This window comes from Nocardia sp. NPDC051321, assembly GCF_044455225.1.
GTDB lineage: Bacteria > Actinomycetota > Actinomycetes > Mycobacteriales > Mycobacteriaceae > Nocardia.
Genome location: NZ_JBITEM010000014.1, coordinates 1 through 113899, shown reverse-complemented (window position 1 = coordinate 113899; position 113899 = coordinate 1). Strand labels below are relative to the sequence as shown.

Annotated in this window: 106 protein-coding genes and 5 tRNA genes (1 of these 111 cut by a window edge); 56 read left to right on the top strand and 55 right to left on the bottom strand. The window is 67.7% G+C overall.

Annotated elements, in window-relative coordinates; genetic code table 11:
* The 5 genes from ACIA8C_RS31710 to ACIA8C_RS31690 all read left to right on the top strand — a co-directional run.
* On the top strand, positions 1–1172 hold the 3' portion of the coding sequence (locus ACIA8C_RS31710) for a flavin-containing monooxygenase (RefSeq protein WP_397141063.1). 310 nt of this gene lie to the left of the window's left edge; 1172 of the gene's 1482 nt are visible here — the last part of the coding sequence; its start codon lies beyond the left edge, outside the window; it ends in the stop codon at positions 1170–1172.
* Positions 1173–1271: 99 nt separating this feature from the next.
* Positions 1272–2117, top strand: coding sequence for a DUF1542 domain-containing protein (locus tag ACIA8C_RS31705; protein ID WP_397141258.1), 846 nt, complete (start codon positions 1272–1274; stop codon positions 2115–2117).
* 84 nt (positions 2118–2201) lie between these two features.
* Positions 2202–3560: a S41 family peptidase gene (locus ACIA8C_RS31700; protein WP_397141061.1), complete on the top strand. Its 1359-nt coding sequence runs from the start codon at positions 2202–2204 to the stop codon at positions 3558–3560.
* Between the two features lie 90 nt (positions 3561–3650).
* Positions 3651–4562, top strand: a complete 912-nt coding sequence (locus ACIA8C_RS31695) for an SAM-dependent methyltransferase (RefSeq protein ID WP_397141059.1) — start codon at positions 3651–3653, stop codon at positions 4560–4562.
* A 71-nt stretch (positions 4563–4633) separates the two neighbouring features.
* Positions 4634–4706, top strand: a tRNA-Arg gene (locus ACIA8C_RS31690).
* A gap of 768 nt (positions 4707–5474) precedes the next feature.
* Here ACIA8C_RS31690 and ACIA8C_RS31685 read toward each other — a convergent pair.
* Positions 5475–6353, bottom strand: coding sequence for an alpha/beta fold hydrolase (locus tag ACIA8C_RS31685; RefSeq protein WP_397141057.1), 879 nt, complete (start codon positions 6351–6353; stop codon positions 5475–5477).
* Positions 6354–6447: 94 nt separating this feature from the next.
* Between ACIA8C_RS31685 and ACIA8C_RS31680 the strand changes: the two genes are divergently transcribed.
* Positions 6448–9711: a BTAD domain-containing putative transcriptional regulator gene (locus ACIA8C_RS31680; protein WP_397141055.1), complete on the top strand. Its 3264-nt coding sequence runs from the start codon at positions 6448–6450 to the stop codon at positions 9709–9711.
* On the opposite strand, the gene ACIA8C_RS31675 is transcribed toward ACIA8C_RS31680, so the two are convergent.
* Positions 9653–9976 carry a putative quinol monooxygenase gene (locus tag ACIA8C_RS31675; RefSeq protein ID WP_397141053.1) on the bottom strand — a complete coding sequence of 108 codons (324 nt, stop codon included), beginning with the start codon at positions 9974–9976 and terminating at the stop codon, positions 9653–9655. The two genes, ACIA8C_RS31680 and ACIA8C_RS31675, sit on opposite strands and share 59 nt — an antisense overlap.
* Positions 9977–10113: 137 nt before the next feature.
* A complete protein-coding gene (locus tag ACIA8C_RS31670; protein ID WP_397141051.1) occupies positions 10114–11001 on the bottom strand; it encodes an SDR family NAD(P)-dependent oxidoreductase in 888 nt (295 codons plus the stop codon).
* 70 nt (positions 11002–11071) lie between these two features.
* Here ACIA8C_RS31670 and ACIA8C_RS31665 point away from each other — a divergent pair, with 70 nt between their 5' ends.
* Positions 11072–11995: a LysR family transcriptional regulator gene (locus tag ACIA8C_RS31665; RefSeq protein WP_397141049.1), complete on the top strand. Its 924-nt coding sequence runs from the start codon at positions 11072–11074 to the stop codon at positions 11993–11995.
* Between the two features lie 643 nt (positions 11996–12638).
* Positions 12639–13295 (top strand): lipase family protein, encoded by a 657-nt coding sequence (locus ACIA8C_RS31660; RefSeq protein ID WP_397141047.1) that lies wholly within the window; start codon positions 12639–12641, stop codon positions 13293–13295.
* 65 nt (positions 13296–13360) lie between these two features.
* Here the strand turns inward: ACIA8C_RS31660 and ACIA8C_RS31655 are convergent, their stop codons facing one another.
* On the bottom strand, positions 13361–13819 hold the full coding sequence (locus ACIA8C_RS31655) for a hypothetical protein (RefSeq protein ID WP_397141045.1): 459 nt from the start codon (positions 13817–13819) through the stop codon (positions 13361–13363).
* A 117-nt stretch (positions 13820–13936) separates the two neighbouring features.
* Between ACIA8C_RS31655 and ACIA8C_RS31650 the strand changes: the two genes are divergently transcribed.
* From ACIA8C_RS31650 to ACIA8C_RS31640, 3 genes are all read left to right on the top strand, one after another.
* A complete protein-coding gene (locus tag ACIA8C_RS31650; protein WP_397141043.1) occupies positions 13937–14557 on the top strand; it encodes a PadR family transcriptional regulator in 621 nt (206 codons plus the stop codon).
* A 75-nt stretch (positions 14558–14632) separates the two neighbouring features.
* The gene (locus ACIA8C_RS31645) at positions 14633–15640 is read left to right on the top strand and encodes an adenylate/guanylate cyclase domain-containing protein (protein ID WP_397141041.1); all 1008 of its coding nucleotides are present in this window, start codon (positions 14633–14635) and stop codon (positions 15638–15640) included.
* Positions 15641–15694: 54 nt separating this feature from the next.
* The gene (locus ACIA8C_RS31640) at positions 15695–16462 is read left to right on the top strand and encodes a pseudouridine synthase family protein (RefSeq protein WP_397141256.1); all 768 of its coding nucleotides are present in this window, start codon (positions 15695–15697) and stop codon (positions 16460–16462) included.
* A 1-nt stretch (position 16463) separates the two neighbouring features.
* Here ACIA8C_RS31640 and ACIA8C_RS31635 read toward each other — a convergent pair whose 3' ends face one another.
* Positions 16464–17108: a TIGR03086 family metal-binding protein gene (locus tag ACIA8C_RS31635; protein ID WP_397141039.1), complete on the bottom strand. Its 645-nt coding sequence runs from the start codon at positions 17106–17108 to the stop codon at positions 16464–16466.
* A gap of 89 nt (positions 17109–17197) precedes the next feature.
* Here ACIA8C_RS31635 and ACIA8C_RS31630 point away from each other — a divergent pair, with 89 nt between their 5' ends.
* The 3 genes from ACIA8C_RS31630 to ACIA8C_RS31620 all read left to right on the top strand — a co-directional run bounded on the left by ACIA8C_RS31630 (position 17198) and on the right by ACIA8C_RS31620 (position 19331).
* A complete protein-coding gene (locus ACIA8C_RS31630; RefSeq protein WP_397141037.1) occupies positions 17198–17635 on the top strand; it encodes a MarR family winged helix-turn-helix transcriptional regulator in 438 nt (145 codons plus the stop codon).
* A gap of 146 nt (positions 17636–17781) precedes the next feature.
* Positions 17782–18567: a metallophosphoesterase gene (locus tag ACIA8C_RS31625; RefSeq protein ID WP_397141035.1), complete on the top strand. Its 786-nt coding sequence runs from the start codon at positions 17782–17784 to the stop codon at positions 18565–18567.
* An 86-nt stretch (positions 18568–18653) separates the two neighbouring features.
* Positions 18654–19331: a phosphodiesterase gene (locus ACIA8C_RS31620; RefSeq protein WP_397141033.1), complete on the top strand. Its 678-nt coding sequence runs from the start codon at positions 18654–18656 to the stop codon at positions 19329–19331.
* 1 nt (position 19332) lies between these two features.
* On the opposite strand, the gene ACIA8C_RS31615 is transcribed toward ACIA8C_RS31620, so the two are convergent.
* Positions 19333–20391, bottom strand: a complete 1059-nt coding sequence (locus ACIA8C_RS31615) for an AraC family transcriptional regulator (RefSeq protein WP_397141031.1) — start codon at positions 20389–20391, stop codon at positions 19333–19335.
* 84 nt (positions 20392–20475) lie between these two features.
* Here ACIA8C_RS31615 and ACIA8C_RS31610 point away from each other — a divergent pair, with 84 nt between their 5' ends.
* The 5 genes from ACIA8C_RS31610 (at position 20476) to ACIA8C_RS31590 (ending at position 26488) form a co-directional block, all read left to right on the top strand.
* Positions 20476–21933 carry a flavin-containing monooxygenase gene (locus ACIA8C_RS31610; protein WP_397141029.1) on the top strand — a complete coding sequence of 486 codons (1458 nt, stop codon included), beginning with the start codon at positions 20476–20478 and terminating at the stop codon, positions 21931–21933.
* A gap of 80 nt (positions 21934–22013) precedes the next feature.
* Positions 22014–24149, top strand: coding sequence for an ATP-binding cassette domain-containing protein (locus tag ACIA8C_RS31605; RefSeq protein WP_397141027.1), 2136 nt, complete (start codon positions 22014–22016; stop codon positions 24147–24149).
* Positions 24146–24886 (top strand): energy-coupling factor transporter transmembrane component T family protein, encoded by a 741-nt coding sequence (locus tag ACIA8C_RS31600; protein ID WP_397141025.1) that lies wholly within the window; start codon positions 24146–24148, stop codon positions 24884–24886. Before ACIA8C_RS31605 ends, ACIA8C_RS31600 begins: the two co-directional genes overlap by 4 nt.
* A gap of 48 nt (positions 24887–24934) precedes the next feature.
* Positions 24935–25609, top strand: coding sequence for a hypothetical protein (locus tag ACIA8C_RS31595; protein WP_397141023.1), 675 nt, complete (start codon positions 24935–24937; stop codon positions 25607–25609).
* 222 nt (positions 25610–25831) lie between these two features.
* Positions 25832–26488, top strand: a complete 657-nt coding sequence (locus tag ACIA8C_RS31590; RefSeq protein ID WP_397141021.1) for an ammonium transporter — start codon at positions 25832–25834, stop codon at positions 26486–26488.
* 76 nt (positions 26489–26564) lie between these two features.
* Here the strand turns inward: ACIA8C_RS31590 and ACIA8C_RS31585 are convergent, their stop codons facing one another.
* The 6 genes from ACIA8C_RS31585 to ACIA8C_RS31560 all read right to left on the bottom strand — a co-directional run bounded on the left by ACIA8C_RS31585 (position 26565) and on the right by ACIA8C_RS31560 (position 33054).
* On the bottom strand, positions 26565–27872 hold the full coding sequence (locus tag ACIA8C_RS31585) for a lipase family protein (RefSeq protein WP_397141020.1): 1308 nt from the start codon (positions 27870–27872) through the stop codon (positions 26565–26567).
* A 346-nt stretch (positions 27873–28218) separates the two neighbouring features.
* Entirely contained in the window at positions 28219–28398 is a 180-nt protein-coding gene (locus tag ACIA8C_RS31580; RefSeq protein ID WP_397141018.1) for an antitoxin, read from the bottom strand.
* A 75-nt stretch (positions 28399–28473) separates the two neighbouring features.
* On the bottom strand, positions 28474–30792 hold the full coding sequence (locus ACIA8C_RS31575) for an ATP-dependent DNA ligase (RefSeq protein ID WP_397141016.1): 2319 nt from the start codon (positions 30790–30792) through the stop codon (positions 28474–28476).
* Positions 30793–30843: 51 nt separating this feature from the next.
* A complete protein-coding gene (locus ACIA8C_RS31570) occupies positions 30844–31143 on the bottom strand; it encodes an antitoxin (RefSeq protein ID WP_397141014.1) in 300 nt (99 codons plus the stop codon).
* A 40-nt stretch (positions 31144–31183) separates the two neighbouring features.
* On the bottom strand, positions 31184–32326 hold the full coding sequence (locus ACIA8C_RS31565; RefSeq protein WP_397141012.1) for an MBL fold metallo-hydrolase: 1143 nt from the start codon (positions 32324–32326) through the stop codon (positions 31184–31186).
* Entirely contained in the window at positions 32326–33054 is a 729-nt protein-coding gene (locus tag ACIA8C_RS31560) for an enoyl-CoA hydratase (RefSeq protein WP_397141010.1), read from the bottom strand. The genes ACIA8C_RS31565 and ACIA8C_RS31560 overlap by 1 nt, the downstream gene beginning before the upstream one ends.
* A 90-nt stretch (positions 33055–33144) precedes the next feature.
* On the opposite strand from ACIA8C_RS31560, the gene ACIA8C_RS31555 reads away from it, so the two are divergent.
* Positions 33145–34248: an NAD(P)-binding domain-containing protein gene (locus ACIA8C_RS31555; protein ID WP_397141009.1), complete on the top strand. Its 1104-nt coding sequence runs from the start codon at positions 33145–33147 to the stop codon at positions 34246–34248.
* Here ACIA8C_RS31555 and ACIA8C_RS31550 read toward each other — a convergent pair.
* From ACIA8C_RS31550 to ACIA8C_RS31525, 6 genes are all read right to left on the bottom strand, one after another.
* Positions 34245–35099: an aldo/keto reductase gene (locus ACIA8C_RS31550; protein WP_397141007.1), complete on the bottom strand. Its 855-nt coding sequence runs from the start codon at positions 35097–35099 to the stop codon at positions 34245–34247. The genes ACIA8C_RS31555 and ACIA8C_RS31550 overlap by 4 nt on opposite strands.
* Positions 35100–35265: 166 nt before the next feature.
* Positions 35266–36765: a carboxyl transferase domain-containing protein gene (locus tag ACIA8C_RS31545; RefSeq protein WP_397141005.1), complete on the bottom strand. Its 1500-nt coding sequence runs from the start codon at positions 36763–36765 to the stop codon at positions 35266–35268.
* 188 nt (positions 36766–36953) lie between these two features.
* Positions 36954–37556, bottom strand: a complete 603-nt coding sequence (locus ACIA8C_RS31540; protein WP_014981574.1) for an ATP/GTP-binding protein — start codon at positions 37554–37556, stop codon at positions 36954–36956.
* On the bottom strand, positions 37537–37911 hold the full coding sequence (locus ACIA8C_RS31535; RefSeq protein WP_040731099.1) for a DUF742 domain-containing protein: 375 nt from the start codon (positions 37909–37911) through the stop codon (positions 37537–37539). Before ACIA8C_RS31535 ends, ACIA8C_RS31540 begins: the two co-directional genes overlap by 20 nt.
* Before the next feature lie 7 nt (positions 37912–37918).
* Complete coding sequence (locus ACIA8C_RS31530) at positions 37919–38332, bottom strand: roadblock/LC7 domain-containing protein (RefSeq protein ID WP_011207200.1); 414 nt, start codon at positions 38330–38332, stop codon at positions 37919–37921.
* Positions 38329–42033 carry an ATP-binding protein gene (locus ACIA8C_RS31525; RefSeq protein ID WP_397141003.1) on the bottom strand — a complete coding sequence of 1235 codons (3705 nt, stop codon included), beginning with the start codon at positions 42031–42033 and terminating at the stop codon, positions 38329–38331. The genes ACIA8C_RS31530 and ACIA8C_RS31525 overlap by 4 nt, the downstream gene beginning before the upstream one ends.
* Positions 42034–42349: 316 nt before the next feature.
* Here ACIA8C_RS31525 and ACIA8C_RS31520 point away from each other — a divergent pair, with 316 nt between their 5' ends.
* The 5 genes from ACIA8C_RS31520 to ACIA8C_RS31500 all read left to right on the top strand — a co-directional run bounded on the left by ACIA8C_RS31520 (position 42350) and on the right by ACIA8C_RS31500 (position 48306).
* The gene (locus ACIA8C_RS31520) at positions 42350–44377 is read left to right on the top strand and encodes an AMP-binding protein (RefSeq protein WP_397141001.1); all 2028 of its coding nucleotides are present in this window, start codon (positions 42350–42352) and stop codon (positions 44375–44377) included.
* Between the two features lie 144 nt (positions 44378–44521).
* Entirely contained in the window at positions 44522–44908 is a 387-nt protein-coding gene (locus ACIA8C_RS31515) for a hemophore-related protein (protein ID WP_397140998.1), read from the top strand.
* Positions 44909–44957: 49 nt separating this feature from the next.
* Positions 44958–45668: a response regulator transcription factor gene (locus ACIA8C_RS31510; RefSeq protein WP_397140996.1), complete on the top strand. Its 711-nt coding sequence runs from the start codon at positions 44958–44960 to the stop codon at positions 45666–45668.
* Positions 45668–47038 carry a sensor histidine kinase gene (locus ACIA8C_RS31505; RefSeq protein WP_397140994.1) on the top strand — a complete coding sequence of 457 codons (1371 nt, stop codon included), beginning with the start codon at positions 45668–45670 and terminating at the stop codon, positions 47036–47038. The genes ACIA8C_RS31510 and ACIA8C_RS31505 overlap by 1 nt, the downstream gene beginning before the upstream one ends.
* A 98-nt stretch (positions 47039–47136) precedes the next feature.
* Positions 47137–48306 carry a hypothetical protein gene (locus ACIA8C_RS31500; protein WP_397140993.1) on the top strand — a complete coding sequence of 390 codons (1170 nt, stop codon included), beginning with the start codon at positions 47137–47139 and terminating at the stop codon, positions 48304–48306.
* Between the two features lie 197 nt (positions 48307–48503).
* On the opposite strand, the gene ACIA8C_RS31495 is transcribed toward ACIA8C_RS31500, so the two are convergent.
* The 4 genes from ACIA8C_RS31495 to pdxH form a co-directional block, all read right to left on the bottom strand.
* A complete protein-coding gene (locus ACIA8C_RS31495) occupies positions 48504–48863 on the bottom strand; it encodes an FKBP-type peptidyl-prolyl cis-trans isomerase (RefSeq protein WP_396995227.1) in 360 nt (119 codons plus the stop codon).
* A 45-nt stretch (positions 48864–48908) separates the two neighbouring features.
* Complete coding sequence (locus ACIA8C_RS31490) at positions 48909–50219, bottom strand: citrate synthase (RefSeq protein ID WP_379282228.1); 1311 nt, start codon at positions 50217–50219, stop codon at positions 48909–48911.
* A gap of 243 nt (positions 50220–50462) precedes the next feature.
* Positions 50463–51746 carry an MFS transporter gene (locus ACIA8C_RS31485; RefSeq protein WP_397140990.1) on the bottom strand — a complete coding sequence of 428 codons (1284 nt, stop codon included), beginning with the start codon at positions 51744–51746 and terminating at the stop codon, positions 50463–50465.
* A 32-nt stretch (positions 51747–51778) separates the two neighbouring features.
* Complete coding sequence (gene pdxH / locus ACIA8C_RS31480; RefSeq protein ID WP_397140988.1) at positions 51779–52507, bottom strand: pyridoxamine 5'-phosphate oxidase; 729 nt, start codon at positions 52505–52507, stop codon at positions 51779–51781.
* Positions 52508–52635: 128 nt separating this feature from the next.
* On the opposite strand from pdxH, the gene ACIA8C_RS31475 reads away from it, so the two are divergent.
* Together ACIA8C_RS31475 and ACIA8C_RS31470 are read left to right on the top strand one after the other, a co-directional pair.
* The gene (locus tag ACIA8C_RS31475; protein ID WP_397140986.1) at positions 52636–53784 is read left to right on the top strand and encodes a citrate synthase 2; all 1149 of its coding nucleotides are present in this window, start codon (positions 52636–52638) and stop codon (positions 53782–53784) included.
* Positions 53785–53884: 100 nt separating this feature from the next.
* Positions 53885–54760, top strand: coding sequence for a polysaccharide deacetylase family protein (locus ACIA8C_RS31470; protein ID WP_397140984.1), 876 nt, complete (start codon positions 53885–53887; stop codon positions 54758–54760).
* A gap of 40 nt (positions 54761–54800) precedes the next feature.
* Here ACIA8C_RS31470 and ACIA8C_RS31465 read toward each other — a convergent pair whose 3' ends face one another.
* Positions 54801–55475: a hypothetical protein gene (locus tag ACIA8C_RS31465; RefSeq protein ID WP_397140982.1), complete on the bottom strand. Its 675-nt coding sequence runs from the start codon at positions 55473–55475 to the stop codon at positions 54801–54803.
* A gap of 133 nt (positions 55476–55608) precedes the next feature.
* Here ACIA8C_RS31465 and serC point away from each other — a divergent pair, with 133 nt between their 5' ends.
* The 3 genes from serC to ACIA8C_RS31450 all read left to right on the top strand — a co-directional run bounded on the left by serC (position 55609) and on the right by ACIA8C_RS31450 (position 59242).
* Positions 55609–56733 (top strand): phosphoserine transaminase, encoded by a 1125-nt coding sequence (gene serC, locus ACIA8C_RS31460; protein WP_397140981.1) that lies wholly within the window; start codon positions 55609–55611, stop codon positions 56731–56733.
* Between the two features lie 262 nt (positions 56734–56995).
* Positions 56996–58075, top strand: coding sequence for a septation protein SepH (sepH, locus tag ACIA8C_RS31455; protein ID WP_397140980.1), 1080 nt, complete (start codon positions 56996–56998; stop codon positions 58073–58075).
* 423 nt (positions 58076–58498) lie between these two features.
* Positions 58499–59242 carry a DUF6928 family protein gene (locus ACIA8C_RS31450; RefSeq protein ID WP_397140979.1) on the top strand — a complete coding sequence of 248 codons (744 nt, stop codon included), beginning with the start codon at positions 58499–58501 and terminating at the stop codon, positions 59240–59242.
* A 6-nt stretch (positions 59243–59248) separates the two neighbouring features.
* On the opposite strand, the gene ACIA8C_RS31445 is transcribed toward ACIA8C_RS31450, so the two are convergent.
* Positions 59249–59530: a DUF2537 domain-containing protein gene (locus ACIA8C_RS31445; RefSeq protein WP_397140977.1), complete on the bottom strand. Its 282-nt coding sequence runs from the start codon at positions 59528–59530 to the stop codon at positions 59249–59251.
* Complete coding sequence (locus ACIA8C_RS31440) at positions 59527–60327, bottom strand: TrmH family RNA methyltransferase (protein ID WP_397141254.1); 801 nt, start codon at positions 60325–60327, stop codon at positions 59527–59529. The genes ACIA8C_RS31445 and ACIA8C_RS31440 overlap by 4 nt, the downstream gene beginning before the upstream one ends.
* A gap of 103 nt (positions 60328–60430) precedes the next feature.
* Between ACIA8C_RS31440 and ACIA8C_RS31435 the strand changes: the two genes are divergently transcribed.
* Entirely contained in the window at positions 60431–61636 is a 1206-nt protein-coding gene (locus ACIA8C_RS31435) for a GNAT family N-acetyltransferase (RefSeq protein WP_397140974.1), read from the top strand.
* Positions 61637–61720: 84 nt separating this feature from the next.
* Positions 61721–62113, top strand: a complete 393-nt coding sequence (locus ACIA8C_RS31430; RefSeq protein ID WP_397141252.1) for a YccF domain-containing protein — start codon at positions 61721–61723, stop codon at positions 62111–62113.
* A 169-nt stretch (positions 62114–62282) separates the two neighbouring features.
* On the opposite strand, the gene ACIA8C_RS31425 is transcribed toward ACIA8C_RS31430, so the two are convergent.
* Positions 62283–62720, bottom strand: a complete 438-nt coding sequence (locus ACIA8C_RS31425) for a MarR family winged helix-turn-helix transcriptional regulator (protein ID WP_396995240.1) — start codon at positions 62718–62720, stop codon at positions 62283–62285.
* Positions 62721–62782: 62 nt separating this feature from the next.
* On the opposite strand from ACIA8C_RS31425, the gene ACIA8C_RS31420 reads away from it, so the two are divergent.
* On the top strand, positions 62783–63022 hold the full coding sequence (locus ACIA8C_RS31420) for a DUF2530 domain-containing protein (RefSeq protein ID WP_396995241.1): 240 nt from the start codon (positions 62783–62785) through the stop codon (positions 63020–63022).
* 14 nt (positions 63023–63036) lie between these two features.
* On the opposite strand, the gene ACIA8C_RS31415 is transcribed toward ACIA8C_RS31420, so the two are convergent.
* Positions 63037–65094 (bottom strand): neutral/alkaline ceramidase, encoded by a 2058-nt coding sequence (locus ACIA8C_RS31415; protein ID WP_397140972.1) that lies wholly within the window; start codon positions 65092–65094, stop codon positions 63037–63039.
* Between the two features lie 125 nt (positions 65095–65219).
* Between ACIA8C_RS31415 and ACIA8C_RS31410 the strand changes: the two genes are divergently transcribed.
* Positions 65220–65834: a TetR/AcrR family transcriptional regulator gene (locus ACIA8C_RS31410; protein WP_357385947.1), complete on the top strand. Its 615-nt coding sequence runs from the start codon at positions 65220–65222 to the stop codon at positions 65832–65834.
* A 38-nt stretch (positions 65835–65872) separates the two neighbouring features.
* Here ACIA8C_RS31410 and ACIA8C_RS31405 read toward each other — a convergent pair whose 3' ends face one another.
* Together ACIA8C_RS31405 and ACIA8C_RS31400 are read right to left on the bottom strand one after the other, a co-directional pair.
* Positions 65873–68788 (bottom strand): sacsin N-terminal ATP-binding-like domain-containing protein, encoded by a 2916-nt coding sequence (locus tag ACIA8C_RS31405; protein ID WP_397140970.1) that lies wholly within the window; start codon positions 68786–68788, stop codon positions 65873–65875.
* 32 nt (positions 68789–68820) lie between these two features.
* A complete protein-coding gene (locus ACIA8C_RS31400) occupies positions 68821–70320 on the bottom strand; it encodes a DUF3027 domain-containing protein (protein ID WP_397140969.1) in 1500 nt (499 codons plus the stop codon).
* Between the two features lie 17 nt (positions 70321–70337).
* On the opposite strand from ACIA8C_RS31400, the gene ACIA8C_RS31395 reads away from it, so the two are divergent.
* The 3 genes from ACIA8C_RS31395 (at position 70338) to ACIA8C_RS31385 (ending at position 73807) form a co-directional block, all read left to right on the top strand.
* Positions 70338–71114 carry a glutaminyl-peptide cyclotransferase gene (locus ACIA8C_RS31395; protein ID WP_397140967.1) on the top strand — a complete coding sequence of 259 codons (777 nt, stop codon included), beginning with the start codon at positions 70338–70340 and terminating at the stop codon, positions 71112–71114.
* Positions 71115–71271: 157 nt separating this feature from the next.
* Entirely contained in the window at positions 71272–73230 is a 1959-nt protein-coding gene (locus ACIA8C_RS31390) for an MFS transporter (RefSeq protein ID WP_397140965.1), read from the top strand.
* 64 nt (positions 73231–73294) lie between these two features.
* Positions 73295–73807 carry a DUF2771 domain-containing protein gene (locus ACIA8C_RS31385; RefSeq protein ID WP_397140963.1) on the top strand — a complete coding sequence of 171 codons (513 nt, stop codon included), beginning with the start codon at positions 73295–73297 and terminating at the stop codon, positions 73805–73807.
* Positions 73808–74011: 204 nt separating this feature from the next.
* On the opposite strand, the gene ACIA8C_RS31380 is transcribed toward ACIA8C_RS31385, so the two are convergent.
* On the bottom strand, positions 74012–74443 hold the full coding sequence (locus ACIA8C_RS31380; RefSeq protein ID WP_397141250.1) for a cold-shock protein: 432 nt from the start codon (positions 74441–74443) through the stop codon (positions 74012–74014).
* Positions 74444–74646: 203 nt separating this feature from the next.
* Here ACIA8C_RS31380 and ACIA8C_RS31375 point away from each other — a divergent pair, with 203 nt between their 5' ends.
* Both ACIA8C_RS31375 and ACIA8C_RS31370 read left to right on the top strand, forming a co-directional pair.
* The gene (locus ACIA8C_RS31375) at positions 74647–74913 is read left to right on the top strand and encodes a hypothetical protein (protein WP_396995249.1); all 267 of its coding nucleotides are present in this window, start codon (positions 74647–74649) and stop codon (positions 74911–74913) included.
* Positions 74914–75367: 454 nt separating this feature from the next.
* On the top strand, positions 75368–76000 hold the full coding sequence (locus ACIA8C_RS31370) for a resuscitation-promoting factor Rpf1 domain-containing protein (protein WP_397140961.1): 633 nt from the start codon (positions 75368–75370) through the stop codon (positions 75998–76000).
* 72 nt (positions 76001–76072) lie between these two features.
* Here ACIA8C_RS31370 and ACIA8C_RS31365 read toward each other — a convergent pair whose 3' ends face one another.
* On the bottom strand, positions 76073–76261 hold the full coding sequence (locus tag ACIA8C_RS31365) for a hypothetical protein (RefSeq protein WP_014981540.1): 189 nt from the start codon (positions 76259–76261) through the stop codon (positions 76073–76075).
* Between the two features lie 301 nt (positions 76262–76562).
* Here ACIA8C_RS31365 and ACIA8C_RS31360 point away from each other — a divergent pair, with 301 nt between their 5' ends.
* Positions 76563–78806: a helicase-associated domain-containing protein gene (locus tag ACIA8C_RS31360; RefSeq protein ID WP_397140959.1), complete on the top strand. Its 2244-nt coding sequence runs from the start codon at positions 76563–76565 to the stop codon at positions 78804–78806.
* Here the strand turns inward: ACIA8C_RS31360 and ACIA8C_RS31355 are convergent, their stop codons facing one another.
* A complete protein-coding gene (locus ACIA8C_RS31355) occupies positions 78807–79325 on the bottom strand; it encodes a hypothetical protein (RefSeq protein WP_397140958.1) in 519 nt (172 codons plus the stop codon).
* Between the two features lie 301 nt (positions 79326–79626).
* On the opposite strand from ACIA8C_RS31355, the gene ACIA8C_RS31350 reads away from it, so the two are divergent.
* Complete coding sequence (locus ACIA8C_RS31350; protein WP_397140956.1) at positions 79627–80439, top strand: hypothetical protein; 813 nt, start codon at positions 79627–79629, stop codon at positions 80437–80439.
* Between the two features lie 107 nt (positions 80440–80546).
* Here ACIA8C_RS31350 and ACIA8C_RS31345 read toward each other — a convergent pair whose 3' ends face one another.
* From ACIA8C_RS31345 to ACIA8C_RS31320, 6 genes are all read right to left on the bottom strand, one after another.
* Entirely contained in the window at positions 80547–80999 is a 453-nt protein-coding gene (locus tag ACIA8C_RS31345; protein WP_397140954.1) for a M1 family aminopeptidase, read from the bottom strand.
* Positions 80954–81949 carry a hypothetical protein gene (locus tag ACIA8C_RS31340; protein WP_397140952.1) on the bottom strand — a complete coding sequence of 332 codons (996 nt, stop codon included), beginning with the start codon at positions 81947–81949 and terminating at the stop codon, positions 80954–80956. Before ACIA8C_RS31340 ends, ACIA8C_RS31345 begins: the two co-directional genes overlap by 46 nt.
* Positions 81950–82010: 61 nt before the next feature.
* Complete coding sequence (locus ACIA8C_RS31335; RefSeq protein WP_397140950.1) at positions 82011–82649, bottom strand: LysE family translocator; 639 nt, start codon at positions 82647–82649, stop codon at positions 82011–82013.
* A gap of 53 nt (positions 82650–82702) precedes the next feature.
* Positions 82703–83371, bottom strand: coding sequence for a DUF3239 domain-containing protein (locus ACIA8C_RS31330; RefSeq protein ID WP_396995256.1), 669 nt, complete (start codon positions 83369–83371; stop codon positions 82703–82705).
* A gap of 41 nt (positions 83372–83412) precedes the next feature.
* Complete coding sequence (locus tag ACIA8C_RS31325) at positions 83413–85071, bottom strand: DNA repair helicase XPB (protein ID WP_397140948.1); 1659 nt, start codon at positions 85069–85071, stop codon at positions 83413–83415.
* A gap of 103 nt (positions 85072–85174) precedes the next feature.
* Positions 85175–85777 (bottom strand): GNAT family N-acetyltransferase, encoded by a 603-nt coding sequence (locus tag ACIA8C_RS31320; RefSeq protein WP_397140946.1) that lies wholly within the window; start codon positions 85775–85777, stop codon positions 85175–85177.
* A 107-nt stretch (positions 85778–85884) separates the two neighbouring features.
* Between ACIA8C_RS31320 and ACIA8C_RS31315 the strand changes: the two genes are divergently transcribed.
* Both ACIA8C_RS31315 and ACIA8C_RS31310 read left to right on the top strand, forming a co-directional pair.
* Complete coding sequence (locus ACIA8C_RS31315; RefSeq protein ID WP_397140944.1) at positions 85885–86736, top strand: sigma-70 family RNA polymerase sigma factor; 852 nt, start codon at positions 85885–85887, stop codon at positions 86734–86736.
* A gap of 167 nt (positions 86737–86903) precedes the next feature.
* Positions 86904–88076: a pyridoxal phosphate-dependent aminotransferase gene (locus tag ACIA8C_RS31310; protein ID WP_397140942.1), complete on the top strand. Its 1173-nt coding sequence runs from the start codon at positions 86904–86906 to the stop codon at positions 88074–88076.
* Between the two features lie 10 nt (positions 88077–88086).
* Here the strand turns inward: ACIA8C_RS31310 and ACIA8C_RS31305 are convergent, their stop codons facing one another.
* The 4 genes from ACIA8C_RS31305 to ACIA8C_RS31290 all read right to left on the bottom strand — a co-directional run bounded on the left by ACIA8C_RS31305 (position 88087) and on the right by ACIA8C_RS31290 (position 91522).
* The gene (locus tag ACIA8C_RS31305; protein ID WP_397140941.1) at positions 88087–88782 is read right to left on the bottom strand and encodes a trimeric intracellular cation channel family protein; all 696 of its coding nucleotides are present in this window, start codon (positions 88780–88782) and stop codon (positions 88087–88089) included.
* 66 nt (positions 88783–88848) lie between these two features.
* A complete protein-coding gene (locus ACIA8C_RS31300) occupies positions 88849–89493 on the bottom strand; it encodes a LysE family translocator (protein WP_397140939.1) in 645 nt (214 codons plus the stop codon).
* A 134-nt stretch (positions 89494–89627) separates the two neighbouring features.
* Entirely contained in the window at positions 89628–90770 is a 1143-nt protein-coding gene (locus ACIA8C_RS31295) for a 3-deoxy-7-phosphoheptulonate synthase (RefSeq protein WP_397140937.1), read from the bottom strand.
* Positions 90771–91051: 281 nt separating this feature from the next.
* On the bottom strand, positions 91052–91522 hold the full coding sequence (locus tag ACIA8C_RS31290; RefSeq protein WP_397140935.1) for a carboxymuconolactone decarboxylase family protein: 471 nt from the start codon (positions 91520–91522) through the stop codon (positions 91052–91054).
* A gap of 178 nt (positions 91523–91700) precedes the next feature.
* Between ACIA8C_RS31290 and ACIA8C_RS31285 the strand changes: the two genes are divergently transcribed.
* Both ACIA8C_RS31285 and ACIA8C_RS31280 read left to right on the top strand, forming a co-directional pair.
* Positions 91701–91865 carry a DUF5993 family protein gene (locus tag ACIA8C_RS31285; protein WP_397140933.1) on the top strand — a complete coding sequence of 55 codons (165 nt, stop codon included), beginning with the start codon at positions 91701–91703 and terminating at the stop codon, positions 91863–91865.
* Positions 91866–91906: 41 nt separating this feature from the next.
* Positions 91907–92494, top strand: a complete 588-nt coding sequence (locus ACIA8C_RS31280) for a disulfide bond formation protein B (protein ID WP_397140931.1) — start codon at positions 91907–91909, stop codon at positions 92492–92494.
* A gap of 2 nt (positions 92495–92496) precedes the next feature.
* Here ACIA8C_RS31280 and ACIA8C_RS31275 read toward each other — a convergent pair whose 3' ends face one another.
* The 4 genes from ACIA8C_RS31275 to ACIA8C_RS31260 form a co-directional block, all read right to left on the bottom strand.
* Positions 92497–93375, bottom strand: a complete 879-nt coding sequence (locus ACIA8C_RS31275) for an oxidoreductase (protein WP_397140929.1) — start codon at positions 93373–93375, stop codon at positions 92497–92499.
* 27 nt (positions 93376–93402) lie between these two features.
* On the bottom strand, positions 93403–93606 hold the full coding sequence (locus ACIA8C_RS31270; protein ID WP_397140927.1) for a hypothetical protein: 204 nt from the start codon (positions 93604–93606) through the stop codon (positions 93403–93405).
* Between the two features lie 4 nt (positions 93607–93610).
* A complete protein-coding gene (locus ACIA8C_RS31265; protein ID WP_397140925.1) occupies positions 93611–94927 on the bottom strand; it encodes a salicylate synthase in 1317 nt (438 codons plus the stop codon).
* 103 nt (positions 94928–95030) lie between these two features.
* Positions 95031–95819, bottom strand: coding sequence for a DUF2127 domain-containing protein (locus ACIA8C_RS31260; RefSeq protein WP_397140923.1), 789 nt, complete (start codon positions 95817–95819; stop codon positions 95031–95033).
* Positions 95820–96065: 246 nt separating this feature from the next.
* Here ACIA8C_RS31260 and ACIA8C_RS31255 point away from each other — a divergent pair, with 246 nt between their 5' ends.
* The 3 genes from ACIA8C_RS31255 to ACIA8C_RS31245 all read left to right on the top strand — a co-directional run bounded on the left by ACIA8C_RS31255 (position 96066) and on the right by ACIA8C_RS31245 (position 100540).
* Positions 96066–98528: a glycerol-3-phosphate 1-O-acyltransferase gene (locus ACIA8C_RS31255; RefSeq protein ID WP_397140921.1), complete on the top strand. Its 2463-nt coding sequence runs from the start codon at positions 96066–96068 to the stop codon at positions 98526–98528.
* A complete protein-coding gene (locus ACIA8C_RS31250; RefSeq protein ID WP_397140919.1) occupies positions 98525–99946 on the top strand; it encodes an HAD-IB family hydrolase in 1422 nt (473 codons plus the stop codon). Before ACIA8C_RS31255 ends, ACIA8C_RS31250 begins: the two co-directional genes overlap by 4 nt.
* A gap of 156 nt (positions 99947–100102) precedes the next feature.
* A complete protein-coding gene (locus ACIA8C_RS31245) occupies positions 100103–100540 on the top strand; it encodes a DUF6069 family protein (protein WP_397140917.1) in 438 nt (145 codons plus the stop codon).
* A gap of 174 nt (positions 100541–100714) precedes the next feature.
* On the opposite strand, the gene ACIA8C_RS31240 is transcribed toward ACIA8C_RS31245, so the two are convergent.
* From ACIA8C_RS31240 to ACIA8C_RS31230, 3 genes are all read right to left on the bottom strand, one after another.
* On the bottom strand, positions 100715–101422 hold the full coding sequence (locus ACIA8C_RS31240; protein WP_397141248.1) for a polyprenol monophosphomannose synthase: 708 nt from the start codon (positions 101420–101422) through the stop codon (positions 100715–100717).
* Between the two features lie 300 nt (positions 101423–101722).
* Positions 101723–101890 carry a hypothetical protein gene (locus tag ACIA8C_RS31235; RefSeq protein ID WP_357379455.1) on the bottom strand — a complete coding sequence of 56 codons (168 nt, stop codon included), beginning with the start codon at positions 101888–101890 and terminating at the stop codon, positions 101723–101725.
* Positions 101891–101950: 60 nt separating this feature from the next.
* Entirely contained in the window at positions 101951–102631 is a 681-nt protein-coding gene (locus ACIA8C_RS31230; RefSeq protein ID WP_397140915.1) for a GAP family protein, read from the bottom strand.
* Here ACIA8C_RS31230 and ACIA8C_RS31225 point away from each other — a divergent pair.
* Complete coding sequence (locus tag ACIA8C_RS31225; RefSeq protein ID WP_397140913.1) at positions 102630–102785, top strand: hypothetical protein; 156 nt, start codon at positions 102630–102632, stop codon at positions 102783–102785. The two genes, ACIA8C_RS31230 and ACIA8C_RS31225, sit on opposite strands and share 2 nt — an antisense overlap.
* A 475-nt stretch (positions 102786–103260) precedes the next feature.
* Here ACIA8C_RS31225 and ACIA8C_RS31220 read toward each other — a convergent pair.
* The 4 genes from ACIA8C_RS31220 to ACIA8C_RS31205 form a co-directional block, all read right to left on the bottom strand.
* Positions 103261–103334: transfer RNA gene (locus ACIA8C_RS31220), tRNA-Phe, on the bottom strand.
* Between the two features lie 59 nt (positions 103335–103393).
* A tRNA-Asp gene (locus tag ACIA8C_RS31215) sits at positions 103394–103467 on the bottom strand.
* Between the two features lie 28 nt (positions 103468–103495).
* Positions 103496–103568: transfer RNA gene (locus tag ACIA8C_RS31210), tRNA-Glu, on the bottom strand.
* A 95-nt stretch (positions 103569–103663) separates the two neighbouring features.
* Positions 103664–104335 carry a TetR family transcriptional regulator gene (locus ACIA8C_RS31205; protein ID WP_397140911.1) on the bottom strand — a complete coding sequence of 224 codons (672 nt, stop codon included), beginning with the start codon at positions 104333–104335 and terminating at the stop codon, positions 103664–103666.
* A gap of 861 nt (positions 104336–105196) precedes the next feature.
* Between ACIA8C_RS31205 and ACIA8C_RS31200 the strand changes: the two genes are divergently transcribed.
* The 5 genes from ACIA8C_RS31200 to ACIA8C_RS31180 all read left to right on the top strand — a co-directional run bounded on the left by ACIA8C_RS31200 (position 105197) and on the right by ACIA8C_RS31180 (position 110054).
* A tRNA-Lys gene (locus ACIA8C_RS31200) sits at positions 105197–105269 on the top strand.
* Between the two features lie 188 nt (positions 105270–105457).
* Positions 105458–106051: a DUF937 domain-containing protein gene (locus ACIA8C_RS31195; protein ID WP_397140909.1), complete on the top strand. Its 594-nt coding sequence runs from the start codon at positions 105458–105460 to the stop codon at positions 106049–106051.
* 283 nt (positions 106052–106334) lie between these two features.
* Entirely contained in the window at positions 106335–107306 is a 972-nt protein-coding gene (locus ACIA8C_RS31190) for an acyl-ACP desaturase (protein ID WP_357379467.1), read from the top strand.
* A gap of 590 nt (positions 107307–107896) precedes the next feature.
* Entirely contained in the window at positions 107897–109042 is a 1146-nt protein-coding gene (locus ACIA8C_RS31185; protein WP_397140907.1) for an acyl-CoA dehydrogenase family protein, read from the top strand.
* 145 nt (positions 109043–109187) lie between these two features.
* On the top strand, positions 109188–110054 hold the full coding sequence (locus ACIA8C_RS31180) for an SDR family oxidoreductase (protein ID WP_397140905.1): 867 nt from the start codon (positions 109188–109190) through the stop codon (positions 110052–110054).
* 18 nt (positions 110055–110072) lie between these two features.
* Here ACIA8C_RS31180 and ACIA8C_RS31175 read toward each other — a convergent pair whose 3' ends face one another.
* The gene (locus ACIA8C_RS31175) at positions 110073–111233 is read right to left on the bottom strand and encodes an AraC family transcriptional regulator (protein ID WP_397140903.1); all 1161 of its coding nucleotides are present in this window, start codon (positions 111231–111233) and stop codon (positions 110073–110075) included.
* A 121-nt stretch (positions 111234–111354) separates the two neighbouring features.
* Here ACIA8C_RS31175 and ACIA8C_RS31170 point away from each other — a divergent pair, with 121 nt between their 5' ends.
* Together ACIA8C_RS31170 and ACIA8C_RS31165 are read left to right on the top strand one after the other, a co-directional pair.
* The gene (locus ACIA8C_RS31170; RefSeq protein WP_397140901.1) at positions 111355–112275 is read left to right on the top strand and encodes a MaoC/PaaZ C-terminal domain-containing protein; all 921 of its coding nucleotides are present in this window, start codon (positions 111355–111357) and stop codon (positions 112273–112275) included.
* Positions 112272–113471, top strand: coding sequence for a lipid-transfer protein (locus ACIA8C_RS31165; protein ID WP_397140899.1), 1200 nt, complete (start codon positions 112272–112274; stop codon positions 113469–113471). Before ACIA8C_RS31170 ends, ACIA8C_RS31165 begins: the two co-directional genes overlap by 4 nt.
* A gap of 55 nt (positions 113472–113526) precedes the next feature.
* Here ACIA8C_RS31165 and ACIA8C_RS31160 read toward each other — a convergent pair.
* On the bottom strand, positions 113527–113899 hold a 373-nt coding region (locus ACIA8C_RS31160), incomplete at its 5' end, for a transposase (protein ID WP_397140897.1).

Below are 113899 nucleotides of genomic sequence, written 5' to 3'. Positions count from 1 at the left end.
CCGACGCCGAGTTCGACGAGCGGACCGGGCAATGGACGGTGACCACCGGGGACGGCGCGCGACTCACCGCCGATGTCTTCGTGCCCGCGGTCGGCCAGCTATCGCGGCCCGCCATGCCGAACATCCCCGGCATCGACACCTTCGCAGGCCCGGCCTTCCACTCCGCCGAGTGGGACCACACGGTCGATCTGGCGGGCAAGCGGGTGGCCTGCATCGGCACCGGAGCCAGTGCGATCCAATACATTCCGCGCATTCAGCCCGACGCCGCGCACCTCACGCTGTTCCAGCGCTCGGCGGCCTGGGTGCTGCCGAAGTTCGACACCGAGTACAGCACCACCCACAAGGCGGTGTTCAAGTATCTGCCGCCGACCCGGCTCGCCGAGCGGTTCGCGATCTGGTCGCTGTTCGAGGTGCTCGCGCTGGCACTGACCGACATTCCGGCGATGAAAACGCCGGTGATCGCGCTGGCCGACCGGCATCGGGCCAAGCAGGTTTCCGACGCCGAGCTGCGCGACAAGCTGACCCCCGACTACGCGGCCGGTTGCAAGCGCGGTCTGTTCTCCAACGAGTACTTCCCGGCGCTGGCCCAGCCGAACGTCAGGGTGGAGACCACCGCGATCGAGGCGATCACCCCCACCGGCATCCGCACCGCGGACGGCGTCGAGCACGAGGTCGACGTCATCGTCTACGGCACCGGGTTCAAGGGCACCGAGTTCCTCGCGCCGATGAATATCTACGGCGTAGGCGGCCGCAAGCTGGCCGACGTCTGGGGCGACGAAGGAGCGCGCGCCTTCCTCGGCCTGTCCGTGCCGAATTTCCCGAACCTGTTCATGATGTACGGCCCGAACACCAATGTCGGCTCCGGTTCGATCATCTACATGCTGGAATCGCAGGCGCGCTACATCCGGCAGGTGGTGCAGTACCTCACCGACCGGCCTGGCCGCTACCTCGCCGCCCGCGCGAACGCCGAACAGCACTGGGACGACTGGCTGCAGCGGCGACTGAAAGATACGCCGTGGAACTTCTGTTCCAGCTGGTATCGCAACGCGGCGGGCCGCATCACCAACAACTGGCCGGGCGCGACCGTGCTCTACCGCTGGAAGACAAAGACTTTCGACCTGGCCGACTACGACGAGGCGCAGGCCGAGCGGCCGCTGGCGGCGGCGCGCTAACTCTCGTACCGCGCCGTCTGTTTTCAGCCGGATCTCAGCAAGCGCCCATTAAGCTGGACAGTGTTCGAGACCCCGGCAACGGAAGAGGTACACACGGTGTTGTGGCTACTGATCGTCGTGGTGCTCGTGGCGGTTGGCGCCCTCATCGTGGTGCAGAACCGGCAGAGCAAGCAGCGCACGGCCACCGAGCTCGCCGACGCGCTGGCCGACGCCCGCCAGGTCAATGAGCGGCTCGGCGGCCAGATCTACAACCTCACCGGCTCGAACGAGGCCGCCAAGCAGGCGTTGGTCGACGCGTCCGAGCGGCAGCTCGCCGCCGGGTCGCAGCTCGATCAGGCGCGCACGCCCGCCCAGGCGCGGCTGGCGAAGCAGACCGCGCTGGAAGGGCTCTATTACATTCGGGCCGCGCGTAGTGCGATGGGCATGGATCCCGGCCCTGAGGTCCCCGCGCTCGACGGGCAGGACAGCGCGGGCAAGGTCACCGAGAAGCGGGTCGTCGAGCACGACGGACGAGAGATCGCGGCCTCGCCGGATCCTTCATCCGCGACACCGAATTACTACCCGGGCGGCCGGGTGGCGGGTCGCCCGGTGCCCGCGGGGTGGTACTCCGAGCCGTGGTGGAAGCCCGCGCTGATCGGCGGTGCGTGGGGTCTCGGTTCGGCGCTGTTGTTCTCGTCGCTGTTCTCCGGGATGTCCGGGGTCGGGTACGACGCGCAAGGATTCGAGAGCGGGTACGGCGACGGGTATCAGGACGGGTTCGCCGCCGCTGGCAATGACGGCGGATACGACCCGAGCGGTGACATCGCCGGCCCCGACTCCGGCGATACCTCCGGGTACGACTCCGGCAGTGACGCAGGCGGATTCGACGGTGGGGGTTGGGATGGCGGCGGGTTCGACAGTGGTGGGTTCGACAGTGGCGGCGGGTTCGATGGTGGCAGTTTCTGAGCTGATCTAGGTACGGCTGGCCCCACCTCCGACCCGCCTGTCCACACGGTTGCCGCCGCACGTCTCGTGCCGGACGGTTGACGAATGATCATGCAGCGCAAGCGGACCGCGGTTATCGCTGCCGCACTGGTAGCCATCGGGGCCCTCACAGCCTGCGGGAACGCGGCCGCTGATTTTCCGGACGGTTTCTGGCAGGTAGACGACTATGGCACCGCGCTTGCCGTGCACGACGACACTTTGGAGACCTTTCAGCTGACCGCGCTCAGCTGCATGAAGGGCGAGACCGCCGCGCGGTCCGGAAAGCCGGGTGGCTACGTCACGGACGGCAAGGACGTGCTCACCCTTCGTCCCGGCGATGGCCCGGATCGGGCCACTCTGCACATCGATGGGTCACCGGGCGACCGCACGCTGCGTCGACTCCCCGCCCTGCCGACCACCTGCGGCGGCACCGTACCCAGCGCCTTCGATGTCTTCTGGCAGACGTTCCAGGAGAACTATCCGTTCTTCGCGGCGAAAGGCATTGACTGGCAACAGGTTCGGGCCCGGTTCCGTGATCGTGCCATTCTCGCCGAGCAGCGCGGCGACGACGCCGAACTCTTCGCGGTACTGCGGGACATGGTCGCGCCACTGAACGACGCTCACGTGGTCGTGTCGGCAGGCGACACCGGATTCTTCGGCACGGGCAGGCCGGGAACGACCATCCCCGGCCCGCAATTCGACGGGCAGGTCAAAGAGTTCGTCCAGCGTCGCGACCTCGCGCACCCGCTCACCGAATATGCGAACGGCCGCATCGGCTATGCCGATCTGCCCGAGCAGGACTACGGCTACCTGCGGGTCTCCTCGTTCAGCGGCTACACCGCGGACCGAACCTTCGCCGCCGACAGTGCCGAACTCGACCGTGCCCTCGACGCGATTTTCACCGCGGATGGGCTGTCACGGCTGCACGGATTGGTCCTGGACCTACGGGTCAATGGCGGTGGCTCAGACGGCCTGGGCCTGCAACTGGCCGCCCGCCTCACGGACCGGCCGTATTTCGCCTACGCCAAGAAGACCCGCACCACCGAACCGCAACCGCAGCGCGTCGAACCGGACCGCGCCGCTTTCGCCGGGCCGATCGCCATCCTGACCGGCGGATCCACGGTCAGCGCTGGCGAGACCTGCACCCAGGCCATGATGGAACGCCCTTCGCGCACAACAAGAATCGGCCAGCCGACGCAAGGCGTGTTCTCCGACGTGATGGAGCGCAAGCTGCCCGGCGCCACGCACGCGGGCTGGTGGTTCGGCGTGCCGAACGAGGAATTCCTGACCTCGGACGGCCGGACCTTCGACGGTGCGGGCATCCCGCCCGAGCTGACCGAGCCCGTCTTCACCGACGAGGAATTCGAGCAGCAGCGCGACTCCGCTTTCGACCGCGCGCTGCGCTGGCTGACCAGCGGTGCTTGACGGCGGAAGCAAACTGTCTGAGACTGTCAGCATCCCGGATCCAGACCGGTTAGCGGCAACTGGTCGGGGAGCAACCCGTCGGGAGGGCTCATGACGCTGACCACAGCCGGTATTCCGGTGGAAGACTTCCGGACTCGATCGCGGCGCTGGGCCAAGGAATGCTACGAGTGGTCGAAGGTGCCGTTCCTGCCGTCCAGCCAGCGGGTCGGCCGAGTCTACGACGTAGTCGGCCCGCAGAACCTCTTCGGCGAGGACTCGCTGTTCATCAATCTCGGCTACTGGCGCGACAATCCGGCCACCCTCGACGAGGCGAGCAAGGACCTGGCCAGGCTGGTGGCCCGCGAGGCCGAGCTCGGACCCGACGACATCCAGCTCGACGTCGGCTTCGGCTACGGCGACCAGGACTTCCTGTGGGCCGAGGAATTCAAGCCGAAGCAGATCATCGGCGTGAACATCGCGGTCGAACAGATCGAGATCGCGAGCAGGCGGGCCGTCGAACTCGGGTTGGACCACCGCATCCACTACGAATACGGCTCCGCCATCGACCTCCCGCGCGAAAACGAATCGTGCACCAAGGTGACGGCCCTCGAATCCGCCTTCCATTTCCCTTCGTACACAAAGTTTTTCGCGGAGGCATACCGAGTACTGCGGCCCGGCGGCAAGCTCGTCACCGCGGACATCGTGCCGCGCACCAACCGAGCCTCGAAAGCCATCGTCCAGATATCCGACCGACGTCTCCCCGGCACCCTGCACGAGCGCGACTTCTTCGACATCCACCACTACCGCCAAGCCCTGATCGACGCGGGCTTCAGCAACGTCACCACCTACTCCATCCGCCGCGAGGTCTACGCCCCCCTCGCCACCTACCTCACCCAACGCCTCCGCGACCACGACATGCGCCGCGTCAACCCCGCCCTCCGCCTAGCCTTCAGCCGCCCCGCCCTCACCCTCTGGGGCCCATGGGCCGACTACATCATCGCCATAGGCACCAAGAAACCCTGACCAACGAATCCGTTTCGGCCTCAGCCCCTAGACCCGGTAGACTCCCCGACGTCCCGGTCTCCACCGGGCCAGCCCTCGTAGCTCAGGGGATAGAGCACCGCTCTCCTAAAGCGGGTGTCGCAGGTTCGAATCCTGCCGAGGGCACAACGTCCAGGAAGTGCGTCATCGATGCAGGCCATCACCACTCGCTCAACGAACGATCGGCCGCAACTCTTCTTCTCTGGCCATGGATCGGTTCATCTCTCCGCCGTTTTTGTAGATGACGACACCGTGCCAATCTCGATTGCGGTCCCGTCGCCAGGTCAGCAGTAGAGCATCCTCGTGGATCTCGGAGTCGAAAGAGAAGACACAACGCTTTATGCGCGCCCAGTCATTACGCCGGGTAGCCTCTGCGGGCAAACACAAGGGGCAGGCAATGTTGTGCCGCCGGGCCGACTTCGAAGAAACCTCTCGGATGCCAGCCCGCTGACCACAGCGCTCCGCAAGTCGGTTGTCGGCATCGAGCACACCGCAGTCGCGTTGACAGTGGTAGACACCGTGCGGCACACCGCCGAGTACTACAAAAGTCCGTGGCTGCGGATCAAACCATTCCGGCGGCTCATTCGAGATCCGATACAGACTGGGGCCCACTGTGCATCCGACGTCATCTATCCATGGGGGCAGCCCCTCGTACTCGTACACAGGCCAATGCGGCCCCGACGATCGAAGTGACAGACCGAAAGGCGTTCGAACCCGTCTTGTACCCATGCGTATAGGCTATGACTCCGACTCCGTCGCGCACCAGTCTCGTTCCAGAATTTTTCGGCCCATGATTGAGCCTTCGAGCAGTTGCCGAGTAGAACTCCGCTCAGATTCAGCCTTCAGACAGCGCTAGGTCGCCCGCACAGCATGACCAGTGCGGACGCAGGTGGGTCAGCGATGCAGGAGATCTCTTAGGGCTCGGGTGACGGTGGCCGGGGATTCTTCGGCCATGAAGTGGCCGCACGCGACGGTGGTGTGGTTGAGGTCGGGGGCCCATGCGCGCCAAAGGGATTCGGCGTCGAAGCCGAGTGCCGCGCCCCAGTCCTGTTGGAGGACTGAGACTGGCATGCGGAGGTGGTTGCCGTTGGCGCGGTCGGTTCGGTCGTGGTCGAGGTCGATGCCTGCGGAGGCTCGGTAGTCGGCGACGATGCTGGGGACCGCGGCGGCGCTGGCGCGCAAGTAGGCGGTGCGGATTTCGGGTGGGATGGCGGCGGGGTCGCGGGTCCAGGTGTCGAGGAAGTGGCTGAAGAAGGCGTCGGGCGTCGCCGCGATCATTTGTTCGGGGAGGCCGGGGGGTTGGGCCATCAGGTAGAGGTGGAAGCCGACGGCGGCCGTCACGCCGTGCATGACCTCCCACATGTCGAGAGTGGGTAGGACGTCGAGCGAGGCGAGGTGGGTGATGGTGCCGGGGTGGTCGAGGGCGGCTCGGATGGCGACCAGGGCGCCGCGGTCGTGGCCGGCCAGGGCGAAGCGGTCGTGGCCGAGCGTGCGGGCGGCCTCGATGATGTCGGCGGCCATGGTGCGCTTGGCGTAGGTGGTGCCGTCGGTCTCGAGCGGCTTGTCGCTGTCGCCGTAACCCCGCAGGTCGGGGCAGATGACGGTGTGGTCGGCGGCCAGGTCGGCGGCGACGTGGCGCCACATCAGGTGGGTCTGTGGGCAGCCGTGCAGGAGGACGATGGGGGTGCCGACGCCGCCGACGGCGACATTGAGTTCTACCTGGTCGGCGACGGTGATCCGCTGGTAGGTGAATCCGGTAATCTTCGGCGTCATGAGGTGCCTTTCTGGTGTTCATGGGTGACGCCGGACAGTCTTCGCACCCGCACTCAGTAACTGGTCAGCAGCGACTGAGTGCGGCGGTGGGCGCGTGACGCAGCTGCGTTTCGGTGTCCTCGGTCCCATCAGCGCCGAGCGTGACGGGGAGCCGCTCGCGTTGAAGGGACCGCGGCATCGGGCGGTACTTGCCCGATTGCTCGTCGCGCGGGGGCGGATGGTTTCGGTGGACCAGTTGATCGATGACCTGTGGGAGCGGCCGCCGCGTGGCGCGGTGGGGGCGATTCAGACGTTCGTCGCGGATCTTCGGCGGGTGCTGGAACCCGATCGCCCGCCGCGCGCCCCGGCCGAGGTGCTGGTGACGGTCCCGCCCGGATATGCGTTGCGCACCGAGGCGGTGGACGCGGATCGGTTCGAGGCAGCGGTCGTTCGCACCGCCGAACTGCTCGCGAACGAAGAGTTCGATCGAGCGTTGACGACCATCGATGCGGCATCGGCGCTGTGGCAAGGCCCGGCGTATGCGGAGTTCGCCGAACAGGGTTGGGCGCGTGCGGAAGTCGACCGGCTGGACGGATTGCGCCTGCTGGCCGTCGAGCATCGCGTCGCCGCGCTGATCGACCTCGCGCGGCCCGCCGAAGCCGTGCCCGCGCTGAATTCCCTTCTCGCCGAACATCCTTTGCGTGAACACGCATGGCAGTTGCTCGCCGTCGCGCTCTACCGATCCGGCAGGCAGAGTGATGCTCTAGCAGCGCTGCGCCGCGTTCGTCACCTTTTGCGCACCGAATTGGGCGCCGACCCCGGTCCCGAGCTCCAGCGGGTAGAGGCGGACATCCTGGCGCACGCGCCGCACCTCCTCCCTTCGGCTCGAACTACGCCGACCGGAAGGGGTTTCGTCGGGCGTCGATTGGAATTCGCTGCGGTGCAGCACGCCGCCGATGATGCCGCTCGACACCGCCGCGTGCGGTTGGCATTGCTGGCAGGCGAGGCAGGTGCCGGTAAAACTGCTCTCGCCGAGCAGGTTTCATCGGCGCTCGCTGACAACGGCTGGCTCACCGCGCGCGGAGAAAGTCCGGCCGACCTCGGCGTTCCGCCGGGCTGGGCGTGGACAAGGATTGTCGCGGCACTGACCGCTGCCGGAACAGCACCGCAGGCACACGGTCAGGCCGAAGTCGCGACCATAGATCCCGCCGAGGCGCGATTCCTGTTCCATCGCGCCGCCGCCGAATATCTGGCGTCAGTCTCCCAAAGCACCCCCGTTCTGCTGGTTTTCGACGACATCCACAATGCCGGTGCGGAAACCCTCGACCTTCTCTCCGCTCTGGTCACCGGAGGTATGACCGGCCCGGTGCTCATTCTGGCGACGTACCGCAGCACCCAGATCAGCACTGAACTCACCGCCATGCTCGGCAAGGTCGCACCCTTCGAACCGGTTCGCGTATACCTGAGTGGTCTATCCGAAGCCGACACCGCCGCACTGGTGCGCGAAATCGCCGGGCCGGATATCGCCGAACGCGATGGACCGCGAATTCACCGGCGCAGCAACGGAAATCCATTCTTCGTCCGCGAGCTGGCCCGGCTGCTCCGCGATGCGGGATCGGATGCGCTGGACACCATCCCGCCAGGCGTCCGCGAGGTCATCCGGCATCGCATGGCCATGCTGCCGCAGTCCGCGCAAAACTTGGTCCAGCAGGCATCCGTACTCGGCGAAGACGTCGATCGCGAGCTTCTCATCGATCTCGCGGGCGACCTTCGCCGCGCACTGGACAGCCTCGAAATCTCGCTCACGGCAGGGTTGTTCACCGAGACACCTGGTGGCTTCCTCCGCTTCACCCACGCCTTGGTTCGCGACACCGTGTACGGCGACATCAGCGGCCCACGCCGCGCCCAGTGGCACGGCGAGATCGGTGCGCTACTCGAAACAATCAGCACTACAGAGGTTTCCGTACTGGCACACCATTTCGTCCGCACGCAGAGCCGAGCCACCGCAGTGCGCGCGGCCCGCTACGCCCGGGCCGCGGCACTCGAGGCCGAACGCGAATTCGCGCTCACCGAGGCGGTACGACAATGGCGCGCGACACTCGAAGCCTTCGATCGAATGCCGGAGCCCGATCTGCCCGCGCAAGTCGACGCGACAATCGGACTCGCTAGAACGTTGGCGGTCACCGGTCACCTCGCGGAGGCCCGCCGCTACCGAGAATCGGCCATCACGCAGGCTGAACGGTGGGCAGATCCAACGCAGGCCGCACGTGTGATCAGCGCCTTCGACATTCCGGCCGTGTGGACCACCAACGACAACCCCGATCTGGCAAGCCACGTCGCCGCCGCCGCCGAACGCTCCCTTGCCGCCCTGCCCGCCGAGCACCGCGAGCTGCGCGCGAAGTTATCCACAACGATCGCCCTCGAACTACGCGGCGCCGCCGACGACCGTGGACTCCGTGCGGCGGCTGAGGCCGAGGCGATCGCGAGGGAGCTCGGCGATCCCGCGATGCTGGCCTTCGCCCTCAACGGCCGGTTCATGCACACCTTCCACCGCGCAGGCCTGAGCGCCGAACGCGCCCGCATCGGCGAAGAACTAATCGCGCTCGGACAACACCGACTGGTCACGTTCGAGGTTCTAGGTGACCTCATTTGCATTCAATCAAGCTGCGCAACAGGGGATTGGACTTCGGCAAGCGCCCACGCGTCCGCTGCGGACCGACTGGCCGCCGACTACGAACTCCCGATGGTCGCCGTATTCACCCACTGGTACGCGGCCCTGCGCACCGCGATCACCGGCAGCCATCGTGACGCTGAGGCGGCGTACCGCGCCGCCGCCAAGTTGCTCACCGGCGGCGGGATGCCCGGAGTCGAACAGGGCCTGCTCCCCCTTGCCCTGCTCTGCCTGCGACTGCAACACGGCATGCCGGCCGACGACCCGACCGCGGCATGGGGACCGTACGAACCATGGGTTCGCCCGATCATCCTCTTAGACAACGGACTTCGCGCCGAAGCGCCCGCGGCTCTGCAAGACGTACCCGAGTCGCCACGAGACCTACTTCTCGAGCTACGCACCTGCCTGACCGCCCGTGCCGCCCTCGCCATCGGCGACGAACCGGCGATGCATCACTGCTACGACCAATTGCTGCCCGCCGCAAACGAATTCGCCGGAGCAGGCAGCGGCTTGGTCACGCTGGAGCCGGTCTCCCACTACCTCGCCGAGCTCGCCACCGCCCTCGGCCGACCGGACGCCGCCGACGAGCACCGACAGCTTGCGCTTGCCATCGCCCGCCGAGCGCAGTCGCCCCATCTCATCGCGGCGCTCACTGCACTGTCATCTCCCCCATCTCGGACCAGCCGTCGCCGTCGATCGTCCGGCTGATGATCTTCGGCGTGGACGCGAGTGCCTGCGGCAACTCGGTCACCGCGGCCTTGAAATGGTCGCTGCTGACGTGCGCGCCACCTGCCGCCTCGTCCCGGAATGCCTCTACCAGAACGAATTCGGCCGGATTGTCGACGCTGCGGGACCAGTCGAACCAGAGGTTCCCTTCTTCCGCGCGCGTGGCGGCGGTGAACGGGCCGACGAGTTCGAGCCACCGGTCCGTCCATTCCGGCTTGGTCGTGAACTTGACGACGATGAAGATCATGGCGCTCCTCCTGCGGTAGTGGGCTGCCGCGACGCCGTCCGGCTCCCCCGCAGGAAGCCGGACGGCGATCGATGCGAACAACCCATTGTCGGGCGATCAGTAGATGATGGCGGCCGAACAAGCCCACCGCGCCCAGCTCACGGGATGAGCTGCAGCGCTTGCTCGTCCAGTGGGGTGCCGGAGTGCCAGGGCACGACCTTGCCGAATTGGATCAACTCGCCGTACTGATCCGGGTCGACGCCCGGTGTCAGCGCCAGATCGACTACGGCACTTGCGGCTTCGGCGGGGGTCTGGGCCTCGCTGAAGTCGCTGAACCACGGGCGGGACGTCGCGGTGTCGACCATGCCAGGGCAGATCGAAGCGATCAAGGTGCCGGTGCCCAGGTCCTTGGCACGGCGCTCGGCGGCGACCGCGCGCACGGCGGCGACCTGGGCGACCTTCGAGGGGGTGTTCAGCCAGCGGGGCCAGCCCGCCTCTTCGGCAGTCTTCGAATGGATTGCGCTGCGCCAGGATTCGACGGCGTACTCGACCTGGTCGAGAGTGGCGTTGTCGAATAGTGGCCGCAGCTGCTCGGGCAGGTGACCGAGGGTGCCGAGCGAGCTGGCGACGACGAACAGGCGGCCGCCGGGGCGCAGGATCGGGGTGAAGGTGCGCAGGATCGTGTGGGTCGCGGTGTTGGCGACGTCGATGTACTCGTCCGCCATCGCGGACTGGGACTGATCCGGCAGCAGGCGGGTGGTGGCATTGGAGAGAACAATGTCTACTCCGCCATAGGTTTCGCGCAGCTCGGCGGCGAGGGCCGCGATGGCGTCGGGGTCGGCGACGTCGAGCACCCGGCCCTGCACCTGGCTGTGTGTGCCTGGTGCGGCGGCGATTTCGGCCGCGGCGGCCGCGACCCGCTGCTGGTTACGTCCGGTGAGCAAGACCAGATCCGCCGGTTCCATTCGAGCGGCGAGTCCCTCGGCGAGTGCCCGGCCCAAACCTTGGTTCGCTCCGGTCACCAGTGCAATGCGTGCGTTGTTCATGACTCCAACCTAGGAGCGGGATATCCATGAGTCCAGCGATATTTGGACACATATGGTATGCGTAAAAGTCATGGATTTCACCGACGTCTCACTGACCGCGCTGCGCGTCTTTCGCACCGTCGCCGAGCAAGGCACCTTCACCGCGGCGGCAGGCTCGCTCGGCTACACGCAGTCCGCGGTGTCGCGGCAGATCGCCTCGATCGAGCGGATGGCGGGCACCGGGCTGCTGGAGCGGCATCGCGAAGGCGTAAAGCTCACGGCGGCAGGGCATCTCGTGCTGCGACGGGCGACGGCGGTGCTCGATCAGATCGACGCGACCGCCCGCGAGTTGTCGGGACTGCCCGCGCACACGGCGACGGTGCGGGTGGGCTGGTTCCCCAGCGCGGGCGCCGCCCTGCTGCCGAAGGCCATCACGGCGCTGCGCCAGACCCATCCCGGCATCACCGTGCAGAGCCGAGAGGGCAGCACACCCGCGCTGGCTCGCGCGCTCCGCGCGGGCAGCGTCGACCTGGCGCTGCTCGCCTCCGAGCCGCCGTTCCGGCCGCCGGACACCGAGTCGCCCGCGCTGATCCTGCGCACCCTCACCGAGCGCAGTCTGTGCGTCGCCGTGCCCGCTACCCACCCACTCGCGCGCGGCGACTACATCGACGTCGCCGACCTACACGGGCAGCAATGGATCGCCGGACCGAACACCAGCGACGACCGGCTGATGGGCGTCTGGCCCGGCTTGGACGAACGCCCCGAGATCGCGCACATCGCCCGCGACTGGCTGGCCAAACTCCAATTGGTCGCCGCCGGTTGCGGATTGACCACCATCCCGGCCGTGCTCGCCCCCGCCGCCCTACCCGGCGTGCGAGTCCTTCCGGTCCGCGGCGGCCCACAGGAGCAACGACGACTCCTGCTCGCCCATCTTCCGTCCCCGCTCAGCGAGGCGGCGGCCAGAACCGCCGAAGCGCTGCGAACCGCCGCGATAGGACTGGACGTACCGCAGTAACCGCGCGCAGACCCGCCTTCCACCGATCAGCGCCTGCACGCGGTAGCGTGGGTTTGCTTACAATTCGCCATCGATCGATGTGGTAGATACACAACCGTCCTGAGCTGCCCTTCAACTGGACGACCGTCCAGCACCAAGGAGAAGTCTTCGATGCGCGTTATTCGTGGTTGGAAGGGTTCTGTGGCGATGGCCACGGTCTCGGCAAGTGTCCTGCTCGGCCTGCAGGCGGCACCGGCAGTCGCGGAAACCCCGGGGATGCTGATCTCGGCGACTCCGCAGGCCGACGGCTGGCGTCCGATGCCGAACGGGTCGGTGATCACCTACTGGATGGCCGGGTCGGATGGCACGCCGCGGCAAGCCAGCGGGGCGCTGTTCATTCCAAACGGCACGCCGCCGCCGGGCGGCTGGCCGGTCATCGCGTTCGACCACGGGACGACCGGGCTCGGACGAGGATGCGGCGGTGAATCGGATCCGAGCACGGCACCGAACTCCCACTGGCACACCGAAGAAGACGACATCATGCTGCGCCTGATCGGGCAGGGCTTCGCGGTGGTGGCGCCGGACTACCTCGGTCTCGGCCTGTTCGATACCGGGCCGCACCCGTACCTGGAAACTGCGGACCGAGGCGACCGCGACCATCGACATGCTGCGCGCCGCGCGCTCCGCCCATCCCGAGCTGTCCCGGACCTGGGCCGCGCTCGGCCCCTCGCAGGGCGGCCAGGCGGCACTGGGCACCGGCCACCTGCAGTCGAGTTACGCCCCCGACCTCGATTACCGCGGCACGGTCGCGATCGACCCGGAGTCGGATGTCGAAAAGGTGCTGCCCATCGCGAGCCCCGCCATTCCGACGATCCCGGGCACCGCGGAAACGCTCGGCTTCCTGTCGAGCATCTTCGGCGGATTCCGGGCCGCGCGACCCGACATCGACTTCAACCAGTATCTGAGCCCGACGGGCCGACAGTTGCTCGATGAGATCGGCACCATGTGCAAGCCGGAGATCGAAGCACGGGTGGCCGGCGTCGGCATCGGCGAGCTGCTGTCGAAGCCGTTGTCCGACAGTCGGGTTCGCGCCGCGTACGAGTCCTATCTGACGGTGCCGACCACCGGCTACGACGCGCCGATCCTGCTGCTGGTCAACGTCACCGATACGACGGTCCCGTCCCCGTTGCACGCGGCGCTCGCCGCGCAGTTCGCCGCCAACGGCGTCGACTTCCAGACCGTCACGGGCACCGGTACGCACACTCAGCTCAACCCGCAAATGTGGTCTGCCATCGACGCTTTCCTGGCCCGCGTCAAGTAGCGGCAGCCGCCGAAACGCGAGAATGCCCCGGACTCGAAAGTCCGGGGCATTCTTGCGTTTTCGGCTCAACGCGGGGCGTTGGCCGGGTCGGCGAGGGTCGGGGTGCGGCCTTCGCGGTTGGCGCGGCGGGCGTCCTCGAAGAACTCACGGGAGAACATCGCGGACAGCACCGCGATGCCGCCGCGGTGCACGCGGAACTCGCTGGTCGTGCTGGTGCCGATGAGCCGGATGACGAGACCCGCGGCGTGCTGCGGGCGGGCGAAGTCCTTGACTCGGCCGCGGCCGGTCCACTGCAGCGCCGACTGGTCGATGACGGCGTCGTCGGGGACGAGCAGCTTGACCATGGCGTGGTCGAGGTTGGCGTGCACCTCGATGTCGCCGTCGCCGGCGAGCTGCGGCGAGCGCAGGTCGATGACGGCGCTGCCGTAGCGAACGGTGACGTCGAAGGCCGTGGCGTCGGTCCAGTCGCCGAGGCGCTTGGTGGTGCCGTGATCGACGTGGATCTGGGTGGTCTTGGTGGTCATGTCTGAAAGTCCTTTCGGGGCGGTTCCTCCTGCTGAAGCAATAGTGACACAAGCACTAGTATCTTGGCAACTAGTTTATGAATCCCTAGTCGTTCGGCAACCATTAGAATGGCTCCCATGACGGCATCGGCGCAGTTCAAGCGCTCCCCCCTGGCGATGGTTGTGCTCGGCATCCTGAATCTCGAGCCGATGCACCCGTACGCCATCCAGCGCCGGATCAAGGAGTGGGGCAAGGACAAGGTCGTCAACGTCAGCCAGCGCGCCGCGCTCTACAAGACGATCGGCAGGCTGCAGGAGGCCGGGCTGGTCGCGGTCCGCGAGACCGGACGCGATCAGCAGTACCCGGAGCGCACCATCTACGAGATCACCGACGCGGGCCGCGCCGCCTGCACCGCCTGGCTGTCCGAGATGATCGCGGTGCCGCGCAACGAGTACCCCGACTTCCCGGCCGCGCTGTCGTTCCTGATGCTGCTCGGCCCGGACGGCGCCCGCACCGAATTGGCGCGCCGGGCAACGACTTTGCGCGAACGGCTGACCGAGATGGATGCCGATGCCGAGCAGATGGTGACCATGGATCTGCCGCGCGTGGTGATGCTGGAGGACGAATACCTGCGCGCCGTCACCGCGGCCGAATTGCACTGGGTCGACGGCGTTGTCGGCGATCTCGCCGCGGGCACACTGACCTGGTCCTGGGAGTCCCTCGCCGCCTATCGCGGCGTATCCACCGAGGCGCAGTGATCCACCCGCTGTGAGGTCGCCCAATGGTGGCGGTGTTTACGGCGGGTAGTGGGGTGACCGTCGTAAGGTACGAGCATGGTGCCCACCGAGAAGTCCGAGTTGGTGCAGTCGATTGTCGAGTCGTATCTGCTGGACGGGAACCGGCAGTACAGCCGCACCGATGTGGCCGGGCAGGCGGGCACGACCACGGCGCTGACCAAGCGGTTGTGGACGGCGCTCGGCTTTCCCGCCGGGCTGGATGACAACGAGATCGACTACACCGAGGCCGACATCTCGGCCTTGCGGAATTTCCGCGATCTGAACATCCTCTCCGCCGCCGATGCCAGGCAGCAGGCGGCGACCGCGCGCACCCTCGGCCAGGGCATGGCCCGGCTGGCGGAATGGCAGGTCGACCTGGTGCTCGCCGAGATCGGCGAACGCATCGCCAAGGCCGATCCCGCCGCCGACCCCGAGGAGACCATCCGCACCGCCACCGAGGGCACCATCGCGACGCTCGAACAGCTCAATACCTACGCCTGGCGTCGGCACCTCGCCGCCGCGCTGTCCCGATCCCTCGATCCGGGCACCTCGGCCGGCGAGACCCTGCGCGAGCTGGCGGTCGGCTTCGCGGACATGGTCGGCTATACCCGGCTGACCAGGCACCTGCATCCCGATGAGCTCTCGCTGCTGCTGGAGTCGTTCGAATCCACCACCACCGCGGCGATCACCGAGAACGGCGGCTGGGTGGTCAAGAACGTCGGCGACGAGGTGATGTTCGCCGCGAACAGCGCGGCCAACGCGGCGCGTATCGCGCTGGCCATCCAGGAGTCGACGATGATGGTCGGCGGCACCCCAGAACTGCGCGTCGCCGTGGCATACGGCGAGGTGCTGCAACGGTTCGGCGATCTGTACGGCTCGGTGGTGAACATCGCGTCCCGCCTCACCGGTGTCGCCCGGCCCGGCACGGTGCTGGTCGACGACGAGGCCGCCCTCGCACTCGAGGGTGAACCCGAGTTCGTCATCAAAAACCTGCGCAGTGTCCGGGTCCGCGGTTTCAATCGGCTGCGCCCGCACATCTTGCGCCGCAACGAGAAAAACAGCTGAGGCCACCGGGTTCGAGCTTGACCGCGGCCGCGACCTAAGCTCAGCCCAGTGGAAATGGACTGGTCCGAGCTACGCGCGCGTTTCCTGGTCGAGGAGGACGACGCGATCCTGGCGTTGCACAAGCCCGCCGGAATCTCGGTCACCGGGGAGCGGCACGACGCCGATCTCGTCGAGCTGGCGGCCGCCGCGGGCGAGACGCTCTACCCGGTGCACCGGATCGATAAGGTGACCTCCGGGCTGGTGCTGCTCGCCAAGGAGCTCGGCGCGCACGGCCAGTTGACCAGGCAGTTCAACAAGCAGACGGCGGCGAAGGCGTATCTGGCCATCGTCACGGGGAGCGAACTACCCGACGCAGGCGTGATCGACCTGCCGCTTAGCGTCGGACGCAAGAACCGGGTCCGGATCGCGGCGCCGCGGGAGAGCATTCGCCGCGCGGCGGACCGCTGGTTCGTCGAGGACGCCGATCTGCTCGATGCCAAGAACTATCCGTCGCGCACCGACTTCGTGACGGTGCTGCGCCGCGACGAGTGCGCGGTGCTCGCGCTGCGCCCGATCACCGGGCGCCGCCACCAGATTCGGGTGCAGCTGGCGTGGATCGGCCACCCGATCGTCGGCGATCCGCTCTTCGACAAGTCGGGCGCGCACGAGCGGACCTACCTGCACTCGTGGCGACTCGGCCTGACGGCGGACTGGCGCACGCCGCCGGAACTCGCCCTGGCGGCGACGCCGGACGCGCAGTTCTGGCGGCCGATCCAGGCCGAGCCGCACGAGAGCGACGAATTGCTTCGCCGCGCAAGCGAATTGCTGAACGGTACCGGCTAACTCAGCGCGTCCACTCCGGTGACCTGCCGAGCATCGCGATGATCTGGTCGAGCCGATCCTCGGTCGACCACGCCACCTCCGGGCCGAACGCGGCACCGGGGGCAAGCCGAATGTCGCCACCGGGGACCGCCTGCGCCACCGGGAGCGCGGCCTCGACCACGTCGGCGTCGAAATGCACGGGCAGCCCCAAAGTCTTTGCCACATCCCAGGAATGGACGACGTAGTCGATGAAGTGGAAGCTCACCGCCTGCGCACCGGAGAACTCGTAGCCCGCGCTGAACTCCGCCAGCGGGAACGTCCGGTCGAGCACGCCGGGCTCCGCGAACGCCGCGAGGACATGCTCGGCGGCGGCTCGATAGCTCGCCACCGGATCAGCGCCGAGTGGGCGCGGTTTCCAAAGGGCCGGGTCGCCGTCGCCACGGGACGCCGCGGCGAATCCATAGTGCTGGGCGATCATGTGCGTCAACAGACCGTGCAGCGTCCAATCGGCGCACGGCGTCGGCTTGCTCAGGTCCGCGCTGATCATCTGCTCGACCAGATCGATGCTCGTCCGCACTGCCTGCGCGTTCAGCGCGATGAGGTCGACTGTGCCCTGCAACGTGTCAAGGGTGCGCAGTTCAGCGCTGAAATTCGGTTCGGTCGCCATTGTCAGCTGCTCTCTGTTGGATCTCAAATAATAAGTACGAGCCTATCGTATGCATGCGCTTATCATCTATCAAGCAGTATTTTGCTTGCATGCCCGAAGCTCCGCGTCCCGATCTCGCCGCCATGCTGGCGCCGCTCGTCCGGGCGCTGATCGCGGCGGAAATGCCTGTGCTCGAACGACATGAGCTGTCGATGTGGGGCTACTCGGTACTGCTCGGGCTCGGCAAGGAGCCGGTGTACACGCAGGCCGCGCTGGCCAAGGCGATCAATGCCGACAAGACCCGGATCATCGGGGTGCTCGACGAGTTGCAGCAGAGCGGGCTGATCCGGCGCGAACCGGATCCGGCGGATCGGCGGGTCAATCTGGTGTCGATCACCCCGGCCGGGCGCAGCCTGCGCGATCGGGTGCAGGCCGACATCCAGCGGCAGGAGAATCAGCTGCTCGAGCAGCTCCCGGTGGCGGACCGCAGGGCCTTTCTGCGGTCGTTGCAGACGCTGGCCGCACAGGCAGGCGAGCAGGCCCAGTGAGCGGGCACACAGACCGCCGCGCAGGTTTCCGCTGGTGGTGAGCCTCATGGCGACGCGTAACACGCAGGTCAACTAGCCTTAATGCGTGTCGCGCACGGGAGGCGGGCACACTCTGACGCAACGGAGCGATCCCCCAGAGAAAGCGAATGCCGATGATCCTGGTGGCTCAGGTCAGCGACACACATTTCGATCTCGGCGCCCGCAACGCCGAACGGGTCGAGCGGGTCATGACCTTTCTCGTCGGCTTACGCCGCAGGCCGGACGCGATCCTGGTGACCGGTGACGTCACCGATTCCGGCAAGGCCGAGCAATACGCCGAGGCCAGGCTCGCCTTCGACGTCGACATTCCGGTGTACGCGATTCCAGGCAATCACGACGACCGCGCCGCGTTCCGCAGCACGCTGCTCGGCGAATCCGCCTCGACCGCACCGATCAACCACGCCCACCGCATCGGGGATCTGACCGTCGCACTGCTGGATTCGAGCATTCCCGGCGAGCCGAGCGGACGCATCGCCGACGAGACCTACACCTGGCTGCACGGCGTGCTGGCTACCGCCCCGGCCGACAAACCGATCCTGCTCGCGCTGCATCACCCGCCCGCGTACCTGTTCAGCCCCGTCGTCGACGAGATATCGCTGGAGGAGCCGGAAAAGTTCGCCGAACTGGTCGCCGGCGACAAGCGCATCATCGCGGTGCTCACCGGCCACGCGCATTCCGCGGCGACAACGACATTCGCCGGACGCCCACTGCTGGTGGCGCCGAGCACCGCGTCGGTCCTCGGCGGCCTCTGGGAGCTCGACCTACCCGATCACGTCATGGACTACGCGCCCGATCCTGCCGTCGCACTGCATTTGATCGATGAAAAGCACAGCCTGACAACGCATTTCCGCAGCATCCCGATGGGCGGCTGGCTCGGCGTCGCGCCGACCTGACCCGAACACCGGCCGCGGGTTCGTTTAGCTGTCCCGGGCCCGGGCAGTCGAGGTATGACAGTTTCCCTCGACGCGAAGGAACTCCGATGACCGATCTAGCCGCCTCAGTAGTGCGCAGTACCTTCGCCGCGGGTGCCAAGCTGCGCCATGCCAGGGTCTTTCACCCCGACGGCCTGAACCTGGCAGGCAGGCTGCACGCGGAAACCGAGTACGAGCATCTGTTCGGCGCGGGTGAGCGCGCCGTCATCGCGCGCCTGTCGAAGGGCACCGGCACGCCGGGCAGCCTGCCCGATGTGCTCGGCTTCGCGTTCCGGGTGCTCGATCGGCGCAACGAGCCTTGGGATTTCGCGCTGGCGACCACGGGTGGCGGATCGCTTGGCCGGTTCGTTATCCTCCCGTCTCGCGGCTGGGCGCACGCCCGATACGGCAGCCTGATGCCGTACCGGGTCGGCAAGACCATGCCGCTGTGGTTCTTCGCCGAACCCGACACCGGTCAGCCCACTTCCGCGTCACTGGCCGCGCTGACCGAGCACCTGCAAGAGCATCCGATCTCGTTCGAGCTACTGGCGGGCGGGATCACCGGGCAGGCGGTGCGCGTCGGTTCGCTGACGCTGCGACTCGCGGAATCCGCCGAACACCGGACGGACTTCTTCGACCCGATGCTCAACCACCCGGACGGGGTGGAGTTGCTGCCGAAGATCGTCGGCAAGGTGCGCGAATTCGCCTACGCGGGCAGCAGGAACGGGCGCGGCGAAGCCGAGTGAGTCAGCGGCGGGCAGCGCGTTCGCGGCGATAGGCGGCGGGTGTCGCGCCGGTCCAGCGTTTGAACGCGTAGATGAAGGTCGAGGATTCCGCGTAGCCGAGCCGGATCGCGACGTCGCTCACCGAAAGCGGTGTGGCGGAAAGCATTTCCTCGGCGAGTGCGCGGCGTACCTCGTCGAGCAGGGCGCGATAGCTGGTGCCCGCCGCGTCCAGGTGGCGGCGCAGGGTGCGCGTGCTCATGTTGAGATCGCTTGCGACGGAGTCGATTCCGGGCGGACCGGCGAATCCGTCGATGCCGCCGGGGACCAGTAGTTCGCGCACCTCGGCGGCGATGCCGGTGCGGGCGCGGCGGCGGTGCACCAGGTCGCGGCACTGCGCAAGGCACATGGCCCAGGTCTGTTCATTCGCCTGCGGCAGCGGCTGATCCAGCATCGCGGGATCGATCGCGAACAGGTTGCGCGGCCGCCCGAACAGCGGGCGCACCACGGTGACCTCTTCGATCCGATCCGCGTAATCCGGTTCCGCAAAACGGAATTCGGCCCTGGCCAACGGCAGGTGCCTGCCGAGCAGGTCGCTCATCACCTGATGCATGGCGGTGACATCGCGTTCGACAAGGAACTGCCGCACATCGGCCGGAATCAGCTCGTCGTGCACCCAGGCGATGAACTCGCCCTCGCGCCATTCGGCGACGGGCAGGCTGAAGGTGAAGCTCAACTCCAGATACCGCAGCGCGAACGAGATCGCCTCGCCGAGCGTCGGGCTGCTGACGCAGGCGAACCCGAAGATGCCGAAGGTGGTGATCCGATAGCGGCGACCGACCTCGACGCCGAGCGCGGGCCAGCCGGCGAGTGCCCGCACCAGATTGCGGACCACCGTGAGTTCGATGTGCGCGTCGATCTGCGCGTCCGGGTCGCGCAGCGCGGGCTCGGACAGCCCCGTTCCGGCGAGCATCCGCCCGACCGGCACGCCGTGCTCGGCCGCGTAGCCGACCATCAGCGCCACGCTGGCTATCCCGCGCGGAAAGTTCCAGTCGCGGATTCCCGGATCCTGTACCCGCTCCACACCGTCATTATGGCCGAATTTCTCGATCGGTTATCCCGGCGCCCCCTACAGTGGAATTATCTTCGGTCCTGTGAGGAGTGTCACATGTCGGCAGGTAACCGGCCATCGGTCCTCATCATCGGCGCGGGCTTCGGCGGCATCGGCATGGCGATCGAACTGCGCCGCAACGGTTTCCACGATCTCACCATCCTGGAGCGCGCCGCCGACCTCGGCGGGGTGTGGCGGGAGAACACCTATCCCGGCGCCGCCTGCGACGTGCCGTCCCCGCTGTACTCGTTCTCCTTCGAGCCGAAACCGGACTGGCCGCAGCGCTACTCCGGCCGCGACGCCATCCACGCCTATCTGCGCGGCGTCGCGGAGCGCAACGGCGTACTCGACACGATCCAGTTCGGCGCCGAGGTGACCGAGGCCGAATTCGACGACGCGTCCGGGCGCTGGACCATCCGCACCACGGACGGCACGACGCGCACCGTGGACGTCTTGATCTCGGCGGTCGGCCAGCTGTCGCGGCCCGCGCTGCCGAACATCCCCGGCCTCGGCACCTTCGCGGGCCCGGCCTTCCACTCGGCCACCTGGGACCACAGTGTCGAGCTGAGCGGCAAGCGCGTCGCCTGCATCGGCACCGGCGCCAGCGCCATCCAGTACATCCCGGAGATCCAGCCGAAGGTCGCCCAGCTCACCCTGTTCCAGCGCACACCCGCCTGGGTGATCCCCAAGTTCGACACCGACTACTCCCCGATTCAGCACACACTGTTCGCCAGGCTGCCTGGCGCGCTGCTGGTCGAGCGCTTCGGCTGGTGGGCGATCGCGGATTTCGTGTCCCTCGGTCTGGTCGAATTCCCGGCCATCGCCCGGTTGGTGGCGAAAATCGCCGACCGCCACCTGCACAAACAGGTGGACGATCCGGCGTTGCTCGCCAAACTCACTCCCGACTATCCGATCGGTTGCAAGCGCGCCCTGTTCTCCAACGACTACTACCCCGCGTTGATGCGGCCGAATGTCGCAGTCGAGACCACGGCGATCACCGAGGTGCGGCCCGAAGGCGTGCGCACCGCCGACGGCGCCATGCACGAGGTGGACGTGATCATCTACGGCACCGGGTTCAAGGGCACCGAATTCCTTTGGCCGATGGACATTTACGGCCGCGCCGGCCACAAGCTGTCCGACGCCTGGAGCGAAGGCGCGCACGCCTACTACGGCATCGCGGTGCCGGACTTCCCGAATCTGTTCCTGGTCTACGGTCCGAACACCAATCTCAGCGCGGGCTCGATCATCTACATGATCGAATCGCAGACCCGCTACATCCGGCAGGCCGTCGAGCTGCTCGAGCAACGCCGAGGGCACTGCCTCGAGGTCCGCGCCGACAAGGAAGAACGGTTCAACACCGCCCTGCAGCAACGCCTCGCTCGCACCCCGTGGAACTTCTGCACCAGCTGGTACCGCAACGCCGCGGGCCGCGTCACCAACAACTGGCCGGGCTCGCAGACCAGTTACCGCCGTCACCTCCGCAAGCTCGACCCCGCCGACTACACGCTCACCTAGTAGCGCTTGGGAGGACGAATGTCCGAGGCCGCCCGGCCGCTCGACGGCGTGCCGAGTGCGCGCACTGGCAGACTTGTGCCGTGACTGGACGCCCGATAGCTGACGGAACGGCCGAACACGGGCCGCTACGACCGATCGAGCTGGCCGTCGGCGCCGTGCTCGGCGGTGCCACCGTCGGGTTGGTCACCGTGGGCTCGGTCGTACATTTCGCGGCCGCGCTGAACCTGGTGGCCGCGGTGCCGATGGGGCTGATCGCGCAGCGCTACCGGCTGCGCGCGCTGATCACCGCGGCCGTCGCGGCGACGGTGGTCACCTTTGTCGCGACCGGCCTGCTCGCCACCACCGGGCTGATGGCCACCGCGACGATCGCGGGCATCATCGGCACCACGAAACGGCGCGGCGGCGGGTTCGTCTCGGTGCTCGGCCTTGCCACCGTCGCAGGCCTGGTGTGGGCCGGTTTGGCGGTCGGCCTGCTGCAGTTGTTCTCCGCCGGACGGAATCTGCTGTTCGACACCCTCCGCAACATCTCGCGCGGCATCCAGGAACTCGCCGCGCGCCAGCAGCAGCTCGAGCCGCTCGGGCGCGCGGTCGCCGATCTCACCGATTCCGTGCTGCGCTGGTGGTGGGCCTGGGTCGCGGGCGGGGTCGCGTCGGGCATGGTGGCGACCGCGATCTTCTCCTGGTTCGTGCTCGGCTCGGTGCTTGACCGGCTGACCTGGCTGCCCGGCCAGGACCGGCTCGACGCGCCACCGGACGAGCGCGCGATCGCACCGCTGCCCGTGACATTGCGCGGGGCGTCCTTCCGCTATCCGGGCACGGTGCGCGACGCGCTGCGCGAGATCGACCTCACCGTGCGGGTCGGTGAATTCGTCGCGGTCGTCGGGCACAACGGCTCCGGGAAGTCGACGTTGACCCGCCTGCTCGCCGGACTACCACCCACCGGGGGAACGGTCGAGCGGCCGGGCTCCGCCGGACTCGGGCATCAGGGCGGCACCGCACTGGTGTTGCAGCGGCCCGAGAGTCAGACCCTCGGCGTACTCGTCGCCGACGACGTGGTGTGGGGTCTGTCGACGGAACTCGCCGCCGAGGTCGATGTCGACGCGCTGCTCGGCGAGGTCGGCCTGGACGGCATGGGCGGCATGGGCGACAAGGAAACCGCCGCGCTGTCCGGCGGGCAGCAGCAGCGGCTCGCGGTCGCCGCGGCGCTCGCCAGGAAACCCGCGCTGCTCATCGCCGACGAGGCCACCTCGATGATCGATCCGGACGGACGGCGCGAGCTCGTCGAACTGCTTGCGGCCCTGCCGAAACGGCACGCGATGGCGGTGGTACTGGTGACCCATCACGAGGCCGACGCGGCCGCGGCGGACCGGGTGGTGCACCTGGCCGAGGGCCGCGCGGTCGAGCGGTTGGCCGTTTGGCCGCGGCCGGTGCGGGACGAGCGGCGCAGGCCGATGGGCGACACCATCCTAGAACTGCGCGACGTGCGATACACCTATAACCGCGGAACACCGTGGGAGGCAGCGGCTCTACACTCCGTCGACCTGACGGTGCGGCGCGGCGAGGCGCTGCTCATCGTCGGCGGGAACGGGTCGGGCAAGTCCACCCTCGCGTGGATCATGGCCGGATTGATCGCGCCGAGTTCGGGCCGGTGCGAACTCGCGGGCAAGGCGGTCACCAAGCAGATCGGCCGAGTCGAGTTGGCGTTCCAGCACTCTCGGCTGCAACTACAGAAGCAGACGGTCGGCGCGGAGATCGCGGACTGGGGCGGCCGGGCCACCGGGTCCGGCGCCGTCGGGCGGGCGCTCGACGCCGTCGGCCTGGACCGGACGCTGGCCGCGCGGTCCATCGAGGAGCTCAGCGGCGGGCAGGCCAAACGGGTGGTGCTCGCCGCGATCGTCGCCAGTCACGCCCAGGTGGTGGTGCTGGACGAGCCGCTGGCCGGACTGGACCCGGAGGGCCGCGCGGACATCGTGGAACTGCTTGCCCGACTGCGGGATTCCGGATTGACGCTGATCGTCATCTCACACGACGTGGCGGACATGTCGGCGGTGGTCGATCGGACGGTGCACTTGCGATCCGGACGGCTGCTCGCGGCGGACTCGGTGGCCGACGCCGTTCCCGATGACGTTGCGCGAAAACCCGATGCACGCCCTGCCGCACCGCTGCGGCAGCCGGGAGACGCCGCGTGGCGGCTCGAGCGCGGAGGTCGATCATGACGATGGTGCTGTTTCGCCGGGTTCCGGTGTCGAGCCCGATCCACAACCTGTGGGCGGGCACCAAGATGATCAGCGCTTTCCTGATCAGCTTCCTGCTGATGTTCCTGCCGACCTGGCCGGTGCTCGGCGTGCTGATCGTGTTCCTGGTGTCGATCGGGGTGCTCGCCCGGCTGCCGCTCGGCACGCTGCCGCGGCTGCCGTGGTGGTTCTGGACGTTGCTCGCTCTCGGGGCGCTGATCAACGTGCCGGTCGGCACCCAGGCCGTGGTGCGCTACGCGCAGACGGTGGTGTTCGGCCTGATCATGGTGGCCGCGTCGTTCGTCGTCGCCTGGACGACGCCGATGAGTGATATCGCCCCCGCGCTGGCCAAGCTCGGCGCGCCGCTGCGCAAACTCCGGGTGCCGGTGGATGAATGGGCCGTCGTCGTCGCCCTCACCCTGCGCGGCTTGCCGCTGCTGATGGACGAGATCCGGGTGCTGCGCGCGGCCCGCAAGCTGCGGCCGAAGGACAGCCCGCTCTACCTGGCCACCGAGAACCCGCTCATCGACATCCTCACCGCCGCGATGGCCGTATCCACCCGCCGCGCAGGCGAACTCGGCGAGGCGATCACCGCGCGCGGCGGCACCGGCGAACTCGCCGCCTACCCCAGTTCACCGGGCCGCGGCGATGCCATCGCGCTGGTCATCGTCGTCGCGGTCTGCGCGGGTGCCTTCGCGCTCGGCTTCGCGCTGCTGTAGTCGCTGCGCCTAACGCACCCGGCAGCCGTCGCGGGCGATACTGGCCGGGTGGGCGATGGCGACGAGGTACCGGCTTGGCAGCGGCGAACCGCCGGTGAGTCACGGCTGGCCGCGACGGCCGCCGTGCTTGCCATTATCGGGCTGCAGATGATGTTGCCGGATCGATTCTTGCCCGAGCCTGGATGGTTACTGCCCGGGCTGGAGGCGCTGCTTTTGGTGGTCGTCGTGGTCGCGAACCCGGTGCGGGTAGACCGGGAGGAGACCTGGCTGCGGTGGCTCGGGCTCGGCTTGGTCGGGCTACTCGGAGTGGCCACGGCGTACTCGGCGGATCGGCTGGTGGTCGGACTGATCGACGGGACGCTCAGTGACGATCCGGCCCGGCTGCTCGGGTCCGGCGGCGCGGTGTGGCTGACCAATGTGGTGGTGTTCGGCCTCGGCTACTGGGAGTTCGATCGCGGCGGTCCCGCGGCCCGCGCGCACGCCCGAAAGCCGTTGCCGGACTTCATGTTCGTTCAGATGCAGAACCCCGAATTGACGAGCCCGGAATGGGAGCCTCAGTTCGTGGACTACCTGTATCTTTCGTTCACCAACGCCACCGCGTTCAGCCCGACCGACGTGATGCCGATGTCGCGCTGGGCGAAGGTGTTGATGATGGCGCAGTCGGCGATCTCGCTGATTCTGGCGGCCTTGGTGATCGCGCGCGCGATCAACGTGCTGCATTGAATCGGATCGAATAGCTAACCGCTATAACCAGATTCGCGGTCTCCAAGGGGCGCGCCCATGCCCCTTATTTCAGGGGCTGAACCTATTTTCTGGAGGTAGAGTTATCTGCGGAGTAGCTGTTCTCCGGATCACATTAAGACCGCGCACCACAGTGGGGGAAAGGAATTCGACGTGCGCGGCGTTCTCCACTGCTTGAAACCTGATGAAGAATGGAACACCCGAATGATTCTCCGCAAAATCACCGCGGCCGCCGTGCCTCTCGTCGCCGCCATCGCGGTCGGCGCGGGCACAGTGCACGCTCAGCCTGCCGTGGTGTCGGCTCCCGAGATCGGCTATGAGGCAAAACTGGTGGGGGACAAGATCGTCACCACGCTGACCGGCGGATCGTTCGAAGTGGTCGGCAACGTCGTCGACGTCAAGGATGAGGCCGGGAACACCGTGGTCAGCATGCCGCTGGCGTTCCGGCAGGACGGGCTGGAGTTCCCGCTGCCGCACGCGGTCCGCGACGCGGGCCGGGTGCTGGAGCTGACCGTGGTCAAGGACGTCGCGCAGGCGCGTCCGGTCACCGCGACCCCGATCGCCTCGCCGTTCGAGAACCAGCGCGCGCAGGACTCGTTCCTCTCGCAGTTCGGCATCGCGACCGCGATCGGCGGCTTCATCGGCACCATCATCGGTGCCCTGGTCGGGCTCACCGGCATCCTCGGCGGACCGACCGTGATCGCCAGCGTGCTGGCCGGTGCGGCCGTCGGCGGGATCATCGGCACCATCGTCGCGGGCGGACCGACGCTGATCGTGGCGGGCATCGACCTGATCAGCACGCTCACCGCGGCGCCGGGGACCACCAAGTGGATGGACGAGACCGGGCGCGCCAAGAACTGACGCAGCTCTACCGGCGCGGCCCGTACCGAATCCTCAGCGATTCGGTACGGGCCGCGTCGTTGTGATCGGGATACCGTTACCGCTCGTGGCAGCCGGGCGCTACCGGCACACCCGCCACCCGGTCCGCGAGGTAGGACATCGCGCCGAACGACTCGACGACGGCGGTCGGGTTGTGGCCGGGCAGTAGCGAATGCACCGAGGTGATGGCGGCTCCCTGGGCGCAATACCGGCCGAGCAGATCGGTGAACCCGGCGACGGGGACCACATCGTCGCTGGTGCTGTGGTACAGGTACATCGGGACGTTCGGCGCGGGGGTGCCGAGTTCGTGCGGGTCGGTCGCCGCGCGGAAGGCCGGTTGCCCCAACAGGTTCGGGACCGCGGCGTAGTCGTCGACGCGCGCGTTGACGTACTTACCCACCAGGTCCGGACCGCAGGCGGCGCTGTCGGCGGCGATCATCGCGCGGCCACGGTCGTTGAGCAGGTCCATGATTCCGGCGCCCGGATTATCGCGCGTGGCCGCGATGACGATCAGCATGGCCAGCCCCGCCTGCATGGTGCCGTCCACGTGTTGAGCGATGGCGGGCCAATTCGACGGAACGCCGCCGGCGGCAATGCCCGCGAAATGAATGTCCGGCGCGTATTGCGGCTGCATCTGCGCGGCCCACAGGGTGGCGAAGGCACCGCCCGAATAGCCCCACGCGGCAAGGGGAGTCGCCGGGCCGAGGCCGGCGGCGGGCAGGTCGCGGGCGGCGCGGATACCGTCCAGCACGCCGCGGCCGGAATTGACGCCGTCGAGGAACCGGGACCGCGGGCCCTCGTGATCGCTGGTTACCACGGCCCAGCCGCGGCGCAGCGCGTCGGCCATGAACGGGGTGTCGATCAATGCCTGAGTGCCGCCGGGGTCCCCGCCGCCGCGCAGCGCGTAGGACGGCGCGCAGCGGGAACCGAGGCTGTCCTCGGCGATCTGGTACGAGAGCAGCGGACGCGGGCCCGGCCCGAGCCACGGCACCATCGGCACCATGACCGTGGCCACGTCGGCCACCGGGGTGCCGCTCGCCTCGGTGCTGCGATATTTCACCTGCCAGGTCGAAACCGGAAGCGGCAGACCGAACAACGTGGTCTGGCGCGAGTCGACGATGGCGCCCTCCGGAAAGGCGGCGAGGTCGGCGGGCGCGGCGTAGAACGGGTCCGCGTCGGGCGCTGGCACCTGGGCGTGCGCGCTCGGCGCCGTACTCAGCGACGAGGTGAGGACCAACGCGGCCGCCATGGCCGCCGACGAGCCGACCCTCGCTAGCGCCGCGCCGAGGCGCCGGACCGGCGTGCCGGATGTTGCCGTGCTGCCGAGGAGCGATGTCCCGCTACCGATTCCGTCCGGAGTCGCCATGGCAGGCAACCTACCTTGCCGGTGGCCGAACCAGACGGCACTCGCTCGACGTTTCGCCGACACCCCTAATTTGTTGCCGGAACGACACATTCGGCCGGTCCACGCCATTAGCGCGGGCCCATCGACCCCACCCGTTCCGTGGCTGCTGCGCATGGAGGCCTCCCCCAAATCCGGCGAGGCGCGACGGAGGGCGCCGGGTGCAACGCTGCGCCGACGCGCTCCGGCCTCGGGGCACTCACGGTACTGGCAGATCAGCGGCCTCGGCAGCGGTCATTCATGGTCAGCCTGATCGCCGCGAATGTCCTTCGGTTGTGGGCCGGAGTGGTCGAAAGTGCCGTTGGCGCAGTCACTTCTCCTGACGGAGGGCCTTCTTGGCGGCTTCCTGGGCGGCGTCGACCTGGCCGGCGAACTTGCCATCGGTCTTCTCGTCGACGAGATCGCCCGCCTTGTCGATGACGGTCTCCACCTTGTCCGCGTTCTGCTGGGCCAGGTCCATCGCCTTGTTCGCCAGGTTCTTGAAGTCCACCGTGTACTCCTTGTTCGAGAGGGGTCCCGCCGCGGATCACTGTAATAGGCGCTGTTGAACCCAGTCTCTCGCCGCTCAGTCCGTGGCGCCGAGCCATGCCGGGTGCCACAGGCGGCCGGTTTCGGTCCAGTTCATGAAACGCACCGTGCCATGGATTTTCGGCGTCACCCAGACCGCCTCCTTGCGTTCCTCGGCGGTCAGGTCGTTGTCGAAGGGGCTGGTCTTGCGCTCTGTGCTGCTGAGGCGCTTGGCCAACTCCACCATGGTGGTCTCGTTGAATCCGGTGCCGACTCGGCCCACATAGATCAGCCTGCCCTCGTACGGAATACCGACCAGCAGCGACTTGAAGTTGCGTGCGTCGCTGCGCCGCCAGCCGCCGATGACCACCTCCTGAGTGCGCCAGTTGCGCTGCTTCACCCACGAGTGGCCGCGCTTGCCTGGCAGGTACACCGAATCCTTGCGCTTGGCGACCACGCCCTCCATGCCGTGGTCCTGGCTGTAGCGCACCGCGTCGGCGCCGGTACCGTCCAGCCGGGGCGGCACGATCATCGATGGCGCGGTCCCGGCGAGCGCCTCGAGCACCCGCCGACGATCCGAATAGCGTTTGCGGACAAGCGAAGTGCCGTCCAGATACAGCACATCGAACGCGACGAACACGGCTCGCGCCGCATCCGCCTGCAGCAGGCCGAGATTCGCGACGCCGTGATCGTCGAACACCACCGCCTCGCCGTCCAATACCACGCTGTGCCCGGCCAATTCGTCGGCGAGCGGGGCGATCCCCGGATATCTGGCCGTCACCACGTTGCCCACTCGGCTGCGCAAAGTCAGGGTGCCGGAGTCTATTTCGGCGATCAGCCGGAAGCCGTCCCACTTCGTCTCGAAGCACCATTCGCCGGCGTCCTGCTCGGCGACATCGCCGGGGGTGGCGAGCATGGGCGCGAGTCCGCGCGGGAACGGCGACGGCCCACTCGAAATGCGAATGATCCGGCCGGACGGCGTACCCGGCTCTGCGCCAAGGCTTTTCGCGTCTTCATCGGCACCGTGCTGTTCGCGCATCAGATGCATCAGCCACTGGTTGCCGTTGGTCTGGATCAACGCGTAACGGCCGTTGAGCCGCTGGCCGTGGAATTCGACGATCACCTCGTCGTCGCGCCACTTCTCGGTGTCGTAGGTGCCGGAATCCCAGATCGTCATCTCCCCCGCGCCGTACTGCCCCTTCGGGATGGCGCCGTGGAAGTCCAGGTATTCCAGCGGGTGGTCCTCGGTGTGCACGGCGAGCCGATTCTGGTCCGTGCTGGTCGGCGGGCCCTTCGGCACCGCCCAGGACACCAGCACGCCGCCGCGCTCCAGCCGCACATCCCAATGCAGCCGCCGCGCATGATGTTCCTGCACGACGAAGCGATTGCCCGCCCCCGGCTCCGGCCGGTCGGCGGGAACGGGCTCGGGGGTGCGCGCGGGATCGCGCATCGACCGATACTTCGCCAGCGCGTCGGCACCGGACTCCGCCGACCCGGTGGCGCCCGCCGGCAGCGGCGGATCGAGCTCGGCGAGCAGGTCGCCGTCGTCCTGCCAGCGGGCGAGAACCTCGTCGAAGCGCAAGTGCCGCAGCTTCTTCCGGCGTTCGATTTCCGCCCAGGAGCGCGGTGCCGCCGCGGTGGGTTCGGCGCGCCCGCGCAGCGAGTACGGCGCGATCGTGGTCTTCGACGCGTTGTTCTGGCTCCAGTCCAGGAATATCTTGCCGCCGCGCACCGACTTCGCCATCGTCGCGGTCACCAGATCCGGGTGCAGCCGTTCGAGATTCGTGGCCACCTGTTTGGCCACCGTGGAGGCACCGCTGGAGCTCATCTCGCGATCGAGCGGCACGTAGATGTGAATTCCCTTGCTACCACTGGTCACCGGGAACGCGCGCAGGCCGATGCCCTCGATCATGTCGCGCACCGCGAGCGCGACCCGTGCGCACTCGTCCAATTCGGCACCTGGTCCTGGATCGAGATCGAACACGAGCCTGGTGGCCGGGCCCACCGCGTCGCCGTCGAAACGCCATTGCTGCACATGGGCTTCCAGCGCCGCCTGCTGCCCGAGCCAGGCCAGCCCGGCCTCGGAATCGATGACCGGATAGGTGACCTTGCGGTCGGAATGCTGGACGGTGTGCCGCTCGAGCCACGACGGCGCATGCGCGGGCAGGTTCTTTTCGAAAAAGGACGGCTCGTCTACCCCGTTGGGCCAGCGCTTCCTGGTGACCGGGCGCCCGGCCAAGTGCGGGAGCATGGCTGGCGCGATCGCCGAGTAATAGGCGATGACTTCGCCTTTGGTGGTGCCGGTGGCCGGATACAGCACTTTGTCGAGGTTGCTGAGCTCAACCTCGATGCCACCGAAGCTCCGGCGCGCTGCCATGAGAACGATTTTAGAGGCGGGGACCGACAGGTTGCGGGTCCCCGCCGCTCGTCAGATCTGCGAGCCCGACGGGTCGGTGCCCGGGGTATCGGTGGCGCTCGGCGTTTCCGGCGTGGTGCCCGGCGCACCGGCACCGCCCGGCTGGCCCGGCGCGCCCGGCTGATCCTCCGGCGGGACCACCTTCTTGGCGGCCTCCTTGCCCTTCGCGATCTTGTCCGAGTACTTGCCCTGAGTCTTCTGATCGATGAAGTCGCCGCCCTTGTCGATGGCGTCGTTGATCTTGTCCGCGTTCTTGGCCGCCGCGTCCTTGCCCTTGCCGACGAGGCCCTTCAGAGTATCCGCGAAGCTCATAGCGTTCGTTCCTTCCTCTAGCCCACTAGCAACGATGTCGTCAACCCACATCCTCCCACCACGAATCCCGTGGTGGTGCGCTACTGGGCTCGACCCGCTGGCCGGGCATGGGTACCGCGATCGCCGTACCTGCCGTTTCGGCCGCGGTCACCATCCGCCGTACCGGCTCCGACCATCCGTGGAACGCCAGATTGAAGGTCGCCCAGTGGATCGGCACCAGCAGGCCGTGGCCGGCCTCGCCCGCGCACAGATCCGCGTGCGCGCGCACCGCCTCCTCCGGGTTCATGTGCACATCGCGCCAGCGCTCGTCGTAGGCGCCGATCGGCAGCAGCGTCAGATCGAACGGGCCAAGTGCCGCACCGGCTTCCGCGAAGGCCTTGGTGTACCCGGTGTCGCCGCCGAAGTACGCCCGCTTGGTCGGGCCGACGATCGACCAGGACGCCCACAGCGTGGTGTTGCGGACCAGGCCGCGCCCGGAGAAGTGCCGCGCCTCGGTACAGGTGAGCACCAGATCAGAACCCTCGTGCGCCCGGCCGAGCGCGGACAGCGAAACCGAACCGCCCCAATCCAATTCGATGATCCGATACTCCGGCACACCCCAGTGCCGCAGGTGCGCGCCGATACCGACCGGAACCAGGAACGGCGCGGTCTGGCGCAGCACGAGCTCCCGGACGGTGTCCTTGTCCAGATGGTCGTAGTGATCGTGCGAGATGATCACCGCGTCGAGCGCGGGCAGCTCCGACAGCGGCGTCGGCATCGGATGCATCCGGCTCGGGCCGACCAGCGCGGACGGCGAAACCCGTTCGCTCCACACCGGATCGGTGAGCACCCGATAGCCATCGATCTCGATCAGCGCGGTGGCATGCCCGAACCAGGTGACGGCCAGGTCGGCGGCGGTCTCCGGCAGCTGCGGCGTCTGCAGCGGGATCACCCCGGTCGGACGGCCCGCGTTGCGCCTGGTGAGCGCCGAAACCAACAGCGACGGTGCCGATCCGGCGGCCAGCTGACTGCTCGGCTCGGTGTTGTGGAACTGACGGTCGCGGTAGGTGGTCGCGCCGGTCGCGTACGGCTGGATGGCGGAGATCGAGGCGCCCATCGCGGACGGTATCCCCCACGCCGCGCGAACCACCCAGGTGAGGCCGAGCGCGCCCGCCGCGGTGCCGACAATGCTTCGAATATTCATCATCGCCCCGTAAATTTCGCGGCGCGCTTCTCTAGTCTGGCCAGTCGGCCCTCCTGCGCGTCGGCACTGGACCAGGCGGCCTCGAGCGCGGCGCGCTGCTGCGCGTTGTCCGGCTCGCGGGTGCCGTCGTCGTTGAGCACCAGCTTCATGTGCCGCAGCGACAGCGGCGCGAGCTCGGCGATCTGCTTGGCCCACGCCTGCGCGTCGGCCAGTGAGCCGAGCCGGTTGGCGAAGCCGAAGCTGTAGGCGTCGGCCGCCGACACCTGCTCCGCGCCGAGCAGGATGGTCCTGGCCGGGCCGCCGCCGATCAGCGACGCCAGCCTGCGCACCGTCCACCGGTCCACCGAGATGCCAAGCTTGGCCGCGGGAATCGCGATGTAGGCCTCCGGCGAGATCACCCGCAGGTCCGAGGCGAGGGCGAGCTGCACGCCCGCGCCGAGCGCGCCGCCGTTGATCGCCGAGATCACCGGCACCGGCACGGCCTCGATGGTGTGCAGCATCTCCAGCAGGCCGTCGAGGAACTCGTCGGAATAGACGCCGGAAAGATCCGCGCCCGCGCTGAATATCGGGCCACGTCCGGTAAGCACGATCACCCGCGCGTCGTCGGCGACGGCGGCAAGCACGGCTTCGCGCAGCAGCGTAATGAGCTCGAGGTTGAGCGCGTTGCGCCGTTCCTCTCGCCGCAGTTCGATGGTCACCACGTCACCGTCTCGGCTAACTCCGAGCATGCGACCTCCCCAACTGAACGATCCGTCTAGTTACATTCACTTTGCCACAGCCGACGGCGCAGACCGCTCAAGCGGATACGATCTTCGGCTGTGCCGACAGACTTCGACCTCCTGGTGATCGGCGCTGGTCAGGCCGGGCTGTCAGCTGGCTATCACCTGCAGCGCCTCGGGCTACGCCCCGAACAGGACTTTCTCATCGTGGACCATGCACCCGGCCCGGGCGGGGCCTGGCAATTCCGCTGGCCGTCGCTCACCCTGACCACCGTCAATCGGGTGCACGATCTCCCGGGCATGTCGTTCGCGGAAACATTGCCGCCCGGATCGGAGTCCGCTCCCGCGGCGACCGCGGTGCCGCACTATTACGAGCTCTACGAAAAGCACTTCGATCTGCGGGTACGCCGACAAGTCTCGGTGAAAGTGGTGTGTGACCGGACCGAGGACGGCAGCCCGGCCGAGCACGGACCGATCCTCAACGCGGAGACCGACTCGGCGGGCACCATCCGGGTGCGCGGCCTGATCAACGGGACCGGCACCTGGGAACATCCCTTCATCCCGCGCTACCGCGGCGCGGAGACCTTCGCCGGACGGCAACTGCACACCCACGACTACCGCACCGCGGCGGAGTTCGCAGGCAAGCACGTGGTGGTGGTCGGCGGCGGCATCTCGGCGGTGCAGTTGCTCGACGAGATCTCCCAGGTCACCTCGACCACCTGGGTGACGCGGACCGAACCGATCTTCCGCGACACGTCGTTCGGCCCCGAGGACGGCCGCGCGGCGGTCGCCGAGGTGGAGGACCGGGTGCGCCGGGGGCTGCCCCCGGGGTCGGTGGTCTCGGTGACCGGCCTGCGGCTCGACGACCGCCTCCGGGCCGCGCAAGCCCGCGGCGCGCTGCGTCGACTACCGATGTTCGACCACATCGAACCGGACGGGGTGCGCTGGGCGGACGGCTCCTTCCAGCACGCGGAGGTGATCCTGTGGGCCACCGGATTCCGCAGCGCACTAGACCATTTGGCCCCTTTGCGACTACGCGGCCCCGGCGGCGGTATCACCATGACCGGCCGCCTCGCCACCCAAGTAGCGGCCGACCCCCGCATCCACTTGATCGGCTACGGACCATCCGCAAGCACCATCGGCGCGAACCGCGCGGGGCGGGCGGCGGCCGTGGAGCTGACGGACTATTTGGGACTGGGTTAGTTCAGGCCTGCGGTCATTGTGTCCGGGTCGGCGCCTACGCGGGTGTCGGTGTTCAGGGCGTTGATGGCGTCCATTTGGTCTCGGGTGAGCTCGAAGGCGAAGACGTCGAAGTTTTCGGCGATTCGGGACGGGGTGACCGACTTCGGGATGACGATGTTGCCGAGTTGGAGGTGCCAGCGAATGATGACCTGGGCCGGGGTGCGGCCGACGGCGGCGGCGACCGAGGCGATGGTCTTGTCGTCGAGCAAGGTGCCCTGGCCGAGCGGGCTCCACGCCTCGGTGGCGATGGCGTGGCCTGCGTGGAAGTCGCGGAGTTCGCGCTGGGCCAGGCGCGGATGTAGCTCGATCTGGTTCACCACGGGGGTTTCACCAGTCTCGCCGATGAGTCGCTCCAGGTTGGCGGTGGTGAAGTTGGAGACACCGATCGACTTGATCCGGCCCTGCGACTTCAGGGCCTGGAAGGCACGGAACGTGTCGACGTAGCGATCGGCCACGGCCACCGGCCAGTGGATCAGGTACAGGTCGAGGTAGTCCAGGCCGAGCTTCTTCATGCTGGTGTCGAACGCGCGCAGCGTCGAATCGAAGCCCTGCTCGGAGTTCCACAGCTTGGTGGTGACGTAGATCTCGTCGCGTGGCAGGCCGAACTCGCGGATCGCCCGACCGGTGCCTTCCTCGTTCCCATAGACCGCCGCGGTGTCGATGCTGCGGTAGCCGGTCTCCAGCGCCGCGGTGACCACCGAGGTCACATCGTCGTCGGGCACCTGGAAAACGCCGAAGCCCAGTTGCGGGATCACGTTGCCGTCGTTCAGGACGATCGATGGGATGGCGGAGGTCTCGCTTCTGAAGGTCACCCTGCGACGGTAGAAGTGTGGCGGCGAGCCGTCAACGCTGCCCCTTGGCGTGTTGACCCCCAATTTACCGCTCCACCTGCACTTTCTCCCCCACCGGCAGTGACGGCAACGACTCGATAAGGCACGCTACGCGACTCGGTAAGCCGCGCTACGCACCGTGATCGACTCAGCCGTTCGGTAGGCCGAGTCTGCGGTAGCGCTGCCTGCGCAGGGTCTGGAGTTCGGTGTTGGGGTGGTGGCGGAGGTGGGTGAGTTCTTCGGCGATGGCGGCGCCCATGCGGCGGGCGAAGTCCACCGGCTCGTCGGCCGCGTCGGGGAATTCGGGGACGATGCGGTCGACTACGCCGTCGGCGAGCAGGTCGGCGGCGCGGATGCGTTGCGATTGCGCCAGTTCCGGGGCGTGGTCGGTGTCGCGGTAGACGATGGCGCTGGCACCCTCCGGCGGCAGCGGGGCCAGCCAGCCGTGGGTGGCGGCCAGCACTCGGTCCGCGGGCAGCAGGGCCAGCGCGCCGCCGCCGGTGCCCTGGCCGAGCAGCACGGAGACGGTCGGCGTGGCCAAGGTCACCAAATCCGCGATGCAGCGGGCGATCTCGGGGGCCAATCCGCGCTCCTCGGCCTCCTTCGACAGGGCGGCGCCCGCCGTGTCGATCACCAGGACGAGCGGCAACCGCAACTCTTCAGCAAGCGCCATGCTGCGCCGCGCTTCGCGCAGCGCGGCGGGCCCCATGGAGTACCCGCCCTGCTGTCCGGCGCGGTCGTGTCCGAACACCACGCACGGCTGGCCGCGGAAGCGCACCAGCGCGTGCACCACGGTGCGGTCGGACTCGCCCTGCCCGGTGCCGCTCAGCGGAACCCGTTGTGTCACATGGCGAAGCAGGTCACGAATGCCAGGACGGTCTGGCCGTCGCGAAATGACCACCGACTCCCACGCCGAAACAGCCGCAGCCGCCCGCTTCTGATCACGAAGCGGAACCTGTTCGCCCGCAGTCGAATCCGGTATACCGCCGAAGACACTGAGCGCGCGGTGCGCGACGCGGCGGAAGATCGAGACGGTGACGACACCGTCGATAACGCCACGGCGGTAAAGGTTTTCGGCCGTCTGCACGCCCTCGGGGAACGGCTGGCCGTACAGGGCCTGATAGACGCGAGGTCCGAGGAAGCCGATCAGCGCGCCGGGCTCGGCAAAAGTCATGTGGCCCAAGGAACCCCACGACGCGAACACGCCGCCCATGGTGGGGTTGCGCAGGTAGACCAGATAGGGATGGCCCGCCGCCTTGTGCGCGGCGACGGCACCGGCGATCTTCACCATCTGCACGAACGCGACGGTGCCCTCCTGCATGCGGGTGCCACCGGAGGTCGGCGAAGCGACGAGTGGCAGCCCGAGTTCGGTGGCCCGCTCGACCGCCGTGACGATCCGTTCGGCCGCGGCGACGCCGATCGAGCCCGCCAAAAAGCCGAACTCGCAGGCGATTACGGCGACGCGACGCCCACGCAGCAGTCCCTCGCCGGTGAGCACCGACTCATCGGTGCCCGCCGCGACCGCAGCCTTGTGCAACGCCTCGCGGTACCGCGGGGTCGCGGCCACCGTGAGCGGCGGCCGGTCCCAGCTGACATACGAGTCGGTGTCGAGCAGTTGCCCGAGCAGCTCGCGCGCGGAAGTCTTCACCGAGGGAGCTTAACTACTCGGTATCGGACGGATGCGGACCTTTCGAGCGACCTGCAAGCAGTCGCTGCCGACCTTTTCGAGCGACCCGCAAGCAGTCGCTGCCGACCTTTTCGAGCGACCTGCAAGCAGTCGCTGCCGACCTTTTCGAGCGACCTGCAAGCAGTCGCTACGGATGCCGCGCGAAAAACTCAGTAGCCCTGCATCACCTTGCGCAACGCGTACTCGGTGAGCGCGACCAAGGCCTGCTTGGCCGGCTCGCGCCGCCGGGCGTCGATGGACAGGATCGGCACGTCCGCAGGCACCGCGAGGGCCTGCCGGATGTCCTCGATCGGGTACCGCGGCGCGTCGTCGAATTCGTTGAGCGCCACCAGGAATGGTAGGCCGCGCGCTTCGAAGTAGTCGACGGCCGCGAAGCTGTCCTCTAGCCTGCGGGTGTCGACGAGCACCACGGCGCCGATGGCACCGCGGATCAGGTCGTCCCACATGAACCAGAATCGGTACTGGCCCGGCGTACCGAAGAGGTACAGCACCAGATCGTCGGCGAGGCTGATCCGGCCGAAGTCCATCGCCACGGTGGTGGTCGACTTCATCGGAATGCCCGTCAAATTATCGATTCCGGTACTGGCATTGGTTACCAATGCCTCGGTGCGCAGCGGAACAATCTCCGAGACAGCACCGACCATCGTGGTCTTACCGACACCGAAACCACCGGCGACAACGATCTTCGCCGACGTTGGCTTGCTGGTGCGGGTGTCGACCTGCGCCGTCGAATCAAATACGCCGGAGTCCACTGAGAACCCTTTCGATCAGCTCGCGACGTTCATCGTCGCTGGAATCGTCTTTCAAAGTCGCCGAAACGCGTACATGCCCGGCCTCGATCAGGTCGGCAACCAGCACGCGAGCCACCCCGATGGGGATACCCAATCGGGCTGCTACCTCGGCGACGGACGGCGATTCTCTGCACAACTCCACGATTGACGTCTCGATGTTGGTCAGTTCGAACTGCCGCTCCAGGGCGACCGGATGCGATGCGACGAGTGCCTCCAACGCCAACTCGACCGCGGGCCTCGTTCGGCCTGCGGTCAACGAGTATGGGCGAACGAGACTGGGCTCGGCGCTCCCCAAGCGGTGATCTTCTATGTCCATCCCACCATCAGGAACCCATCGTGACACGTGGCGTGGCCTGCACTGTCTGGCCAACCCGCTCGACCAGCAACGCCATCTCGTAGCCGACCTGACCGATGTCGCACGACGTATTGGTCAACACGGCAAGGTACGAGCCGTCGCCGACAGCCATGAGTAGCAGGTAGCCGTGCTCCATCTCGACGACGGACTGCAGCACGGTGCCGCCCTCGAACAGGTTCGAGACACCGACCGAGAGGCTGGCCAGTCCGGCGGTGACGGCCGAAAGCTGCTCGGCACGGTCGACGGGCAGCTGAGCGCTCGCGGCCATGAGTAGGCCGTCAGCCGAGACCAGGACGGCATGGGCTACGCCAGGAACCTCGTTGGCGAAGTTCGAAACCAGCCAATCCAGCTGACGATTCGTACCACCTAGATCGGGGTTCATCGGTCTCCTTTATCTCCGGTTAAGTTCATTGCTCTCATTGCGCGGCCATCCCGGACGCCCTGCTGATGGCGACTCAGGCTGGACCTGATTGTTTCTGGATCACGGCTCGGTGCTCGATCCACCGCACCGTTGACGGCGCCCGGGACCAGCCTTCCGCCCGGATTGCGTTGCGGCAACCCAGCCGCCGTCCTTGTTTCGGATTGTGCCTCGCTGGCCGCGCGGGCCGCCTGCCAACCTTCATCACCCGGTGATTCGAAGGAGGCGGCCACGGTGGACCTGTCCATATTCGGGTCTGACAGCCATGCCGACATCATTTCCGCGAAAATTGGTGTTCCGCCCATGACGGAATCGCCGGTTTCGACCGCGGGCTGGAGCCTCGTCTGGAAGAACGACGCGGTCCTCGTCGGGTTGGCCCGGTAACTGTGCCTGCCTGGATCGCCTCCTGCGGCCTCCGCGTCCTTCGGCTGTTCGTCGTTGCCGGGCAGCGTACCCCGACCCCGTTGCGACAGACCAAGACCCGGCGATGTGTCCCGCTGCGGCAGACCCTCGCCCGGCTCGCGCTGCGGCAGGTTCGGCGGCACCTGGGTGCCCGGCTGGCGCTGCGGCAGACCGGTCGGCGTCACGTCCCGCTGTGGCAGGCTCGCCGCCGCGGCGTGCCGCTGCGGCAGCCCGCCCGCGCTCGGATCGCGTTGCGGCAGACCCGAATCGCGTTGCGGCAAACCACCCGCGCTCGGCTCACGCTGGGGCAGACCACCGGAACTCGGGTCACGTTGCGGCAGACCACCGGCCGTCGGCTCACGTTGCGGCAGGCCACCCGAAGCGGGCTCCCGCTGCGGCAGCCCGCCCGCACTCGGATCGCGTTGCGGCAGACCCGAATCGCGTTGCGGCAAACCACCCGCGCTCGGCTCACGCTGCGGCAGACCACCGGACGCGGACTCGCGCTGCGGCAGCCCGTTCTCGCCACGCTGACGTCGCGGCAGACCACCTGCTGTCGGCTCCCGCTGCGGCAGCCCGCCCGCGCTCGGATCGCGTTGCGGCAGACCACCGGACGCGGACTCGCGCTGGGGCAGATCACCGGAACTCGGATCACGCTGCGGCAGCCCACCGGCGTTCGGATCGCGCTGGGGCAAGCCCTCACGCTGCGGCAGGCCACTGGGGCCGGTCTGCCGTGGCGGCAGCCCACCCGAACCGCTGTCCCGCTGCGGCAGCCCACCCGCGCTCGGGTCACGCTGTGGCAGACCACCGGGAGCGGAATCCCGTTGCGGCAGCCCGTTCTCGCCGCGCTGACGCTGCGGCAGCCCGCTCGGCGGCTGAGCAAGTCCGCTGATGCTCGGCTGCGGCACTCCGTTGCTGCCCGGCTGCCGCTTGGGCAGCTCGCCCGAATTCGCGTCCCGCGGCGGCAGACCCGTCACGGTCGGCTCGGATGGGCCGCCCGGCTGGCGCGGCGGCGGCGGACCGCCCGGGTTGAGGTTGCGCTTGGGTAGGTTCGCGGCGGCGAGCTTGCCGCGCTGCGGTCCGCTGGCCTGTTGACCCGGTGCGGGTCGCAGCGTCGGACCCTGCTGCGCGTTCGACTGCAGCCCGGACGCCATCGAATTGCCCGGCTGCCGCTGCGGCAGCCCACCACCGGCCGGAATCGGCCCGCTGGACGAGGCATTCGGATTGCTGACCGGGATCGGCCCGCTGACGCCGGGATCGACGGTCACCATGACATTGCCGCCGGGGGTGCGGGTGACCGACCGCATCTGCATCGACGACGGGGCGGACGGCCGCGGCCGCTCGGGTGTCTGTGGGGACGGGGTGACGGGCTGGGCCGTGATCGGCTTGCCCGCCACGATCAGCGCACCGGGAACGTGCACGGTCACCGTGACACCGGGATCGCGCGCGGTGTCGAAGGTTGGCCGCAGCCGCACGGTGAGACCGTGCCGCTCGGCCAGCCTGCCAACCACGAAAAGACCCATGTGCCTGGCGGTATCGGGGCCCGGCTCGGCGGTCTGTTCCAACCGCCGGTTGATATCGGCCATCTCCGACGGTGGCATACCGATACCTCGGTCGGCCACCTCGATGAGCATGCCCTGATCGTGCGCCTGCGCGAAGGTGAACTTCACGTCGGTCTCCGGCGGGGAGGCACGCAGCGCGTTGTCCAGCAGCTCGGCGAACAGGTGCGCCATGTCGGAGGCGGCGGGCTCGACCAGCGAACCACGTGGCGTGGCACCCAGTTTCACTCGCTCGTAGTCTTCAACCTCGGAGATCGCGGCGCGCAGCACGTCGGCGATCTCGACCGGCGCGGACTTGGCGCGGCGCTGCCTGGTGCCGGCCAGGATGAGCAGGTTGTCGCCGTTTCGGCGCATGCGGGCGGCGAGATGGTCCAGCCGGAAAAGGTTTTCCAGCAGGCGCGGATCCTTCTCGTCGTACTCCATCGCCTCGATCAAGCTGAGCTGATGGTCGACCAGCGACTTGGATCGCCGGGCCAGCGTCTCGAACATGTCGTTGACCTGTGAACGCATCTGCGCCTGGTCGCTCGCCAGACGCAGCGCCTGGCCGTGGATGTCGTCGACGGCGCGGGCCAGCTGGCCGATCTCCTCGGTGCTGCGCACCGGCATCGGCTCGAGCGGAACCTCTTCCGGCGAGGCGCCGTTGCGGAGCTGGGCCACCTCGTGCGGCAGGTCGCTTTCGGCGACCCGCAGCGCCGCGAGGCGAAGCCGGTGCAGCGGCACGATCATCGAGCGCGCGACGAACACGGCGAGCAAGAGCGCGGCGAGGATGGTGGCCACGACGACCGCGGTGTAGGTCCACGCGTCGCGCTGAGCGGTGGACACCAGCGAGTTCATCGCGCCGTCGATGTCCTTGGTCGCCCGGCTCACCACGAGCTCGTACACCGCGAGGCTGTCGGTCAGCGATTTCTTCAATTCACCGACCGGAACCGTGCCTGCCTGCGACTCCGGACTGTTCAGCAGCGTTACTCGGGTGTCGATGCCCGCGCGCAGATCGGCGATCGAGGTGTCGCCGTCGGAGAACCGATGCGACAGCACCCCGAGCAGCGAGCGCTCGGTGTTGGCCGCGGTGAGGAAGCCGGGTGTGCCGACCTTCGGGTTCTTCAACACATCCGGGAACGCGGCGACCTCGCCGACCAGCGTGGCCCGAGTGTTGAGCGAGTCGACCAGACGCAATTTGGCGGTGTCGACGGCGGTGTCGCTGACCTGACCGACCGTCGTCTCGACGATCCGCACGCTGTCGTTGCGCACCCGGTCGATCAGACCGATGGCGTCGGAAGTCGGCCCGGTGCTGACGTTCTTGCCTTGCTGGCGAACGGCTTTTGCCTGCGTGAGCATGCTGTCCAAGGCCGGGCGGGCACCTGAAACGCCGCTCAACTTGTCAGCGGCCTTCTCCGCGTTGGCAATCGCCTTGTCGAGATCGGCGAGGTTCTGATCGGTCACCACGGACACATTCGCCGCGACGGCGATCATCTGCGAACCCACCACCGTCGCCGTCTGCGCGCTGAGCGCGGTGACGGCCGGGATGGCCTGGACGTTCTCCGCGACGTCGGCGAGCCGACCCGAGTTGGTGAACTCCGATGAAATCCTGGACACGCCAAGGCCTACCGCGACTGCCAGGGGGACGGCGAGAACTGCCGTCACCTTCCAGCGCAGGTCCCAGTTGCCGAGCGCCCAGCGCCTTCTGCCGGACCTAGCGGCCTCACGCATCTCCCACTCACTTTCCAAACTGGCCCCAACCACGCGCCATCAGCGAACCTCCACACGCATACTGGCTCGACAGGCGGAGCTGGCCGAGAACTGCGGCTGGCCGAGAAATTGCGTCTACGACGGCCCAAATAAGTGACATCAGATTCTAACGGATCAATAACTTCTTGGGTGACTCCGAGTAAGCATGCGATCCTTGACCTGGCCGTTCCAGGCAAAACCAAAGGTCACAACACCCACCCGGGCGTCGCGTGAAGTCTGCCACAATCAACCAGATCTATCGAGGCGGGCATCGAGGCGAGGCTAGGGAGTCACGGGTTTGAACGTGCGGCACGAGTACCGACCGGTCTATCAGACCAGCTTGGTCGACCCCGCCGAGTTCTGGGCCGGGGCGGCTGAAGCGATCGACTGGGTGGTGCCACCAACCCAGATCATCGACCCGGCCGCTCGTCCGGTGGCCAGGTGGTTCACCGACGCTCGCCTCAACACCTCCTTCAACACCCTCGACCGGCATGTGCACGGTGGCTCTGCGGCAGAGGGGGGCTTAGCTGATCAGCCTGCCTTAATATACGACTCCGCTATGACCGGCACCAGAGGCGTTTTCACCTACGCCGAATTGCTCGAAAAGGTAGCCAGATTCGCGGGTGCGATGAGCCGCCTCGGGGTCGTCGCGGGCGACCGCGTCATCATCTACCTGCCGATGATCCCCGAAGCCGTGATCGCCATGCTGGCCTGCGCGCGGATCGGCGCGGTGCACTCGGTGGTGTTCGGCGGCTTCGCGGCACCCGAGCTCGCCGCGCGCATCGACGACGCGGAACCCGTGTTGATCATCACAGCTTCGGGCGGCCTGGAACCGGGCAAACAGCTCGAATATCCGCCGATTGTGTTGCAAGCCTTGGATCTCGCCGAGACCACCGCACCGCGCACGGTGATCGTGAAGCAGCGGCCGCAGTTCCCGACGATCCACTTCTCCGCGCCGCAGGCCGCGACCGAATCGCTGCCGAGTTCCGCGCAGACCGTCGCGGCGCAATGGCTCGATTGGGACGACGCTGTCCGAGATGCGCCACTGGCCGAGCCGGTCCCGGTCGCCGCGACCGATCCGCTCTACATCCTCTACACCTCGGGCACTACCGGGAAACCCAAAGGGGTGGTTCGGGACAACGGCGGACACGCGGTTGCCCTCGCCTGGTCCATGCGCAATATCTACGACATCGGCCCGGGCCAGGTGATGTGGACGGCCTCCGATGTCGGCTGGGTCGTCGGACACTCCTACATCGTCTACGCGCCGCTGCTGGTCGGCGCGACCACGCTGCTGTACGAAGGCAAGCCGATCGGCACGCCCGACGCGGGCGCTTACTGGCGGGTGGTCGCCGAACACAACGTTCGCGTGCTGTTCACCGCGCCGACCGCGCTGCGCGCCATCCGCAAGGCCGATCCGGAGGCCGAGCTCGCCCACCGCCACGACCTGTCGTCGCTGCGCGCGCTGTTCTGCGCGGGCGAACGACTAGATCCCGCGACCTATGCCTGGGCCGACGAGGTGCTGCTCGCCGATCGCACCGACTGCCCGGTGGTCGACCACTGGTGGCAGACCGAGACCGGCTGGCCGATCTGCGCGAACCCTCTTGGCCTGCAACAACTTCCGATCAAGGCGGGCTCGGCCTCGGTGCCGGTGCCCGGTTTCCGGCTTCGGGTGCTCGATTCCGAGGGCAACCCCGTGCCGCCGAATACCGAGGGCAACATCGTGATCGGGCTGCCGCTGCCGCCCGGCACGCTCACCGGACTGTGGAACGACGACGCGCGCTACCAGCGTTCGTATCTGTCCGCCTACCCCGGCCACTACCTCACCGGCGACTCCGGTTACTTCGACGAGGACGGCTACCTCTACGTGCTCGGCCGCAGCGACGATGTGATCAATATGGCCGGGCACCGGTTGTCGGCGGGCAGCATCGAGGCGGCCATCGCGGGACACGAGGCGGTGGCCGAGTGCGCGGTGATCGGGCTGCCCGACGAACTCAAGGGGCACCGGCCGCTGGCATACGTGGTGCTCAAGTCCGGGGTCGAGGTGGATCCGGCGCGGCTGCGCGACGAACTGATCGAACGGGTGCGCTCGCAGATCGGCGCGATCGCCACGCTGCACGACGCCGTGATCGTCACCGCGCTGCCGAAGACCAGGTCGGGCAAGATCCTGCGGAAGACCATTCGGCAGATCACCGCCGGTGAGGCGTACGAGATTCCGTCCACCATCGAGGATCCGGCGGTGCTCGACGCGTTGACGGAACAGATCCACAACGCGAACCGAGCCGTGCCGGACCCGGTGGCGACACCAGATGTGGGCTCGCCCGCCTGACCTTCCCCCACGAAATCGTTCGTCCCGCTTAGGGATTGGCGTGTACTCAGAGATTCCTCAGAGAACGTTCACACAGGTGCCAGTGCGGCGGCCTAGCGTCGAGGGCGCTAGGCACTAACCCCTCGACGAACTGGAGTCACACCCATGAAGCGTTCTGTTGGCCGTCCCGCCGTCGCCGCACTCGCCGCGGGCGGGCTGGCCACCGTTGCCGTGTTGCTCAGCCCCGCGATCGCCTCCGCAGGCCCGATGGAGCTCGCCGGTCCGCTGCTGAATTCGGACTGTTCGTTCACCCAGGTCGACGCCGCGCTGCACGACAAGGCGCCCCAGCTCGCCAAGATGCTCGACGCGAACCCGTCGCAGAAGGCCGAACTGCAGCGCAAGTTCGATCAGCCGGTCGAGCAGCGCCGCGCGGAACTGCAGCAGGCCATCGACAACAACCCCGACGCAGTAGAGCAGGCCCAGAACGACCCCCGCTACGGCCAGCTGCGCCAAACCATCCAGGCAGTCGCGGATTCTTGCCACAACTACTGACGCGCGTGCATGGCCTACTTGACCGGCTGAACCGCTCGGTGACGGCAGAATGACTGAGGTGACACCCACGACCCCGACCGTCCTCGTCGTCGATGACGACGAGGACGTGCTCGCGTCGGTCGAGCGCGGGCTGCGACTTTCCGGCTTCCACGTGCTGGTGGCCAGGGACGGCGGGCAGGCGCTGCGCAGCGTGAACGAGCACGCGCCGGACGCGATCGTGCTCGATATGAACATGCCGGTGCTCGACGGTGCCGGGGTGGTGACCGCGTTGCGTGCGATGGGCAACGAGGTGCCGATCTGCGTACTCAGCGCGCGGGCCTCGGTGGACGACCGCATCTCTGGGCTGGAATCGGGGGCCGACGATTATCTGGTCAAGCCGTTCGTGCTTGCCGAACTCGTCGCGCGGATCAAGGCGCTGCTGCGCAGGCGGACCGATACCCAGTCGCCGACCACGCCGGGCGCGATCACCGTCGGCCCGCTGGAGGTCGATGTCGCGGGCTATCGCGCGCTGCTCGACGGCATCGAAATCGAGCTCACCAAGCGGGAATTCGAGCTGCTGTCCACGCTGGCGCGCAATGTCGGCGTGGTGCTGAGCCGGGAGCGGCTGCTGGAACTGGTGTGGGGCTACGACTTCGCGGCCGACACCAACGTGGTCGACGTCTTCGTCGGTTATCTGCGGCGCAAGCTGGAGGTGGATGGCGCGCCCCGGTTGTTGCACACGATCCGCGGGGTCGGTTTCGTGCTGCGGGCACCGAAGTGATGTCGGCACCCACGCCGAAAACCCGTCGGCGCCCGGCCTTTTCACTACGCACCCGGGTCGCGGGCGCGGCGGCTGCCGGCGCGGTGGTGATCGTCTCGGTGATCAGCGTGATCAGCATCCACGCGATCGAGCGCAACAATATCCGGCAATCCGATCAGCAGCTCGCGGTCGCCGCGCGCATCGTGCCGATCGAACCGGTCATCATCGTCCGGGTCATCGGCTTCGTGCCAGGGCTGACCAACGACATCGCGGTCACCGTTCGGATGGACGGCAACGTCATCGCGAGCACGCCGACCCAATTGCCCGATCTGGCACCGGGTTCGCGGACGGTCACGGTCGGCGGCACGCCCTACCGGATCCTGTCCACCACCGAGAACCAGCCGCCCGGCCGGGTGGTGTCGATGGGCATCCCGGCCGCGTCGGCGGCCGCCGCGACCGCCGAGCAGCAGCGCTGGGTGCTCGGCGGCGCATTGTTCGCCATCGCCGCCGCCGCGGCGCTCGGCTGGCTGCTGGCCGGGCGTGCGGTGCGTCCGATCGTGCGGCTCACCCGTCAGGTCGACGCGCGCAGCGGGCTGCCCGATCCGGGGAACCCGCAGACACCGGTGGACGGGTCGGGCGTGCGCGAGGCGGAACGGCTTGCCGACGCGGTGAATACCATGCTGCAGCGGGTGGACCAGGCACAATCGGCGACCGCCGCCGCGCTGGAGACCGCGCGCGATTTCGCCGCCGTGTCCGCGCACGAGCTGCGCACGCCGCTCACCGCCATGCGCACCGATCTGGAGGTTTTGCGCACCCTGGACCTGGACGAGGCACAGCGCGCGGAGATCCTCGCCGACCTGCAGCGCAGCCAGGGCCGGGTGGAGACCACCCTGGCCGCGCTGGAACGGCTGGCCACCGGCGATCTCACCAATGAACGCGACCATGTCGCCACCGATGTCGGCGACCTGTGCGACCAGGCCGCGCACGACGCCATGCGGCACTTCCCGGGGTTGAAAGTCCGCATCGACAGCGATACCGAGCTGGTCACCCGTGGCCTGCCCGCCGGCCTGCGCCTCGCGGTGGACAACGCGCTGGCCAACTCGGTCAAGCACGGCCGCGCCACCGAGGCGCTGGTGTCCGCGCACCGGGCACCGAACGGCCACATCGTCATCAGCGTCGACGACAACGGGCACGGCATCCCACCGCACGAGCGCCAGGCCGTCTTCGACCGCTTCTTCCGCGGCAGTCAGGCGAGCAAGGGCGGCTCCGGCCTCGGCTTGGCCTTGGTCGCCCAGCAGGCCCAATTACACGGCGGCCATGCCTATTTCGACGACGGCACGCTGGGCGGCATCCGCCTCGTCCTAGACCTCCCGGCCCCCACCACCCCTTAACCACCGCGACCGAAGGGGCCTTTGGTCGGGATGGCCCTTAGCGAACTCTCATGGAAACGCCAGTGGTTGGGTCATGTGGGGGTTCTATGGTCGGGGCTGTGATCGGAAAACGTGCCCGCTGGGGTGTTCTCGCCGTTGCTCTTGTCAGTGTCGGCGCGCTCAGCGCCGGGCTCATCGCGTGCAGCCGATCGGACCGCGAACCCACCGGTATTGCCCTGGTCAACGCTGATACGGGGCCGACGGGAGCGAAGGTGATCAAGGCGTTGCAGGACGCGGGCGGGTACGAATGGACCGCGGCCAAGCCTGGTGAGGCGAGCACCGACGACTACGCGGCGGTGATCACGCTGCCCGCCGACCTCACCGAATCCATGGGCACGCTGGCCGGGACGCAGCCGCGCCGGGCCAAAGTCACCGTGGACACGCACCGGGGCGCGGACACCGATCTGGTGAACGGCGCGGTCACCGAGGTGACGCACCGGGTCGGCGCGGCAGGTGTGGATGCCGCGCTGTCCGCGGTCGGGCAGGCGCGCAGCCAGATGACCCAGGCGCAGTTCACCGCGCAGTTGCTGAAGGCCGGGGTGAACGCGGCCGCCGCGGGCACCGAGCAGTTCAGCTCGGGCGCAGGCCAGCTGCTCGGCTTCCTGAACTTCGCCAAAGAGGGTTCGGCACAACTGACTTCGGCCATCACGCTGCTCAACTCGACCGTGGACGGCGCGACCGCGCAGGCGAATCAACTTGCCGCCGCACTGGATTCGACCGGCATCACGATCGCGCAGGTGGAGCAGACGGCGAATACGGTGAGCTCGGGCCTCGACCAGATTCTGCCGCCACTGCGCGCGCTGCCCTTCGCCGGCGATCCGGCGCTGGCCGACATCATCAAGAAGCTCGAAGCCCTGCAGGGCATTTCGGGTCAGGCCGGATCGCAGCTCAGCGGCCTCGGCTCGCTGGTGGGCGGCGCGGTCGACCCGAACACCGATCTCGGCACCCTGCTGCACACCGTGGTCGACCGGTTGACCAGTGCCAGTGCGCAATTGAACGAAGGCGCGAAGCTAGCCCAGGATCTACCCAGGCTCGCCGACGAGGGCGGTGCCCAATTGGTCAGCGCCATCAGCCAACTCACCGGCGGCGTCACCCAGCTGCAGACCATCGTCGGCAACCTGAGCACCCAGACCGACAAGGCCGTCGAGGCGCTCCCCCAGCGCAGCAGCGCCCAACAGTCCGCCTTGGCACTCGCCCTCACCGATCCCGTAGAGGTTGTCCGACAATAGAAATGGCAATGGCCCGAACCCCAGAGATCTGGAATACGGACCATCTACACCAGCCACCGCACGCGCGAGTCTTACGAGCGCCGTTCGCGGCCCGTCTCGCGTCCCAGCTGTCGAAGCGCATGTGCCGCAGGCGCGAGTCTCGACAGCTGGGACGCGAGACACCAGGGGGCCGCGAACACCCGCGGCCACGCGGCAAATTACTGAGCGTCCAGCAGGTCGATGATGAAGACCAGGGTCTTGCCCGCGAGGGGATGTCCCGCGCCGGCCGGGCCGTAGGCCAGGGCGGGCGGGATGGTGAGCTGGCGGCGGCCGCCGACCTTCATGCCGGGGATGCCGTCCTGCCAGCCCTGGATCAGGCCGCGCAGCGGGAAGTTGATGGCCTCGCCGCGGTTCCAGGAGGAGTCGAATTCTTCGCCGGTATCGAATTCCACGCCGACGTAGTGCACCTCGACGTTGCCGCCCGGCACGGCTTCCTTGCCTTCGCCTTCGATGATGTCCTTGATCACCAGCTCGGCAGGCGCGGGGCCGCCCTGGAACTCGATCTCCGGCTTGGTCATTCGGCTTATCCCCTTCGATAGGTGATGGTGGGTGTAACGGTGGAACTAACGATTGGTGATCTCGCGGTAGTCGCGAGCGCCGTAGCCGGTGTAGATCTGCCGCGGGCGGCCGATTTTCAGTGGCTCGCTGTGCATTTCGCGCCAGTGCGCGATCCAGCCCGGCAGTCGGCCCATCGCGAACAGCACGGTGAACATGCGGGTCGGGAAGCCCATCGCCTTGTAGATCACGCCGGTGTAGAAGTCGACGTTCGGGTACAGGCGACGCTCGACGAAGTACTCGTCGGTGAGCGCGGCCTCTTCCAGCGCCTGCGCGATGTCGAACAGCTCGTCGTTGCCGAGCTTGTTGAGGATCGCGTCGGCGTGCTTCTTGGCGATCGCGGCGCGCGGGTCGTAATTGCGGTAGACGCGGTGCCCGAAGCCCATCAGCTTCACGCCGTCTTCCTTGTTCTTGACCTTGCGGATGAATTCCTTGACGTCGCCGCCGTCGGCCTTGATGCCGTCGAGCATCTCCAGCACGGCCTGGTTCGCGCCGCCGTGCAGCGGGCCCCACAGCGCGTTGATGCCGCCGGACACCGAGGTGAACAGGTTGGCGTCGGAGGAGCCGACCAGCCGGACCGTCGAGGTGGAGCAGTTCTGCTCATGGTCGGCGTGCAGGATGAGCAGCATGTCCAGCGCCGCGGCCACCTCGGGGTCCACCTCGTACGGCTCGGCCGGGAACCCGAAGGTCATCCGCAGGAAGTTCTCCACCAGGCTCAGCGAGTTGTCCGGGTAGAGGAACGGCTGGCCGACCGACTTCTTGTACGAGTAGGCCGCGATGGTCGGCAGCTTGGCCAGCAGCCGGATGGTGGACAGCTCGACCTGCTCGGGGTCGCGCGGATCCAGCGAATCCTGGTAGTAGGCCGACAGCGCGTTCACCGCGGAGGACAGCACCGGCATCGGGTGCGCGTTGCGCGGGAAACCGTCGAAGAACCGCTTCAGATCCTCGTGCAGCAGCGTGTGCCTGCGGATCCGGTCGGTGAAGTCGTCGAGCTGGGTCTGCGTGGGCAGCTCCCCGTAGATCAGCAGGTAGCTGACCTCGATGAAGGTCGACGTCCCGGCCAGCTGGTCGATCGGGTAACCGCGGTAACGCAGGATGCCCGCCTCACCGTCGATGTAGGTGATCGCCGACTTGGTCGGGGCGGTGTTCATGAAGCCCGGGTCGTAGGTGACGTATCCCGTGCTGGCCAGGAGCTTTCCCAGCTCGATTCCGTCGTTGCCTTCAGCGGCCTTGGCGACCGTCATCGGGAACTCCCCGCCGGGGTAGGTAAGCACCGGCTTGGCGTCTTCGTCGACGTTGATGATGTTCTCAGCGGGCACGGAAGGATCCCTCTCAGGCTAGAACCGTAGGCACCGTCGCGGTCGGCGCACGATGCACTTCTCTCAACGCTAGACGTTCACCGACACGGACAATCAGGAGGGTAGTCCTGCGGCACCTCACATCTCCACCTCGCTGGCGCTCGGCGGAGCCGTTCGGCGAAGCCGCTGTGTTGATGGTTCGCCTCGTGGCCGAGTGAGGCTCCGGCGAGGCGCCGCACGCCGGTTGCCGAATATTCGCCGAGCTCATGGTGCCACTATTTCCGCATGTGCGCGGCCTACCCGGTAGCGCACGAATGCCGGGAACGCGATAGCGGCGAGCAGCACGCCGATCACCACCAGACCGCCACCGCCCGCGGCAGCAACGGCAGTACCCAGACTGGCCGCCGCAAAACCGTGGGCAACATCACCGATGCGCGGCCCACCTGCGACAACCACGATGAACACGCCCTGCAGCCTGCCCCGCATCTCGTCGGTAGCGACCTGCTGCAGCATGGTCACCCGCAGCGCCGCCGAGATCATGTCCACCGCGCCGCCGAAGGCCGAGCAGATCAGCGCGAGCCACAGTCCGACGCCGAGGCCGAGCCCGTGCCCGGTGAATCCGACGGCAACGCCGAAGCCGACCATGGCCACGCCCCACAGCGCGATGCAGACGAGCACGGCAAGGCCCTGGCGCCGGATCCGCGGTATCCAGCCGGAGAAGATCCCGCCGAGCACCGCGCCCGCCGACATGGACGCGAACAGCAGGCCGAGCGCCACCCCACCGGTGGTCGGGTCGCCGAATGTCTCGTGCGCGATCTGCGGGAACAGCGCGCGCGGCATGCCGAACACCATGGCGATCACGTCCACCGCGAACGAGGCGAGCAGGATCCGTTGCGTGGCCAGGTAGCCGAAACCGTCCAGCACCGTGCGGAATCCGGCTTTGCGCGCGGATCCGGTCGGCGGCAGCGCGGGCAGCCGCCACACCGCCCAGATCGTGGCGAGCAGGGCGATGGAGTCGATCAGGTAGAGGGTGGACAGCCCGACCACCGGGATCAGCACGCCCGCCAGCACCGGTCCGGCGATGGCGCCGAACTGCATCACCGTCATGCTCAGCGAATTGGCCGCGGCCAGTTGGTCTTCCGGCAGCAGTCGCGGGATGGTGGCGCTACGCGTCGGCTGATTCACCGCGAAGAACGCCTGCTGCACCGCGAACAGGCCGAGCACCACCCACACGTTGTCGACACCCGACGCGGCCTGCGCCCAGAACGCCACCGCGGTCAGCCCGGTGCCCGCGTTGGTGATCAGCATCAGCTTGCGCCGGTCCATCACGTCCGCGAGCGCGCCGCCCCACAGCCCGAACACGATCAGCGGCACCAGGCCGAACAGGCCGGCCAGGCCCACATAGCCTGAGCTGCCGGTGATCTGGAAGATCTGCTGCGGCACCGCGACGATGGACAGCTGCGCCCCGATGATGGTGACGACCCCCGAGGTCCACAGGCGCCGATAGTCGGGATTTCGCAGCGGTGTCGTGTCGGCCAGCAGTCTCACCGGCGGCAGCGTAACCGAATCGGGAAATACCGTCAGGGCTGTAGTCGCTGCACCGTCATCGCGTCCTTCTCGATGAGCACCCGAATCCGGTTGTGCAGCCTGCCGCGGCGGCCCTGCCAGAACTCCACCTCGTCCGGGCGGAGCAGGAAGCCACCCCAGTGCGGCGGCACCGGAATCTCGTCGACGTCGTCGAAGCGCGCGACCGTCTCGGCCATCATGCGGTCCATCTCGGCACGCGACCCGATCGGCTTGGACTGCTGCGAGGCCCACGCGCCGAGCTGCGAATCGCGCGGGCGGGAGCGCCAGTACACCGCGGTGGTCTCGGCGGCGACCCGCTCGATCGCGCCGCGCACGTGCACCTGCCTGCCGAGCGCGGGCCAGACGAAGGTGACGGCGGCGAACGGGACCGCGGCCAGCTGGCCGCCCTTGGCCGAGTCGTAGTTGGTGTAAAAAGTCACACCCTCGGGGGAAAGTCCTTTACACAGCACCGTCCTGGCGACCGGTCGCGGCGTGCCGTCGGCCAGTGACACGGTGGCCAGCACCATGGCGTTCGGCTCCGCGACGCCGACCGCGGTCGCCTGCTCGATCCAGTGGCGCAACAACGGCTCCCAGCCGCCGGCCAGCCATGTTTCGTCCAAATCGACGTCTTCGCCGCTGCCGAACGGGGCGCCCGCATAGTCGGCGCGCATGGCGGCGAGGTCGGTGCTCGACGGGATATCGGCCTTCTCCTGGCCGTCGGGTGAATTGTCCAGGTCACGCATGGGCCAGACGTTACTCCGCGGTAGCAAGGATCTAAGGTGATGATGATCGGCATGTGCTCGGCGAGCCTCATCAACCCCTGATCGACGCGAGCATCATGCGGCCCGAAGTTGCAAGGAGAAGTCACACCATGACTACCACCCCCGCGGTGCCTACCGGGCAGACCGCCGTACCCAGTGATTTCGTCAGTGGCCTCGAGGGCGTGGTGGCTTTCACCACCGACATCGCCGAGCCCGACAAGGACGGCGGCGCGCTGCGCTACCGCGGTGTCGATATCGAGAACCTGGTCGAGGGCCAGGTGACCTTCGGTGACGTCTGGGCCCTGCTGGTCGACGGCGAGTTCGGCCGCGGCCTGCCACCCGCCGAGCCCTTCCCGCTGCCGGTGCACACCGGCGACGTGCGCGTCGACGTGCAGGCGGGCCTGGCCATGCTCGCCCCGATCTGGGGCTACCAGCCGCTGCTCGACATCGATGACGAGACCGCGCGAGACAACCTGGCCCGCGCCTCGGTGATGGCGCTGTCCTACGTCGCGCAGTCCGCCCGCGGCATCTACCAGCCCGCGGTGCCGCAGCAGAAGATCGACGAGTGCAACACGGTCACCGAGCGGTTCATGACCCGCTGGAAGGGTGACCCGGACCCGAAGCACACCGAGGCGATCGACGCCTACTGGGTGTCGGCCGCCGAGCACGGCATGAACGCCTCCACCTTCACCGCGCGGGTGATCGCCTCGACCGGTGCCGACGTCGCGGCCTCGCTGTCCGGCGCGATCGGCGCCATGTCCGGCCCGCTGCACGGTGGCGCGCCCGCCCGCGTGCTGCCGATGATCGAAGAGGTCGAAAAGACCGGCGACGCAAGGGCACTGGTCAAGGGCATCCTGGACCGCAAGGAAAAGCTGATGGGCTTCGGGCACCGGGTGTACCGGGCCGAGGACCCGCGCGCCCGCGTGCTGCGCGCCACCGCCAAGCGACTCGCCGCCCCGCGCTACGAGGTGGCCGCCGCGCTGGAGCAGGCCGCGCTCGCCGAACTGCGCGAGCGTCGCCCGGACCGGGCGATCGAGACCAACGTCGAGTTCTGGGCGGCGGTGATCCTCGACTTCGCCGAGGTGCCCGCGCACATGATGCCCGCCATGTTCACCTGTGGCCGCACCGCGGGCTGGTGCGCGCATATCCTCGAGCAGAAGCAGCTCGGCAAGCTGGTGCGTCCGGCGGCCATCTACACCGGACCGGCACCGCGCCGCCCGGAGGATGTCGCGGGCTGGGCAGCCATCTCGCACGCGTAGCAATAGGCAAATAGCATTACCGCGAGCCGGATGTCCTGCCCCACTTGGACGTTCGGCTCGCGTAGCATCCGGGGCTGACTTCGAAAAGAGGGGTTGACGGATGTTCGAAAGAGGGCTGTCGCGGCGGCGGATGTTCGGCGTCGGCGCCGCGCTTGCCGGGTTCGCCGCCACCGGATGTGGCACGACCCACGGCAATACGGCCGCCGCCGAGCCGAGTTCGACCAGTCCCTACCCGGTCGCGGACAATTCCCCCGTGGTCGCCAAGGCCGCCCCCGCGCCGCAGGACAACTCCCCCGCCGCGGTGGTCGCCCGGCACGCGGGCGAGCAGCCGCGGCAGTGGGGCGTCGAGATGCAGGGCATCATCAGCACGTTCGCGGCCACCGGCAAGCAGATGGCGCTGACCTTCGACGCGTGCGGCGGGCCTGGCAACAACGACATAGATGAGTCGTTGGTGAACTTCCTGATCGCCCACCAGATTCCGGCCACCCTGTTCCTGAACAAGCGCTGGATCGACGCCAACCAGGCACGGGCCGCCCAGCTGGCCATGAGCCCGCTGTTCGAACTGGCCAATCACGGTGTGGCACACCGGCCGCTGTCGGTGAACGGGCGCGCCGCCTATGGGATCAACGGCACCGGCTCGGCGCAGGAGGCGGTCGACGAGGTCTGGGCCAATCACGAGCGGCTGCGTGGACTGGTCGGCCGGGCGCCGCGGTTCTTCCGGGCGGGCACCGCGCACTACGACGAGGTCGCGGTCGCCATCGTGAACGAATTGGGGGAAACCCCGGTCGGTTTCAGCATCAATGCCGATTACGGTGCGACCGCGACCGCCGCCAAGGTGCAGGCCGCGATGAATGCCGCTGCGCCGGGGGCGATTTCCCTCGCGCACATGCACCGCCCGCAGTCCGGCACCGGAGCGGGCATGATCGCCGCCCTGCCGACCATCCGCGACATGGGCTTTACGTTCGTGCACCTCTGAAGCCACGCGCGGTGCCGCGGGAAATCGGCAGGCGTGCGGGTCAGTCCTCCCCGAGCGACGCGGCCCAGTCGACCGCGACGGATTCGCCGTGATCCACGGTGAAGAAGGCGACCTCCAGATGCTGTCCGAGATCGACAAGCCCGATCGCGGACAAGGGCACCGGTTGCACCAGGCGGACCAGCCACGGCGTCGGCTCGTCCCAGGCGCGCAGCTCGAGGTCGAGGCGAAGCACCGGATCGTCGCGGCCGGAATAGTCCGCGGCGACCGGGGTCGCGGCGAGCACCGTAGCGTCGGCGCGGCGGCCGTCGGCGAGGATCTTCGAGATGCTGGCCCGGCCGGTCTCCGCGAAATCGGGCACGTAGAGCACCAACCGATCTCGATCGCCGGGGTCGACTCGGCAGCACACCACGTCACCGGGCTGCATCCACTCCAGGTTCGCGGCGGACACGCGCTGGCGCACTCTGGTCTCGTAGGGCGGTATTCCGTCGACCAGGACCCGGGCCCAGAAGACATGTCCGGGCGCGCCGTTCACGCCGGGCGCGCCGGTCGTCACTTTGGTGCTCGGCCGCACGCCGAGGATCGTCGCCGAACCCAGCGCGCCATGCATCAGCAACTCTCGTCTTGCGCCGTCGGAAATAGCGCCGATGCGCAGCCCGAAGCTCCGTGGCCGTCGACCGAGCAATCGCCACCCCGAGTTCGCCGACGCCATGTTCATGGGCGCAAAGGTTAGCTGGAGTGTGGTCGGCGACACAGCAATACCACCGCAACCGGAGCAGACCGTGACAAATCCGGCGCCAGGTGCCGACCCACACGAACCGGGCTGGTCCGACACGCTTTACCCTGTTCGCATGACCACTGCGTTCCCGACGATTCCCGACGACCTCAAGCCCGCCGACGGACGCTTCGGCTGTGGCCCCTCCAAGGTGCGACCGGAGCAGTTGCAGTCCCTGGTGACCGTCGGCGCCTCGGTGTTCGGCACGAGTCACCGGCAGAAGCCGGTGAAAGATGTGGTCGCGCGGGTGCGCTCGGGTCTACGCGAACTGTTCGGCCTGCCCGACGGTTACGAGGTCGTGCTCGGTAACGGTGGCACCACCGCGTTTTGGGACGCGGCCGCGTTCGGCCTGATCCGGGAGCGTTCGCTGCACCTCACCAACGGTGAGTTCAGCTCGAAGTTCGCCAGCGTGGCCAAGGGCAACCCGTTCATCGGCGACCCGATCGTCATCTCGGCCGAGCCGGGCAGCGCGCCGGAGCCGGTGTCGGATCCCTCGGTCGACCTGATCGGCTGGGCACACAACGAAACCTCCACCGGCGTCTCGATTCCGGTGCAGCGTCCGGCGGGTTCGGCGAACGCGCTGATCGCCATCGACGCCACCTCGGGCGCGGGCGGTCTGCCGGTGAACATCACCGACGCCGATGTCTACTACTTCGCGCCGCAGAAGTGCTTCGCCGCCGACGGCGGTCTGTGGGTCGCGCTGATGAGCCCCGCCGCGCTGGCCAGGGTCGACGAGATCAAGGCAGCGGGCCGGTGGACCCCGGAGTTCCTTTCGCTGCCGATCGCGATCGACAACAGCACCAAGGACCAGACCTACAACACCCCGGCGCTGGCCACCCTGCTGCTGTTCGCCGACCAGATCGAGTGGCTCAACGGCAACGGCGGCCTGGACTGGGCGGTCAAGCGGACGCTGGATTCTTCCTCGCGCCTGTACAACTGGGCCGAGTCGAGCGAATTCGCCACGCCGTACGTCGCCGACCCGGCGCACCGCTCGCAGGTGGTCGGCACCATCGACTTCGCCGACTCGGTCGACGCGGCCGCGGTGGCGAAGGTGCTGCGCGCCAACGGAATCGTCGACACCGAGCCCTACCGCAAGCTGGGCCGCAACCAGCTGCGCGTCGGCATGTTCCCGGCCATCGATCCGGAGGACGTCAGCCAGCTCACGCGCAGCATCGACTGGGTCGTACAGAATCTGGGCTGAGGCTCCACGAATCCGGTAAGGGCCGTTGACATCCGGTGTCACTTGCTTCCCATCGAGTGACATCGGCCACTCCCACCCAAGTGCCACAGCGCGAGTCTTACGAGCTCCGGAGGCGCTGCAAAAACCAACACAGCAGATTAGCGGGGCGCGGGAGTGTCTTCGGAGATTTCCGCCCCGCGTGTCTCGCCCCACGAATCCCAGAAGTGCACTACTGTTTCGGAAAGTGGGCGGTGTCGCGGGTCGACGCGGTAAGGAGGTAACGGTGCGTGAACTTCGAGTGATCGGGGTGACGCCCGACTCCACGCACATCGTGTGTGTCGACACCGAGTCCGGAGCGAAGTACCGGCTACCCGCCGACGACAAGCTACGAGCCGCAGCGCGCGGCGACCTTGCCCGATTCGGCCAGATCGAGATCGAAATGGAAGCAACTATGCGTCCTCGCGATATTCAGGCTCGTATCCGTGCCGGCGCCTCCGTCGAACAGGTCACCGAAGAATCCGGCATGCCGGCCAGCCGCGTCGAGCGGTTCGCCTACCCCGTGTTGCTGGAACGTGCCCGCGCAGCCGAACTCGCGCAGAAGGCGCACCCCGTCCGCCCCGACGGCCCCGCCGTTGAAATCCTCATCGACGTCGTCACCGCGGCATTCACCGAGCGCGGCCACAATATCGAAGGCGCCGAATGGGACGCCTGGAAGGACGAGAAGGGCTTCTGGGTCGCCCAATTGCAGTGGCAGAACGGGCGTTCCGAGATCGCCGCGCACTGGCGCTACCAGCCGGACGCGCACGGCGGATCGGTCTCCCCGCTCGATGACCCCGCCTCCGACCTGATCGATCCCGACTTCGGCCGCGCGCTGCGCGGTCTCGCGACGATCCTGCCCGCCGAGCCGGAGGTCGCCGCGCCCGCGCCGCAGCCGGAACCCGCGGTAGAGCCGCGTCCCGCACCCGCCGCACCCGCCGCGCCGCCCGCGCGCCCCGCGGCGCGCCAGCAGAGCCAGCCCACCCTGGACGAGTACTACGAACAGCGTGCCGTCGCCGCCGGTGGCGCGAACACGCCTGCCATCACGGCGGGCGCGACCGCAACCCCCACTGCCACCAGCACCGCGACGCCCGCCGCGGCAAACCCGGCACCCGCACCGAGCGCGCCCGCGCCGACACCGCCAAGCGCCCCGGCGGAGTCCACCCCCGCCGCGCCTGCCGCGTCGACCAAGCCCGCCGCCGAGGAACCCGCCAAGCCCGCCGCCAACGGCAAGGCGCCCGCTAAGTCCGCCCGTACCAAGCGCGGCAAGGCACCCATGCCGTCCTGGGAAGATGTCCTCCTCGGCGTGCGCAGCTCAGGCCACTGAGCGGGAGGCTCCCCCGCCTCTCCGCGTATTCAGGCCAGACTTAGGCGCGTTACCGGTGGCGTTGGCGACTGGCGGTAATGCGGCAGGCAGTTGGCCGGTACCCGACGAGTTACCCATGTGCTCATGAAATCAGTTGGCACGCTGGGGATCCGGTAGCTGGCGAGTGCACGCTTCCCTCTGCACTAGGTAGCTCACCTACAGCTGGGCCGTAAAAGCCCGCTTTCGAGACCAATTCCGCGGCTCGCTGGCGTGTTCAGAGGCCGAAGGTCCGCCGAGTGAGGCTTAGGGCGAGTAAATTTTTGGTGTGGTCGACTGCGCACGACGATGTCCGGCGGTTCACTGATGCGGTGAATCGCTTGACATCACCGTGCGTTGCTCGAAGTTCGCGGAGCTGATTCGTGCAACTATCGGGAGGTGCCGGAAATGCTATCGAAAGCTTCGACGCTCTGGTACGTCGACGCACCAGATCCGTTGACGGTCCTGCGCGCCAACCATGATCCGGATCCCGATGCCGCACTGGCGCTGGCGAAGCAGCTGTACAGCGATCGGGACGTGCTGCCGATCATGGTCGGCACCTTGGCCGGCTGTGCCGGCCCGGATCTCGACGAGGTCTATATCGGTTGCTACCCGGGCGTGACGGTGGTGTGTTCGGCGCAGGCCGCGCGCATCCATCCGACCGAGCTCCCGGAGTTGCTGGTCCGTCCGCTGGCTTCCGAGCACACCTACCTGGTGTCGTTCGATACCGCGCACGGCTGGGGTGCGTTCGCGCATTGGGAGCGCGGCGAATTCCGCAGGGCGTTCAGCTCGAGCCGGGTGAACATCCTCGAGGACGAGGGCCTGCCGCTGGTGTGGGAGCGGCCGTACTGGGCGGGCGAGCATCCGGTGCGCTGGCACGCGGGCGAACTGCCCGACCCGCAGACGCTGCCGTTCGACCCGCCCGATTTCGCCGACGCGGCCAATAACGAATGGCTCGGCTTCCACTACCGCGCCCCCGCCGCCGAGGGCGCGCTGGTGCCCGGAGACGTCGCGGTGTGCGGATTCACGCTGTATCCGAAAGGCCAAGCGCCCGACCCGGCTACCCGCGTCGCGCCGCGGCGGGAGCCGGAACCGGCGCGACCCAAGCGCGGCCTGTTCGGCTGGCTGCGCGGCCACGACCGCGTCTCGTGACGGGCGTCAACCCGCAAACCCGTTGATCAGCAGCGCCACCCAGCCGAGCAACACACCTACCGTGCCGCCGCCGACCACCCACCTGGTCACCGGCGTCCAGCGCCACCGCCAGAGCGTCGGCGCGGCACCACCGGCCGCGATCAGGTTGACCGCCACCGCGAGCAGCGGATGCACCTCGGCAAGCGCGCGACCGAACGAGAACACCGCGACCGCGGCGAGCAGCGCCATCATGACCGCGACGGTAATGCCGGTTCCCCACGGGGTCGGGCCCTGATGCGGGTAACTCACGTGCGCACCCGCTCGTAGAAGGCCATCGCGGCCGCGGTCGCCACATTGAGCGAGTCGGTGCCGGGTGACATCGGAATTCGCGCCCGCACATCGGTGGCTCGCATCGCGTCCTCGCTCAACCCCGGACCTTCGGCGCCGAGCAGCAATGCCACCCGGTCACCCATCATCGCCGTGGCCAGATTCACCGCGGTCGGGTTCGGGGTCAAGGCGATGATCTGGAAACCCTTGCGCCGCAGTATATCCAGACCATGCGGCCACTCGGGGACGGAAGCGAACGGCACCCGGAGCACGTGGCCCATGGAAACCCGCACCGCGCGCCGGTACAGCGGGTCGGCGCACCGATCGCCGAAAAGGATGGCCTCGGCGCCGAGCCCGGCCGCGTTGCGGAACATCGAACCGAGGTTCTCGTGATCGTTGACGCCCTCCAGCACGGCCACCGTGCGCGCCTTTTCGAGCACCTCGTCCAGGGTGAGCGACGCGGGACGCCGCGCCACCGCGAGCACGCCCCGGTTGAGGTGAAACCCGACCACCTGCGCCATCACCTCGGCGGAGGTGCGGTAGTACGGCACGTCGACACCGGTCAGCTCGTCCGACAGTTCCTGGCGCCGCTTCTCCACGCCGAGCAACGCGGTCGGCGCGAATCGCGAGTCCAGCATTCGCTGCACGACGACCACGCCCTCGGCGATCACCAGTCCCTTACGTCCTGGTAGATCGGGTCGACGGTCGGCGGAATTGAGGTCGCGGAAGTCATCGACCCGCGGGTCGGCGGGGTCGTCGATATCGATCACTTCGGCCACGGCTATATCCTGCCTGGACAAGCCGCGCGGCGCCGCCACCTGTTCGGTCGAATCCGGCGGTAATTCGAATGCGGCACCGCACGGCGCGTGGGATTGTCGTGCCATGACGCTGCCAAACGGGATCACCATTCGGTCGGCTACCTCCGACGACGACGCCGCCATCACCCTGCTCGCCGATACCGCATTCGGCATGCGATCGCCGTCGGAGACACAGGCACCGGAGGCCGGCATCTTCGCCATCGAGAATGCCGTGGTCGCGGTCGATGACGGCCGGGTCGTCGGGGCGGCAAAGGCGACGCGGATGACGCTCACGGTGCCGGGTGAACGCACCGTCGAGGCGTGCGGCATCGCGGGAGTCTGTGTCGCGCCGACCCATCGGCGGCGCGGCATCCTACGGGCGATGTACACCGAGCAGCATCGGCGCACCGAGGCGGATGGGTTGGCGCTGACCATCTTCACGGTGAGCCAGGGCAGCATCTACGGGCGCTTCGGCTACGGGCCGACGGTGCGGGAGAACGCGGTGAGCATCGATCGGCGGTTCGCCGAATTCCGGCCGTCGGCGCCGGATCGGGGTGGGGTCGAACTCGCAACGCTGGCCGAGGTGACCGATCAGGTGCGGGCCGTCTACGACCGATGGCGCCGGATCGTGCCCGGTGCCCAGGCAGCTCCGGAAGCCCGCTGGACGATGCTCTTCGCCGACCCGGTCGCGGTCCGCGGCGGCGGCACCGATCTCTTCGCGCTGCTGCATCCGGACGGCTACGCGCTGTACCGCTACCGCCGTTCCGAGAACGTCAACGCCGCCGAGGTGGTCGAGATGCGGGCGGTGACTCCCGACGCGCATGCCGCGCTGTGGCGGGCACTGCTCGGGCTGGAGCTCGTGCAGCGCGTCGACGCGGTGCTCAGCGACAACGACCCGCTGCCCTACCTGCTCACCGATCTGCGACTGGTCAAGACCACCGCGCGCTATGACGCACTGTGGTTGCGGCTCATGGACATTCCCGCCGCGCTGACCGCCCGAACCTATCAACGCGACCTAAATGTCGTACTCGCGGTGCGCGATCCGTTCCGCGACGCCGGTGGCACCTTCGCCCTCACCATCCGTGACGGCATCGCCGAATGCACGCCGACCACCAGTCCGGCCGATATCGAGCTCGGCATCGATGTACTCGCCAGCATGTACCTCGGCGCCTACCCCGCGCGCGTCTTCGCGGAGGCAAACCGCTTGCAGGCCAAGGATTCCGCCAAGACACGTGTCCTCGACGAGGCCTTCGCCACCGAGCGCGACGCCGCGCTCGGCTGGTTCTTCTGACCACGCGGTGCCGAATTCCTCGGCTCGGGGGAAACCCTGATGCCCGATGCTCGGTTCGGCTGGCATCCTGTTCACATGGCGCCGATTCGTTTGATCCTCAACGTCCTGTGGCTCGTGTTCGTCGGGGTGTGGATGGCGCTCGGCTACCTGCTGGCCGGGATCATCTGCTGCATCCTGATCATCACCATTCCGTGGGGCATCGCGTCGTTCCGGATCGCGGCCTACGCGCTGTGGCCGTTCGGCCGGACCACGGTGGAGAAGCCGGGCGCTGGCGCGGGATCGCTGGTCGGCAACGTCATCTGGGTGATCGTCGCCGGTTGGTGGCTCGCCCTCGGCCACCTGCTCACCAGCATTCCGTTGTTCGTCTCGATCATCGGAATCCCGTTCGGCTGGGCCAATCTGAAGCTCATCCCGCTGTCGCTGTTCCCGCTCGGACGCGAGATCGTGGACAGTGATCAGCCGTTCGGGGCGCGCTAGGGGGACGGCAGGAGGCGAAGCCGACGGGGTGGGTGAATACAGGGGGACGGCAGGAGGCGAAGCCGACGGGGTGGGTGAATACAGGGGGACGGCAGGAGGCGAAGCCGACGGGGTGGGTGAATACAGCGGGACGGCAGGAGGCGAAGCCGACGGGGTGGGTAAATACAGCTTATTCGGATTCGTTGACGATCTGCTTCATGATGCCGACCGCGCGGGTGAGCACGACGATTTGATCCTCGGTGAGGTTGGAGAGCTGGTCGGTCATCCAGGCCTCGCGGGCGTGCGTCTCGTCGGCGATGAGCGCGCTGCCCGCCTCGGACAGCGAGACGATGATCTGGCGGCCGTCGGTGGGGTGCGGCTTGCGCTCGACCATCCCCAGATCGGTGAGCGAGGCGATCACTCGGGTCATCGACGGCGGTTGCACGCGTTCTCTCGCGGCCAGCGCCCCTGGAGTCATCGCGCCGTCGCGCGCCAAGGTCGCGAGGGCGGAGAGCTGGGTCAGCGAAATCTGGGAGTCGGCGCGGCGGCCGCGCAGATGACGCGTCAGTCGAACCACAGCCAGTGAGAGTTCACCGGCGAGCGCTCGAACATCGGATGGCGTTGTCACAGAGGTGAACGATACGGGACGGGTGCGCGTCGGACGCGCGTTCTCGCAGCTACGCTGGTGCCGTGACTGAGAAAGTGCCGCAGATCCCGCCGCGGCTGACCGATCCGCGTCCGGTGCTCGCGGTGGGCAGCGCGCTGTGGTTGCTGGCCACCCTGGTGGTGTTGGCCACCGGTGACCGGTGGGCATCGGTGCTGCCGGTCTGCCTGATGGGGCTGGTGGTCGGCGTGCTCGCGCTCGGGATCTTCCTGATCCAGCGGCGCGGGGCACGCCGGGGCGACAAGGGCGCGCAGACGGGGCTGTAGACCACGCACGGGCGTCAGCCGACCTCGAAGTCGTTGGTAATACCGGTGAACGGGTGCAGCGCGCCGTCGGGGCTCAGGCTGTCGGCGTAGTGCTGGAAGCGGTACCGCCCCGGCGCGGCGTCGGCGGGGATGTCCCAGGTGAACCGCGCCACGGATTCGGCCGTGCCGCGCTTGCTCCAGAAGTACTTCACTGCCCATTCGCCCTCGTTGGCCACCCGCGTCCACTCCCCTGACGCGTGCTGGCGCTGCACTTCCAGGAAGGTGCTGTTGCGGCGGGTGTTGTGTTTCGGGTGGGCGGAAACGAATTCGGCGGCTACCTGGCTGCCTCGGGCGTAGGCCGGAGCGGGTTGCGTCAGTACGTCGCCGAAGTTGCGGCCGGGTGGGGTGGTGTCCGGGCCCGCGCCGGGCTGGAAGTTCGGCTGCAGGTTGGACACGTCGCGCGGGGCCGGGCCGCGCGGGACGACCTGGCGGGCGGCGAATGCCGTTGCCAGCCGGGTGAATTCCTGCTGATAGGCGCAGAGTGTGTAGCGGCCGAACATGGTTGACGCGCCCTCGTACTGCTGCGAATCGTATTCCTCAGGGGTGGTGACGTATTCGTGGTAGGCGTTCGCGTAGCCCTGCATGAGCACCTGCTCCAGCGGCACGCCGAGCGCGTCGGCGACCACGCGGCGCACCCGCAGGCCCGAGGTGATGGTGAATTCGCCACCGGCGGCGGCCAAGTAGAGCTCGCCGAGCCGAACGATTTGTATCGGCAGCACATTCGGAACCCAGGCCACCGGCGGCATCAGGCCGAGCGGTGCGGCAATGGCCTTGGGCGCCTGGGCATCCGCGAGCCAGGCCGGTGTCGGGGTATTGGCACCGCCGAGCGCGTCCAGGAAGGGATTGCGCACCCCCTCCGGGATCGGCGCGCCGGGGAAGCCCGGTCCGTCCTCGATGCTGCCCGCGATGAGCGAGACGCCCGCAGCCGCGGTCGCGGTATGCCTCGGCTGCCCGTCCGGGGTGAACCGGCCGTCGACGGCGATGTCGGCCAGGTCGATGTAACAGAGCATCGAGTCGATCGGCCCGCTCATCGAACTTGCCTGGGCCAGCGCGGCTTTCGACGCCTGATACTGGCGTTCGCCGATGATGCGGGTGTTGTCGAACTCGTCCTCGGTGGGGCCGGACCCCGGGCGCAGGTTCAGGTTCGGGGACATGTCACCCGCGTTGGTCTGCGCGAAGGCGGCGACGAAACCCGGTGCGCCGTCGAGATAGCGGACGCCGTGCTCGATGTGCTCGTAGGAGAACGACGCGTAACCCTTGTTGTCCGCGCTGATCAGCCGGTTCTCGTTGGTCATCGAGGTGCAGTGGGTGGCGAACCAGGTGATGGCGCCGACCTGCCGACCACCCTTGACAAGGGCGAGGGCCGTCACCGCCGGGTCGATAGCCTCGGGGAAGTGTTGTTTGTCGGCAACGGGATTGAGCTCCCAGGCCACCCGCGACCGGTTGACGCTCGCGTCGTGCAGTTCGCCGTGCCCGATCGCCAGCGAGCCGGGGCCGAGATCGGCGTCGGCGGCCGCGATGGCCTCCACGATGCCGTTGACCTCCGCGTCGTACACCTGCTGCTGAAAACCCAAGATGGACAGGTTGTATGCGTAATCGTTACTGGAGCCGCCACAGGTCGCGTGCGAGTGCGTCGAGGTGAGCACCAGATTCTGCTCGGTGTACCGATCGCCGAACCGGCGGGCCAGCTCCGCGAGCACGCCACGATGCACGGACTGGAAGATCATGCCGTTCTCGGCGACCACGAAAACGACGCGCTGCCCGGCGTTGCCGATGATGAACGCCCGCGCCCTCGGGCGCAGGTGAATACCGGCCGTCTGCTGCTCGAGCTGGGAATAACCCATCATTCCGCATTCCGCGGCGGGCCCGGTGATGTCGGATATACCGACACCGATCTCATAGCCGCCGGAACCCGGGGCGGCCCCGGCCCGCGCGCCGAGTGTGCCCGACATGGCGGGTACCGCCGCCGCGGCGGCAAGCGTCGCCGAACCGGCAACGGTTCGGGCAAGAACGGTTCTGCGCGACAGCGGCATACGCGTCTCCTTCGATCCTGATGGCAGGAAACCATACAACTGGTCACTCGTCCAGTCGAGATTTTTCTACCGGCGAATTGACTGCACGCTCGCCGGGCGCTTAACTCCCTTGGGTGTCCTCCCGATTGAGCGTCGAAGAAAGACGGGCCCACCTTATCGAGGCCGCTATCGGCCTTGCCGAAAAAAAGGGCGTTGCGGGCGTGACCACGCGCGATGTCGCCCAAGCGGCGGGCGTCTCCCTTGGTGTGGTGCATTACTGTTTCGAAAACAAGGACGCGCTGATGACCGAGCTGGTCAAGGCGTTGTCGATGGAATTACGTGATTCCGTCGACGCCAATGAAACGGTATGGCAAGACGTCGGAAGTGGAAAAGAAGCACTTCAAAAATTGATCCGTGCGGGACTGGAACTGATGTGGCTCAACATAGAGGCCACTCCCGAGCGTCAACTGCTCACTTACGAAACCACCACTTACGCACTGCGCGAGGGTGAGCAAACTCCGGCGAAACTCGCGATCGCCCGCGAGCAGTACAACTTCAACGACTCCACCGTCGCCGACATCCTGGAACACGCGCGCGACGCAACCGCGAACCAGTGGTCGGTTCCGCTGCAGTCGTTGAGCCGATTCACGCTGAATGTGATCGACGGTGTGGTGCTGCGGTGGTTGGTGGACAACGACAGTGAGAGTGTGCGGTCGCAGTTGGATCTGCTCAGCCAGATGATCGCCGAGTACGCCGCTTAGCGGTTTGCCGCTGCGGTACAGGCGGATTCGCCGGTCGGCTAGTGCGGCGTCCGAACGTGCACGGTGTTGCCGTCGCGCCACCAGGGAACCGAGGCGGTGGTTTCGATCGCGCCGTGCAGGCGGACCTGCAGATCGTCGTGCAGTACCAGCTCGCCTGCCTGCCGAGGCAGCGAGAACAGTTGCCGCAGTACGACTCCAAGCGGCTCGGCGGACCAGGTGGTGCGGCGGCCGTCGGTCAGGATTTCGGCGGTGACCGACTCGGAGACCAGGGGCAGGTCGAGCAAGGTCGCCAAGGCGGAGGCGGTATCGATGTCGCCGGCTACCAAGCGATTCGGGGGCAGGGCCAGACCGAACCAGGGCTGATCGAGCACGAGGGCCTGGGCCGGATCGATCACGTCGCCGGACAGCGCGCGCACCCGGTCGGGCAGGTCGAGGTCGGTGAGATCCAGGTGATCGGCGGCCACAGCGGCGGCCAAGGTGGCGTGCGTACGCGAAATTACCTCGGGGCTAGGCGATTTCGACGGATCGGCAAGGGCGTTGAGCAGGGCCGCAGCCAACTCGGGGGTGATCACGGCGGAGTCGGCCAGGATGGCGCGCATCGCGGTGGCGTCGTCGGCGAGGCCGGGCACCGCGAATGTCGGCAGTAGCTCGGCGAATTCGGTGTCCGACGGGTGGCGCATCAGGCCGAGGGGGGTGCCGTCGATGCGCGCGTTGGTGCGCAACCACCACGCGGTGTAACCGTTGCGATCGGTGAGCAGGCGGCGGGTGCGCGGCGCGGAAGCCAACTGCCACAACGCCTCCGGCCACGCGGCGTCGTCCACCAGATCGAGATCGCGGATCGCGGCGAACTCCGGCGGGTCGTCCGACAGCGTCGACCACCAGCGGTCCTCGTCGTCCAGATCGTGATCCGGGCCGGTCGGATCGGCCTCGGCGACCACGGTGAAGTCCCAGCCGACGCCGATGGCCCGCAGCGCTTGCGCGCCATAGCCCGCCACCACGGCGGGATCGATCGCACTGAACGGTGAATCCTCGACCAGCAGCTCGCGCAGTGGCGCGTCGGGCAGCAGCAGTTCGTCGGCCGGACGCAATTCGCCGTCCACGTCGGGTAATTCGATCAGGCTGAGCCAGGACGGGAGCGCGGTCGGATCGGCGAGCACGGCCAGACTAAGGACGGCGTCGATGGTGTCCGCGTCGTCCGGGTGATCCTCCAGCTCAGCACGTAAATCGGGTTCGCTCAACAGATCTTCGGCGGTCGCCGAACGGGCGCCGAGCCGGGCCAGCAACGGATGCGCCGCCGCCGGATGGACCAACCTTGCCCAATGCACCGGAATCGCGACCTCGAGCTGATCATCGAGCACCGTCGTTCGCGGACCGGTGACCAACCGCCCGTCCGCCAGCGGAACCGCAAGCGCCCCAAGTTCTTCGGCAGCCAACGGATCCACCACGAACGGCTCCAACGCCGCGTACAGCGAATACCACCAGTGCGGTGCCCGCTCCAGCCCGGTGGACAACTCGGCCAGTCGTGCCAACCCGAGCCGGTGCACATCGAGCACACCCAAAGCCTCGGCCTGCCCGCGTCCGGACAACTCCGGAATCACCAACGGCCCGACCACATCATCGAGCAGCCGCGCCAATTCCTCGGTCAGCCCGGTGAGCGCGCTCGCCCGCGTCGGCACGGCGACGTCGACCGGCACGTCGACCGGCGAATATGGTTCCCCCGAGGAGTCGAACAAGCCGTGGTCGACCGGAGATTCGGCGGGCGCGGACAGGCTCGCGCTTGGTGAAGCCGACGGCGCGGTGGGCGAACCGTGTTGCGGCGCGGGGTCGTACCGGCCCGCGGTTGCGTCGCCAGCCGCTTGATCGCCCGCCTCGGCGGTCACTGGACGCGTGACGACGATCGGCAGCCAGGCGTGCGTCTGGAGCTCCCGGATGAGGGCTTCGCGGAGCAGCCCGTCGGCCTCGCTGCGGGCGAACGCGGGCGTGGGGACCAAGACGAGGCGATCGCGGGGCGGCAGGGCGCGGGCGAAATCCGCGTAGCCAGCGGCCAATTCGGCGAGGCGGGCGCCGGGGAGCAGGCGACGGCGGTCCGGCTGCATGGCGATGTCGGCGATCAGCAGCGCCGGGAGCGACAGTTCCTCGTCGGAGCGGGTCGGCGCGCGCAGCACATCCGGGGCGGCGGCGGCGGGCCTGCCGTTGCGGAGCGGGAGCAGCCAGCGGGCGCGCGGTGCGCGGTACTGCCACCAGGTCCGGTGCGCGTTGCCGGGACCTTCGACGCGGATCTGTTGCAGGTCGTTGCCGAGATCGGTGGTGGTGCTGGTGAATTCCGCGGTCTCGATGGTGATACGCCGCAGTGCGGGCAGTTCCAGCAGCAGATCGATGGCTTCGGCGTGCATACCGGCGAGCAGTGCGACGGCATCCACGTCCGGGCGCAGTCGCAGCACCACCTCGGTGTCGAAGCCGTCCACCGGCGCGGTATCGGACGGCCAGACCATCCGCAGCACCGGCGGCACGAAATCGTCGGCGGGACTGCTGGGGATCTGGATGCTGTGCTGCCGCAGCGCATCCCAGGTCAGTTCGCGGGAGAACACGAGCGAGCCGGTGGCCGAACGCAGTTCGACCTCGTCGCTGACCGACAGCACCGCGGTGAAGCCGACACCGAACCGGCCGACGTCGGTGCCATCCGACTTTCCGGATGCCCGCAGTGCGGTGAGCGCGTGCACGCCGGAGAGCTCTAGCGGCGCACCGGTATTGGCGATATGCAACGCGTCGCCAACGAGCCGGACCACCAACCGGCCCGCGACACCGGCCTTGGCGGCGGCATCCGCCGCGTTCTGGGCCAGCTCGGTCAGCAGCCGATCGCGGTAACCGGCACGCACCAGATCCGCCTCGGTTGCCGCGTCCTCCCGCAACCGAGTCGGCGAATCACGCCACGCGGCAAGAACTCCCGCCCGCAACGCCGAGGTGCCGAACGGATCGGCCGTCTCGGTCAGCTCTGCGGAGATGACTCGACCGCCCCGGCCTCGCCGTCAACGACCTGCTCGGCACCGGAGGACACCTGCGCGGCATCCACATCGGCCTCGGCGCTGCCGTCAGCAGTAACGCCAGCTTCCGCGCCACTGTCCGCAACGTCGGCCGCAGTCGCCTCATCGGCGTCGACCTGGCCCGCATCCGCCGAAGGTGCTTCGGTACCCACTGGGGCAGAACCACTCTCGTCGCCTGCGTGCGCATCAGCGCTCGGGGCAACAACGGAGTCATCACTATCGGCGAGTACGGCTTCCTCCACACTCGGCTCGGCCACAACCTCGACGCTGGGCTCGGCATTCGTAACCGCAGCGTCCGAAGCAGTTCCGGTGCCCGCGATGGCAGCGCCGCCTTCGTCACCGACCTGCACTGCCGCACTGCTGGACTCAACGACCGGAACGTCCGCGCTGGGCGCATCGGCAACGGTTCCAGCCGATTCGACGACGTCGGATGCTTCCACAGTCGGTGCGGCGCTTGCCGTTACAACTGGCGCGTCCGCCGATTCGGGCTCAGCGACAGCGGCTTCGGCATCCGAGACAGCTGCCACATCAGCCGGTCCGGTCTCGGCGATCGTCTGCGTGGCAGCCTCGGCCGAACCGGCATCGGCAACAGCGGCTTCGGCATTCGACGCGGCCTCAGCATCCTGTGCATCGGCATCCGTTGCGGCGGTCACCTCAGCCGATGTGGTCTCCGCGGCAGCCTCGACCGGTGCGACCAGCGCTTCGGTCGGGATCATTTCCACGGCCGCGTCGTCGAATGCCTCGTAGAGCGGCGAACCACCGCCGGTGGGGGCCACCGTGTCGGAGTGGGCGCCACAACCGTAGGCGGCGTGCACCACGTGTCCGTCGGCGCCCATGGCGTTGCCGCAGACACCGAAGGCGGCGCGCAGCGAACCGGCGAGCGGGAGGTAGAAGCCGCACAGACCACAGGTGGACGGTGCCGCCTTGGCCATGTCGGCCTCGGGGCCGAACTCGGCGTGCCAGCGTTCGGCGGCCTCCTCGCGTCCCGCCAGACTCAGCACCTGGGTGCGGCCGAGGCCGATCTCCAGTGCGACCTCGTCGACGGCCGGGTCGCCGTTCGCGACGTAGCCGGGCACCAGGCGCGGGTCGTTCGGCCGCGGGGCGAGCAGATCGCCTGGCGCCAGATCGCCGGGCCTGATTCGCTGATCCCATGGCACGAAGTCGGGCGCGACCAGGGCATCCGGCCCCGGCAGCAACGCCGACTCGCTCACCGTCGCATAGTCGGCCTCCGGTGGGGCCGCCACGACGACCGCCCACTGCCAGCCGCGATAGCCGGGCAGGGTGGCCTCGAAGCGGTGGGTTGCCGCGCTGTCGTCCTCGGCAGCCACGCCGAGATGCGCCCCGACGCCATCTGGTTCCAACTCCAGGAGCGCACGGCGGGCCAGCTCGACGGCATCGGCCAGAATCGGCCTGACACCGGACTCAGAAACAGAAACTGCGCTCACGGCCTACATTTTGCCGTATGAAACGCAATCGGCGGACGTTGGCCATCGGTGTGCTGGTCGGTCTGGTCATCTTCAGCGGGTGTGGGGCCGCGCAAGACACTTCGCCCGCGATGAATATCGAGGTCGTGGCCACCCGGTCGCACGATCCGCACGCGTTCACCCAGGGCCTGGAAATCGATGGCGACGTGCTCTACGAAGGCACCGGGCTGTCGGGCGCGTCGAGTGTGCGGGCCACGGACCGCAATACGGGCGAGGAATTAGCCAGGGTCGATCTACCCGCGCCGTACTTCGGCGAGGGGCTGACCCTGGCCGGGGACATCCTGTGGCAGCTGACCTGGCAGGACCACACTGCCTTCGCCAGGGACCCGCACACGCTTGCCGAAGTCCGCCGCGTGTCCTACGACGGTGAAGGCTGGGGGCTCTGCACCCGCAAGGGGCAGCTGGTGATGAGCAACGGCTCCGACACCCTCACCTTCCGCGATCCGGTCACCTTCGCGCCGACCGGTTCGATCCGGCTCACCAGCCACCCGACTTCGCGGCTCAACGAACTCGATTGCGCCGAGGACGGTTCGGTGTACGCCAACGACTGGCCGAGCGACCGCATCCTGCACATCGACCCCGATACCGGCGAGGTGCTCGCGGTGATCAACGCGGCAGGGCTGCTGCCGAGGACACTCATCCCGACGGGTGAGGACACGCTCAACGGGATCGCCCAGATTCCCGGCACCGACCGGTTCCTGCTGGCCGGTAAGAACTGGCCGACCACCTTCGAGGTCCGCTTCGTGCCCGCCTGATCGCCGTGACTTTCCGCACAGCGATTCGCATGCGATTCGCTGTGCGGGGAAGTCCAGGGACATGCACCGCCGTCTACGACGCGATGAACGTCACCATCCGCCGACACCTTCGAGAGCGAGTGAACGTCCAGCACCGAAGTACGACAGAATTGATGATGTGACTACTCCCCGCGAACCTTCCGGTCCCGACCGTGATCGGTGGGACGGCGAGGAGTATCCGCCGATCGGGCGGCACCCCGGTTTCGACCGGTATCCGCCGCCCAACACGCCGTCCGGACGCAGACCGCTACCGCCGCTGGACCCCGACCGGCTCGACCGAGCAGCCCGCCACACCGACCCACCCGACCCGTCCGAGGCGGAAACCCGTCGGCACCCCACGCCCGATCCGGCGGATGCCAAGACCCGACGGCACGGCGCCCCACGCTGGGGAGCCCGCCCCGACGAGCACGCGTCCGATCCGGCCGACCCCACTGCCGCGCGCCGCGTCTTCCCGCATCGTCCTGAACCGCCGCGGCACCCGGAACCGCCGCGCCCGGAACCGAAGGCCGCGATCCCGCCGCCTACCGCGCCGCTCCCCGAGCAACCGGACGCCGCCGCCGGCGAAGCCCCCGTTCCGCCTGGCACCCAACGTGTTCCACGCAAACTCACGGTCACCCGGGTCGCCGCCATGCGCGGCCGCCAGCTGACCGAAAAAGGCATCGCCACCTTCCAGCGCGCGGCGAAGGCCGACGGTGCGGACAAATCCGGTCTCACCGCACTGACCTACGCGACGATGGCGAACTTCGCCCTCGACGCCGCCGTCGCCGTCGCGCTGGCCAACACCCTGTTCTTCGCGAGCGCCACCGCGGAGAGCAAGACGAAAGTCGCGCTGTACCTGCTGATCACCATCGCCCCGTTCGCGGTGATCGCGCCGCTGATCGGTCCGATGCTCGACCGGCTGCAGCACGGGCGGCGGGTGGCGCTCGCCACCTCGTTCGCGTTGCGCGCCGTGGTCGCGGTGGTGCTGATCCTCGAATTCGACAGCTGGGCACTGTATCCGCTCGCGCTGTGCATGCTGATCGGCAGTAAATCGTTCTCGGTACTCAAGAGCGCGGTGACGCCGCGCGTGCTGCCGCCCGATATCGACCTGGTGCGCACCAACTCTCGGCTCACCGTGTTCGGGTTGGTCGGCGGGACCATGGGCGCGGGCGCGATCGCCGCGCTGGCCGCCGCCATCGCGGGCTCCAGCGGCGCGCTGATCTTCGCGACGGTGATCGCCTGTGCCGGAACATATCTCAGCCTGCGGATCCCGTCCTGGGTCGAGGTAACCGAGGGCGAGGTACCCGCGACGCTGAGCTATCACGCGCCCACCGAGGTGCTCTCGCCGGACAAGGAGTCCGCGACGCCGCCGCGCAAACGCAGGCAGCCACTCGGCCGCTCGGTGGTGACCTCGCTGTGGGGCAACAGCGCCATCCGGGTGCTGACCGGGTTCCTCACCTTCTATGTCGCGTTCGTGGCCAAGGCCACCGAGCACCGCCCGGCCCAGCAGGCCGCCATGCTCGGGGTGGTCGGTGCGGCCGCCGCGCTCGGCAACTTCACCGGCAATGCCACCGGAGCCCGGCTCAAACTCGGCAAGCCGACGCTGATCGTGCTTGGTTGCACCGCGGCCTGCACGCTGGTCGCGCTGTTCGCGACATTCGCAAACAATCTGCTCGGTGCCGCGCTGGCTGCCCTGATCGCGTCGTGCACCAGCGCGCTGGCGAAAGTCTCGCTGGACGCCTCCATCCAGGACGACCTGCCGCCCGAGTCGATCGCCTCCGGTTTCGGCCGCTCGGAGACCGTGCTACAGCTCAGCTGGGTAGTCGGCGGCGCGGCGGGGGTGCTGCTGCCGACCGACTACTGGAAGGGTTTCGCGGTGGTCACCGCGATACTCGTGGTCGGGCTCGTGCAGACCTTCGTCAGCTACCGCGGCCATTCCCTGCTGCCCGGCCTCGGCGGAAATCGTCCGCAACACGCGGAACAGGAAGTTCCCACGACCCGCCCGATGCCACAGACTTCGAACGCATACCGTCGACCCGGGACGAGCGGCGGCGAAACGACCCGTATCCAACCAGGAATAGGAGATCCCAGCCAGTGAGCGAGCGAACCATCGACACACCAGCTGTGCTCACGGCAGCGCCGAGCGTCCGCGGGGTGGCGGTGTGACCAAGCTCAGCCCTCGTGCGATCGGCGCAGTGATCGTTGCCGCGCTACTAGTGGTCACCGTCGCCTTCGTCGGCGTCCTAGTGGTGCTGGTGCGCAACGCCGAGAAACACGACCCGGTGATCACCGCCTACGCGCACGGCAAGACGGTCAACGTCACGCCGTACGTCTACTGCTCGGTGCGGATGGAGGACTGCCGCTACGGCCAGACCATCGCGCTCGACGTGCCCAAGGACTACCCGCTGCAGCTGTCGCTACCGAAGCAGATCGCGGACGCCCCGTGGCTGGCGCAGCTGGTCTACGCCCTGCCCAACGGCGACCGCATCGACCGAGTGATCAGCCACGCCGACTTCGCGGCGGGCGCACTGGCCGTCTCCATCGACTCGCATCCGGAACCCGACCTGCGTCTAGTCGGGGTCGAACTGCAACTGCCGATTCTGGCCAGGGACAAGGACACGGGCAAGGAGTTCTACCTCCCGCACGCGGCCTGGTCGATCAGCACCGCGGCTTAGGCAGACACGGTGGCTTAGGCATACGACCGACTCGCGACGTCACCCCACAAAGCCGAGCAACCACAGCGCGAGTTTTGCGAGCGCCGTTCGCGGCCCGTCTCGCGTCCGAGCTGTCGAAGCGCATGCGCCGCAGGCGCGAGTCTCGACAGCTCGGACGCGAGACTCCGGGGGCCGCGAACACGCCGCGCCCGTGCGGCCAATATCTCAGTGGTCGAGTTCGCGCGCGACCGCGCGGACGACCTCTGAAATGCGTTGCGCCGTCTTGCGATCCGGGTAGCGGCCCTTGCGTAGGTCCGGCTGCACCGTCGCCTCGAGCAGGGTGATCATGTCTTCGACCATCCCGTGCAGTTCGTCCGGCGTGTGCTTGCGGGCGACGGGCTCTTTGCGGATGCGCTCGCGTTCCTGACGCTCTTGGCCTTGGCGGACCGACGGTGGGGCCTCGAGCAGCTTCAGGCTCAGCGCCTGCGGTCCACGGCGGCCGGCGGCCATGCCGAATTCGACGCGTTGCCCCGGCTTGAGTCCTTCGACACCGTCGGGCAACGCGGACGAACGGACGTAGACGTCCTCACCCTCGTCCTGGGAAAGGAAGCCGAAGCCCTTTTCGACGTCGTACCACTTCACCCTGCCGGTCGGCACTGCGCTCACCCGTTCATCATCGAAAGACTCGAACCCCACCGGCCCGAGCACATCTGGACACGGAACCCGCTGCGGCACAACGCCGCGCACAGATCCTCGTCTGTTTGCGAAAAGAACGCGCCCAGCAGTGATGCGGGACGCGCTTGCCTACCGAGTCTACCCCGGTGCCTATAACGCAAGCACATCAGTTTTACGGTCGTCCGGTGACGAACCCTTCCGTTCCACCGCCGCCGCACGACGCCGATCCCTCGTCGACCGGGGGCGGGCAGCGCAAGCCGGGTGATTGGTTGCTACAGGTCGCGCTCGCCTTGTTCGCGCTGGGGTTGCTGGCGATCGTCGCGATCTTTCTGATCCCGGTGTTGTCCGACGGATCACCGGGGTTGTGGCTCTACTTCGCCGCGATGCTCGCACCGCTGGGGTTCCTGGTGGCGGTGTTCTTCGCGCTGCGTTCAGGTCGGCGTTCCCGCTGATCGACCCGGTGGTTGCCTCGTGACCCGACCTGGCGATTGTCACTGATCTGGCCGGAAGGTCACCGGTGCGCTGCGAACGGGTTACCCGAGTATGTCGTTACCAAATCCCCGTTGTGATCCTCATCACATAACGGAGAGGTCACGGACCGGTGACGGCCGGGCACTGGCCGAAACGCAACTCTTCTAGCTGCAAAGAAGGGCCCACCCGCGGCCCGAGACCGCACCGAGACCCGCTCGTACACGCCGGTTACCAAATGGTGATTTTTCCCGCCGATCGTCGTACCGTTCTTAGCGAGCCGGAGACAACCGGCACACACCGGCCCGCCGCACCGAACCTCGCCCCGCGGGACCCGGAAACCCGACGGAAACGTAGGGGCGAGGGCGGGCATGACGACCTCTCAGTCCAGCCCGACCGATGACCTCGCAGGTGCGTCGAGAGGAAGACGAACCCGATATGAGTGGACGCCATCGCAAGCCAAGCTCCACCGGTCGCACGGTAGCCAAGGTTGCCGTGACCGGTGCGATCATGGGGACCGCAGGTGTGGCCCTCGCTGGCACCGCCAGCGCGGCACCCGACTCCGACTGGGATCGCCTCGCACAGTGTGAGGCCGGCGGTAACTGGGGCATCGACACCGGCAACAGTTTCCAAGGTGGACTGCAGTTCTCCCCGAGCACCTGGCGGGCCCACGGCGGCGGCGAGTACGCGGCCAGCGCCAACCAGGCCTCCCGCGAGCAGCAGATCGCAGTGGCCGAGAAGGTTCTCGCCTCCCAAGGCTGGGGCGCCTGGCCGAGCTGCTCCTCCAAACTGGGTCTGAGCAGCGCGCCCACCCCGCGCTCCGCCCCCACCACCAGCGAAACCCCGCGCTGGAACCCCTCCCCCGCGCCGCAGGCCGCCCAGGCCGCGCCGGACAGCACCCAGCAGGTCTTCACGGCCGTCGACCGCGCACTCGAGGTCGTGCAGAACCAGGGCGTCCAGGTGCCCAAGGAAGCTTTCGACTTCTTCAACGCCGCCAAGGCGAGCAACACCAAGCTCGATCCCGCCATCGTGAACTTCTACGAGGCGAACAAGGGTCTGCTGCCTTCCTGATCAATCACGAATAAGGCCCCGCATCCTCGGATGCGGGGCCTTATTCGTATCTTCGGACTTTCCGTCCGGAAATCAGCGGTTGATCACCGTGTTCGGGTGCATGTAAGGCAGCTGATCTGCCGGGACCGGAAACTCGGTGTCCTCACCGTACGGCGAGAGCCCACCGGAACGGGTCGACGAGAGCTCGGTGACCGCATGGTCACCATCGGCGACCTTCGGCCAGCCGTTGTCGACATAAGGTTTCTTCGATTTGTTCACCACGCCCCCATTCTGGCATGCGCGCCCCGCAGAGCAACTTTGCCGCCGCTGTAAACGGCCGCCCTATCTCTGGACAGCGTGGGCCGTCCAGCGTCTATTACCCTGAAGGATCGGATTAAGACGTAACGACTGATCTCGGGAGCACATGGGTAACTCGTCGGGCACGCCCAAAACCAAGCCAGAGATCCAACCGCCGGCCCGCAGTGGCAGGCTCGACGCACCCACGACCGGCAAAAGGCGCGGAGAGGCGGGGGAGCCCGCGACCTCCTTAGCCGGATGGCTCGGTGCACGTAGTGATGCCCAGTTGGTAGCGCTGCTCGAACTCCGGCCTGATCTGGCTGTGCCACTGCCCGCGTCGATGGCTGTGCTGGCCGCGCGGGCCGAGCAGCGCGCCTCGGTGCTGCGCGCCACCGATGACCTGGACACTCTCGATTTCGCGATCCTGGAAACCCTTGCGGTGCACGGGGTGACGCGGACCGAAAGCAACGGCGCTCCGCTGACCCTGGCCGAATTGCACGTGCAGTTGAGAGAACGCGTGCCTGCCGCCGCCATCGACGCCGCGATCGATCGATTGACCGCGCGCGCATTGGTGTGGAGCAGCGACGATGGGCTGCACCTGATCACGGCCGCGGTCGAGGCGCTGCCGTGGCCGATCGGGAGCACCACCGAGATCCCCGATTCGCTCACCGAACCCGAGGTCCGCGACGCCCTGCCCGAACTCACCTCGGCCGCCCGCGCACTGCTCGACAAGCTGGCCACCACCGGCCCGCGCGGACGCACCAGGGACGCCGCGCCGGGCACCCCGGCCGACCGCCCGGTCCAGCAGCTACTCGCCCGCAGGCTGTTGAACCGGATCGACGACGAGACGGTGGAACTGCCCGTCACCGTCGGCCAGGTGCTGCGCGACGAGCCGGTGACGCACCCGCACGCGCTGACGCCGGCCACCCCGAAGCCGAAGAAACAGACCTCCGCCGACGTGAACGCCGTCGCGGCGGGCGAAGTGGGCGAACTGCTCCGGCACTGTGCCGCGATCCTGGACATCCTGGGTCAGGCACCCGCACCCGCTTTGCGCGCGGGCGGTCTCGGCGTGCGGGAGTTGCGCCGGATCGCCAAACAGACCGGCATCGACGAGCCGAGGGCGGGTTTGCTGGTCGAGCTGCTGGCCGCCGCGCGACTGATCGAGAAGGGTTTGCCGGACCCGCCGCCGGAGGTCGATTCGACCGACGATTTCTGGGCGCCGACCCCCGCGATCGACGCCTGGCTTGAGGCGCCGCTGGCCCGGCGCTGGACCGTCCTTGCCCTCGCCTGGCTCGAATTGGACCGGATGCCATGGATGATCGGCCTGCGCGACGCCAATGACAAACCTCTCGCGGCCCTCTCGCTGGAGCTGCGCACCCCGCACGCGCCACGCGACCGGCACGCCATCCTCGGGCTGCTCGCCGAATATCCGTCCGGCAACGCCCTCACCCCCGCCGATATCGGCCGCGTGCTGGCCTGGCGGCAACCGCGTTGGCGCAGGCACTTTCGGCTGGAGGCGGTGGAGCAGACCCTGAGCGAGGCCGAAGCGCTCGGCTTCGTCGGCCGCGGCGCGCTCGGCTCGCCGGCCCGTGCGCTGCTGCACGGCACGCCGACCAGTGCGGCCGATGCCGAGGCGGCCATGGAGTCGGCGCTGCCCGCGCCGGTCGATCACGTACTGGTCCAGGCGGACCTGACGGTGATCGCCCCCGGTCCGCTCACCGCGGATCTGCAGCAGCGCATCGAACTGGTCGCCGACGTCGAATCCGCCGGTGCGGCAACGGTTTACCGAATCGGTGAGACGTCGGTGCGGCGCGCGCTCGATGCCGGGCTCACCGCCGCCGAATTGCACGCGCTGTTCACGAAGCATTCGCGGACCCCGATTCCGCAGGCACTGACCTACCTGATCGATGACGTCGCCCGCAGGCACGGGCAGCTGCGCGCCGGGATGGCGCAGTCGTTCCTGCGCAGCGATGACCCGGCGCTGCTCGCTCAGGTGCTGGCCGCGCCGGTCGCGGGGACACTCGCGCTGCGCGCCATCGCGCCGACGGTGGCGATCGCCCAGGCGCCGCTCGGCGAGGTGCTCGAGCAACTCCGCGCGGCCGGTTTCGCACCGGCGGGCGAGGATTCGGCGGGCATCATCGTGGATCTGCGGCAGCGCGGCGCGCGAATCTCGGCCCGGCCCAATGCCAGGCCGCCGTGGCGACCGACGCCGCCGAGCACCGAACAGCTGGAGCTGCTCGTCACCGAGCTACGCGCGGCCGAACGCGCCACCAGCGCCCGCTCCGGGCAGTCGGTGCGGATGGACGGTACCCGCACCAACACCGCGGCGACGCTGGCCCTGCTGCAACTGGCGGCGCGGGTGCGGCGCTCGGTCAATATCGGCTACGTCGACGCGTCCGGTGTCGCGACGCAGCGCGTGGTGGAACCGCTCAAGGTCGGCAACGGCCAGCTCGACGCGCTCGACCCGGTGACGGGCGCGATCCGGCACTTCACGCTGCACCGGATCGCGTCGGTCGCCTTGCTGGAATGATCAGGCCTTGGGCTTGGCGAGGCAGAAGGTGGCCTTCGGCGCCTCGGAGATGAGGCGAAAGCTGTCCGCTTCGGCCCCGCACAGCAGCTCGTCTGCCTCGCCGTCGATCCGCTTCACCACCTTGAAGGTGGCCTCGGTGGACCCGCAGTCCACGTTCTTGACGGCGGTGCTGCTGGTTTCGTTGTAGCAGCTGCCCTGCTTGAAATTGGGTGCAAGGCACAGGTACGCGCTGCCGCCGTCCGCCAGGTTCGCCTGGTACCCGGTGTAATCGGTCGCGCAGTCCACCTTCTTGTCGGAGGTCTGCGCGATCTTGTAGACGGCCTTGTCCGACGAGCAGTCGGCCGTCTCCGTCTTGGCATCGGCCGACGCACCCTTGATGATGCAGTCACCGACCTTGGCTGAGCCGGACTTGCTGTCCTCCTTGGCCGACGAACACCCGACGACCGTGACGATTACCGCCGCCACCGCGACGAGGGCAAGCAGCACGCGTGCCAGCAGCCTCGCTCCTGGAAACTTCACCTGAAAACCTCTCTCACCGAACACATTCACGCCGCTCGCGAACGCGGTGAGGATACCCGGACGCCGAGTGCGGCCGCATCAGCGCTACGGGTGATATCGAATTGCGTGGGTAGCGCGGACTACCAGGTGCTCCACATGCCGAGCAGGGCGAATCCGAGGATGCTCGGAAGCAGACGGCCGAGCAATTGGAATCCAAAAGAGTTCACCAGCAATGCCTTTCGCGTATTACCCATAACGTGGACATTCGTCCAACACGTGGGTTCTTTCGCTCCGGCAGACCGAGTCGTTACGCTTGGCCAGTATGACGCTGGACGACGTGGCCCGCGACCTGTACGGACTCGCTCCGAGTGAGTTCGTCGCCGCCCGCACCGCCGAGGCCGAAAAGGCCAAGGACGCGGGCGACAAAGCCCTGGCGACCGCGATCGGCAAACTCCGCAAACCAACGGTCACCGCGTGGACGGTGAACCTGCTGGCCCGCGAGGCGCCCGACGACGTGGCGGCGCTGCTGCAACTGGGTGCGGCACTGCGCTCGGCGCAGCGGAAACTGTCCGGGGGCGAGCTGCGCAGCCTCACCGGGCAGCGCCAGCAGGCAGTCAACGCACTGGCCAAGCAGGCAGGCGTGCTGGCGGCCGAGCACGAGCATCCGGTGAGCGAGGGTGTGCTGCGCGAAGTCGGGCAGACGTTGAACGCGGCACTGGCCGATCCGGACGTCGCCGAGCAGGTGCACTCGGGGACCTTGACCACCGCGGCGACCTACGACGGATTCGGCCCCGCAGGCCCCGGCTTGGTCGCGGTCGAAGATCAGGCACCCGAACCCGACCCCGCGGAGGACAACCCGCGCCAGGAACTGGACGAAGCGTTGGAGGCCCGCGAATCCTCCCGTGCGGCACGGGATTCCGCCCACGAGGAGGCCGAGCGCGCAGCAGATCAGCTGAGCGACATCGACTCTCGAATCGCCGAGCTGAAAGAAGCACTCGCCCAGGCCGAACAAGAGCGCCAATTCAGCCGCACAGCCGAACGGACGGCCCAGGATCAATTACGTTCCGCCCAAAAGCAACTCGACCGAGCCGAACGCTGGGTAGAACGCGCACGCGAGCACGTAGACGGCGCATAACCACCCCCCGAGGCCAGCCAAAAGGTTGCTGGGCATCGTTGAGGTGAGTCAAAAGGTTGCTGTTGGAGATCAATTGGCGACCATATGACTCGCGTCGACGTTTGGGGTTAGCTACGCAGGGTGCCGGGGTAGAGGTACTCGTCGGGTGGCTGCGCGGTTTGGTTGAGCCAGGCGTCGAAGAAGGGGGCCAGGTTTGTTGGTGACTTGGATTGGATGAAGGTTCGGAACTCTGGCATGGATGCGTTTCCGTAGGCGTGACTGGCGTTGAAATCCCGGACGGCCGCGAAGAATACGGGGTCGCCGAGTTGTCTGCGTAGCGCGTGCAGGAATAGAGGGCCGCGGTAGTAGACGGAGGTGAATTCCGTTCCGGCGCCTGGGTTTGCCAGCGGGATCTGCCAGAACTCGGTGTTGCCCTGGTACTTCTGGATGGTCTGCCGGTATTCCGCGTCTACGTCCAGGCCGTCCTTCTGCTCCGGCCAGAGGTAGTCGGCGGTGTAGCTGGCGAAGCATTCGTTCAGGCAGACGTCGGACCACTGGCGCACCGATACCGAATCGCCCACCACTGGTGGGTGATCTCGTGCACCGCGGTGGGCAGGTCCGTCCACGGCGCGTAGATCGGGCGGGTCTGGGTTTCCAGCGAGAACATGATGTCGGCGTCCACGTAGATGCCGCCAGAGGAGTCGAACGGGTAAGGGCCGTACAGGCTTTCGATGAAGTCGAGGATCTCCGGGAGGCGCTGCTCGGTTTCCCGGTTCCGTTCCGCCTGCGGGGCGAAGGCACTGATCAGCGGGGTGCCGTTGGCGCGCTGCTGGTCCAGGAAGCTGAACTTGTCGATCGCGATGGTGGTCAGATAGCCGACCACCGGCTGATTCGCCGCCCAGCTGACGGTGCGCCGCTCGCCTTGCACCTCGTCCTGGGTGCGCAGGCCGTTGGAGACGACCTCCCATTCCGCGGGGACGGTCGTGTGCAGCGCGAAGGTCGCCTTGTCCAGCGGGGTGTCGTTGAGCGGGTACCAGCTGGTCGCGGAGTGCGGCTCGCCCGCCGCGAAGGCGCCGCCGCTCGGCGCGTACGTCCAGCCGTTGCCCTCGGTGTTCTCGGCGATGCCCGCGTAATCCACGGTCACCGTGAACGGAAGTCCGGGCAGCAGCGGCACCGTCGGCGTGACGGTGAGTTCGTGCTCGCCGTTGCGATCGAACGCGGCGGGCAGGTTGTTCACCGACACCGTGCGCACCTGCGGCCCGGCGAAATCCAGGTTGAACGCGCGCAACGCCTGGGTGGCGACGGCGTCGATCCGGGTCTTCCCGGTGAGCTGGTGGCTCGGCGGGTCGTAGTCGATGGTGACGTCGTAGTGGCTGGCGTCGTAGCCGCCGTTACCGTCCTGCGGGTAGTACGGGTCGCCGAGCCCGGAAGAGCCGGTGAACGGATCCGGCGGCGGGTCGGCCGCGGCGGGCCCCGATGCGGTGACGAGCGCGCCGACCACCGCGGCACACATCCAGCCGGACAACCTCATTCGACGACCACCCCTCTGACTTTCGGTACGGCTGTACCAACCTCGATGGATGCTAGTCGGTTCAGTCGGAGCTGCCGGACAGCGCCACCGACGCGCCGAGCCCGACGATCATCATCCCGCCTGCCCCACCGACCGCCTCGAGCCTGCGCGGCGAGCGGGCGAACCAGGTGCGCGCCGAGGACGCGAGCAGCGCCCACGCACTGTCCGAGACCATCGCGACGGCAAGGAAGATCGAGCCGAGGATCAGGAATTGCAGCGGCAGCGACCCGGCGGCGGGATCGGCGAAGTTCGGCAGGATGGCCGCGAAGAAGATGATCGCCTTCGGGTTGGTCACCCCGACGACGACGCTCTGCCGCAGCACCTTGGCATCCGGCGCGGGCTCGACCTTGGCACCGAGGGCGTCGAGCAGCGATTTGCGTTCACGAAATGCCTGCACCCCGATGTACATCAGGTACAGCGCGCCGGCGAACTTGATCACGGTGAGCGCGAGCGACGAGGCCATCAGCAACGTGCCGAGCCCCACCGCGACGAGTAGCAGCGCGACGAAGACACCGGCGCAGTGCCCGAGCACCGACAGCAGCGCGGCCCGCCTGCCAAGCGTGAGCGCGCGCCCGATGGTGAACAGCACACCGGGCCCGGGGACGATGATGAGTACGGTCGCCGCGGCGAGAAACGCCAGCAGATTGGACATCGGAACCATCATCGGAGTCTATGCGGCGGCGCAACCCGAATAAGGCGAGATGACCACCGGATTCAAGAGCCGAGATCGCCTGGCAGCTGGTGCGGATCGAGTAGCAGACGCTTGGCGGGCGCGCGCCGGACCTTATCGGTGAGCGCGAGATTGTCGGTGAGCAAACGCCATTCGGCGTCGCTGATGGTGTCCCTGGCCCGGTCGATGACCGCCGCGTCGGTGGTGCCCCACGCGATCGGCATGGCACTGACCGACTGCCAGCGCTCGCCGACCTGTCGCGGCGCCCGGTCGGTGCGCACCGCGACCGAGGGCACCCGCTCCCCCGCCGCCATCTCGTGGCCGGGCAGCGCGCGGACCCGCCGGATCACCAGCGCGTAGCGCGAGTCGGTTGCGCCGGGCTTGGCCACATCGACCAGGGCGAGCAGCACGACACTCGACGGATAGGTCTCCGACACCACCGCGGGCACCAGCTCGCCGTCGGTGTAGAGCTTGTCGATGCTTGCGTGCCGCGCGGTCCAGAAGGCCACCCACAGCGACACCACCGCGCCGAGGATGAAGGCGATGGTCAGCAGGTAGGCCCACGGGTGATCGAGGTAGATCAAAAACGCCGCGCCCGCCGTCGCGATGATCGCGGCGGCGATGGCCATGATGCGAAGTCGACGCTGGTCGGCGAAGACTTCGTTGACCGCGCGGGCATGCTTGCGGTCGACCGGGAATTCGAAGCGTCGCACGTCCCTATTCCTAGCACAGTTTGCGGAGAACACGCCTCCACTTATCCGATGGGCGGGCCGAGCAGGTCGTCGGCGTCCATGATGCGGTAGGCATACCCCTGTTCGGCCAGAAAACGCTGGCGGTGCGCCGCGTATTCGGCGTCGAGGGTGTCCCGGGCCACCACCGAGTAGAAATGGGCTTGGCCACCATCGTGTTTCGGCCGCAGCAGCCTGCCGAGGCGCTGCGCCTCCTCCTGACGGGAGCCGAAGGTACCCGAAACCTGCACGGCGACCGACGCTTCCGGCAGGTCGATGGAGAAGTTCGCCACCTTGCTCACCACCAGGACCGGGATCTCGCCCTGCCGGAACGCCTCGAAGAGTTCTTCGCGCTCTTTGGTTTTCGTCGAACCCTGGATCACCGGGGCGTTCAGCGCCGCACCGAGCTCGTCGAGCTGGTCGAGATAGGCGCCGATCACCAGGGTCGGCGCGTCGGCGTGCTTGGCCAGGATCGACTGGACCACAGGGATTTTCGTGCGCGCGGTCGAGCACAGCTTGTAGCGCTCCTCGGGCTCCGCGGTGGCGTAGGACATCCGCTCGGCGTCGGTGAGCGTGACCCGCACCTCGATGCACTCGGCGGGGGCGATCCAGCCCTGTGCCTCGATGTCCTTCCACGGCGCGTCGTAGCGCTTCGGGCCGATCAGCGAGAACACGTCGCCCTCGCGGCCGTCCTCGCGGACCAGGGTCGCGGTGAGGCCGAGGCGGCGGCGCGACTGCAGATCGGCGGTCATCCGGAAGACCGGCGCGGGCAGCAGGTGCACCTCGTCGTAGATGACCAGGCCCCAGTCGCGGCTGTCGAACAGCTCGAGGTGCTTGTATTCGCCCTTGGTGCGGCGGGTGATCACCTGGTAGGTGGCGATGGTGACCGGGCGGATCTCCTTGCGCTCGCCGGAGTACTCACCGATCTCCTCCTCGGTCAGCGAGGTGCGCGCGAGCAGCTCGCGGCGCCACTGCCGGCCCGCGACGGTGTTGGTGACCAGGATCAGCGTGGTCGCCTTGGCCTTCGCCATGGCGGCGGCGCCGACCATCGTCTTGCCCGCACCGCACGGCAGCACCACGACGCCGGACCCGCCCGCCCAGAACGAGTCGGCGGCCAGCTGCTGGTAGTCGCGCAGGTGCCACTTGTCGTCGGTGTAGTCCAGGTCGATCGGATGCGCTTCGCCGTCGACATACCCGGCCAGGTCCTCGGCGGGCCAGCCGATCTTCAGCAGCATCTGCTTGATCCGGCCGCGCTCGGAGCCGTGCACGATCACCGTGTCGTCGTCGAGCCTGGCCCCGAACATCGGTGCGAGCTTCTTGTGCCGCAGCACCTCCTCGAGCACCGCACGGTCCAGGCTCACCAGCACCAGCCCGTGCGCCGGATGCTTGACCAGCTGCAACCGCCCGTAGCGCGCCATCGTGTCGACGACGTCCACCAGCAACGGCTGCGGCACCGCATAGCGGGAGAAGCTGACCAGCGCGTCTACCACCTGCTCGGCGTCGTGCCCCGCCGCCCGCGCGTTCCACAGCGCCAGCGGCGTGACCCGGTAGGTGTGCACATGCTCGGGCGCGCGCTCCAACTCGGCGAACGGCGCGATGGCCTGCCGCGCCGCGTCGGCCAACTCGTGGTCGACCTCCAACAGCAGCGTCTTGTCGCTCTGCACAATCAGCGGACCGTCCGTCACAGTCCCTCCTCGCATCGATTCCGGACCATTCTTCCTGAGACCCCCGACAGCCCGACACGGCCGGTCCCCTGACCACGACAATTGCCGGTCGATCGGGGTCTGCTCAGCGGTGTTCTGGTGCGCGTTGCAGCGCGCGGTCGAACTCCGCGGGCCAGCCGTCGGCGGGACCGGGCGGGTCGGTGGGCAGCCGGGCGGCCAGCCAGTGGTCGCGGCTGCGGCCGCGCTGCAGACTGCCTTGGCGGGCCATGCCTTCGTAACGGAAACCGGCCCGGCGGGCCACGGCGGCGGACGGGTAGTTGCCGACGAAGGCGCGCCAGCTGATCCGCCGCAGCGCCAAGCCGCTCGGCCGGAAGCCGTAGTCGCACACCAGGTTCACCGCCTGGGTCATCAGGCCACGAGAGCGGGCACTTTGGGCAAGCCAGAAGCCGATCTCGGCCGAGGACTCGTCGCGCTCACCGAGGCCGATCATGCCGACGACCTGGCCACCCTCGGACAGGCGCAGCCCCCAGGTCGGGCTGTGGCCCGCCCAGCCTGGGCGGACGATGTCGTCGACGAAGGTCTGGGCGTTGTCGCGGGTGTAGGGCACCGGGATGGTCACCCACTCGCCGATGGACGGATCCTGGCAACACCGGGTGATGGCGTCGACGTCCGCCGCGGTGGGGATAGACAGCCAGACCGTTCCGTTCGACAGCGCGTGTGCGTCCATCGAGTCATGTTGTCACGAATCACCCGGCCCGAGCATCGGGTTTCCCGCGCGCCGGACCGGTGGCACCGTGGTAAACCGACCGGCCGAAAGATCGTAGAATCTCCCTGATGGTTGCCGCTCTGCTTGCCGGATTGTTCGAATCACATCGAGCGCATCTGCTCTCGGTCGCGTATCGGCTGACGGGCAGCGTCGGCGACGCCGAGGACGCGGTGCAGGAGAGCTGGCTGCGACTGGCCGGTGCCCACCAATCCGAGATCGACGACCCGCGCGCCTGGTTGACCACGGTGGTGAGCCGAATCTGCCTGGACCGCTTGCGCAGTGCCGCGGTGCGCCGGGAAACCTATGTGGGGCAGTGGCTGCCGGAGCCGGTGGTGACCGGCCGCACGCCGTCGAGCACGCCGGACCCGCTGGAGACGGTGGTCCGCAAGCAGGAATACCGCCTCGCGGCCATGGTGGTGCTGGACCGCCTGACCCCGCCGCAGCGAGTGGCTTTCGTACTGCACGACGGGCTTTCGGTGCCGTTCGATGAGATCGCCGAGATCCTCGACGTCTCGGTCGAGGCCGCCCGCCAGCTCGCGGTCCGGGCCCGCAAGGCCGTCGCGGACACGCCGCCACCAGTGCCGGACGCCGAGCACGAGGCCGCGGTGCAGCGCTTCCTGGCCGCGCTGCGCTCCGGTGACGTCGGCGCGGTTACCGCCGCGCTGCACCCGGATTCGGTGGCGATCGGCGATGCCGACGGCACCACGTCCACCGCGGTGAACGTGCTGCGCGGCGCGGACCGGATCGCGCGCTTCTACCTGGGTCTCGTGCGCAAGTACGGACTGGACGGCACCGACGTCGACCCCGCCTACAACTACGAATTCGCCTCGGTCAACGGACAACTGGGCCTCGTGGTCACCGCAGGCTACGGACATCCGCCCCGGGTGATGGGTTTCACCATCCGCGACGGACTGGTTTAAGGCACATACGATCTCGCGAATCCAGCCAAGCTGACCGGCATTCGACTCGGCTGAGCCCGCCGGGACGCATCGCTACGCCAGCAGGGCGTAGCGGAGCTTGGAGAACCCCTTGCCGGTCGAGGAACCGACACCGGGGTTACCCGCCGAGCCTCGGCTAGTCTCCGACTATGCCTCCGCAACCCGCCACCGTTGCTCGCCTGCGCCCCTTCGCCTCCACGATCTTCGCGGAGATGACCGAACTCGCCGTTCGGTTCGACGCGGTCAATTTAGGCCAGGGCTTCCCCGACACCGACGGTCCCGCGGGCATGCTAGAGGTCGCTAGGCAGGCCATTGCCGACGGTCTCAACCAGTACCCGCCGGGGCGGGGCATGCCGGTGCTGCGGCGCGCCATCGCCGACGACCGGGCCCGCCGCTACGGCACCCACTACGATCCCGACACCCAGGTGCTGGTGACCGTCGGGGCGACCGAGGCGATCGCCGCCGCCATCCTCGGCCTGGTGGAGCCGGGCTCTGAGGTCGTGCTGATCGAGCCGTACTACGACTCCTACGCTGCCGCAGTCGCTTTGGCCGGTGCGCGGCGGCGTACCGCGCGGCTGGTCGCCGACTGCGACCGCTTCGTGCTCGATCTGGACAGCCTGCGTGCCGCGATCACCCCGGCCACCAGGATGCTGGTCGTCAATTCTCCGCACAACCCGACCGGTACCGTACTCGGCCGCGACGATCTGCAGGCGATCGCCGAGATCGCCTGCGAGCACGACATTCTGGTACTCACCGACGAGGTCTACGAACACCTCGTCTACGACGGCACCGAACACATCAGCCTCGCCACGCTGCCCGGCATGGCCGAGCGCACCGTCGTAGTGTCCAGTGCGGCAAAGACTTTCAGTGTCACCGGCTGGAAGACCGGCTGGGCGTGCGGTCCGGCGGCGTTGATCGACGGCGTGCTCGCCGCCAAGCAGTTCCTGACCTTCGTCGCGGGTGGCCCGTTCCAGCCCGCGGTCGCGCACGCGTTGAACCATGAGCTCGAATGGGTGGCCGGTCTGCGGGATACGTTGTCCGAGAGGCGGCTTCGGCTCGCCGCCGCCCTGGCCGACACGGGGTTCGGGGTGAAGTCCAGCCCGGGTGGCTATTTCGTGTGCGGCGACATCACCCCGCTCGGCGCGACCGACGGCCTCGCGTTCTGCCGCGAACTGCCCAAGCGGCTCGGCGTCGCCGCCGTCCCGGTCAGCGTTTTCGCCGACGACGCCGCCGCATGGAGCCACCTGGTGCGCTTCACCTTCTGCAAGCGCGACGAGACGCTCGACGAAGGCGTGCGCAGGCTCCGCTCGGGCGGGCGCTGAACGCGGGAACTCAAAACGGGTGCGGCAGGGTCGGATCGGTCGGCGGCTTGACCCGCGGATACCGACGGGCTTGTGGCGCATGCCATCCGAAGCGGAGCGCGAGCAGGCGAAAGGCGATCGCGCCGAGAGCGGCCAGCGCGCCGGTCCACGCCTGGTAGGCGCCGTAATGCAGCAGTGTCGCCGTGGTGACGGCACCGACCAGCGCGGGCACCGCGTAGATCTGTTCGGGCCGAAGCACATTCGGTGTCTGCCCGCCGAGCAGGTCGCGGATCACGCCGCCACCGATCGCGGTGACCAGGCCGAGCAACGCCGCCGAGGGCGCGCCGAGCCCGTGTGCGTAGGCCGCGACCGTCCCGGTGACGCAAAACAACCCGAGACCGAAGGCATCCGCGACCTCGAGCGGCCCCCTGGTCAGCCGCCGCGACGGATGCCAGAAGAAGATGACCGCGGCGGCGAGCGCGGCCGTCAGCAGGTAGCTGAGATCGACGAACGCCACCGGCGGCGTCCGGCCGATCAGCAGATCCCGGATGATGCCGCCGCCGAGCGCGGTGGCACAGGCGAGCACCACGATGCCGAAGATGTCGAAATCGCGCCGGACGGCGAGCAGCGCGCCCGAACTCGCGAACGCGAACACCCCGAACAACTCCCCGACATGCTGCACCGCCTCGACCGCCGACCCGAAGTGCGCAGCACCGAAATCCACCATGCCGCTTACCGTGTCATACCCCGCCACGCGCGCATCACCGACAGGCCCCGCGCGTGCCGCGGGGCGTCAGGCCGGGGTGGGGCGGGCGCGATCGGTGGCGACGAGCACCGCGATGGTGCCGAGCATGGTGCCCATGAGATAGCGCTGGGCACGCAGCCAGAGCGGGCGGCCGGTGAGGAAGGCGGACAGGCCTGCCGCGCCGAGCACGATCATCGCGTCAACGCTCAAACCCACCGCGATCTGCACCGAGCCGAGGACCAGGCTCTGCAACCAGACGTGCCCGTGGCCGGGCACCACGAACTGCGGGATCAGCGCCATGTACAGGATCGCGATCTTCGGATTCAGCAGGTTCGTCAGAAACCCCATCATGAACAGCCGCCGCGACGGGTCGTCCGGCAGGGTCGCGGGCTCGAAAACCGAAGTGCCGCCGGGCCGCAACGCCTGCCAGGCCAGCCACAGCAGGTACGCCGCCCCGGCCAGCTTCACCGCCATATACAAGCCGGGCACCACCGCGAACACCGCGGTGATCCCCACCGTGGCGGCGATCAGATACACCCCGAAACCCGCCGCGACACCGCCGAGCGACACCAGCCCGGCGCGGCGCCCCTGCGACACGGTCCGGGACACCAAATACATCATGTTCGGCCCCGGCGTGAGTACCAATCCCAACGCCACGGCCGCTACTCCGAGAATTGCCGCCATTTCGATCACGCTGTCGATCCTCGCCGATTCGGCCGATCGCGTCTCGGTCCACTTGGCAGGTGCTGGTCCGGTGCTCTGACCCCGAACCGACGGTCAGCTTCCCGCCAAGCACAGGGTGCGGGAAGCCGAAAGCCGCTCGGCAGTCAGGGGTTACGGCGACGCCGCACCGCGTCGGCCAACCGGTCGAGCTGCCCGGCGGTGGTGTCCCAATCGAGGCAGGCATCGGTGATGGACTGACCGTAGGTGAGCTCGTCGGCGTGGCCGAGCGTGAGATCCTGCCGACCGGCGACCAGGAAGCTCTCCAACATCACACCGACCACACCGGGCTCGCCGGCGGCCAACCGGCCCGCGATATCGGAGACCACGTCGACCTGCTTGTTGTGGTCCTTATTGCTGTTGCCATGGCTGGCATCGACCACCACCCGCTGGGGCAGCCCGGCCTTTTCCAACCGCATGCCTGCCTCGGCGACCGACGCCGCGTCGTAGTTGGTGCCGGAGGTGCCGCCGCGCAGGATGACGTGGCAGTCGGGATTGCCGGTGGTACGGATCAGCGCCGCACGACCGTCCAGGTCGGTACCGGGGAACACGTGGCTCGCGCCCGCCGCGCGGACGCCGTCGACGGCCACCTGCACGTCGCCGTCGGTGCCGTTCTTGATGCCGACCGGCATGGACAGCGCGCTGCTCAGCTGGCGATGCACCTGGCTTGCCGCGGTGCGTGCGCCGATCGCGCCGTAGGAGACCAGGTCCGCGATGTACTGCGGGGTGATCGGGTCGAGGAACTCGCACGCCACCGGCAGGCCGAGGGCCGAGATATCGGCAAGCAGCTTGCGGCCGAAACCGAGGCCGGTGTTCACGTCGAAGGAGCCGTCCAGGTGCGGATCGTTGATCAGCCCCTTCCAACCGAGGGTGGTGCGCGGCTTCTCGAAGTACACCCGCATCACCACGTGCAGCCGGTCGTCCAGCTCGGCGGCCTTGGCGGCCAGGCGGCGGGCGTAGTCGAGGGCGGCGGCCGGGTCGTGCACCGAGCACGGGCCGACGATCACCATCAGGCGGTCGTCCACGCCGTTCAGCACGTCGACGGTGGCTGCGCGACCTCGGCGCACCGTGTTGGCGAGCTCGTCGGTGATGGGGTGCACCTGGCGTACTTCGGCGGGCGAGCGCAACGGGCTGACGCTTAAAGTGCGTTGGTCGTCCAGACCGAACAGCATCGCGGAGCGATTCGATGAGGGGTGGTGGTCGGGCGACGGGTGGGCATGCTGTGGATCGACGTCGACAGCGGTAGTCATGTGGGTTTCCTTTTCTTCGGCCGACCCACGGACGAAACCCCGTCGAGCCGGTCTGTCCGGCTCGGGGTGGAATGTCGTCAGCGCAAGTGGTTGCCGCAGACCAGCCCACCCGGGGCCGGCTTGCTAAACCAGAAATACACGCGCTGCACGTCAGGGACTGTACCAGGCAAGGATCGAGGGGCAGACCGACCGTGCCGTATGCCACAGGGGTGGTTCGGCCGAACGCCACGTCGGTTACCCGGCATGGCGTTCGGTGATTCGCTGGCGGCGGCTGCTCGAGCTCAGCCCCACTGGCCGGGCTGGTAATCGCCGGCCGGGGTGCGCGCGATGACGTTCAACCGGTTCCAGGCGTTGATCATCGCGATGGCGGAGATCAGGGCGGCGATCTGGTCGTCGTCGTAGTGCTTGCGCACGTCCTGCCACACCTCGTCGCTGACGCCGCGGCTGTCCGCGATCCGGGTGGCCTCCTCGGTCAGCGCGAGCGCGGCCCGCTCGGGCTCGGTGAACACGGTGGCCTCGCGCCAGGCGGCGACCAGGTTGAGCCGCACCGAGGTCTCGCCGTTGTGCGCGGCGTCCTTGGTGTGCATGTCGGTGCAGTAGCCGCAGCCGTTGATCTGGCTGGCCCGGATCTTGATCAGCTCGTGGGTGGCGGCGGGCAGGGTGGAGTCGTTGATGACCCTGGCGGCGTTGTTGAGCCGCTTGATGAAGCTGCCTGCCACCTGGTTGGCGAAGAGGTTGATGCGGGCGTCCATGATGTGCCTTCCTTCGTGGTTGTGCTGCGTCTTCACAGAGAGGACGACACGGGTCGGCGATGTGTGACATCAACAGGATCGGTGACCTGAGTCACTCCTCGTTTCGATTCATCGTCCCAGCTCAGGACGCGGCGTGTCCACGGACCAGGCCTCGCGACGCAAGTAATGTCCGACAGCTATGGACACGCTCATCTTCGGCGGACTGCTCGTGGCCCTGATCGCGTTGTATCAGCAGCGCTCCCGGCGGGCGGTGCTCGGCGCCTGGTGGGTGTTGCTGGTCGCCTCGGTGCTCCTGCTCGCACATCACATCACCGGCGGTCTCGGCCTCGGGCTGACCTACTGATGGCCACCGAGACCGTGCCCGTGCGGACGACGGGAAGTGTTGTGGGACAGCTGCAATACTGGCTGGCCGTCGTTTTCGTGGTCGGCTGGACCGGCGTGATCTGCGGCGGGCTCGCCGTGCAGTTCGGCGACCACGAATATCCGTGTCCGCTGTGCATGGTGCAGCGCGTGTTCATGGCGCTGGCCGCGCTGGGGGCGGCAGTCATCGTCCGTAAGGGCACGACGGGGGCGGTCGCCGCCCGGGATTACGCGATGGGCTGGGGTTTGGCCGTAGTCGCTTGCGTCGCAGGCGGGTTCACCTCCTGGCGGCAGACGATGCTGCACATCCTGCCCGGGGACCGCGGCTACGGCGAGCCGGTGCTCGGGCTGCACCTGTATGTCTGGGCCTGGATCCTTTTCGTCGCCGCGATCGCGACCGTCGGTGCGGTGCTGTCGTTTTCGCACAGCACCGCGGCTCGGACGATCCCGGCGACGCCGCATCGGCTGGTCGGGCTGATCGCCCTGTGGTTTCTCGGCCTGGTGCTGGCGATCAACTTGGTGATGATCTTCCTGCTGGAAGGCTTTCACTGGTTCTTGCCGGACGATCCGAATCGGTACCAGCTGTTCTACGATTTGCACATCCTGAGCTGACCCTATTTCGCGAAGTCGTAGGTGACGCCGGTCAGTTTCTCCGAGAGATCCCACAGTCCGCGAGCGACGGCCTCGTCGCGCGACGCCTTCGACGAACCGGAGGCGCCGGGATAGCCGCGCAGCCCACGCCAGCCGGTCGGACCGTAGTACCCGCCCGGCTCGACGTCTGCCGTTGCGGCGTAAAGCGTTGGCAGCGAGCCCATCTCAGCGTTCTGCGCAAGCAATAGATTGCCGAGCCACATCACCGCGTCCTGGATCGACTCGGTGTGCGACTGCAGCTCGGTCGAGGCGTACCCGGGATGGGCGGCGACCGAGATCTTCGACGACCCCGCCGCGGTGAGCCTGCGGTGCAGCTCGCGGGCGAACATCAGGTTGGCCAGTTTCGCCTGCCCGTAGGCCTGCCAGCGCTGATATTTGCGACGTTCCCAGTTGAGGTCGTCCAGGTCGATCTTCCCGATGATGTGCGCGCCGCTGGCGACCGTGACGATCCGCTCCGAAATCTTGTCCAGCAGCAGCCCGGTCAGCGCGAAGTGCCCGAGATGGTTTGTGCCGACCTGCATTTCGAATCCGTCGGCGGTCCGCAGCTCCGGCAGCGCCATCACCCCGGCATTGTTGATCAGCACATCGGCCCGGTCGGTCGCCTCGGCGAACGCGCGCACCGACGCCAGATCCGCGAGATCCAGCTTCCGCACCACCGCGCGGTCACCCAGCGGCGCGGCCACTTGCTCGGCCTTGGCGACGTTGCGGCAGGCGAGTACCACGTTCGCGCCTGCCCCGGCCAGCGCCCGCACCGTGGCCGCCCCCAGCCCGCTGTTCGCGCCGGTCACGATGAACGTGCGGCCGCTCTGATCGGGCAAATTCGAGGTATCCCACCTGCTCATGTCGGCGATTCTAACCGTGACGTCGCGTCATACCTGGGCCAGCACCTCGTCGTCGCTCAGCGCCGCGACCTCCAGATAGAGCGCCGCCACGACGGGCAGCCGGTCGGGTGTGCCGAGTCCCGCGCGTCGGCGGCGGCGGTTCGAGCACGGCACGCGATCCAGTAAGAAGGCGCTGCGTACCGTCCAGAGCTGATCGGTGCCGCCGGATATCGCGGGAACGGCAATGGGCAAGCCCTTACTGCGCCTGCACCACGTAAGGCGCGATGCTGCCCAGCTTTTCGCAGGTCTCCTCGAATTCTCGCTCCGGGCTGGACTGCGCGACAATGCCGGCACCGGCGCGCAGCCAGGCACCCTCGGTGGTCTGATAGATCGCGCGAAGCACGAGCGTCGCCTCCAGCGCGCCGCCCGGCGAAACCGTCACCACCGCACCGGAATACAGCCCGCGCGGATCGTGATCGAGCCGGAACACCGCATCGATGCCTGCCCGTTTGGGGATGCCGGACGCGGTGACCGAGGGGAACAGCACTTCGAGCGCGTCCCAGCTGGACCGGTCGGCGGCCAGCGTGCCGCACACGATGGAGGAGATGTGCTGCACACTGCCGCGCTCGCGCACCGTCATGAAGTCGGTGACCGCGACCGTGCCAGGGTCGGCCACCGAGGCCATCTCCGCGAACGAGGTCTGCACCGAAATCGCGTGCTCCACGATCTCTTTGGGGTCGGTGAGCAGGTCGGCGCGGGCCGCCGCGTCGATGTCCGCGCCGCGACCGAAGGCCCGGGTGCCCGCGACCGGCTCGGTGGTCACCGTCCGGTTCTCGTCGACCGAGGCGACGAGCTCCGGGCTGAACCCGGCCGCCTCGAGCCCACCGAGCCGCAGCAGGAACGACCGTGCGGGCGTGTTGTGCGCGCGGCCGAGCCGATAGGTCGCGGGCACGTCCACCACGAACGGCAGATCGACCTTCCGCGACAGGATGACCTTCTGGTAGCGGTTCGCCTGGATCTCACCGACCGCTTCGGCCACCCGGTTCGCGTAACCGGTCGGATCGAGCCGGATATCGGCCGGATGTGGCTGCGGCAGTTCGGTTTCCTGCGATGCGGTGATGAGGTCGTGGATATCCCCGGTCTCCGCGGGAGTGGCGCCGGAGACCCGGATCCCGAATGCGCCGATCCGCACCTCGATGCGCGGAATCATCAACTGCGCCAAGGTGGTCCGCGGGTCCAGGTGCGCGGTCGCCTCGTAGGCCCACGCGCAGAACTCGAATCCGATCCAGCCGTAGGCATTCCGGCCATCGAGCGGCAGCGTGCCGAGCGCCTGATCGAGGACGCGCGCCGGGCGGCCCTGCCATCGAGTGGCCGTGGTCTGCCCGGCCCAGCTGACCCGCAGTTCCTCGACATCGAGTTCGACGCCGCCGATCGGATCGGCCGCGAACACCCATTCGCCGGGCCGCTCGTACATCACGTACTCGCCGAACCGATCGGCTCCCGCCAGCCGGGACATCGCTGCCGCCGGATCGGTCACATACTCCACCCGCAAGCGTTCGTCCGTGGTCGACAACGATCCTCCAAAGTTCATTCTGGCCCAACTTTGGAGGTAAGGTTAGCATTTCCTGACTAACTCGCGCCTGTGCCCGCAAACACACCGAACTACCAACGAACGATCACTTCGCCGGGGACTTGACCAGCCATTTCGGCGGAACAGCCAATGCCGAACGCTCGACGCTCAGCAAACTCTCCGCGCTGTGCTCCGCGTGGTACGCGGCCGCGCCACCGCGCAGCCCGAACAACCGCTTCGAGTAGAGCAGCCAGACCACCGCGGCGATATTGATCAGCAGCGCGCCGATCCGCAGCGCGGTCACCTTCTCGGTCAACTCGTAGATCTCCAGCGGCAGAAACAGACTCGTCGCGACGACGGCGAAATACTCACCCCAGCGCTTCATCAGCCACAGCCCGAGCGCCTCGATCCCCTGCAGCGCCGCGTATACGAAGATGCCGACAGCCACCCACAGCAGCGTCGTATTCGACAGGGAGAAGGCCTGATCGATCAGATGCACGATCTTCGATCGGTCGACGTCCCAGCCGAATTGGTCGGCCAGCGGGCGCAGCAGCGGCAGATCCTGGTCGAACGCGGCCCGCATCGTCTCCCGAGACGTCCGGAACTTCAGCACCCCGAACGCCGCGCCGACCAAGACCAACCCGCGCAGCAACCGCTCGATCGCCAACGCCCGCATCAACCATCGATCCCGCAGCAGCCGCCCGCGCGGCACCTCGGGCGCGTGGTCGGCCGGACCGGTGCCGACCGGGTCGCCGGGCACAAAGGTCCCGCAGCGCAGGCAGCGCCAAGCCACCCCGGCCACGGTGTCGACCCGCAGCCGATCCGCCAGGTCCGCCTCATCCGGTGCATAGGTGTAGTGGCCATGCCAGCCACACGCGCGTAGGGCCCAATCCATATGCGCAGCGTAATTCGCCCACCGGGCATAGCGTCGGATCTGTGCCGCAACACAACAACTGATCACGCAAGGACATGGGTAACTCGGCGAGGACGGCTGATCGAACCCGCCGCTTACCTCCGGCCGCCGCTGGAGCTGCCGTGGCACCCTGATCTGGCCTGAATACTCGGAGAGGCGGAACAGCCTGCGCAATAGCGGCTTGAGGGGATTCAATGGGGAGATCATCAGTCGGAGGGACCAAAGTCAATGATCGAGCACCGTGGCGGATCGCCCGCGGATAGTGAGCGAGCGTCGGCACCGGGGTCGGTGGTGGCGCTGGTCGACGCGGCCTCCGGGGTGGAGCGCGAACTCATCGGGGCCTGGTTGACCGAGGGCGGGATCGCCAAGGAGTTCGGCACCGACGCGCCGATCACCCAGTTGGATCTGGACGCGGGCGCGGTGGCGGGCCGGCTGGTCGGCAGGCACGACGATCCGCTCGTGGTGCCGGTGCGGGTGCTCTGGCGGCCACCGGAGCGCGACGGCGTCCGCCGGATCACCTTCGCGGACATGGCACTGCTGACCAACCCGCGCAAGCCGAATCGACTCGCCCAGCGCAAGCTGGTCGGCCAGCCGAACCGGCACGTGGTGCTCACCGGGCAGCCCGCGCTGCTCAGCGAGCTACGCACGAACAACCCCGAAGCCGCCGCGCTGGTCGCCAAGGGCACCGCCGAGCCGTTCGCCCGCGCCATCGTGCGCGCCGCGGTAGTTGCGCTGGAGCGGGCCGAACGCACCATCATCGGCGACCGCTACAAGGTGCCGAGGCTGGTGGCCGAGGAGATCCTCGACTCCCCCGACTTCGTGCGCAGGCTCGAGCTCATCGCCGACCAGATCGGCGCAGGCCCGCACGAGGTGTACCGCCGCGCCGAGAAGGCGTTGAACGAACTCGTCGCCGCGCAAAGCAGATTGGTCTCCGACCTGTTCACCCAGGCGATGCGGCCGATCCACGCGTCGACCTGGAAGGTGGACTCCGACGACTCCGGCCTGGCCGCGCTGCGCGACCTCAACCGCCGCTACCCGCTGGTCTTCCTGCCCTCGCACCGCTCCTACGTGGACGCGTTCGTGCTCGGTGATGTGCTGGCCCGCAACGACTTTCCACCCAACCATGTGATCGGCGGCGCGAACCTCAGCTTCTGGCCGATGGGGCCGATCGCCCGGCGCACCGGAACCGTTTTCATCCGGCGCAGTTTCGGCGACGACGAGGTATATAAGGCGGTCGTCGAAGAGTACTTCGCCTACCTGCTCGCCAAACGCTTCAACCTGGAGTGGTACTTCGAGGGCGGCCGCAGCCGCACCGGAAAACTGCGCCCGCCGCGCTACGGACTGCTGAATTACCTTGCCGCGGCGGTGCGGGCGGATCGGGTCGAGGACGTCATGCTGGTGCCGGTGTCGATCACCTACGAGCGGCTCAACGAGCTCGGCGCCATCTCGACCGAACAGGTCGGCGGCAAGAAGAAGCCGGAGGGGCTGGCCTGGCTCGCGCGTTATGTACGCAGCCAACAGCATTCGGCCGGGCACGTGTATGTGCGGTTCGGCGAACCGCTTTCGGCTCGCGACCGGCTCGCGGCGCATGGCGATCCGCTCACCACGCCGCCGCTGACCATCCCACTGCACCGCATGGAGCCCGCGCCTGCCGGACTCACCGAGACCGGGCAGGGCGCGCCCGACGCGCCCGATGCGGCCGAGCTGGAGCGGAAGGCCGTGCAGCGGTTGGCGTTCGAGATCGCCGTCGGCATCAACGCGGTGACGCCGGTGACGGTCAACGCGCTGGTCACCCTCGCGCTGCTCGGTGTGCACGAGCGCGCCCTCACCCTCGGCGAGGTGCGCACGGTGCTCGCTCCGGTGCTCGGGTACATCGAGAAGCGCGATCTGCCGCACGGCGAGCTGGCCGCGTTGTCGGACGATCAAGGCCTTGCCGTTGTGCTGGAACAACTCTCGCTGGCCAAGGTGGTCACGGTCTACCGCGCCGGGCTGGAGCCGGTGTACTCGATCGAGTCGGGCGCGCACCTGGAGGCCGCGTTCTATCGCAACAGCGCGGTGCACTGGTTCGTCAACCGCGCCATCCTCGAACTGTCCATCCTGGCCGCGCTGGACAGCGACGGCGCCGACCAGCTGACCACCGGCTGGGACGAGGCGTTCCAGCTGCGCGATCTGTTGAAGTTCGAGTTCTTCTTCCCCGAGCGGGCCGAGTTCGCCGAGCAGATGACCGCCGAGATGCTGCTGCTCGATCCGGAGTGGCACAGCCACACCAGGGACAACACCCTCGGCGCCGAGGTCATGGCCAAGCTCACCGGCTCCGGATTCATGATGGCGCACCGGGTACTTCGCTCGTTCTTCGACGCGCAACTGGTGGTGGCCGAGCGGCTGGCCGCCCGCGACCCCGAGACCGAGCTCGACCGCAAGCAGTTCATCGCCGAATGCGTCTCGGTCGGCAAGCAGATGATGCTGCAGCAGCGGCTGCACAGCCCGGAGTCGGTCTCCACCGAATTGTTCACCAGCGCACTGAAACTCGCCGACAACTACGAGTTACTCGAAGGGGTCGCCCATGATTCCGCCAAGCGCAGAGCGGAATTGACCGAGCGCCGAGTGGAATTCGCGGATCGGCTGCGCACCATCGGCGCCCGCATCTCGCAGGCGGCCGCGCTCGACCCGTCCAACAGGGAGACCCGGTGAGTGCCGATCTCGACGGCGTGCTCGCCGCGATCCGCTCCGGGCCACAGGGTGCGGCGGTCGCGGCGATCTTCGACTTCGGCGGTACCGTCGTCGACGGTTTCCCACGTCGAGGGACGTTTCGGCGATTGTTCCGCCGGGCGGGCACCGAGGAGGTGCTGCTGCGCGGCATTCGCCACGGCACCACCGACGGCGAGTACGGGCGGTATCTGAACCAGCTCAGCGAGGCGCTCGCGGGCAAGCGGGAGGACGAGCTGGACGCGCTCGGCGAGCGGCTGTTCCGGCGCAAGATGTACGGGCACCTGTATTTCGAAGCGTGGCAACTGATCCGGACGCATCAGGCCGCCGGGCACACGGTGGTACTGACCAGCTCACTGACGCGTTTTCAGGTAGCGCCCGCGGCGGCCGAACTAGGCGTCGACCACGTGCTGGCCACCCCGATGGCGGCTCAGGACGGCGTCTTGACCGGCTATCCGGACGGGAAGACGTTGTGGCGCAACGGTAAAGCCGAGGCGGTTCGCGAATTCGCCGCCGACAGCATTGATCTCGCCCGTAGTTATGCCTACACCGACAGCGCCGCCGATCTGCCGTTGCTGTCGCTGGTCGGCCATCCAATCACGGTGAACCCCGATGAAGAGATCACCACCGTTGCCGCCGAACACGATTGGCCGACGCTGCGCTTCCGGCCGCGCCCAGCCGCTCGACCGGTCGACTACGCCCGCACCACAGCGGGATTCGCCGGGCTGCTCGGCGGCGCGTTCTATGGTGTCGCGGTCAAGTCGCCGACCAGAGACCATCGGCAGATGGCCGATGCGCTGTTGGAACACGCGGCGGGCAACACCTTGAGCATCGCGGGCGTGCGGCTCCGGGTGACCGGCGCGGAGCACGCGCGCGCCCCGCGACCCGCGGTTTTCCTCTTCAATCATCAGAGCCAGTTCGACATCATCATCGTCCCCGAGGTGCTGCGGGGCGGGGTCACCGGCATCGGGAAGAAGGAGCTGACCCGCAACCCGATCTTCGGCCCGTTGATGCGGTTCGTCGGCGTGACCTTCATCGATCGGTCGAGCACCGACAAGGCCAAGGCCGCGCTGGCGCCGGTGGTCGATACCTTGCGCGGCGGGCTGTCGATCGCCGTCGCGCCCGAGGGCACGCGCTCGTACACGCCGCAAGTCGGCCCGTTCAAGAAGGGCGCCTTCCATATCGCCATCCAGGCGGGCGTGCCGATCATTCCCATCGTGATCCGCAATGCGGGTGAAATCTGCTGGCGCAACTCGATGGTCGCCCGCCCTGGCACCGTGGACGTGGCGATTCTCAAACCCATCGACGTCAGCGCGTGGGATCCGAATGACCTGGACGACAAGGTGGCCGGGGTTCGTCAGCTGTATCTGGACACACTGCTGGACTGGCCTGAGCCGGACTGATCCGCGCGAACCCTCGCCTGCCGCAACGAATTCCATTGCGGCGGTGATCTACCGCGTGAGACAGCGCACAGCCGTCTCGAATTGACCTAAATAATTGTTCAGGTTTCAAGATGGTTCTCAGTACCGAGCACACCGCTCCGGATGAGGGAGAACATCATGACCATCACGCAAACCGCCGCACCCACGCTGCGCATCCCGGCCGTCAACCGGCCGACCGCCGTCATCGGCAGCGTCGTTGTCGCTGTCGCCGTCAACCTGGTCGTTTGGCTACTCGGCGAAGCCGCGGGCGGTTCGTTCGAAGCGGTCGACAAGGGTGTCACCACACAGATCGGCGCCGGTACGGTGGCCGCCTCCGCCGCAGTGCCGCTGTTCATCGGCATGACCCTGGCCGCGCTGATCTCCTACCTGTGGGCCGGCGTGCTGCGGGTCGCCCAGATCGTCGGCGGCGTGCTCGCCGTGGCGACCATCGGACTGACCGTTGCCGCCGCCCTCGACACCGCGACCACCGTCACACTGTCGGTCATGCACTTGGTGCTCGCACCGGTGCTCGTCGTCGGGCTGGAAGCGATGCGCCGTGGATTGCCCGCCAACTGAACCACCCGTGAGCCCTGCGGTCCTACATCCGTTGCGGATGTAGGACCCTGCGGTTTCTCAACAGAAGAACTCGTTTCGCGAGTACATGGGTAACTCGCCGGGTACGGGCTGACTCACCCACTACCCACCGTCGGCCGCCAACGGTGCTGAAGCGCACCTCAGTCTGGCCTAAAGTCACGGAGAGGCGGACCAGCCGAACAACAGCTTCCACGGCATCAGCGCCGATTCCAGCTGCACCTTCAGGCTCATCTTGGACGCGCCGAGGGTGCGCTCCTCGAAACGGATGGGCACCTCGGCGATCTCGATGCCCTTCTTGACCGTCCGGTAGTTCATCTCGACCTGGAACGAGTAGCCGTTGCTGCGGATCGAGGCGACGTCGATCGCGCGCAGCGTGTCGGCCTTCCACGCCTTGAACCCGGCGGTGGCGTCTTTCACGCCGAGCCGCAGGATCAGGTTCACGTAGAAGTTGGCCCACGCGGACAGCGCCTTGCGGTGCCACTTCCACTCGTCGGCGGTGGAGCCGCCCGGCACGTAGCGCGAGCCGAGCACGACGCCGGCGTCGGTGGTCGTCAGCTTCTCCAGCATGGCCGGAATCACCTCGGCCGGATGCGACAGGTCGGCGTCCATCTGGATCACCACGTCGGCGCCTTCGTCAAGCGCCCGGGTGATCCCGGCGATGTAGGCCCGCCCTAGACCGTCCTTCTCGGTGCGGTGCAGCACGCCGACCACGTTCGGCAGCTCCGCGGCCAGCTTGTCGGCGACCTCACCGGTACCGTCCGGCGAACTGTCGTCGACCACGAGCACGTGCAGGTCGGGCACCGGCAGCGCGGTCAGCCGCTCCACCGCAACCGGCAGATTCTCCCGCTCGTTGTAGGTCGGCACAACAACGGTAACCCTCAAGGGTCGCCCTCCCTGCTGATCCTGGTCCAGCTCGCAGCCCACGTCAGGACCACCGAGCATTCGTTTGAGTTCGGAGGAAACCGTACTTGATAGAACTGAAGCGCACCTGAGTGGACTCCCCCGCCTCTCCGAGCCCCTGACCGACTCAGGATGCGCTCGAGCAGCGTTGGCGGCCGGCGGCAACTCGGTAGATCAGTCAGCCGGTACCCGGTGAGTTACCCGTGTTCATACCAAATCAGTTGTCGCGCAGGACGTGCGGATCAGCACCCGAGCATCGTAACGTCAGTCCGCGTCCCCCGCGTCGGCCTGCGCATTGCGCGCCTTGACGATCTCCAGTGCCCGTTCCGCGGTCGCCTGATCCGGATACGGGCCCATCCGATCCTGGAACCAGCACTGCCGCCCTTTTTCGGCCCGCTTGTGCTTCAAGCAGTAATACCAGCGCTCAGCCATGACCCAAGCATTCCACCGGAGCCGCCGTTGTAACCCCATTTCCAAGATCAACGCCAGGGATTACCAGAGGTAACGAAAGTGGACGAGGGCATGGAGCACCAGGACTGTGCCGAAGACCACGAACAGGACGCGCAATGCCGACGGAACGTAGCGAGTGAGAATCCGCACCACCACGCGGTACACCCGCCTCGCCCTTGCGGTTTGCCGCAGCGAGAGCAGCAGCACCAGCAAGGGCGGCAACAGCGCGAGCGCGCAATAGGCGACCACCATCAGCGGCCACAGCGCGGGCAGCGGATCCTGCGCGGAGATCATCGCCAGCCCCGCCAGATATGGCACCGCCGTCGGCGCCTGCACAAGACCGATGGCCATCCCGACGAATCCGAACAACCACGGCCGCCGCCGCACCGCCCCCGCCCACGCCGGCGGTTCTGCCCGCCTCGCCACCGGAATCCGGCTGAGCACAAGCAACCCCACCCCCAGCACCAACTCACCCCAATACCGCACCCCAGGCGTGAGTTCGAACCGCACCAGCCCAGTAAGAAAGTTCAGCCCAAGCACCGTACAGATGCCGAACGCGGTAGTAACCGCGAAAACCCCCGCGATAAAACTCACTCCACCCACCACCGGCGACCGCCGCCCGACCCGGCTATCCGCCACCACCGCCGTGGTAACCCCCACCAACAACACATCCAACGAGTCCAGAAACGCGAAACCCGCGAGCGCTAGTAGAAGGGCCACCATGACCCAGCCACCCTACGGCAGCGCCACCCGCACCGAGCGGGCCATGACGGCGCCGCCACTCGCACTTCGCCGCCACCATGTCCCGTTCGCTGCGGATCAGGCGATGGGCGGGCCGGATTGGGGGCCGACGAGGGGTGCGAAGGTTGCGGCGTAGGTGTCGAAGCGGTGCACTACGCAGCCATCCGACCGGAACTGTTGGAACGCAGCCCATTCCACGACTCGAGCATGAGCCGCAGACGATGTCTGATCAGGCCCCGCGAGTTGGCGGTTCCTGGCTACCGTGCACGACGTCGCCCTCAACGATCGCAGTCACCTTCACCGACTCGGTCTCCATTCCCCAAGTCTCGCACCAAGGGGGGAAGCAAAGTCGCCGGAGAGCCCGGGAGGTTCGGAAGCGCGCCCCGCCGAGCAGGGCGCGAGGATTGCGTACGAAGGAAAGGGCCGGAGACGAAGCCACCGGCGAGCGTTGAACCGAGTCAGCAGCCACCCACCCGACGCGACCACAACCCCGGGGGGGTTCGGGGGGCGAAGCCCCGCCGAGCGGGGCGTGGGGGTTGCACCCCCACAAGAAACGAACGAAACGAGCCCCGCACGCGCATTTTGCGTGCAGGGCTCGCCTACGAGTGGAGTGGCCAGGGCCGGGATCGAACCGGCGACCTTCCGCTTTTCAGGCGGACGCTCGTACCAACTGAGCTACCTGGCCGCAGGCACCCGAGTTGAATGCCATACGCGAAACGCCGGATTGCTCCGGCGCCTCTTTTGCGACCCTGACGGGACTCGAACCCGCGACCTCCGCCGTGACAGGGCGGCGCGCTAACCAACTGCGCCACAGGGCCTTGCGTGCTTCCAACGGTCCGTAGACCGTACCCCCTACGGGATTCGAACCCGCGCTACCGCCTTGAAAGGGCGGCGTCCTAGGCCGCTAGACGAAGGGGGCTCGCCTCCGGATTTCTCCGGAACCGGCTTCAACGGCTGTCCGTTGGGAGCCCGGTTAGCTTATGACAGACCGGACTCGATTCCCAAATCGGCTGATCAGAGTCCCAAACTGAGCTCTTCGAGGCGCGCGTGGGTGCGCCAGCCGTCGTTGCGGAACTTTTCGGCCCACTCCGGGGTGGACATGGATTCGACGACCACTTCGAGTGCTTCTTCGAAGCGGGCACGCAGATCGAGGCCGCTGCCGGTGCTGTGCGCGTCGACCATGTAGCGCTGGCCGGCCAGCGCGGCGGTCAGCGTGCGGGTGAACCGGTCGGCGTCCGCGTCGGCGCGCAGCTGTCCTTGATCGATGGCGCGGACCGTGAGCGCGCGGGTGGCGCGCCCGAGTATTCGTCCACCGCCGGTTTGCACGTCCCGATAGAAGTCGGGCTCGATGATCAACCGGTATTCGGCCTGCACGATGATGTCGTGTTCGAGCCGTAATGCCATCTCGTCGATCATGCCGTGCATGATGTCCAGTGGTCCGAGATCCGTTCGGCCGAGCCAACGCTCGGCCGATGCGCGATAGCGTTCGACCGCCGTCTCCAGTACGGCGCGCGCGAGATCTTCCTTGGAATCGAAATGGAAGTACATGGCGCCCTTGGTGGCACGCGACCCTTCCAATATGCGGTTGAGCGATGCAGCGGCATAGCCGCTCTTCCCGAACTCAACGGCGGCGGACCTGATAATCGCCGCACGTGTCCGGCGGGCCCGCTCTTGCTGCCGTGCCATGCTCGAAACGCCTCCGAAGCCTACTCGCCGCCAAACAGCCACCCCCAAAGGAACGGGCCCTTGGCGCGAAGTTATGAGTTTTATCAATACTTCAAACCGGGTTTTCGCCCAGTTTCAAACTTTCGGTACGAAAACTTGCGAAAAACCTGAAACACACCAGCTGGTATAGTTTTCCTGCCCGGGTGCGCCGCAGGGGGTGCGCACCCGGGTATTTCTTCGTCTCGGATCTGCCTCCTGCGGCGTTGTCTTCAAGGAAGCCACGATCGGCCGGACCGCTCGCGACACGTTCGGGCACATCAACGATAAGCCGAATTTCGAATCGCCGGACGAGTAGGCGATTCTTCCGGAATTCATCAAGTCGTCACCGTACCCGGAAACCCCATCCGACACGCGGCAAACCGACGAGTCAGGTAACTGACCGGCCCGGTTTACTGTTACAGCAAACATTGCGCAACCAAGCTGCACTCCGTACCCACTCCCCCAATTCGACAGCGTCCCAGCAACGTTCACCCGAGGAGACCGGCCGACCGGAGCGCCCGACGGCGGCGGCGAGCCCGCCCGCTCACCCCACCCGCCCGTGCGCCCGAGCTCAGACCCCTCACCCCCCGCAAATCCAAAGACATTGCTAGCCAACATGATTGGATGGTAGCCAATTCTGCGCGCAATGAACAAAGTTGGGTACCAAATGTTTACCGGCAAGATCGTGTGCCACACACCCCGCGTTACTAGGCGCGACAACAAGTCTCGGCATCAGATTGCCACTATCCGCCGACCCCCGCGCGCCGAGCGACAACCGACCCCCGACGCGCGCCGCTCCCCCATTTGGGCCATCGCGCCGCGCCAACTACACTGACCCACCGCGCCCCTATAGCTCAGTTGGTAGAGCTACGGACTTTTAATCCGCAGGTCGTAGGTTCGAGCCCTACTGGGGGCACTCGTCGGGCGCCCGGTCCTACCGGGCGCCCCCTCTCGTTTCACAAGGCTGTCGCGTGCGCCGCCACCCGGCCCATACTGACAACGCGCCTCGGCGCGCGGGTTCGAAAGACCACACTCCATCCGGGCATTCCCCTACTGTGAGCGCGACACGGGCAATCCCGGTCATCCCTCGACAAGGCGGAGCTGATGACTTCCTTCGATGATTTGCTCTCCCAGGTACCCATCGCCCAGATCGCCGCGAAGCTCGGCGTCGACGAGAGCACCGCGACGAACGCGGTCAAAGCGGCGCTGCCCACGCTCCTCGGCGGGTTGCAGGCGAACGCGACCAAGCCAGACGGCGCGGCCTCACTGGTCGGCGCCCTGGACAACCATGGCGACCTGGTCGAGGGCGACGGGCAGGTAGACATCGACAAGGTCGACGTCGCCGACGGCTCGAAGATCGTCGAGAACGTCTTCGGCGCAGAGCAGAACACCGTGATCAGCACCCTCGGCGCGACCGAGGGCACCGGCGGCAACGACCTGATCGCCAAGCTGATGCCGATCCTCGCCCCGATTGTGCTCGCCTACCTGGCCAAGCAGATGACCGGAGGCGGCGGCAACGCCACGCCGCAGAGCCAGCCGCAGTCGGGCAACGGCGGCATCGGCGATGTGCTCGGCGGGCTGCTCGGCGGCAGCAGCAAGAGCGGCGGCATCGGCGGCGCGATCGGCGAGGCACTGGCCAAGAACGCCGGTGGCGCGCTGGGGAACGTTCTCGGTGGCCTGTTCGGCGGGAAGCGCTGAGCGGGGCGGCCTATGCAATTGGCCGCCGTGTGTGCAGTACAGCACGCCGGGCTAACACTCCTCGGCCCGTGGCGATAGTCCCCTAGCTGCGGGCCGAGGCAATACACTCGACAGAGATCACCGAACGCCAACGACGGCATATGACGTGCATCACGGGGCATCAACAGGCATTCGGATGCGTTTCGCATCACACCTACGGTGCCGTAAGGTATGGCCGCACGGCATCGGTCTACCTTGGGGGGATGACCTGCACGACCGGACGCACAGACTGAAGGGTTCATACATGGCAAGGGATCTGACTCAACTCGAGCTTCTTACGGAGTTGGAGCCGGTTGCCGCAGAAAACGTCAACCGGCACTTCTCCTTGGCAAAGGAATGGCATCCGCACGACTACGTCCCGTGGGATGAAGGCCGCAATTTCGCCGCACTCGGGGGCATCGACTGGGATCCTGAGCAGTCCCGGCTGAGTGAGGTCGCGAAGGCCGCCATGGTCACCAACCTGCTTACCGAGGACAATCTCCCCTCTTACCACCGCGAGATCGCCGAGAACTTCTCCCAGGACGGCGCGTGGGGCACCTGGGTCGGTCGCTGGACCGCCGAGGAAAACCGGCACGGCATCGTGATGCGGGACTACCTCGTGGTCACCCGCGGCGTCGACCCGGTCGCCCTCGAAGAGGCCCGGATGATCCACATGACCAACGGCTTCGCGTCGCCGACCGAGGCCGACGCGGGCTTCCTGCACTCCGTCGCGTACGTGACCTTCCAGGAGCTGGCCACCCGCGTCAGCCACCGCAACACCGGCAAGGTCTGTGACGACCCGATCGCCGACCGCATGCTCCAGCGCGTCGCCGCCGACGAAAACCTGCACATGATCTTCTACCGCAACATGTGCGCCGCCGCGCTCGACCTGTCCCCGGACCAGGCGATCGAGGCCATCACGCTGATCCTGGAGAACTTCCAGATGCCCGGCGCCGGTATGCCCAACTTCCGCCGCAACGGCGTGCTCATGGCCAAGCACGGCATCTACGACCTGCGCCAGCACATGGAAGAAGTGGTGCAGCCGGTGCTCAAGAAGTGGAGCATCTTCGAGCGCGAGGACTTCACCGGCCGCGGCGAGGCCTGCCGCGAGCGGCTCGCCGCGTACCTCGACAAGCTCGGCAAGGACGTCGTGAAGTTCGAAGAGCAGCGCGACCGCATGCTCGCCCGCGAGGCTGCCAAGGCCGAACGCCAGATGGCAAGCAGCAACGCGAGCTGAGCTCGCACCGATAGACATCGAGCCGCCGTCCGGGTCACCGGGCGGCGGCTCGCGTATGTCCGGCTAACGCTCCACCAGCGATTGCGGACTTTCGAAGGTTTATTGCGTCGAAGCTCGCCTTCGACGCAATAAACCTTTTAAACGTTGCGCTTGTTGCAATAGGCCCCGGCTACCTCGCCGGGCGAGCACGTCAATTCCACCGACGTCGGAGATTCTTCAGGCGTTCTTGTCCATGGTGACGTTGTATGTCGGCATGCCTTCCGGATTCCGCGGTCGTGCTGCTCACATTCCCGAACACATTCATCTTGTAAATGTGGCCCTGTTCGGAAACGACTTCAGCCGGTTCACCCAGCCATTGATGTCCCGGTAGTTCAGCAGCGCGGCGCCGACCGAGCGATCGGTCGATATCCGCTCGGCCTTCTGCTCGTCGGCCGCCCTTGCGTTTCGATCGTCGATACCGTCACGGGCCGACCAGAGAAACGAGCGCTGCGGTCATCGGATTCGGGCGGCTCGGTCCTACCCGCCGGACCAGGTAATTCCTACGGTAAGGGCACGACGACGATGTCGGCTGCGCGAAGGGACGGGCGAACATGGCAAGGCACCGCTCACGGTGGATGGATGCGGAGATGGACGCGCTGGCCGAGCTGTCGCGCGACTTCTTCGGCAAGGAGTGCGCGCCGCACGAAGAGCGTTGGGCCCAGCAGCAGCACATCGACCGCGAGGTCTGGTTGCGCGCGGGCGAGCTCGGCCTGCTGTGCCCGAGCATCCCGGAGGAGTTCGGCGGCGGGGGCGGCGACTTCCGGCACGACGCGGTGATCACCATCGAGCAGGTGCGCGCGCTGGCGCCCAGCTTCGGCGGACCGGTACACAGCACGATCATCGCGCACTACATCGCCGGGTACGGCACGGACGAGCAGAAGAAGACCTGGCTGCCCAAGCTGGCCTCCGGCGAGATCGTCGCGGCGATCGCGATGACCGAGCCGGGCACCGGATCCGACCTGCAGGCGATCCGCACCACCGCGACCGTTCAGGGCGACGAGTACGTCGTCAACGGCGCGAAGACGTTCATTTCCAACGGTTTCCTGGCCGATCTGGTGCTGGTGGTCGCCAAGACCAACGAGCAGGGCGGCGCGGGCGGTCTATCGCTCGTCGCGGTCGAGACGACCCGCGAGGGTTTCCGGCGCGGCCGCAATCTGCACAAGATCGGCCAGCACGGGCAGGACACCTGCGAGCTGTTCTTCGACGAGGTGCGGGTGCCGCGCACGAACCTGATCGGCGAGACCGAGAACATGGGCTTCATCCAGCTGATGCAGCAGCTCGCGCAGGAGCGGCTGATCATCGCGGTCACCGCGATGGCGACGATGGAGAAGACGGTCGAGCTGACCCTGGAGTACACCAAGGAGCGAAGCGCCTTCGGCAAGCCGCTTTTCGCGTTCCAGAACACCAAATTCACGCTGGCCGAATGCGATACGGCGGTCACCGTGGGCTGGAGCTTCCTCGACGACTGCGTCGAGAAGCATGTCGCCGGTGAGCTGGACATCCCGACTGCCGCCAAAGCCAAGCTGTGGCTGTCCGAGCAGCAGAACGTGCTTGCCGACCGCTGTCTGCAGTTGTTCGGCGGCTACGGATACATGGCCGAGTATCCGATCGCGCGGATCTTCACCGATTCCCGGATTCAGAAGATCTACGGCGGCACCAACGAGATCATGAAGGAGATCATCGCGCGCGGGCTCTGAGCGCGTCAGTCCTGCTCTGCGGCTTCGTGATTGCCGAATCCGCCGACGATCCCGCCTGGAACGCCGACACTGGGGGTATTGCGCCGCACCGGTCGGCTGTTCACACCGACCGGTGCTGGTCGATCGAAACAGGAAGGCCGACACCATGACCAGTGCACCGAACGGCAGCACCCCGCTCACCGGGAAGGTCGTCGCGATCACCGGCGGGGCACGCGGGATCGGCCGGGCCACCGCCGAGGCGTTTCTCGGAGCGGGCGCCGCGGTCGCGATCGGGGACATCGATGTGGAGCTGGTCGCCAAGACGGCGGTCGAGCTCGGCGCGGACCCGGCCGCCACGATCATCGGCCTGCCGCTGAACGTCACCGACCGTGCGTCGTTCGCCGCGTTCCTCGACCAGCTCGAGGCGGAACTCGGGCCGCTGGATGTGCTCGTCAACAACGCGGGCATCATGCCGACCGGGCTGTTCGCCGACGAGGACGAGGCGATGACCGATCGGATCGTTGACATCAATCTGCGCGCGGTGATCCACGGGTCCCGCCTGGCCACCAAGCGGTTCCTGGCGCGCGGCGGCGGGCATCTGATCAACATCGCGTCGCTGGCTGGGACACAAGGATTTCCGGGCCTGGCCACCTACTGTGCGACCAAGCACGCGGTGATCGGGTTCACCGCGGCGCTGCATTTGGAAATGAAGGAGCACGGCGTGCAGGTCTCGGCGGTGCTGCCGGGCATCGTGCGCACCGAGCTGTCCGCCGGTGCGAACATGCCGGGCTGGATCGAGCCGATGACGACGGTGGATCCCGAGGATGTCGCGCAGGCGATCCTGCGGACGGTGGTCAAGGGGACACCGATGGTGACGGTGCCGCGCAGGCTGGCCGCGATCATCAAGACGGCGCAGCTGCTGCCGTATCGGGCGCAGCTGGTTGTAGCCCGATTCACCGGGGCGACAACGGCATACGCGCAGCCCGACCCGGAGATCAGGGAGAAGTACCACCGTCGCCTGCGCGGTCAATAGCAACCCGCGCAGCGAGATTCAGCCCGCGACCGGCCTTGACCCGCGATAGGAGCCGGGCGGGCTGCCGGTCCAGCGGCGGAACGCGCGCCGGAACGCGCTCGGTTCGGAGAAACCGAGGCGGGCCGAGAGCGCCTCGACCGTCTCGTCGCCGCGCACCAGGCTGGCCACCGCCGCGTCGCGCAGGATGTCCTCGCGGATCTGAGTGATCGAGGTGCCCTCCTCGCCGAGCTTGCGGCGCACCGTCTGTGGGCTCATCGCCAGCCGCTTGGCCACCTCGTCGGCGGTCGGCCAGCGCTCACCCACCCCGCCGGCTCCGCCGGCTGCCGTCCCCCGGCGTTCACCCACCCCACCGGCTGCCGTCCCCCGGCGCTCACCCACCCCACCGGCTGCCGTCCCCCGGCGCTCACCCACCCCACCGGCTCCGCCAACCGCTGTCCCCCGGTCACCGCGAAGACCGCGGGTAAGGATCTTACGGACCTGTTCGGCGAGTGAGGTGCCGTAGTCGCGCCGGGACAGCACGTCGACCGGAGCGTTGCGGGCCCAGTCGATGAGGTCTTCCTCGGTGCGGGTGAGCGGCGCGCTGAGTAGCTCGCTGTCGAAGGTGATGGCCGCGGTAGCGGCGTCGAAGACCAGCGGGGCGCCGAAGACGAGATCGTAGTCGGCGATATTGCGCGGCTGCGGATACGGAAACTCGACCTGGCGCAAGGCAACTCGGCGGCCGATGCCCCAGGAGATCATCCGATGAGCCGCCGCGAGCAGGAAGACGGTGAGCAGCTCTTCGCCGGCGGCGAGCACGCTGGTATCGAGCGTGCATCGGGTGCGGCCACCTTCGGTGGTCGCCGCCATCGGCGGCAAGCCGGGTAGTAGTCGCTGGTATTCGTCGAATCGGGCCATCGCCGAGCCCAGATCGCGGCAGGCGACCAGGCCGAAGCCGACCAGCCGAATCGACCCGCGCGGCACCGGCGCCGGGCCGAGGCCGAACAGTTCGTCGTCGGTGATCCGCCACAGCAGGCGCATGGTCGCGGCCACCTGATCGACCGTCACCCGCGCCCGATCCTGGGCGAGCAGTTCGGGCGCCACTCCGACGCTGCCGAGCAGCTGCTCGATGTCGACGCCTTGGCGCTGGGCGGTGGCAACGGCGGAGCGCACGAAGTCGATCGGCACCGTCCTCGCCGTCACCACACCTCCCGCGTCGCTGGTCGAGCCGAACCTACCAGGCCGGATGCGGTGAGCGCGGCGGTCACCGAACGTGCGCAGCGCGGTCATCCCGACCGCGGCCGCCGATTCCTAGCGTTGCCGTATGGGCAACGACGCGTCGACCGGCGAGGCAGCAGTGACCGACGGGACGACCTTCAACCTGTCGCGGTTGGGCAACTGGGGCGCGCGCGACACCTTCGAGGTGGATCGGGCGCGCACCATCGCCTATGCCGCCGCGACCAATGATCCGATCACCCACCACGTCGAGGGGATATACGCACCACCGGTTTTCGCGGTGGTGCCGATCACGGTGATGATGGCCGATGCCGCCATGTCGGTGGTGCCCGATGAGCTGATGCTGCGAATCCTGCATGGCGAGCACGACTTCCGGTTCCATCGGCCGATCGAACCCGGCGAGACGCTAGCGGTGCGGGCCAGGCCGATCGGAATCGAGGGCAAGTCCACGGGCGTCGTCGTCACCTCGCATATCGAGACTTACAGCGTCGGCGGTGGCGACCTCGTCAACGAGCAATACTTCGTCGGCTTCTTCCGCGGTGGTCACTTCGAAGGTGCCCGCGGCGAACCAAGTCCGGCGCACATCTTCGACGAGAACCTGCGGGCTCGCGAACCGGACTTCCTCGCGACGCAGACCTTCGACGCGGACCAGACCTTCCGCTACGCCCAACCAGCGGGCGATCCGATGCCGATCCACCTCGTCGACGAGTTCGCCAAGGCGATGGGGCTGCCCGGCATCATCATCCACGGCCTGTGCACCATCGCGTTCATTTCACACGCGCTGATCGGCCGGATCTGCCCGGACGACCCGGCCCGGCTGAAAAGGCTTGCCGTGCGGTTGAGTTCGTCCGCGTTTCCGGAGCAGACCATCACTACTGCCGCATGGGCGACCGGCCGCGATGACGGGCGCGACCGCTATGCCTTCGAAACCTGGTCCGACAGCGACCAATTCGTCATCCAAGACGGCCTCGCGGAGTTCGAGCCCGTATTCGAGAAGGAAACAGTATGAGCGACAGGGTTTTCGTCATCGGTGTCGGCATGACGAAGTTCGAGAAGCCGGGTCGCCGCGAGGGCTGGGACTATCCGGCCATGGCGCGGGAATCGGGCAGCAAGGCGCTGGCCGACGCGGGCATCCGCTACGACCAGGTGCAGGAAGCGTATGTCGGCTACGTCTACGGCGACTCGACCAGCGGGCAGCGCGCCATCTACGAGCTCGGGCTGACCGGACTGCCGGTGGTCAACGTGAACAACAACTGCTCCACCGGCTCCTCGGCGCTTTACCTGGCGGCCAGGGCAATTCGCGGCGGGCTCGCGGACTGCGCCATGGCGCTCGGCTTCGAGAAGATGCAGTCCGGTTCGCTGGAGGCGGGGTACACCGACCGGGAGCAGCCGCTGCTGCGCCACATCGAGGCGCTGGCCCAGCTGCGCGACTTCGCGATGCCGGTGGCGCCGTGGATGTTCGGTGCGGCCGGGGTCGAGCACATGGAGCAATATGGTTCCACCCGTGCGCATTTCGCCAAGATCGCGGAGAAGAACCACCGGCATTCGGCGAACAACCCGTACGCGCAGTTCCGGGATGTGTACACGTTGGACGAGATCACCGGCGCCAAAATGGTTTACGAGTCGCTCGGCCTGACCCGGCTGCAATGCTCGCCCACCTCGGACGGTTCCGGTGCGGCAGTGCTGGCCAGCGAGCGCTTCGTCGACGAGCACGACCTCGGCGACCGAGCCGTGGAAATCGTCGGCCAAGCCATGGTGACCGACCTCGAATCCACCTTCGCCACCAAGACGGCGCGCTCGCTGGTCGGCGTCGACATGACCGCGGCCGCGGCGCGAAAAGTGTACGAGCAGGCCGACATCGGCCCCGACGACCTCGACGTGATCGAGCTGCACGACTGCTTCTCCCCCAACGAACTGCTCACCTACGAGGCGCTCGGCCTGTGCGGCGAGGGCGAGGGACACAAGCTGATCGACGCCGAGGACACCACCTACGGCGGGCGCTGGGTGGTCAACCCGTCCGGCGGCCTGATCTCCAAGGGGCATCCGCTCGGCGCTACCGGGCTGGCCCAGTGCGCCGAGCTGACCTGGCAGCTACGCGGCGAGGCTGAGGCCCGCCAGGTCGGCGACGCGAAAGTCGCACTCGCCCACAACATCGGCCTCGGCGGCGCCGCCATCGTCACCGCCTACCAGCTGGCGGATCGCTGAATTCGGCACTATGCCAACCGCTTTACCGAAGCAGAGGAGACTCTCAATGACCGTGTCAAGCCGCAGCGGGCTCCGGGGTCGGGTTTTCCATGCTGAATTCGCGGCCGTCGCGCAGCAGTGCCCACAGCACGTCGACCAGGCGCCGGGCCAGGGCTAGAAGGGCTTGGGTATGAATGAGTCGCTCACCGCGCTTCTTGTCATAGAACCGCCGCGACGGGCCGTCGGTCGTTTTCAAGCTCGACAGTGCGGCCATGAAGAACACGCGTCGCATGCGCCGGTTGTAGCGTTTCGGGCGGTGCAGGTTGCCGCTGACGCGGCCCGAATCGCGGGGAACGGGAACGAGGCCGGCGTAGGAGGCCAAGCGGCCCGCGCTGGCGAAGTTGGCCAGGTCACCGCCGGTGCCGACGAGGAACTCCGCTCCCAGCCCG

Excerpts from the sequence above, each read along its gene's own strand:
- ACIA8C_RS31700 (WP_397141061.1), top strand. The coding sequence starts at position 2,202 with ATGATCATGCAGCGCAAGCGGACCGCGGTTATCGCTGCCGCACTGGTA.
- ACIA8C_RS31695 (WP_397141059.1), top strand. The coding sequence starts at position 3,651 with ATGACGCTGACCACAGCCGGTATTCCGGTGGAAGACTTCCGGACTCGA.
- ACIA8C_RS31685 (WP_397141057.1), bottom strand. The coding sequence starts at position 6,353 with ATGACGCCGAAGATTACCGGATTCACCTACCAGCGGATCACCGTCGCC.
- ACIA8C_RS31675 (WP_397141053.1), bottom strand. The coding sequence starts at position 9,976 with ATGATCTTCATCGTCGTCAAGTTCACGACCAAGCCGGAATGGACGGAC.
- ACIA8C_RS31670 (WP_397141051.1), bottom strand. The coding sequence starts at position 11,001 with ATGAACAACGCACGCATTGCACTGGTGACCGGAGCGAACCAAGGTTTG.
- ACIA8C_RS31665 (WP_397141049.1), top strand. The coding sequence starts at position 11,072 with ATGGATTTCACCGACGTCTCACTGACCGCGCTGCGCGTCTTTCGCACC.
- ACIA8C_RS31660 (WP_397141047.1), top strand. The coding sequence starts at position 12,639 with ATGCTGCGCGCCGCGCGCTCCGCCCATCCCGAGCTGTCCCGGACCTGG.
- ACIA8C_RS31655 (WP_397141045.1), bottom strand. The coding sequence starts at position 13,819 with ATGACCACCAAGACCACCCAGATCCACGTCGATCACGGCACCACCAAG.
- ACIA8C_RS31650 (WP_397141043.1), top strand. The coding sequence starts at position 13,937 with ATGACGGCATCGGCGCAGTTCAAGCGCTCCCCCCTGGCGATGGTTGTG.
- ACIA8C_RS31645 (WP_397141041.1), top strand. The coding sequence starts at position 14,633 with ATGGTGCCCACCGAGAAGTCCGAGTTGGTGCAGTCGATTGTCGAGTCG.
- ACIA8C_RS31640 (WP_397141256.1), top strand. The coding sequence starts at position 15,695 with ATGGACTGGTCCGAGCTACGCGCGCGTTTCCTGGTCGAGGAGGACGAC.
- ACIA8C_RS31635 (WP_397141039.1), bottom strand. The coding sequence starts at position 17,108 with ATGGCGACCGAACCGAATTTCAGCGCTGAACTGCGCACCCTTGACACG.
- ACIA8C_RS31630 (WP_397141037.1), top strand. The coding sequence starts at position 17,198 with ATGCCCGAAGCTCCGCGTCCCGATCTCGCCGCCATGCTGGCGCCGCTC.
- ACIA8C_RS31625 (WP_397141035.1), top strand. The coding sequence starts at position 17,782 with ATGCCGATGATCCTGGTGGCTCAGGTCAGCGACACACATTTCGATCTC.
- ACIA8C_RS31620 (WP_397141033.1), top strand. The coding sequence starts at position 18,654 with ATGACCGATCTAGCCGCCTCAGTAGTGCGCAGTACCTTCGCCGCGGGT.
- ACIA8C_RS31610 (WP_397141029.1), top strand. The coding sequence starts at position 20,476 with ATGTCGGCAGGTAACCGGCCATCGGTCCTCATCATCGGCGCGGGCTTC.
- ACIA8C_RS31600 (WP_397141025.1), top strand. The coding sequence starts at position 24,146 with ATGACGATGGTGCTGTTTCGCCGGGTTCCGGTGTCGAGCCCGATCCAC.
- ACIA8C_RS31590 (WP_397141021.1), top strand. The coding sequence starts at position 25,832 with ATGATTCTCCGCAAAATCACCGCGGCCGCCGTGCCTCTCGTCGCCGCC.
- ACIA8C_RS31585 (WP_397141020.1), bottom strand. The coding sequence starts at position 27,872 with ATGGCGACTCCGGACGGAATCGGTAGCGGGACATCGCTCCTCGGCAGC.
- ACIA8C_RS31575 (WP_397141016.1), bottom strand. The coding sequence starts at position 30,792 with ATGGCAGCGCGCCGGAGCTTCGGTGGCATCGAGGTTGAGCTCAGCAAC.
- ACIA8C_RS31570 (WP_397141014.1), bottom strand. The coding sequence starts at position 31,143 with ATGAGCTTCGCGGATACTCTGAAGGGCCTCGTCGGCAAGGGCAAGGAC.
- ACIA8C_RS31565 (WP_397141012.1), bottom strand. The coding sequence starts at position 32,326 with ATGAATATTCGAAGCATTGTCGGCACCGCGGCGGGCGCGCTCGGCCTC.
- ACIA8C_RS31560 (WP_397141010.1), bottom strand. The coding sequence starts at position 33,054 with ATGCTCGGAGTTAGCCGAGACGGTGACGTGGTGACCATCGAACTGCGG.
- ACIA8C_RS31535 (WP_040731099.1), bottom strand. The coding sequence starts at position 37,911 with ATGGACATAGAAGATCACCGCTTGGGGAGCGCCGAGCCCAGTCTCGTT.
- ACIA8C_RS31530 (WP_011207200.1), bottom strand. The coding sequence starts at position 38,332 with ATGAACCCCGATCTAGGTGGTACGAATCGTCAGCTGGATTGGCTGGTT.
- ACIA8C_RS31525 (WP_397141003.1), bottom strand. The coding sequence starts at position 42,033 with ATGCGTGAGGCCGCTAGGTCCGGCAGAAGGCGCTGGGCGCTCGGCAAC.
- ACIA8C_RS31515 (WP_397140998.1), top strand. The coding sequence starts at position 44,522 with ATGAAGCGTTCTGTTGGCCGTCCCGCCGTCGCCGCACTCGCCGCGGGC.
- ACIA8C_RS31510 (WP_397140996.1), top strand. The coding sequence starts at position 44,958 with ATGACTGAGGTGACACCCACGACCCCGACCGTCCTCGTCGTCGATGAC.
- ACIA8C_RS31505 (WP_397140994.1), top strand. The coding sequence starts at position 45,668 with ATGTCGGCACCCACGCCGAAAACCCGTCGGCGCCCGGCCTTTTCACTA.
- ACIA8C_RS31495 (WP_396995227.1), bottom strand. The coding sequence starts at position 48,863 with ATGACCAAGCCGGAGATCGAGTTCCAGGGCGGCCCCGCGCCTGCCGAG.
- pdxH (WP_397140988.1), bottom strand. The coding sequence starts at position 52,507 with ATGCGTGACCTGGACAATTCACCCGACGGCCAGGAGAAGGCCGATATC.
- ACIA8C_RS31475 (WP_397140986.1), top strand. The coding sequence starts at position 52,636 with ATGACTACCACCCCCGCGGTGCCTACCGGGCAGACCGCCGTACCCAGT.
- ACIA8C_RS31470 (WP_397140984.1), top strand. The coding sequence starts at position 53,885 with ATGTTCGAAAGAGGGCTGTCGCGGCGGCGGATGTTCGGCGTCGGCGCC.
- ACIA8C_RS31465 (WP_397140982.1), bottom strand. The coding sequence starts at position 55,475 with ATGAACATGGCGTCGGCGAACTCGGGGTGGCGATTGCTCGGTCGACGG.
- serC (WP_397140981.1), top strand. The coding sequence starts at position 55,609 with ATGACCACTGCGTTCCCGACGATTCCCGACGACCTCAAGCCCGCCGAC.
- ACIA8C_RS31450 (WP_397140979.1), top strand. The coding sequence starts at position 58,499 with ATGCTATCGAAAGCTTCGACGCTCTGGTACGTCGACGCACCAGATCCG.
- ACIA8C_RS31435 (WP_397140974.1), top strand. The coding sequence starts at position 60,431 with ATGACGCTGCCAAACGGGATCACCATTCGGTCGGCTACCTCCGACGAC.
- ACIA8C_RS31415 (WP_397140972.1), bottom strand. The coding sequence starts at position 65,094 with ATGCCGCTGTCGCGCAGAACCGTTCTTGCCCGAACCGTTGCCGGTTCG.
- ACIA8C_RS31395 (WP_397140967.1), top strand. The coding sequence starts at position 70,338 with ATGAAACGCAATCGGCGGACGTTGGCCATCGGTGTGCTGGTCGGTCTG.
- ACIA8C_RS31370 (WP_397140961.1), top strand. The coding sequence starts at position 75,368 with ATGAGTGGACGCCATCGCAAGCCAAGCTCCACCGGTCGCACGGTAGCC.
- ACIA8C_RS31350 (WP_397140956.1), top strand. The coding sequence starts at position 79,627 with ATGACGCTGGACGACGTGGCCCGCGACCTGTACGGACTCGCTCCGAGT.
- ACIA8C_RS31340 (WP_397140952.1), bottom strand. The coding sequence starts at position 81,949 with ATGAGGTTGTCCGGCTGGATGTGTGCCGCGGTGGTCGGCGCGCTCGTC.
- ACIA8C_RS31335 (WP_397140950.1), bottom strand. The coding sequence starts at position 82,649 with ATGGTTCCGATGTCCAATCTGCTGGCGTTTCTCGCCGCGGCGACCGTA.
- ACIA8C_RS31320 (WP_397140946.1), bottom strand. The coding sequence starts at position 85,777 with ATGGACGCACACGCGCTGTCGAACGGAACGGTCTGGCTGTCTATCCCC.
- ACIA8C_RS31315 (WP_397140944.1), top strand. The coding sequence starts at position 85,885 with ATGGTTGCCGCTCTGCTTGCCGGATTGTTCGAATCACATCGAGCGCAT.
- ACIA8C_RS31310 (WP_397140942.1), top strand. The coding sequence starts at position 86,904 with ATGCCTCCGCAACCCGCCACCGTTGCTCGCCTGCGCCCCTTCGCCTCC.
- ACIA8C_RS31305 (WP_397140941.1), bottom strand. The coding sequence starts at position 88,782 with ATGGTGGATTTCGGTGCTGCGCACTTCGGGTCGGCGGTCGAGGCGGTG.
- ACIA8C_RS31295 (WP_397140937.1), bottom strand. The coding sequence starts at position 90,770 with ATGACTACCGCTGTCGACGTCGATCCACAGCATGCCCACCCGTCGCCC.
- ACIA8C_RS31290 (WP_397140935.1), bottom strand. The coding sequence starts at position 91,522 with ATGGACGCCCGCATCAACCTCTTCGCCAACCAGGTGGCAGGCAGCTTC.
- ACIA8C_RS31285 (WP_397140933.1), top strand. The coding sequence starts at position 91,701 with ATGGACACGCTCATCTTCGGCGGACTGCTCGTGGCCCTGATCGCGTTG.
- ACIA8C_RS31275 (WP_397140929.1), bottom strand. The coding sequence starts at position 93,375 with ATGAGCAGGTGGGATACCTCGAATTTGCCCGATCAGAGCGGCCGCACG.
- ACIA8C_RS31260 (WP_397140923.1), bottom strand. The coding sequence starts at position 95,819 with ATGGATTGGGCCCTACGCGCGTGTGGCTGGCATGGCCACTACACCTAT.
- ACIA8C_RS31255 (WP_397140921.1), top strand. The coding sequence starts at position 96,066 with ATGATCGAGCACCGTGGCGGATCGCCCGCGGATAGTGAGCGAGCGTCG.
- ACIA8C_RS31245 (WP_397140917.1), top strand. The coding sequence starts at position 100,103 with ATGACCATCACGCAAACCGCCGCACCCACGCTGCGCATCCCGGCCGTC.
- ACIA8C_RS31235 (WP_357379455.1), bottom strand. The coding sequence starts at position 101,890 with ATGGCTGAGCGCTGGTATTACTGCTTGAAGCACAAGCGGGCCGAAAAA.
- ACIA8C_RS31225 (WP_397140913.1), top strand. The coding sequence starts at position 102,630 with ATGACCCAGCCACCCTACGGCAGCGCCACCCGCACCGAGCGGGCCATG.
- ACIA8C_RS31230 (WP_397140915.1), bottom strand. The coding sequence starts at position 102,631 with ATGGTGGCCCTTCTACTAGCGCTCGCGGGTTTCGCGTTTCTGGACTCG.
- ACIA8C_RS31205 (WP_397140911.1), bottom strand. The coding sequence starts at position 104,335 with ATGGCACGGCAGCAAGAGCGGGCCCGCCGGACACGTGCGGCGATTATC.
- ACIA8C_RS31195 (WP_397140909.1), top strand. The coding sequence starts at position 105,458 with ATGACTTCCTTCGATGATTTGCTCTCCCAGGTACCCATCGCCCAGATC.
- ACIA8C_RS31190 (WP_357379467.1), top strand. The coding sequence starts at position 106,335 with ATGGCAAGGGATCTGACTCAACTCGAGCTTCTTACGGAGTTGGAGCCG.
- ACIA8C_RS31185 (WP_397140907.1), top strand. The coding sequence starts at position 107,897 with ATGGCAAGGCACCGCTCACGGTGGATGGATGCGGAGATGGACGCGCTG.
- ACIA8C_RS31180 (WP_397140905.1), top strand. The coding sequence starts at position 109,188 with ATGACCAGTGCACCGAACGGCAGCACCCCGCTCACCGGGAAGGTCGTC.
- ACIA8C_RS31170 (WP_397140901.1), top strand. The coding sequence starts at position 111,355 with ATGGGCAACGACGCGTCGACCGGCGAGGCAGCAGTGACCGACGGGACG.
- ACIA8C_RS31165 (WP_397140899.1), top strand. The coding sequence starts at position 112,272 with ATGAGCGACAGGGTTTTCGTCATCGGTGTCGGCATGACGAAGTTCGAG.